This is a genomic window from Mesorhizobium sp. WSM4820, assembly GCF_055811075.1.
The window spans coordinates 1-109781 of sequence record NZ_JBVVQN010000018.1 but is presented as its reverse complement, the minus strand read 5'-3'; the positions used below and the strand labels follow the sequence as shown (position 1 = coordinate 109781).

At 62.8% G+C, this 109781-nt stretch carries 114 protein-coding genes, 1 tRNA gene, 1 pseudogene and 1 riboswitch (1 of these 117 running past the window's edge); of the genes and pseudogenes, 59 read left to right on the top strand and 57 right to left on the bottom strand.

Translation table 11 applies throughout. The features are described from left to right. A protein-coding gene (locus AC0L2R_RS25795; protein ID WP_473512259.1) for a DMT family transporter crosses the window boundary here: on the bottom strand, nucleotides 1-384 show its start. 507 nt of this gene lie to the left of the window's left edge; 384 of the gene's 891 nt are visible here — the first part of the coding sequence; its start codon is at nucleotides 382-384; the stop codon falls past the left edge of the window. A gap of 314 nt (nucleotides 385-698) precedes the next feature. On the opposite strand from AC0L2R_RS25795, the gene AC0L2R_RS25790 reads away from it, so the two are divergent. Both AC0L2R_RS25790 and AC0L2R_RS25785 read left to right on the top strand, forming a co-directional pair. Then, nucleotides 699-1997: an adenylosuccinate synthase gene (locus AC0L2R_RS25790; protein WP_473512258.1), complete on the top strand. Its 1299-nt coding sequence runs from the start codon at nucleotides 699-701 to the stop codon at nucleotides 1995-1997. A 74-nt stretch (nucleotides 1998-2071) separates the two neighbouring features. Next, entirely contained in the window at nucleotides 2072-3706 is a 1635-nt protein-coding gene (locus AC0L2R_RS25785) for a hypothetical protein (protein WP_473512257.1), read from the top strand. Nucleotides 3707-3732: 26 nt separating this feature from the next. Here AC0L2R_RS25785 and AC0L2R_RS25780 read toward each other — a convergent pair whose 3' ends face one another. The 4 genes from AC0L2R_RS25780 to AC0L2R_RS25765 form a co-directional block, all read right to left on the bottom strand. Further along, entirely contained in the window at nucleotides 3733-4032 is a 300-nt protein-coding gene (locus AC0L2R_RS25780; protein ID WP_023803907.1) for a CcdB family protein, read from the bottom strand. Continuing rightward, nucleotides 4032-4274, bottom strand: a complete 243-nt coding sequence (locus AC0L2R_RS25775) for a type II toxin-antitoxin system CcdA family antitoxin (RefSeq protein WP_091593381.1) — start codon at nucleotides 4272-4274, stop codon at nucleotides 4032-4034. Before AC0L2R_RS25775 ends, AC0L2R_RS25780 begins: the two co-directional genes overlap by 1 nt. A gap of 63 nt (nucleotides 4275-4337) precedes the next feature. After that, the gene (locus tag AC0L2R_RS25770; protein WP_473512255.1) at nucleotides 4338-6158 is read right to left on the bottom strand and encodes an ABC-F family ATP-binding cassette domain-containing protein; all 1821 of its coding nucleotides are present in this window, start codon (nucleotides 6156-6158) and stop codon (nucleotides 4338-4340) included. 1 nt (nucleotide 6159) lies between these two features. After that, nucleotides 6160-6804 carry a thiamine diphosphokinase gene (locus AC0L2R_RS25765; protein WP_473512254.1) on the bottom strand — a complete coding sequence of 215 codons (645 nt, stop codon included), beginning with the start codon at nucleotides 6802-6804 and terminating at the stop codon, nucleotides 6160-6162. A gap of 102 nt (nucleotides 6805-6906) precedes the next feature. Then, nucleotides 6907-7020: riboswitch (TPP riboswitch) on the top strand. 43 nt (nucleotides 7021-7063) lie between these two features. On the opposite strand from AC0L2R_RS25765, the gene thiB reads away from it, so the two are divergent. The 4 genes from thiB (at nucleotide 7064) to AC0L2R_RS25745 (ending at nucleotide 12275) form a co-directional block, all read left to right on the top strand. Beyond that, nucleotides 7064-8077 carry a thiamine ABC transporter substrate binding subunit gene (gene thiB / locus AC0L2R_RS25760; RefSeq protein ID WP_473512253.1) on the top strand — a complete coding sequence of 338 codons (1014 nt, stop codon included), beginning with the start codon at nucleotides 7064-7066 and terminating at the stop codon, nucleotides 8075-8077. Nucleotides 8078-8169: 92 nt separating this feature from the next. After that, a complete protein-coding gene (thiP, locus tag AC0L2R_RS25755) occupies nucleotides 8170-9789 on the top strand; it encodes a thiamine/thiamine pyrophosphate ABC transporter permease (RefSeq protein WP_473512249.1) in 1620 nt (539 codons plus the stop codon). Beyond that, on the top strand, nucleotides 9786-10556 hold the full coding sequence (gene thiQ / locus AC0L2R_RS25750) for a thiamine ABC transporter ATP-binding protein (RefSeq protein WP_473512247.1): 771 nt from the start codon (nucleotides 9786-9788) through the stop codon (nucleotides 10554-10556). The genes thiP and thiQ overlap by 4 nt, the downstream gene beginning before the upstream one ends. A 291-nt stretch (nucleotides 10557-10847) precedes the next feature. Next, nucleotides 10848-12275: a M48 family metalloprotease gene (locus AC0L2R_RS25745; protein WP_236369087.1), complete on the top strand. Its 1428-nt coding sequence runs from the start codon at nucleotides 10848-10850 to the stop codon at nucleotides 12273-12275. A 171-nt stretch (nucleotides 12276-12446) separates the two neighbouring features. On the opposite strand, the gene AC0L2R_RS25740 is transcribed toward AC0L2R_RS25745, so the two are convergent. Beyond that, complete coding sequence (locus AC0L2R_RS25740; RefSeq protein WP_128181614.1) at nucleotides 12447-13310, bottom strand: RNA polymerase factor sigma-32; 864 nt, start codon at nucleotides 13308-13310, stop codon at nucleotides 12447-12449. Nucleotides 13311-13655: 345 nt separating this feature from the next. On the opposite strand from AC0L2R_RS25740, the gene AC0L2R_RS25735 reads away from it, so the two are divergent. From AC0L2R_RS25735 to AC0L2R_RS25725, 3 genes are all read left to right on the top strand, one after another. Then, nucleotides 13656-14429, top strand: coding sequence for an amino acid ABC transporter substrate-binding protein (locus AC0L2R_RS25735; RefSeq protein WP_023803897.1), 774 nt, complete (start codon nucleotides 13656-13658; stop codon nucleotides 14427-14429). Nucleotides 14430-14588: 159 nt separating this feature from the next. Further along, nucleotides 14589-15269: an amino acid ABC transporter permease gene (locus AC0L2R_RS25730; protein WP_128170983.1), complete on the top strand. Its 681-nt coding sequence runs from the start codon at nucleotides 14589-14591 to the stop codon at nucleotides 15267-15269. Then, nucleotides 15266-16039: an amino acid ABC transporter ATP-binding protein gene (locus AC0L2R_RS25725; RefSeq protein WP_473512246.1), complete on the top strand. Its 774-nt coding sequence runs from the start codon at nucleotides 15266-15268 to the stop codon at nucleotides 16037-16039. The genes AC0L2R_RS25730 and AC0L2R_RS25725 overlap by 4 nt, the downstream gene beginning before the upstream one ends. Nucleotides 16040-16240: 201 nt before the next feature. On the opposite strand, the gene AC0L2R_RS25720 is transcribed toward AC0L2R_RS25725, so the two are convergent. The 6 genes from AC0L2R_RS25720 to AC0L2R_RS25695 all read right to left on the bottom strand — a co-directional run bounded on the left by AC0L2R_RS25720 (nucleotide 16241) and on the right by AC0L2R_RS25695 (nucleotide 24456). Continuing rightward, nucleotides 16241-16822, bottom strand: coding sequence for a CarD family transcriptional regulator (locus AC0L2R_RS25720; protein WP_027152934.1), 582 nt, complete (start codon nucleotides 16820-16822; stop codon nucleotides 16241-16243). Between the two features lie 466 nt (nucleotides 16823-17288). Then, the gene (gene fdxA, locus AC0L2R_RS25715; protein WP_023803892.1) at nucleotides 17289-17627 is read right to left on the bottom strand and encodes a ferredoxin FdxA; all 339 of its coding nucleotides are present in this window, start codon (nucleotides 17625-17627) and stop codon (nucleotides 17289-17291) included. A gap of 251 nt (nucleotides 17628-17878) precedes the next feature. Beyond that, nucleotides 17879-18268: an RNA-binding S4 domain-containing protein gene (locus AC0L2R_RS25710; RefSeq protein ID WP_473512245.1), complete on the bottom strand. Its 390-nt coding sequence runs from the start codon at nucleotides 18266-18268 to the stop codon at nucleotides 17879-17881. 14 nt (nucleotides 18269-18282) lie between these two features. Then, nucleotides 18283-21669 carry a helicase-related protein gene (locus tag AC0L2R_RS25705; RefSeq protein WP_473512244.1) on the bottom strand — a complete coding sequence of 1129 codons (3387 nt, stop codon included), beginning with the start codon at nucleotides 21667-21669 and terminating at the stop codon, nucleotides 18283-18285. Nucleotides 21670-22429: 760 nt separating this feature from the next. Then, nucleotides 22430-23155 carry an acetoacetyl-CoA reductase gene (gene phbB, locus AC0L2R_RS25700; RefSeq protein ID WP_128170628.1) on the bottom strand — a complete coding sequence of 242 codons (726 nt, stop codon included), beginning with the start codon at nucleotides 23153-23155 and terminating at the stop codon, nucleotides 22430-22432. 122 nt (nucleotides 23156-23277) lie between these two features. Next, nucleotides 23278-24456, bottom strand: a complete 1179-nt coding sequence (locus AC0L2R_RS25695; RefSeq protein ID WP_091593553.1) for an acetyl-CoA C-acetyltransferase — start codon at nucleotides 24454-24456, stop codon at nucleotides 23278-23280. A gap of 313 nt (nucleotides 24457-24769) precedes the next feature. Between AC0L2R_RS25695 and phaR the strand changes: the two genes are divergently transcribed. The 3 genes from phaR to AC0L2R_RS25680 all read left to right on the top strand — a co-directional run bounded on the left by phaR (nucleotide 24770) and on the right by AC0L2R_RS25680 (nucleotide 27635). Further along, on the top strand, nucleotides 24770-25381 hold the full coding sequence (phaR, locus tag AC0L2R_RS25690; RefSeq protein WP_027152940.1) for a polyhydroxyalkanoate synthesis repressor PhaR: 612 nt from the start codon (nucleotides 24770-24772) through the stop codon (nucleotides 25379-25381). Nucleotides 25382-25686: 305 nt separating this feature from the next. Further along, nucleotides 25687-26469 carry a 3-hydroxybutyrate dehydrogenase gene (locus AC0L2R_RS25685; protein WP_128182015.1) on the top strand — a complete coding sequence of 261 codons (783 nt, stop codon included), beginning with the start codon at nucleotides 25687-25689 and terminating at the stop codon, nucleotides 26467-26469. A gap of 35 nt (nucleotides 26470-26504) precedes the next feature. Further along, a complete protein-coding gene (locus tag AC0L2R_RS25680) occupies nucleotides 26505-27635 on the top strand; it encodes a patatin-like phospholipase family protein (RefSeq protein WP_027152943.1) in 1131 nt (376 codons plus the stop codon). A 13-nt stretch (nucleotides 27636-27648) separates the two neighbouring features. Here AC0L2R_RS25680 and AC0L2R_RS25675 read toward each other — a convergent pair whose 3' ends face one another. Continuing rightward, nucleotides 27649-28245 carry a TetR/AcrR family transcriptional regulator gene (locus AC0L2R_RS25675; RefSeq protein ID WP_473512242.1) on the bottom strand — a complete coding sequence of 199 codons (597 nt, stop codon included), beginning with the start codon at nucleotides 28243-28245 and terminating at the stop codon, nucleotides 27649-27651. Nucleotides 28246-28363: 118 nt separating this feature from the next. Between AC0L2R_RS25675 and AC0L2R_RS25670 the strand changes: the two genes are divergently transcribed. The 5 genes from AC0L2R_RS25670 (at nucleotide 28364) to AC0L2R_RS25650 (ending at nucleotide 36114) form a co-directional block, all read left to right on the top strand. Next, a complete protein-coding gene (locus AC0L2R_RS25670; protein ID WP_473512241.1) occupies nucleotides 28364-28825 on the top strand; it encodes a (2Fe-2S)-binding protein in 462 nt (153 codons plus the stop codon). 2 nt (nucleotides 28826-28827) lie between these two features. After that, nucleotides 28828-31101, top strand: coding sequence for a xanthine dehydrogenase family protein molybdopterin-binding subunit (locus AC0L2R_RS25665; protein ID WP_473512239.1), 2274 nt, complete (start codon nucleotides 28828-28830; stop codon nucleotides 31099-31101). A 398-nt stretch (nucleotides 31102-31499) separates the two neighbouring features. Beyond that, nucleotides 31500-32678, top strand: coding sequence for an efflux RND transporter periplasmic adaptor subunit (locus tag AC0L2R_RS25660; protein ID WP_473512238.1), 1179 nt, complete (start codon nucleotides 31500-31502; stop codon nucleotides 32676-32678). Nucleotides 32679-32680: 2 nt separating this feature from the next. Further along, nucleotides 32681-35857: an efflux RND transporter permease subunit gene (locus AC0L2R_RS25655; RefSeq protein ID WP_473512237.1), complete on the top strand. Its 3177-nt coding sequence runs from the start codon at nucleotides 32681-32683 to the stop codon at nucleotides 35855-35857. Nucleotides 35858-35955: 98 nt separating this feature from the next. Next, nucleotides 35956-36114, top strand: a complete 159-nt coding sequence (locus tag AC0L2R_RS25650; protein WP_091593346.1) for a DUF3309 family protein — start codon at nucleotides 35956-35958, stop codon at nucleotides 36112-36114. A 117-nt stretch (nucleotides 36115-36231) separates the two neighbouring features. Here AC0L2R_RS25650 and AC0L2R_RS25645 read toward each other — a convergent pair whose 3' ends face one another. Continuing rightward, nucleotides 36232-37191, bottom strand: a complete 960-nt coding sequence (locus AC0L2R_RS25645; RefSeq protein ID WP_473512236.1) for an NAD-dependent epimerase/dehydratase family protein — start codon at nucleotides 37189-37191, stop codon at nucleotides 36232-36234. Between the two features lie 94 nt (nucleotides 37192-37285). Here AC0L2R_RS25645 and AC0L2R_RS25640 point away from each other — a divergent pair, with 94 nt between their 5' ends. Continuing rightward, nucleotides 37286-38197 (top strand): LysR family transcriptional regulator, encoded by a 912-nt coding sequence (locus AC0L2R_RS25640; protein WP_473512235.1) that lies wholly within the window; start codon nucleotides 37286-37288, stop codon nucleotides 38195-38197. On the opposite strand, the gene AC0L2R_RS25635 is transcribed toward AC0L2R_RS25640, so the two are convergent. From AC0L2R_RS25635 to AC0L2R_RS25625, 3 genes are all read right to left on the bottom strand, one after another. Then, complete coding sequence (locus tag AC0L2R_RS25635; RefSeq protein WP_473512233.1) at nucleotides 38155-39351, bottom strand: MFS transporter; 1197 nt, start codon at nucleotides 39349-39351, stop codon at nucleotides 38155-38157. The genes AC0L2R_RS25640 and AC0L2R_RS25635 overlap by 43 nt on opposite strands. Before the next feature lie 195 nt (nucleotides 39352-39546). Continuing rightward, nucleotides 39547-39855 carry a DUF1244 domain-containing protein gene (locus AC0L2R_RS25630; RefSeq protein WP_023797020.1) on the bottom strand — a complete coding sequence of 103 codons (309 nt, stop codon included), beginning with the start codon at nucleotides 39853-39855 and terminating at the stop codon, nucleotides 39547-39549. 25 nt (nucleotides 39856-39880) lie between these two features. Continuing rightward, nucleotides 39881-40678 carry an N-formylglutamate amidohydrolase gene (locus AC0L2R_RS25625; protein ID WP_287307372.1) on the bottom strand — a complete coding sequence of 266 codons (798 nt, stop codon included), beginning with the start codon at nucleotides 40676-40678 and terminating at the stop codon, nucleotides 39881-39883. A gap of 245 nt (nucleotides 40679-40923) precedes the next feature. On the opposite strand from AC0L2R_RS25625, the gene AC0L2R_RS25620 reads away from it, so the two are divergent. Next, nucleotides 40924-41412, top strand: a complete 489-nt coding sequence (locus AC0L2R_RS25620; RefSeq protein ID WP_023797022.1) for a DUF1036 domain-containing protein — start codon at nucleotides 40924-40926, stop codon at nucleotides 41410-41412. Then, nucleotides 41409-42845 carry a pyruvate kinase gene (gene pyk, locus AC0L2R_RS25615; RefSeq protein ID WP_023797023.1) on the top strand — a complete coding sequence of 479 codons (1437 nt, stop codon included), beginning with the start codon at nucleotides 41409-41411 and terminating at the stop codon, nucleotides 42843-42845. Before AC0L2R_RS25620 ends, pyk begins: the two co-directional genes overlap by 4 nt. A gap of 33 nt (nucleotides 42846-42878) precedes the next feature. Here the strand turns inward: pyk and AC0L2R_RS25610 are convergent, their stop codons facing one another. The 11 genes from AC0L2R_RS25610 to AC0L2R_RS25560 all read right to left on the bottom strand — a co-directional run bounded on the left by AC0L2R_RS25610 (nucleotide 42879) and on the right by AC0L2R_RS25560 (nucleotide 51701). Next, the gene (locus AC0L2R_RS25610) at nucleotides 42879-43946 is read right to left on the bottom strand and encodes an alpha/beta fold hydrolase (RefSeq protein WP_473512232.1); all 1068 of its coding nucleotides are present in this window, start codon (nucleotides 43944-43946) and stop codon (nucleotides 42879-42881) included. 84 nt (nucleotides 43947-44030) lie between these two features. Further along, a complete protein-coding gene (locus AC0L2R_RS25605; RefSeq protein ID WP_473512231.1) occupies nucleotides 44031-44615 on the bottom strand; it encodes a tetratricopeptide repeat protein in 585 nt (194 codons plus the stop codon). A 219-nt stretch (nucleotides 44616-44834) separates the two neighbouring features. Beyond that, complete coding sequence (gene ykgO / locus AC0L2R_RS25600; protein WP_006327841.1) at nucleotides 44835-44960, bottom strand: type B 50S ribosomal protein L36; 126 nt, start codon at nucleotides 44958-44960, stop codon at nucleotides 44835-44837. A gap of 277 nt (nucleotides 44961-45237) precedes the next feature. Further along, complete coding sequence (locus AC0L2R_RS25595; RefSeq protein WP_473512230.1) at nucleotides 45238-46314, bottom strand: 5-(carboxyamino)imidazole ribonucleotide synthase; 1077 nt, start codon at nucleotides 46312-46314, stop codon at nucleotides 45238-45240. Continuing rightward, nucleotides 46311-46808, bottom strand: coding sequence for a 5-(carboxyamino)imidazole ribonucleotide mutase (purE, locus tag AC0L2R_RS25590; protein ID WP_091593328.1), 498 nt, complete (start codon nucleotides 46806-46808; stop codon nucleotides 46311-46313). The genes AC0L2R_RS25595 and purE overlap by 4 nt, the downstream gene beginning before the upstream one ends. A gap of 104 nt (nucleotides 46809-46912) precedes the next feature. Then, entirely contained in the window at nucleotides 46913-48118 is a 1206-nt protein-coding gene (locus tag AC0L2R_RS25585; RefSeq protein ID WP_473512229.1) for an aminotransferase class V-fold PLP-dependent enzyme, read from the bottom strand. A gap of 24 nt (nucleotides 48119-48142) precedes the next feature. Continuing rightward, nucleotides 48143-48604, bottom strand: a complete 462-nt coding sequence (locus AC0L2R_RS25580; protein ID WP_128245992.1) for a RidA family protein — start codon at nucleotides 48602-48604, stop codon at nucleotides 48143-48145. A 33-nt stretch (nucleotides 48605-48637) separates the two neighbouring features. Then, a complete protein-coding gene (locus AC0L2R_RS25575; RefSeq protein WP_473512228.1) occupies nucleotides 48638-49432 on the bottom strand; it encodes an amino acid ABC transporter ATP-binding protein in 795 nt (264 codons plus the stop codon). 4 nt (nucleotides 49433-49436) lie between these two features. After that, a complete protein-coding gene (locus tag AC0L2R_RS25570) occupies nucleotides 49437-50087 on the bottom strand; it encodes an amino acid ABC transporter permease (RefSeq protein ID WP_077380470.1) in 651 nt (216 codons plus the stop codon). 1 nt (nucleotide 50088) lies between these two features. Further along, the gene (locus AC0L2R_RS25565; protein WP_023797032.1) at nucleotides 50089-50754 is read right to left on the bottom strand and encodes an amino acid ABC transporter permease; all 666 of its coding nucleotides are present in this window, start codon (nucleotides 50752-50754) and stop codon (nucleotides 50089-50091) included. A 71-nt stretch (nucleotides 50755-50825) separates the two neighbouring features. Next, on the bottom strand, nucleotides 50826-51701 hold the full coding sequence (locus tag AC0L2R_RS25560) for a transporter substrate-binding domain-containing protein (protein ID WP_091593538.1): 876 nt from the start codon (nucleotides 51699-51701) through the stop codon (nucleotides 50826-50828). Between the two features lie 123 nt (nucleotides 51702-51824). Here AC0L2R_RS25560 and AC0L2R_RS25555 point away from each other — a divergent pair, with 123 nt between their 5' ends. After that, nucleotides 51825-52628 (top strand): IclR family transcriptional regulator, encoded by an 804-nt coding sequence (locus AC0L2R_RS25555; RefSeq protein ID WP_473512227.1) that lies wholly within the window; start codon nucleotides 51825-51827, stop codon nucleotides 52626-52628. Between the two features lie 33 nt (nucleotides 52629-52661). On the opposite strand, the gene AC0L2R_RS25550 is transcribed toward AC0L2R_RS25555, so the two are convergent. Then, a complete protein-coding gene (locus AC0L2R_RS25550) occupies nucleotides 52662-52865 on the bottom strand; it encodes a YdcH family protein (protein WP_023797035.1) in 204 nt (67 codons plus the stop codon). 240 nt (nucleotides 52866-53105) lie between these two features. Between AC0L2R_RS25550 and AC0L2R_RS25545 the strand changes: the two genes are divergently transcribed. The 5 genes from AC0L2R_RS25545 to AC0L2R_RS25525 all read left to right on the top strand — a co-directional run bounded on the left by AC0L2R_RS25545 (nucleotide 53106) and on the right by AC0L2R_RS25525 (nucleotide 57790). Continuing rightward, the gene (locus tag AC0L2R_RS25545; protein WP_023797036.1) at nucleotides 53106-53291 is read left to right on the top strand and encodes a YdcH family protein; all 186 of its coding nucleotides are present in this window, start codon (nucleotides 53106-53108) and stop codon (nucleotides 53289-53291) included. Between the two features lie 374 nt (nucleotides 53292-53665). Further along, nucleotides 53666-54919: a flavodoxin-dependent (E)-4-hydroxy-3-methylbut-2-enyl-diphosphate synthase gene (gene ispG / locus AC0L2R_RS25540; protein ID WP_473512226.1), complete on the top strand. Its 1254-nt coding sequence runs from the start codon at nucleotides 53666-53668 to the stop codon at nucleotides 54917-54919. Nucleotides 54920-54923: 4 nt separating this feature from the next. After that, nucleotides 54924-55778 (top strand): lytic transglycosylase domain-containing protein, encoded by an 855-nt coding sequence (locus AC0L2R_RS25535; RefSeq protein WP_473512224.1) that lies wholly within the window; start codon nucleotides 54924-54926, stop codon nucleotides 55776-55778. A 90-nt stretch (nucleotides 55779-55868) separates the two neighbouring features. Further along, nucleotides 55869-56606 (top strand): class I SAM-dependent methyltransferase, encoded by a 738-nt coding sequence (locus AC0L2R_RS25530; protein WP_473512222.1) that lies wholly within the window; start codon nucleotides 55869-55871, stop codon nucleotides 56604-56606. A 293-nt stretch (nucleotides 56607-56899) separates the two neighbouring features. Then, nucleotides 56900-57790, top strand: a complete 891-nt coding sequence (locus AC0L2R_RS25525) for a LysR family transcriptional regulator (RefSeq protein WP_473512221.1) — start codon at nucleotides 56900-56902, stop codon at nucleotides 57788-57790. A 25-nt stretch (nucleotides 57791-57815) separates the two neighbouring features. Here the strand turns inward: AC0L2R_RS25525 and AC0L2R_RS25520 are convergent, their stop codons facing one another. After that, the gene (locus AC0L2R_RS25520) at nucleotides 57816-58733 is read right to left on the bottom strand and encodes a polyprenyl synthetase family protein (RefSeq protein ID WP_128170591.1); all 918 of its coding nucleotides are present in this window, start codon (nucleotides 58731-58733) and stop codon (nucleotides 57816-57818) included. Nucleotides 58734-58812: 79 nt separating this feature from the next. Here AC0L2R_RS25520 and AC0L2R_RS25515 point away from each other — a divergent pair, with 79 nt between their 5' ends. The 3 genes from AC0L2R_RS25515 to AC0L2R_RS25505 all read left to right on the top strand — a co-directional run bounded on the left by AC0L2R_RS25515 (nucleotide 58813) and on the right by AC0L2R_RS25505 (nucleotide 60548). Then, a complete protein-coding gene (locus tag AC0L2R_RS25515; RefSeq protein ID WP_031254079.1) occupies nucleotides 58813-59583 on the top strand; it encodes a biosynthetic peptidoglycan transglycosylase in 771 nt (256 codons plus the stop codon). A gap of 137 nt (nucleotides 59584-59720) precedes the next feature. Continuing rightward, a complete protein-coding gene (gene rpmF / locus AC0L2R_RS25510) occupies nucleotides 59721-59903 on the top strand; it encodes a 50S ribosomal protein L32 (protein WP_006203806.1) in 183 nt (60 codons plus the stop codon). Between the two features lie 243 nt (nucleotides 59904-60146). Continuing rightward, nucleotides 60147-60548, top strand: coding sequence for a hypothetical protein (locus tag AC0L2R_RS25505; RefSeq protein WP_473494675.1), 402 nt, complete (start codon nucleotides 60147-60149; stop codon nucleotides 60546-60548). 120 nt (nucleotides 60549-60668) lie between these two features. Here the strand turns inward: AC0L2R_RS25505 and AC0L2R_RS25500 are convergent, their stop codons facing one another. Together AC0L2R_RS25500 and AC0L2R_RS25495 are read right to left on the bottom strand one after the other, a co-directional pair. After that, entirely contained in the window at nucleotides 60669-60902 is a 234-nt protein-coding gene (locus AC0L2R_RS25500) for a hypothetical protein (RefSeq protein WP_023797044.1), read from the bottom strand. Nucleotides 60903-60981: 79 nt separating this feature from the next. Next, complete coding sequence (locus tag AC0L2R_RS25495) at nucleotides 60982-61509, bottom strand: winged helix-turn-helix transcriptional regulator (protein ID WP_236368879.1); 528 nt, start codon at nucleotides 61507-61509, stop codon at nucleotides 60982-60984. Nucleotides 61510-61609: 100 nt separating this feature from the next. On the opposite strand from AC0L2R_RS25495, the gene AC0L2R_RS25490 reads away from it, so the two are divergent. Then, nucleotides 61610-62476 carry an alpha/beta fold hydrolase gene (locus tag AC0L2R_RS25490; protein WP_473512220.1) on the top strand — a complete coding sequence of 289 codons (867 nt, stop codon included), beginning with the start codon at nucleotides 61610-61612 and terminating at the stop codon, nucleotides 62474-62476. Nucleotides 62477-62573: 97 nt separating this feature from the next. Then, nucleotides 62574-63182: a glutathione S-transferase family protein gene (locus AC0L2R_RS25485; RefSeq protein ID WP_027152974.1), complete on the top strand. Its 609-nt coding sequence runs from the start codon at nucleotides 62574-62576 to the stop codon at nucleotides 63180-63182. 106 nt (nucleotides 63183-63288) lie between these two features. Here AC0L2R_RS25485 and AC0L2R_RS25480 read toward each other — a convergent pair whose 3' ends face one another. From AC0L2R_RS25480 to AC0L2R_RS25470, 3 genes are all read right to left on the bottom strand, one after another. Beyond that, on the bottom strand, nucleotides 63289-63576 hold the full coding sequence (locus tag AC0L2R_RS25480) for an ArsR/SmtB family transcription factor (RefSeq protein ID WP_077380481.1): 288 nt from the start codon (nucleotides 63574-63576) through the stop codon (nucleotides 63289-63291). 31 nt (nucleotides 63577-63607) lie between these two features. Then, complete coding sequence (locus tag AC0L2R_RS25475) at nucleotides 63608-64855, bottom strand: MFS transporter (protein ID WP_473512284.1); 1248 nt, start codon at nucleotides 64853-64855, stop codon at nucleotides 63608-63610. Between the two features lie 87 nt (nucleotides 64856-64942). Beyond that, nucleotides 64943-65137 carry a DUF1192 domain-containing protein gene (locus AC0L2R_RS25470; RefSeq protein ID WP_473512218.1) on the bottom strand — a complete coding sequence of 65 codons (195 nt, stop codon included), beginning with the start codon at nucleotides 65135-65137 and terminating at the stop codon, nucleotides 64943-64945. Nucleotides 65138-65324: 187 nt separating this feature from the next. On the opposite strand from AC0L2R_RS25470, the gene AC0L2R_RS25465 reads away from it, so the two are divergent. The 3 genes from AC0L2R_RS25465 to AC0L2R_RS25455 all read left to right on the top strand — a co-directional run bounded on the left by AC0L2R_RS25465 (nucleotide 65325) and on the right by AC0L2R_RS25455 (nucleotide 67976). Further along, nucleotides 65325-66338, top strand: coding sequence for an NAD(P)H-quinone oxidoreductase (locus AC0L2R_RS25465; RefSeq protein WP_473512217.1), 1014 nt, complete (start codon nucleotides 65325-65327; stop codon nucleotides 66336-66338). 132 nt (nucleotides 66339-66470) lie between these two features. Next, nucleotides 66471-66611, top strand: coding sequence for a DUF1127 domain-containing protein (locus AC0L2R_RS25460; protein WP_023797054.1), 141 nt, complete (start codon nucleotides 66471-66473; stop codon nucleotides 66609-66611). Between the two features lie 267 nt (nucleotides 66612-66878). Then, complete coding sequence (locus AC0L2R_RS25455; protein WP_473512216.1) at nucleotides 66879-67976, top strand: helix-turn-helix transcriptional regulator; 1098 nt, start codon at nucleotides 66879-66881, stop codon at nucleotides 67974-67976. A 145-nt stretch (nucleotides 67977-68121) separates the two neighbouring features. On the opposite strand, the gene AC0L2R_RS25450 is transcribed toward AC0L2R_RS25455, so the two are convergent. Together AC0L2R_RS25450 and AC0L2R_RS25445 are read right to left on the bottom strand one after the other, a co-directional pair. Beyond that, nucleotides 68122-68286, bottom strand: coding sequence for a hypothetical protein (locus AC0L2R_RS25450; protein ID WP_473512215.1), 165 nt, complete (start codon nucleotides 68284-68286; stop codon nucleotides 68122-68124). 32 nt (nucleotides 68287-68318) lie between these two features. Continuing rightward, nucleotides 68319-68732 (bottom strand): LysE family transporter, encoded by a 414-nt coding sequence (locus AC0L2R_RS25445; protein WP_473512214.1) that lies wholly within the window; start codon nucleotides 68730-68732, stop codon nucleotides 68319-68321. Between the two features lie 346 nt (nucleotides 68733-69078). Here AC0L2R_RS25445 and AC0L2R_RS25440 point away from each other — a divergent pair, with 346 nt between their 5' ends. Beyond that, on the top strand, nucleotides 69079-69777 hold the full coding sequence (locus AC0L2R_RS25440) for a DUF1013 domain-containing protein (protein ID WP_023797057.1): 699 nt from the start codon (nucleotides 69079-69081) through the stop codon (nucleotides 69775-69777). A 203-nt stretch (nucleotides 69778-69980) separates the two neighbouring features. Here AC0L2R_RS25440 and AC0L2R_RS25435 read toward each other — a convergent pair whose 3' ends face one another. From AC0L2R_RS25435 to AC0L2R_RS25420, 4 genes are all read right to left on the bottom strand, one after another. After that, complete coding sequence (locus tag AC0L2R_RS25435) at nucleotides 69981-70700, bottom strand: helix-turn-helix transcriptional regulator (protein WP_023797058.1); 720 nt, start codon at nucleotides 70698-70700, stop codon at nucleotides 69981-69983. Between the two features lie 70 nt (nucleotides 70701-70770). Continuing rightward, the gene (locus AC0L2R_RS25430) at nucleotides 70771-71181 is read right to left on the bottom strand and encodes a hypothetical protein (RefSeq protein WP_473512212.1); all 411 of its coding nucleotides are present in this window, start codon (nucleotides 71179-71181) and stop codon (nucleotides 70771-70773) included. Nucleotides 71182-71282: 101 nt separating this feature from the next. After that, complete coding sequence (locus tag AC0L2R_RS25425) at nucleotides 71283-71885, bottom strand: DJ-1/PfpI family protein (RefSeq protein ID WP_473512211.1); 603 nt, start codon at nucleotides 71883-71885, stop codon at nucleotides 71283-71285. An 84-nt stretch (nucleotides 71886-71969) separates the two neighbouring features. Then, nucleotides 71970-72137 carry a hypothetical protein gene (locus AC0L2R_RS25420; protein ID WP_473512210.1) on the bottom strand — a complete coding sequence of 56 codons (168 nt, stop codon included), beginning with the start codon at nucleotides 72135-72137 and terminating at the stop codon, nucleotides 71970-71972. Between the two features lie 257 nt (nucleotides 72138-72394). Between AC0L2R_RS25420 and AC0L2R_RS25415 the strand changes: the two are divergent. Then, nucleotides 72395-73365, top strand: a pseudogene (locus tag AC0L2R_RS25415) (ring-cleaving dioxygenase). A gap of 164 nt (nucleotides 73366-73529) precedes the next feature. Next, complete coding sequence (locus AC0L2R_RS25410) at nucleotides 73530-73691, top strand: hypothetical protein (protein WP_077380491.1); 162 nt, start codon at nucleotides 73530-73532, stop codon at nucleotides 73689-73691. Nucleotides 73692-73718: 27 nt separating this feature from the next. Here AC0L2R_RS25410 and AC0L2R_RS25405 read toward each other — a convergent pair whose 3' ends face one another. The 6 genes from AC0L2R_RS25405 to tkt form a co-directional block, all read right to left on the bottom strand. Continuing rightward, nucleotides 73719-74450 (bottom strand): SGNH/GDSL hydrolase family protein, encoded by a 732-nt coding sequence (locus tag AC0L2R_RS25405; protein ID WP_473512208.1) that lies wholly within the window; start codon nucleotides 74448-74450, stop codon nucleotides 73719-73721. Between the two features lie 132 nt (nucleotides 74451-74582). Then, complete coding sequence (locus AC0L2R_RS25400; RefSeq protein WP_473512207.1) at nucleotides 74583-75608, bottom strand: class I fructose-bisphosphate aldolase; 1026 nt, start codon at nucleotides 75606-75608, stop codon at nucleotides 74583-74585. Between the two features lie 160 nt (nucleotides 75609-75768). Further along, nucleotides 75769-76965 carry a phosphoglycerate kinase gene (locus AC0L2R_RS25395; protein WP_473512206.1) on the bottom strand — a complete coding sequence of 399 codons (1197 nt, stop codon included), beginning with the start codon at nucleotides 76963-76965 and terminating at the stop codon, nucleotides 75769-75771. 110 nt (nucleotides 76966-77075) lie between these two features. Further along, nucleotides 77076-78965 (bottom strand): potassium/proton antiporter, encoded by a 1890-nt coding sequence (locus AC0L2R_RS25390; protein ID WP_473512205.1) that lies wholly within the window; start codon nucleotides 78963-78965, stop codon nucleotides 77076-77078. 251 nt (nucleotides 78966-79216) lie between these two features. Next, complete coding sequence (gene gap, locus AC0L2R_RS25385; RefSeq protein ID WP_473512204.1) at nucleotides 79217-80227, bottom strand: type I glyceraldehyde-3-phosphate dehydrogenase; 1011 nt, start codon at nucleotides 80225-80227, stop codon at nucleotides 79217-79219. Between the two features lie 157 nt (nucleotides 80228-80384). Then, the gene (gene tkt, locus AC0L2R_RS25380) at nucleotides 80385-82376 is read right to left on the bottom strand and encodes a transketolase (RefSeq protein WP_473512203.1); all 1992 of its coding nucleotides are present in this window, start codon (nucleotides 82374-82376) and stop codon (nucleotides 80385-80387) included. A gap of 304 nt (nucleotides 82377-82680) precedes the next feature. Here tkt and AC0L2R_RS25375 point away from each other — a divergent pair, with 304 nt between their 5' ends. From AC0L2R_RS25375 to AC0L2R_RS25360, 4 genes are all read left to right on the top strand, one after another. Then, complete coding sequence (locus AC0L2R_RS25375; protein WP_023797069.1) at nucleotides 82681-82953, top strand: DUF4164 domain-containing protein; 273 nt, start codon at nucleotides 82681-82683, stop codon at nucleotides 82951-82953. An 11-nt stretch (nucleotides 82954-82964) separates the two neighbouring features. After that, nucleotides 82965-83330 carry a cell division protein ZapA gene (locus tag AC0L2R_RS25370; RefSeq protein WP_023797070.1) on the top strand — a complete coding sequence of 122 codons (366 nt, stop codon included), beginning with the start codon at nucleotides 82965-82967 and terminating at the stop codon, nucleotides 83328-83330. A gap of 211 nt (nucleotides 83331-83541) precedes the next feature. Beyond that, nucleotides 83542-84201: a peroxiredoxin gene (locus tag AC0L2R_RS25365; RefSeq protein ID WP_077380501.1), complete on the top strand. Its 660-nt coding sequence runs from the start codon at nucleotides 83542-83544 to the stop codon at nucleotides 84199-84201. A gap of 145 nt (nucleotides 84202-84346) precedes the next feature. After that, nucleotides 84347-85219, top strand: a complete 873-nt coding sequence (locus AC0L2R_RS25360; protein ID WP_473512202.1) for an MBL fold metallo-hydrolase — start codon at nucleotides 84347-84349, stop codon at nucleotides 85217-85219. Nucleotides 85220-85307: 88 nt separating this feature from the next. On the opposite strand, the gene AC0L2R_RS25355 is transcribed toward AC0L2R_RS25360, so the two are convergent. Beyond that, nucleotides 85308-85715 carry a hypothetical protein gene (locus AC0L2R_RS25355; RefSeq protein ID WP_473512201.1) on the bottom strand — a complete coding sequence of 136 codons (408 nt, stop codon included), beginning with the start codon at nucleotides 85713-85715 and terminating at the stop codon, nucleotides 85308-85310. A gap of 326 nt (nucleotides 85716-86041) precedes the next feature. On the opposite strand from AC0L2R_RS25355, the gene AC0L2R_RS25350 reads away from it, so the two are divergent. Then, on the top strand, nucleotides 86042-86116 hold the full coding sequence (locus AC0L2R_RS25350) for a hypothetical protein (protein ID WP_473512282.1): 75 nt from the start codon (nucleotides 86042-86044) through the stop codon (nucleotides 86114-86116). Between the two features lie 93 nt (nucleotides 86117-86209). Here AC0L2R_RS25350 and rpoH read toward each other — a convergent pair whose 3' ends face one another. Both rpoH and AC0L2R_RS25340 read right to left on the bottom strand, forming a co-directional pair. Continuing rightward, nucleotides 86210-87121, bottom strand: coding sequence for an RNA polymerase sigma factor RpoH (rpoH, locus tag AC0L2R_RS25345; RefSeq protein WP_023797074.1), 912 nt, complete (start codon nucleotides 87119-87121; stop codon nucleotides 86210-86212). A 207-nt stretch (nucleotides 87122-87328) separates the two neighbouring features. Further along, a complete protein-coding gene (locus tag AC0L2R_RS25340) occupies nucleotides 87329-88351 on the bottom strand; it encodes an RluA family pseudouridine synthase (RefSeq protein WP_473512200.1) in 1023 nt (340 codons plus the stop codon). A 73-nt stretch (nucleotides 88352-88424) separates the two neighbouring features. Here AC0L2R_RS25340 and AC0L2R_RS25335 point away from each other — a divergent pair, with 73 nt between their 5' ends. The 7 genes from AC0L2R_RS25335 to AC0L2R_RS25305 all read left to right on the top strand — a co-directional run bounded on the left by AC0L2R_RS25335 (nucleotide 88425) and on the right by AC0L2R_RS25305 (nucleotide 91708). After that, the gene (locus AC0L2R_RS25335) at nucleotides 88425-88802 is read left to right on the top strand and encodes a fimbrial protein (RefSeq protein ID WP_473512198.1); all 378 of its coding nucleotides are present in this window, start codon (nucleotides 88425-88427) and stop codon (nucleotides 88800-88802) included. Further along, nucleotides 88799-89206 carry a VOC family protein gene (locus AC0L2R_RS25330; RefSeq protein WP_473512197.1) on the top strand — a complete coding sequence of 136 codons (408 nt, stop codon included), beginning with the start codon at nucleotides 88799-88801 and terminating at the stop codon, nucleotides 89204-89206. The genes AC0L2R_RS25335 and AC0L2R_RS25330 overlap by 4 nt, the downstream gene beginning before the upstream one ends. An 89-nt stretch (nucleotides 89207-89295) precedes the next feature. Further along, nucleotides 89296-89370 (top strand) — tRNA-Glu (locus tag AC0L2R_RS25325). Nucleotides 89371-89465: 95 nt separating this feature from the next. Next, nucleotides 89466-89600, top strand: a complete 135-nt coding sequence (locus tag AC0L2R_RS25320) for a type II toxin-antitoxin system HicA family toxin (protein WP_473512281.1) — start codon at nucleotides 89466-89468, stop codon at nucleotides 89598-89600. Nucleotides 89601-89605: 5 nt separating this feature from the next. Continuing rightward, on the top strand, nucleotides 89606-90025 hold the full coding sequence (locus AC0L2R_RS25315; RefSeq protein WP_473512196.1) for a type II toxin-antitoxin system HicB family antitoxin: 420 nt from the start codon (nucleotides 89606-89608) through the stop codon (nucleotides 90023-90025). A 183-nt stretch (nucleotides 90026-90208) separates the two neighbouring features. Beyond that, nucleotides 90209-90790, top strand: a complete 582-nt coding sequence (locus AC0L2R_RS25310) for a VOC family protein (RefSeq protein WP_473512194.1) — start codon at nucleotides 90209-90211, stop codon at nucleotides 90788-90790. Nucleotides 90791-90817: 27 nt separating this feature from the next. Further along, on the top strand, nucleotides 90818-91708 hold the full coding sequence (locus tag AC0L2R_RS25305; RefSeq protein WP_473512193.1) for a glutathione S-transferase family protein: 891 nt from the start codon (nucleotides 90818-90820) through the stop codon (nucleotides 91706-91708). 464 nt (nucleotides 91709-92172) lie between these two features. Here AC0L2R_RS25305 and AC0L2R_RS25300 read toward each other — a convergent pair whose 3' ends face one another. The 3 genes from AC0L2R_RS25300 to AC0L2R_RS25290 form a co-directional block, all read right to left on the bottom strand. Next, on the bottom strand, nucleotides 92173-93057 hold the full coding sequence (locus AC0L2R_RS25300; RefSeq protein WP_236368840.1) for a hypothetical protein: 885 nt from the start codon (nucleotides 93055-93057) through the stop codon (nucleotides 92173-92175). A gap of 533 nt (nucleotides 93058-93590) precedes the next feature. Then, nucleotides 93591-93806, bottom strand: a complete 216-nt coding sequence (locus tag AC0L2R_RS25295) for a hypothetical protein (protein WP_473512192.1) — start codon at nucleotides 93804-93806, stop codon at nucleotides 93591-93593. Between the two features lie 333 nt (nucleotides 93807-94139). After that, nucleotides 94140-94502: a hypothetical protein gene (locus tag AC0L2R_RS25290; RefSeq protein ID WP_473494704.1), complete on the bottom strand. Its 363-nt coding sequence runs from the start codon at nucleotides 94500-94502 to the stop codon at nucleotides 94140-94142. Between the two features lie 779 nt (nucleotides 94503-95281). Between AC0L2R_RS25290 and AC0L2R_RS25285 the strand changes: the two genes are divergently transcribed. From AC0L2R_RS25285 to phoB, 6 genes are all read left to right on the top strand, one after another. Beyond that, nucleotides 95282-96286 carry a PstS family phosphate ABC transporter substrate-binding protein gene (locus tag AC0L2R_RS25285; protein ID WP_091593258.1) on the top strand — a complete coding sequence of 335 codons (1005 nt, stop codon included), beginning with the start codon at nucleotides 95282-95284 and terminating at the stop codon, nucleotides 96284-96286. A 119-nt stretch (nucleotides 96287-96405) separates the two neighbouring features. After that, nucleotides 96406-97794 (top strand): phosphate ABC transporter permease subunit PstC, encoded by a 1389-nt coding sequence (pstC, locus tag AC0L2R_RS25280; RefSeq protein WP_473512191.1) that lies wholly within the window; start codon nucleotides 96406-96408, stop codon nucleotides 97792-97794. Beyond that, nucleotides 97787-99400, top strand: a complete 1614-nt coding sequence (gene pstA / locus AC0L2R_RS25275) for a phosphate ABC transporter permease PstA (RefSeq protein ID WP_287299332.1) — start codon at nucleotides 97787-97789, stop codon at nucleotides 99398-99400. The genes pstC and pstA overlap by 8 nt, the downstream gene beginning before the upstream one ends. 12 nt (nucleotides 99401-99412) lie before the next feature. Continuing rightward, nucleotides 99413-100228: a phosphate ABC transporter ATP-binding protein PstB gene (gene pstB / locus AC0L2R_RS25270; RefSeq protein ID WP_473512189.1), complete on the top strand. Its 816-nt coding sequence runs from the start codon at nucleotides 99413-99415 to the stop codon at nucleotides 100226-100228. Nucleotides 100229-100263: 35 nt separating this feature from the next. Further along, complete coding sequence (phoU, locus tag AC0L2R_RS25265; protein ID WP_023797095.1) at nucleotides 100264-100971, top strand: phosphate signaling complex protein PhoU; 708 nt, start codon at nucleotides 100264-100266, stop codon at nucleotides 100969-100971. Between the two features lie 16 nt (nucleotides 100972-100987). Next, nucleotides 100988-101677 carry a phosphate regulon transcriptional regulator PhoB gene (phoB, locus tag AC0L2R_RS25260; RefSeq protein ID WP_031254097.1) on the top strand — a complete coding sequence of 230 codons (690 nt, stop codon included), beginning with the start codon at nucleotides 100988-100990 and terminating at the stop codon, nucleotides 101675-101677. 131 nt (nucleotides 101678-101808) lie between these two features. On the opposite strand, the gene AC0L2R_RS25255 is transcribed toward phoB, so the two are convergent. Further along, nucleotides 101809-103056, bottom strand: coding sequence for an ROK family protein (locus AC0L2R_RS25255; protein WP_473512188.1), 1248 nt, complete (start codon nucleotides 103054-103056; stop codon nucleotides 101809-101811). A 266-nt stretch (nucleotides 103057-103322) separates the two neighbouring features. On the opposite strand from AC0L2R_RS25255, the gene xylF reads away from it, so the two are divergent. The 4 genes from xylF (at nucleotide 103323) to AC0L2R_RS25235 (ending at nucleotide 108468) form a co-directional block, all read left to right on the top strand. Next, complete coding sequence (gene xylF / locus AC0L2R_RS25250) at nucleotides 103323-104363, top strand: D-xylose ABC transporter substrate-binding protein (RefSeq protein WP_473512187.1); 1041 nt, start codon at nucleotides 103323-103325, stop codon at nucleotides 104361-104363. A 140-nt stretch (nucleotides 104364-104503) separates the two neighbouring features. Continuing rightward, the gene (locus AC0L2R_RS25245; RefSeq protein WP_473512186.1) at nucleotides 104504-105823 is read left to right on the top strand and encodes a sugar ABC transporter permease; all 1320 of its coding nucleotides are present in this window, start codon (nucleotides 104504-104506) and stop codon (nucleotides 105821-105823) included. Nucleotides 105824-105916: 93 nt separating this feature from the next. Beyond that, nucleotides 105917-106711, top strand: a complete 795-nt coding sequence (locus AC0L2R_RS25240) for an ATP-binding cassette domain-containing protein (RefSeq protein WP_473512185.1) — start codon at nucleotides 105917-105919, stop codon at nucleotides 106709-106711. A 113-nt stretch (nucleotides 106712-106824) separates the two neighbouring features. After that, entirely contained in the window at nucleotides 106825-108468 is a 1644-nt protein-coding gene (locus AC0L2R_RS25235) for a CHASE domain-containing protein (protein ID WP_473512279.1), read from the top strand. Between the two features lie 124 nt (nucleotides 108469-108592). On the opposite strand, the gene AC0L2R_RS25230 is transcribed toward AC0L2R_RS25235, so the two are convergent. The 3 genes from AC0L2R_RS25230 to AC0L2R_RS25220 form a co-directional block, all read right to left on the bottom strand. Next, the gene (locus AC0L2R_RS25230) at nucleotides 108593-108835 is read right to left on the bottom strand and encodes a YMGG-like glycine zipper-containing protein (protein ID WP_027153471.1); all 243 of its coding nucleotides are present in this window, start codon (nucleotides 108833-108835) and stop codon (nucleotides 108593-108595) included. Between the two features lie 81 nt (nucleotides 108836-108916). Then, complete coding sequence (locus AC0L2R_RS25225; protein ID WP_287050966.1) at nucleotides 108917-109243, bottom strand: hypothetical protein; 327 nt, start codon at nucleotides 109241-109243, stop codon at nucleotides 108917-108919. Nucleotides 109244-109446: 203 nt separating this feature from the next. After that, nucleotides 109447-109629, bottom strand: a complete 183-nt coding sequence (locus AC0L2R_RS25220) for a hypothetical protein (RefSeq protein ID WP_473512184.1) — start codon at nucleotides 109627-109629, stop codon at nucleotides 109447-109449. Between the last annotated feature and the right edge of the window lie 152 nt (nucleotides 109630-109781).

The following is a 109781-nucleotide window of genomic DNA, read 5'->3' as shown; positions in this document are numbered from 1 at the left end:
CGCGACGCCGGCGATCTGCACCCGGTTCACACGCAGGCGAAACAGCACGAAATTGGCGAGGATGATGACGACCGGGATTGCCGCCTGCTCGATCGAGACGTTGATCGCCGTCGTGTAGTTGAGCGCCGTGTAGAAGATCGCGTTGAAAAAGGTGAAGCCGCAAGCGCCGAGCCCGCCAAGCAGCAACCAATGCCTGCGCACCACCGGCCAGTCCTCGCGCAGCGTTCTCCAGCCGATCGGCAGCAAGATCAGAACGGCCAGAACCCAGCGCAGGAAGACCAGCGTCATCGGCGAAATATGGTCGACTGCCAGTTTGCCGGCCACGGAGTTGCCGCCCCACAGCAAGGTGGTGGACAGCAGGAACAGATAGGCGGTTCGATGCATCGCGAAATTCCAGCCGGGGTGGGCAGGGTCATTGCCGACCTATTGTGGTGGTTCGCCCAAGTAAATGATGTCAAAGGCGAAAATTGTTGTGCCTGAGGGCGCTTTCGGCGGCAAAGAATGGTCGCGCTCGCCGGGTGTTGACGTTATAGAACGACGTACGTCCACCTGGACGCGCAAAAGTACGAGTTTCAAGGCTTTGAACGTTCGCGTCGTGCTTTCCGAAAATCGATTCCGATTTTCTGGCCGATGCGATAGAAGCCTGTCGTTTCGAACCATTCAAGCCGCTCGGAGCGGCGCCTCAAGGGAAAAGAAACATGGCCAATGTGGTGGTCGTCGGCTCGCAATGGGGCGACGAGGGCAAAGGCAAGATCGTTGACTGGCTGTCGGAACGCGCCGACGTTGTCGTGCGCTTCCAGGGCGGCCACAATGCCGGCCATACGCTGGTCGTCGACGGCAAGGTCTACAAGCTGTCGCTGCTGCCGTCCGGCGTGGTGCGGCAAGGCAAGCTGTCCATCATCGGCAATGGCGTCGTCTTCGATCCGCATGCCTTCGTAGCCGAGGTGACGAAATTGAAGGCGCAAGGCGTCGAGGTGACGCCGGAGCGCCTGAAAATAGCCGAAAACACCGCGCTTATCCTGTCCTTGCACCGGGAGCTGGACGGATTCCGCGAAGACGCCGCCTCCAATTCGGGAACGAAAATCGGCACGACCCGTCGCGGCATCGGCCCTGCTTATGAGGATAAGGTGGGCCGGCGCGCGGTCAGGGTGATGGATTTGGCGGATTTGGAAACGCTGCCCTTGAAGGTCGACAGGCTGCTGACGCATCATAATGCGCTGCGCCGCGGGCTCGGCCACGCCGAAGTCACGCATGAGGCGATCATGAGTGAGCTGATTTCGGTCGCCGACGAGATCCTGCCCTATATGGACCGCGTCTGGAAGATCCTCGACGACAAGCGCCGCGCCGGCGAACGCATCCTGTTCGAGGGCGCGCAGGGCACGCTGCTCGACATCGACCACGGCACCTATCCGTTCGTCACCTCGTCCAACACGGTAGCCGGTCAAGCGGCCGCCGGATCCGGCGTCGGCCCGGGTGCCATCGGTTATGTGCTCGGTATCACCAAGGCCTATACGACGCGTGTCGGCGAAGGTCCGTTCCCGACCGAACAGAAGAACGAGATCGGCGAGTTCCTGGGCACGCGCGGCCACGAGTTCGGCGTCGTCACCGGCCGCAAGCGCCGCTGCGGCTGGTTCGATGCCGTGCTGGTTCGCCAAGCCGTCGCCGTAAACGGCATCAAGGGCATCGCCCTGACCAAGCTCGACGTGCTCGACGGGCTGGACGAGATCAAGGTCTGCACCGGCTACCGCCTTGATGGCGAGGCGATCGATTATCTGCCGGCCAGCCAGGGTGCGCAGGCGCGCGTCGAACCGGTCTACGAGACGCTGGAGGGCTGGAAAGGCACCAGCGCCGGCGCCAGAAGCTGGAACGATCTGCCGGCCCAGGCAGTCAAATATGTCCGTCACATCGAGGAACTGATCGGCGCACCGGTCGCACTCCTTTCCACCAGCCCTGAACGGGACGACACAATACTTGTGACCGATCCGTTTCAAGACTAGATTCCAAGCTGTTCCGGGCATCGCGGCCGATTTGCGGGGGCCGGCCCAGAAACGAAATGCAGGTCGACTGAAGCATGGCAGATTTTGTTGGTGCTCTGAAAAAGACGCTCGACGGCCTTGGAAATCCGACGCCGGAGATACGCGCCAGGGTCTATGACAAGGCCCGTTCGACAATCGCGGACAAGCTTGCGAAGAACATACCGCCGCTGGCGCCGTCGGTCGTTGCCCAGCATAAGCGCACTCTGGAAGATGCCATCGCCATCGTCGAGCGGGGCTACGCCAAGCCTGCGCCGGTATCCGATCCACTGTCGGAGCTGGAGGACATCTTCTCCTCCATCGACCGCAACAAGAACCAACCCAGCCATGTCCGACAGCCGGCAAAGGCCGAGCCGGCATGGCAGCCGGCCAAGACCGAGCCGGAATGGCAGCCGGCACCTGCCGCCAAAGCCGGGCTGAATTGGCAAAAACCGCCTCCAGAGGACACCGATGCGGAGCCTTCGGACGCGGACCTTCCAGCGGCGTACGAGAACAGCGATAGCTTTAGAGACGATGTCTTCCCCAACGACGAGGAGCCGGCGCCGGACACTTTTCAGCATCCTGCCGAGCGCAGGCGCAGCTATGGCGGGCTGATCGCCGCTGTCGTCGCCTTGCTCGTCATCGCGGGCGGCGGCTACGGCATCTGGCTGAACAAGGACGCGTTCAGCAACATGCTGGGTCTCAACAGCACGACGGTCGCAACCGTAGAACCGCTGGTGAAGCCGAGCCCGGCCGAGCGGCCGGCTGCCGATGCTGCGGCAAGGGCCCCGGCCGCAGCGGCTCCAGCCGATGCCGAGGGCACAAAGTTCACCCAGCGGCTGACACCTGAGGGCGGTGAGGTCGATCCCGGCCCCGCTTCAGGACAAAGTGGCATCGGAGAGGGCGAATCCGTCGCAGCACTGACCACGCCGCCGCCGGCCGCACCTGCGCCTGCAGCGCCTGCCGGCACGCCAGCCACGAATGTGCCCGCACCGGGCGCGGCCCCCGCAACACCGCCTGCCGATGCCGCCACGCTGGCGCCTGCGGCGCCGACCGATAGCGCAGCCGCGCCGGCAGCGCCGGCCCCGGGTGCCGCGCCGGGTGCTGCACCGACAGCCGCGCCTGCGGAAACCGCACTGGCAGTCGGCCAGAAGGCGATCTTCTACGAGGAGCGCACCAGCACCGCGCAAGGCTCGGCCGAGCCCGGCAGCATCGTCTGGTCGCTGGTGCAGGAATCGCCCGGCGGCAATCTGCCGCCCGAACCGGCAATCCGCGCCGAGGCGAGCATTCCGGGCAAGGACGTGCAGTTGCGCATGACCATCCGCCGCAACACCGACCAGACGCTGCCGGCCAGCCACATCATCGAGATGATTTTCCTGACGCCCGATGGTTTCGACGGCGGTGGTGTCGACAACATCCTGCGCGTCGCCATGAAGGGCTCTGAACAGGATGCCGGCAGTCCACTGATCGGCATCCCGGCCAAGATCGCCGACGGCTTCTTCCTGGTCGCTCTCAACGACACAAAGCCGGACGAAGACGCCAATCTGACCCTGCTGCGGGGCCAGAAATGGATCGACGTGCCGGTCGTCTACAAGACCGGACGGCGGGCGCTGCTCACCATGGAAAAGGGCATTCCCGGCGAGAAGGTGTTCGACGAGGCGCTGAAGGCCTGGCAAACAAAAGAGGCGGGCTGAGGCCGGCTCACCAGCCTCCCTTCGGCTCAGAAGCCCTGGAACAGCATGTCGAGCGCGGCCACGATGTCGTCGTGATGCCTGGAGATATTCAGTCGACTTTCGCCCAATTCCTTGGCCGGAACCGTGGCGATCAGATGGGTGGCCACAACCAATTTTCGCCCATTGATCTCGACGAGGGGATGGAGCTTTCGCATCGGCGGCGGCGTCATTGTTGTCGGAAGCAGCGGGATCACCACCCGTGTTTTAAAATCGTCGAGCAGGTCGGATTGGACGTCCAGCAAATAGCTGCCTTCGACCCGACCCGCGAAGACATCATAGCGTGCCATCAGAACTGCCGATGTTCTTCCAACGGAATACCGTGCTTTTCGACGTATTCGTTCCACGCTTCTATTGTGGCGCGATTCTCAAGTTTCCATAGTCGGGCTTTTTCTGCAGCCACCGCCTCTGCGATACCGGCTTCGGCGGCGCGCGAGACATTCACATCGAGTCCCTTGGCTTCCTTCATGAGCTTTGAGTCGATCGACAGATTTGCTGGCTGACGAACCGCATTCATAGCTATCTTTCGCATGATAACCTCCGCAGAATGCGCATAATGTATGCGCATTGTCGTGTTCGAGCAACGGCGAAGCGTCTACCCCTCCATCTCCTCGCGCAGCATTTCAAGTTCCAGCCATTCCTCCTCGAGCGCTGCCAGCGTGGCGCGCTCCTTGTCGAGCGCGGCGATGGTCTTCTGGAATGAGGCCGGGTCGCGCTCGTAATAGGCCGGGTCGGCGATATTATCCTCCAGCCGTGATATCGAGGCGGTCACCGCGTCGATCTTCTTGGGCAGCGATTCCAGCGCGAATTTCTGCTTGAACGACAGTTTTTTCGCCGGGCCCTTCGGCGCCGTTGCCTCGGTCCGGGCTGCCGCCGCCACTTCACTCGTCTCGGCCTTCGGCCGTGCCTTGCGGTCGTCCAGCCTGGTGCCGCCGCGCTGCGCCAGCATGTCGGAATAGCCGCCGGCATATTCGATCCAGCGGCCGCCGCCTTCCGGCGCGATCAGGCTGGTCACCGTGCGGTCGAGGAAATCGCGGTCGTGGCTGACCAGGATGACGGTGCCGGCAAAACCGGCGACCAGTTCCTGCAGCAGTTCCAGCGTCTCCATGTCGAGATCGTTGGTCGGCTCGTCCAGCACCAAAAGATTTGCCGGCCGCGCCAGCACACGGGCGAGCAGCAGCCGCGCCCGCTCGCCGCCCGAAAGCTCGCGCACCGGCGTGCGCGCCTGTTCCGGCTTGAACAGGAAGTCCTTCATGTAGGAGACGACGTGGCGCTGCTCGCCGTTGATGACAAGGTTCTCGCCGCGGCCGTCGGTGAGATACTGCGCCAGCGTCTCTTGCGGGTCGACCGCCTCGCGTTTCTGGTCGAGCGTGGCGATCTCCAGATTGGTGCCGAGTCGCACCGTGCCTGAGTCCGGCTTCAATTCGCCGGTCAGCATCTTCAGCAGCGTCGTCTTGCCGACGCCGTTCGGGCCGACCAGGCCAACGCGGTCACCGCGCTGGATGCGGGTCGAGAAACCCCTGACCACGGTGAGGTCGCCAAAGCTCTTCTCGATGTTCCTGGCCTCGATCACCAGCTTGCCCGATTCGGCGGCGTCGCTGGCCACCATCGTCGCCGCACCCTCGGCGCCACGATGGCCGCGAAAGCGCTGGCGCATGGTCTGCAATTCCCCGAGCCGGCGCATGTTGCGCTTGCGCCTTGCCGTCACGCCATAGCGCAGCCAGTGCTCCTCGCGCACGATCTGGCGGCCAAGCTTGTGCTGCTCGCGCTCTTCTTCTTCCAGAACGGTGTCGCGCCATTCCTCGAAATGGCCAAAACCCTTGTCCAGCCTGCGGGTCTGGCCACGATCGAGCCAGACGGTGGCGCGCGACACGCGCTCGAGGAAGCGGCGGTCGTGCGAGATGACGATCAGCGCCGAAGAGGTGCGGGCAAGCTCCTCCTCCAGCCATTCGATGACCGACAGGTCGAGATGGTTGGTCGGCTCATCGAGGAGGAGAATGTCGGGCTCCGGCCCCATGACGCGGGCCAGGGCAGCACGGCGGGCTTCGCCGCCGGAGAGATCGTTCGGCCGTTCCTCGCCGGACAGGCCGAGATGCTCCATCAGATAGGTGGCGCGGTAGGGATCGTCGGCGGGTCCGAGCCCCGCCTCGACATAGGCGCGGACGCTGGCGAAACCATCCATGTCGGGCATTTGCGGCAGGTAGCGCACTGTTGCCGAAGGCTGGCGGAACACCTCGCCATCCTGCGGCTCGATCAATCCCGCAGCGATCTTCAGCAACGTCGACTTGCCCGAGCCGTTGCGGCCGACCAGAGCGATCTTCTCGCCCGCCGACGCCGTCAGTTCCGTCCCGTCGAGCAGCGGCGTGCCACCGAAGGTCAGTTTTATCCCGTCGAGATTGAGAAGCGGCGGCGCCATGTCAGCTTTCAGGTAGGGGGAATGGATGGGCGAGCAACAGCGCGCGGCCGCTGCCCAGCGCGACTTCGAGCCGGCCCTTGACCTCGTTGGAAATGGTCAGCGACGAGCCGAACGCCACCTCGACATGGTTCAGCGGCCATTTGGCGCCGGTCACGGTCAGACCGGCAAGGTCGGAGAAGCCGAGAATCGAAAACAGCGTGCCGTCGGCGTAGTCGAAGCCGGCCTTTCCGGGAAGCAAGGGCACGCCTTCCTGTGCGCCACTGGTCAAAAGCACCTCTGTCCCTGCCTCGGCCAGCCGGACGCCGAGCGCCAGGTGCAGGAAGGCCTGGTCGGTGCGCTTGCCGCCGAACGCGCCGGCGAGCACGAGGCTGGTCGCGCCGCGTTCGAGCGCGGCGGCGATAGCCAGTTCGCCGTCGGTCTTGTCCTTTTCTGCCGGAAACACCTGGCGCGGCACGGCGGCGAGCTCGTCCGGCAAATCCGCCGGCACCGAATCGAAGTCGCCGACCCAGAGTTCCGGCGTCAGGCGCAGAGTCCGGGCATGGCTGATGCCGGCGTCGGCGGCGATGACACGCGTGCCTTCGGCCTGGCGGTCGAGCAGCGGCGTGCGGATAAGGTCGCCGCCAAGCAGGATGGTGAATTTGCTCATATGCGTGGCCCTTACCAGCCCTGCTTGCGAAACGGAAGGCCGCGGTCTGGATGCCCGGCAAACTTCCGCTTGCGCCGCAGATGGGCCGGGCCTATGTGTCGAAGCGCTCTAACGGGGTGCTGGACGCGATCTTCGCGGACCGGCTGAGAGGCAACCTGCCAACCCGCTGAACCTGATCCGGTTTGTACCGGCGGAGGGATTAGACGTTTCGGACAACCCGACGCCTCAATTCCCTTCAACGCCAACGAAGGAGGCGCCGATGCGCACGTTTTTGTACACACTTGTTTCGGCAGTGCTGCTCGCGGCGACCGTTCTCGCCGGCACCGGGCCGGCATCCGCGCAGGAAAAACTCACCGTCTATACCTATGAGAGCTTCACCGCCGAATGGGGTCCAGGCCCAGCGGTCAGGAAGGCGTTCGAGGCCGAATGCGGCTGTATTCTCGAATTCGTCGCGGTCGCCGACGGCGTCGCCCTGCTCAACCGCGTCAGGCTGGAAGGGGCCGCGACCAAGGCCGACATCGTGCTCGGCCTCGACACCAATCTGACGGCGGAAGCCAAGGCCACCGGCCTGTTTTCGCCGCATAGTGCCGTCATCGACGTCAAGGTGCCGGGCGGCTGGAGCGACGATATTTTCGTGCCGTTCGACTATGGTTATTTCGCCGTCGTCTACGACACCGAAAAGCTGAAGACGCCGCCGAAGAGCCTGAAGGAATTGGTCGAGGGCAATGCCGATGAAAAGATCGTCATTCAGGATCCGCGCACCTCGACGCCCGGTCTCGGCCTGCTGTTGTGGGTGAAGTCGGTTTATGGCGACAAGGCGCCCGAAGCCTGGGCCAAGCTTAAGGCAAAGGTGCTCACCGTGACGCCGGGCTGGAGCGAGGCCTACGGCCTGTTCACCAAGGGCGAGGCGCCGATGGTGCTGTCCTATACCACGTCGCCGGCCTATCACATGGTCGCCGAAAACACCCAACGCTATCAGGCAGCGTCCTTCGACGAGGGCGCGTATCTGCAGATCGAGGTTGCCGGCATCACCAAATCAGGTGCGAAGAACCCGTTGGCGAAACAGTTCCTGACTTTCATGACCGAGCCGAAATTCCAGGATGTCATTCCCGAGACCAACTGGATGTTCCCTGCCGGCAAGACCGAGAAGCCGCTCAATCCGGCTTTCGACAAGCTCGTCAAGCCGAACAAGACGTTGCTGTTAAGCCCCGAAGAGGTCGCCGCCAACCGCAAGGCCTGGGTCGACGAATGGCTGTCGGTGATGAGCAAGTAGCTTGTGATTGAGAGATGATCACTCTACGGCGCCGGGAACTCGGCCTCAGCCATATTTTCTGCTTCGACGATCGTTGAACTAGGCAGGGCGGCATGCGTACCGGATATCCTGCCGACCCCCGCGTCACCGCCGGCACAATTGCGCTTGCCGCTGTTGCGCTGCTGATCGGCGGCGCGTTCGCAGGGCTCATCGTCGAAGGCGCCCGCGATCCGTCCGGCGCCGCGTCGGCCTTCGATTCCTACCTCTTCCGCGTCGCCCGATTCACGTTGTGGCAGGCATTGCTGTCGACGCTGCTCTCCGTCGTGCCAGCGCTGTTCGTGGCGCGGGCGCTGTCGCGGCATCCGCGCTTCTTTGGTCGCGGCCTGATCCTGCAGCTCTTCGCCGTGCCGCTCGCGCTGCCGGCCATCGTCGCAGCACTCGGGATTCTGGCACTGTATGGCCGTGCAGGCTATTTTGCCGGCGTGCTCAGCGCGATCGGCGGTCAGGGCTGGCCGGGCATATACGGCCTGTCCGGCATCCTCGTCGCCCATGTCTTCTTCAATCTGCCGCTGGCCACGCGGCTGTTCCTCGAAGCGCTTGCGACAGTGCCGGCCGACCAGTGGCGGCTGGCGAGCCAGCTCGGCATGGGCGCCAGGCCCGCCTTCCGGCTGATCGAATGGCCGACGCTGCGCGCGGCGCTGCCGGGCGTCGCCGGGCTTGTCTTCATGCTCTGCATCACATCCTTTACTATCGTGCTCACGCTGGGCGGCGGGCCGCGTGCGACAACGCTGGAGGTCGCCATCTACCAGGCGCTGCGTTTCGATTTCGATCCTGCCCGCGCGGTGACGCTGACAGTGCTGCAGATCGCGCTGACCTTCGTCGTCGTGCTGGCATTGATGCGGCTCGGCGCCAATACCGTCGGCGACGCCAACCTGCCGGTGGCTTCGCGCCGCTATCTTTCGGCCGGCGCCGCCGAGACCGTGCTGAACGCAGCATTGATCATTCTCGCTTTGCTGTTCGTCGCCGGGCCGATGGCGGCCACGGTGACGTCAGGCCTTGGCGCCGATCTCGGCCGGCTGGCCGGCGAGAGCGCGGTGTGGCAAGCGGCGCTGACCAGCGCCGTGCTCGCCTTGCTGGCGGCGCTGCTTTCAGTGGCGCTGTCGCTGTCGCTGGTCATGGCACGACGGGCGCTGGCCTTGAGGCGTCGCGTCGGCGCCAGGACGCTGCTCGAATACGCCACCGATACCGGCGCCGGCTTCGTCCTCGTCGTGCCGCCCGTCGTCATCGGCGCCGGCTGGTTCCTGCTGCTGCGTTCCGTCAGCGACGTCTTTGCCATTGCCCCTGTCATGGTCGTCGCCGTCAATGCGGTGATGGCGATGCCGTTTGCCATCCGCGCCATTCGCCCCGGCTATGATGCGGCGAGCGAACGCCACGAACGGCTCTGTCTGCTGCTTGGCATTTCGGGCTGGAACCGTTTCCGGCTGGTCGACTGGCCGTCGCTGCGGCGGCCGCTCGCCACCGGTTTCGCGTTCGCGATGGCTTTGTCGCTCGGCGATCTCGGCGTCATCGCCCTGTTTGGCAGCGACTCCCTGCAGACGCTGCCTTATCTCCTGCTGGCCCGCATGGGCAGCTACCGCACGATGGACGCGGCCGGCCTGGCATTGCTGCTCGGCCTGGTCTGTCTCGCGCTTGTCCTGGCCGCGGACTGGCTGGGACGGGGAGAAAGATCATGATGTTCAACAGCGAAAACGGTACGGCTGTGCGGCTGGAAAAGGCCTCGTTCAGCTATGGCGAAGCGCCGTTTTTATTCGATGTCGAGTTCGCCGCCTCGAAGATCACCGCCATCATGGGGCCGAGCGGCTCGGGAAAATCGACACTGCTCAGCCTGGTGGCCGGCTTCGAGACGCCGCGATCGGGCCGCGTGCTGATCGGTGGCGCCGATGTCGGCGGCAAACCGCCTTCGGCGCGGCCAGTGTCGATGGTGTTCCAGGAAAACAATCTCTTCGCCCATCTTTCGGTCGAACGAAATGTCGGCCTTGGCCGCTCGCCATCGCTCAGGCTGACCGAGGCCGACCACGCCGCAATCGCCGGGGCGCTCAAGCGCGTCGGCCTTGCCGGCAAGCAACAGCGCCTGCCGCGCGAACTCTCCGGCGGCGAGCGGCAGCGCGTCGCGCTCGCCCGCGTCCTGGTGCGCGACCGGCCGGTTCTCTTGCTCGACGAACCGTTCGCCTCGCTCGGACCGGCCTTGCGCGACGACATGCTCGATCTGGTAGCCGACGTCCATGTGGAGCGACGCATGACGGTGCTGTTCGTCACCCATCAGCCGGAGGACGCCCACCGTATCGGCCAGGACATGGTGTTCCTGGACAATGGCACGGTTGCCGCAACCGGGACTGTCGCCGATTTTTTTACCAAGGCTGGACCGGAAGCCTTCCGGCGCTATATCGGTGCTGGTCCGTTTGGCGCAGGATCACGAGATGTTGCCCGGAAGCGGACATAATTTACGGCCAAACCGGCTTCAGGCGATGTGGCGTTTCCTTGCCATGGTCAAAGTAGTGTGGCTAAGTCCTCCGATACTGGTCCGGCATAGGTTGTGATTTGCCACTACGGTGCCATCCGCGCTCGTGGGCTCGAAGGACGCTGTGGCAGTTGATTTTGCGCATGATCTGAAAATCGATGCCCGATTTTCGGGCCATGGGCTGAGAGCCGAAAGGAAGCTGTTCTGCCGACCGGCACAGACAGAGTGAGAAGGAAACCGCTGGCGCGCTTCCTGGCGCTGGCCGGCTTTGCCATGGCGTTGGCAAGCTGCCAGATGTTCACGCCTCCGGACGTTCAGGAATCCGGCTTCCAGCCTTCCAGCAAACCGGTCACCGTCGACAATGTTGCCGCCAACAGCAAGGTCGCCGAAATGGCCAAGGCGCAGCATCCGCGCATCCTCGCGACCTATGGCGGCGAATATTCCGATCCCAAGCTCGAGCGCATGGTCGCCAAAGTCGTCGGCAGCCTGACGGTGGTTTCGGCCAACCCGAGCCAGACCTACCGCATCACGATCCTCAATTCGCCCAACGTCAACGCTTTCGCATTGCCTGGCGGCTATCTCTACATCACGCGCGGCCTGTTGGCGCTGGCCAACGATTCGGCCGAGCTCGCCGCGGTCATCGCGCATGAGATGGGCCATGTCACTGCAAACCACGGCTTGCAGCGCCAGCAGCTCGAGGCCGAGGAAGGCTTTGCGACAAAAGTCGTCTCGGATGTGCTCGGCGACAGCCCGACCGCCAAGGCGGCACTGATCCGCGGCAAGCTGCGGCTTGCCCAGTTCTCGCGCAATCAGGAGCTGGAGGCCGACGGCATCGGCATCAAGTCGATCGGCGAGGCGGGCTTCGATCCGTTTGCCGCCGGCCGCTTCCTGCAGTCCATGTCGGCCTACACCGATTTCCGCTCGATCAGCGGCGCCACCGACGCCAGCCTCGACTTCCTGGCAACGCACCCGAACACGCCGCAACGCATCGATCTGGCGCAGCGCCATGCCCGCCAGTTCGGCGCGCCCGGCGTCGGCACGCGCGACCGCGACGCCTTCCTCGCCGGCATAGACGGGCTGCTCTACGGCGACACGCCGGAGGAAGGCTATGTGCGTGGCGAAACCTTCCTGCATCCGGGGCTCGGCGTGTCGTTCTCGGTGCCCGACGGCTTCATCATCGACAACTCGGCCGCGGCGGTGACGGCAACCGGGCCGGGCGACATAGCGATCCGCTTCGACGGCGTCTCGATCGACAGGAACCGATCGCTGACCGACTACCTCCGCAGCGGCTGGGTGGCCGGTCTCGACGAAAGCAGCGTGCGCCAGGAAACAATCAACGGCAACGAGGCGGCGACGGCGCATGCCAGCGCCGAGGGCTGGCAGTTCGGCATCGCGGTGATCCGCGCCGGCGGCCAGGTCTACCGGCTGCTGACGGCAGCCCCCTCCGCCAGCACCTCGCTGGACGCGGTGGCGCGCTCGGTCAGCGGCTCGTTCCGGATCTTGAGCGCGGCCGAAAAAGCAGCGCTGAAGCCGCTGCATATCCGCGTCGTCACGGTCCGGCCCGGACAGACCATGGGTTCGCTCGCGGCGCAGATGGTCGGCGTCGACCGCAAGCTCGACCTGTTCAGGGTGCTCAATGCAATGTCGCCCGGCGCAGCCGTTTCGGCCGGCGACAAGGTCAAGATCATCACCGACAGATAGGGTGTGTCGATATTCAGGTGATGCCGGCGGTCGCGGCAGTAAGGCTACGGCCGGCGTAGGCCGGTGCTCACGTACTTTGTACGCTCCGCTCCGGTTCTCGGAAACCACCTGGTTGGTCGCTTCGCGCCCGTCTTCGACTCCGACTCGTCCTAACCTGAATCGCAACACACCCTAGGCGGCGGTCGCCAGAAACTCGGGGTTTTGCTTCACCAGCGCTATCTTGAGCTTTTCCATGGCGCGTGCCTCGATCTGGCGGACGCGTTCCTTGGAGATCCCAAGCGCCTCTCCGAGAGCTTCGAGCGTCGCGCCCTCGTCGCTCAGCCGGCGTTCCTCGATGATCCTGAGCTCGCGGGCATTGAGCGCCCCGAGCGCGGTTTTCAGCCAGATAGAGCGGCGTTCGACATCGATCGTGTCACCCACGACTTCGTCCGGCAAAGGATCGTCCGAAACCAGGAAATCCATTCGCTCGGTGGCGCCCGCATCGTCGGCGAGCGGCTGGTTGAGCGAACTATCCGGGGCCGAAAGGCGCGAGTCCATCATCGCCACGTCGGCCTCGGAGACGCCAAGCGCCACCGACACCTCGCGGTAGAGTGAGGTGTTCGAGATCGGCTCGGCACCGTTCGCCAAGCGGGCGCGCAGGCGCCGCAAATTGAAGAAGAGCGCCTTCTGCGCCGAACTGGTGCCGCCGCGCACGATCGACCAGTTGCGCAGGATATAGTCCTGCATCGAGGCACGGATCCACCACGTCGCATAGGTCGAAAACCGCACCTCGCGCTCCGGTTCGAAACGGGCCGCTGCCTCCAGCAGGCCGACATGGCCTTCCTGCACCAGGTCGCCGAGGGGCAGGCCATAATGGCGGAACTTCGAGGCCATGGAAATAACCAGCCGCATATGCGCCATGGCGATTTGGTGCAGTGCCTGCTGGTCGTTGTCTTCCTTCCAGCGCAGCGCGAGAACATGCTCCTCGTCGCGCTCGAGATAGGGGGCTTTCATCGCCGCGCGGACCATGGTTCGCCCTGCCGTATCTTCCATCATGCCACGCTCCCTGTTCCGGGCGTTGCGGTGCGATCGCTCGCCCCTAAGCTGGCATCGTGGTTGAATTGGCGACGCCGCGCCCTACAACAGCCAACAAACGTGCCACCCGCGCGAATGGTTCCGCCGCTGATGTCGCGTGGATTGCACTGTTCGAAAGCTCGATGCGGCGGTCGCTCCTCGGCCGGTTGGCGTGAGTCGATGTGGTTTTGAGAATTGGATTTCGAAAGTGTCTCATTTTTGAAATCTGGTTCCTTATTTCGCCAGGCTGCATCTGTCAGTTTCCGGCGCTCACAAATGCGCCGGACGCCGGCCCCGGACGCCGGCCAATGACGGGATCACAGAAAAATGAAATGGCTCAAATCGCTTATCGTCGCCGCAACACTGCAGGTACTGGCAGGCACATCAGGCCATGCCGGCGCCAATCTCGATCAGATCAAGCAGGCCGGTGTCTTCAAGGTCGGCACGGAAGGTACCTATGCCCCCTTCACCTATCATGATGCCTCGGGCGCACTGGTCGGCTTCGACGTCGAGATTGCCAAGGCGATCGCCGAGCGACTCGGCGTCAAGGCCGAATTCCTCGAAGGCAAATGGGATGGGCTGATCGCCGGCCTCGACGCCGAGCGCTATGACGCTGTTATCAACCAGGTCGGCATCACCGAGGAGCGCAAGGCCAAGTATGATTTCTCCGATCCCTATATTGCTTCCAAGGCGGTGCTGATCGTGCGCGGCGACAATACCGACATCAAGAGCTTTGCCGACCTGAAGGGCAAGAAGGCGGCGCAGTCGCTGACCTCGAATTTCGGCAAGCTCGCCGAAGCGAACGGCGCCGAACTCGTCGGTACCGATGGTTTCGACCAATCGATCCAGCTGCTTCTTACCGGCCGTGCCGATGCCACCATCAACGACAGCCTGTCCTTCCTCGATTTCAAGAAGCACAAGCCCGACGCCAATGTGAAGATCGCCGCGCAGGAAGAAAACGCAGACTATTCCGGCGTGCTCGTGCGCAAGGGCGATCCGGAACTGGTCGCCGCCATCAATCGGGCGCTGGCCGACATCAAGGCCGACGGCACCTACCAGAAGATCGCAGACACTTACTTCGGCCAGGACGTTTCGAAGTAAGCGCATTTCCCGGAGCCGGCTGGTTGCCGTTCCGTACGGCCAAGTATCGCGGCGAGCCGTCTTTGACGGCCGCCGCTTTTGGCGTGATATGACGACCGTATGGTCGCGCCTCGATGCTGCCGGGCCGATTTTTGGGCGGCAATCTCGCAAGGAGTTTTCGTGCCGCACTGGCTGCAATTGATGCTGGATTCGTTGCCCACGCTGCTATGGGCCGCGCTGATCTTCACCGTGCCGCTAACGCTGCTGTCGTTCGCATTCGGTCTCTTCGTAGGACTGGTCGCAGCGCTCGTCCGGCTGTTCGGCCCGAAGCCGCTGGTCGCCGTGGTCCGCTTCTATGTCTGGATCTTCCGTGGCACGCCGCTTCTGGTGCAGCTCTTCCTGATCTTCTACGGCCTGCCGTCGGTCGGCATCCTGCTCGACGCCTTTTCAGCCGCGTTGATCGGCTTCACACTCAATATCGGCGCCTATACGTCGGAGATCATCCGCGCCGTTATAGGCTCGGTGCCGAAGGGGCAGTGGGAGGCGGCCTATTCGATCGGCATGACCTGGGGCCAGGCGATGCGACGCACTATCCTTCCACAAGCGGGCCGCGTCGCGGTGCCGCCGCTGTCCAACACCTTCATCTCGCTGGTCAAGGATACATCACTTGCCGCCGCCATCACGGTGCCGGAGATGTTCCAGGCGGCGCAGCGCATCGTCGCCACCACCTATGAGCCGCTGATCCTCTATGTCGAGGCGGCGGCTCTCTATCTGGCGCTGAGCTCGGTGCTGTCGGCGTTGCAGACGCGCCTGGAAAAGCGGCTCAACCGCTATGGCGGCTTCCTGGAGGCGCGCGCATGATCGGCCTCACCGACATCGAGAAGCGTTTTGGTGACAATCTCGTGCTGAAGGGCGTGACCGTCACCATCGAGGAAGGGAGCGTCACCGCCCTTGTCGGCCCCTCGGGCGGTGGGAAAAGCACGCTTCTGCGCTGCATCAACCTGCTCGAGATCCCGACCTCGGGCACGGTGCGCATCGGCGACGACGCGCTTGAATTCCACCCCGGCGGCAAGGTGCCCGGCAGGGCCATCCAGCGCCTGCGGCTGCAGACCGGCATGGTGTTCCAGAATTTCCAGCTGTTCCCGCACCGCACGGCGATCGAAAACGTCATGGAGGGGCTGGTGACGGTGTTGAAATGGCCGGCCGGGCGAGCGCGCGAGCGGGCGCTCGCCCTGCTCGAAAAGGTTGGAATGGCGCACAAGGCCGACGCCTGGCCGGCGACGTTGTCAGGCGGCCAGCAGCAACGCGTGGCGATCGCCCGGGCGCTGGCGCCATCGCCGAAAGTGCTGCTGTGCGACGAGCCGACTTCGGCGCTCGATCCGGAACTGGCGCAGGAGGTGGTCGACGTGCTCGGCCAGCTCGCCAGCGAGGGCACCACCATGGTGATGGCGACGCATGATTTGCGCCTCGCCTCCAAAATCGCGCAGGAGGTGGTGTTCCTCGACGCCGGCAGCGTCGTCGAGAAAGGCCCCGCCGCGGTTTTGTTCAGCAATCCGGAGCGCCAGCGAACCAAGCGGTTTATCGCGACGCTGAAGCAGGAGGCAGAGAAGGAAACCGGTGGCGAAATTTAAGGCATGTCGCCCAAAAAGTGCGTAGCGGTTTGGGGTGACGATCACTAATGCAGGGCGCGCGGTGGTCTTGCGATCACGACATGCATAACAACAACAACAACAACCTAAAGCGCGTCGCATGAATCCAGTCAAACGCGACGAGCTTAGGAATAAAAAAACCCGGCGCGAGGCCGTGTTTTTCCAAATTAAGGCGAGAAGCGCTCAGGCTGCTTCTTCCTGCTCGGCTTCTTCGTTGTCGGCCTTGGCGCCGCGCTTCGGTCCCTTGTTGAGGTTCACCTCGATGAGGCGCACCGCTTCGGTCTCCGACATGCGGTTGACGGCCGCGATCTCGCGCGCCATGCGGTCGAGCGCCGCCTCATAAAGCTGGCGTTCGGAATAGGACTGCTCCGGCTGGTTGTCGGCGCGGTAGAGGTCGCGCACAACTTCCGAGATCGAGATCAGGTCGCCGGAATTGATCTTCGCATCATATTCCTGGGCGCGGCGCGACCACATGGTGCGCTTGACGCGGGCGCGGCCCTGCACGACCTTCAGCGCGCGATCGACGTAATCCTCTTCCGACAGCTTGCGCATGCCGATAGAGGTCGCCTTGGCGACCGGAACCTTCAGACGCATCTTGTCCTTCTGGAAGTCGATGACGAACAGTTCCAGCTTGTGGCCCGCAACTTCCTGCTCGTCGATCGAGACGATCTGGCCGACGCCATGCGCCGGATAGACGATGTACTCGCCCGTCTTAAAACCGTGACGCGCTGCGCTGGACTTCTTCTGCGGGGTGATTGTTGCCATTACGCCATGAACTCCTTGGTGTGGAACCGGCATTCTGCCGGTCGAACTCGCGCGATCGGGTACCGATCGTTAGCCGCACAACTACGAACCCACCGGAAAAGCCGAGGGCGGCAAATCGCATAGTCGCGACTGCCTGCCCCAGATCACTCTGGTCGGATTGAAAAATTCACCTTTCAGTGATTTGGGGCGTTTGCGCCATAAATCGACGTTGTGTCACCGGCATGTTTGGTTCGTGTAGCACAAAAAGTCGGAAGAATCAAGGTTTTGCTGCACGCGCGAAGGTCAAGCGCGATCTCCGCCTGTCAAGGCAGTTAACGTGCGGTGCCTGTCAGCACGCGTGATGCCGATCAAACCGGCGTCGCCGTTACGGTGCCACGCGCCCGTTTTGGACGCGCAAGGACGATGTGACACCTTGATCTGGCGCATGGTCCTTCCGAAAATCGATTTCGATTTTCGCGGTCGAGCGCTAGTCGCCCTGGCCGGGCTCGGGGGAAAAATATTTTTCGAACTTGCCGGCCTCGCCATCGAAGGACTTGGCATCGGCCGGAGGCTCCTTCTTGGCGGTGATATTGGGCCATTTATCGGCGTACTCGGTGTTGATCTGCAGCCATTTGTCGAGCCCTGGCTCGGTGTCCGGCTTGATCGCGTCGGCCGGGCATTCCGGTTCGCAGACGCCACAGTCGATGCACTCGTCGGGATGAATGACGAGCATGTTCTCGCCCTCATAAAAACAGTCGACCGGACAGACCTCGATGCAGTCCATGTATTTGCATTTTATGCAATTATCGGTCACGACATAGGTCATCGGTCGGCTCCGGGACGTCCCCTTTTATCAGGGCGACGTGGCGTCCAATCGGACGCACAAGGTACGCTGTAACACTTTGAAACCACGCATCGTGCGCTTGGAAAATCGATATCGATTTTCGGGCCGATGCGGTAGGCTTTCTTGGTGAGGTAACGTCTTTGCCCGCCGCTTGCAAGGGCGGCCATTGCTTGTGATGCCGGTGTTTCTGGAATGGATTTCCAGCCGGCGATGCGACGAAAGCCGGTTATGCGTCAGTCGTCGTCGCCGAACAACCGGTCGGTCTCCCGGCGTTCCTTCTTGGTCGGGCGGCCGCTGCCGGCATCTCGCAGTGCGGGGATCGCATCGCGAACGGCCTCGCCCTTTGGTGCCGGCGGCGGCGAGATATCCTCGTAAAGCAAGCGCGCTTCCTCGGCGGGACCGCGCCGGCTGCCGGTGCCGAGCACCTTCCAGACGAAGATGCGCCGCTCGAGAGTGATGGTCAGGACGTCGCCGAGGCGGACCAGATCGGAGGCCTGCGCTGCTTTGTCGCGATTGATGCGAACGCGTCCGGCCACCACCAGCTTCGCCGCCAGCGAGCGCGATTTCACCGCACGCGAAAAGAACAGCCATTTGTCGATGCGCTGGCGGGCATCAGTGACCATCGGAGCGAACGAACTTACTTCTTCAGCTGGTCGCGCAACGCGGCGAGCTTGGCGAAGGGGGAATCCGGGTCGAAGCGCACCGGACGCTCCTCGCGAGGCTTCGGCTGGAACGCGGGCTTTCCACCAGGCGCGCCGCTCTTGCCGTCCGGCCTGCCGCCTTTCCAGTCGGGCCGGCTTTCGCGACGATCGGGGCGCTCGCCCTGCGGCTTGCCTTCGCGCCGTTCGCCTGGCTCGCCCTGGGGCTTGGGCTTGAACTTGCTGCGGTCGAAGCGCGGCTTGCCGGCGCCGTCGCCGTCGCGGCGTCCTTCACGGGCGGGCCGGCCGCCCGGTGCGCCGGTCTGCTGCCCGGCCTCTGCCGGCGCGTTGCTGCGGCCATCGCGCGCGGCTTGTGGGCTGCGCGGGCGATTGTCCCTGTCACGGGGCCGGTTGTCGTGGTGGCGGTGGCGTGGGCGCTGGTCGAAGCGGCCCTGCCGCCACAACAGGATGGGTTTTGGTTCTTCGGCCTCTTTCTCGGCCACTGGAGCAGCCTCGCCGGTGGCGGCTTCCACTGCCGCGGCAGGTTCGGCCGAGACTGCTGCCGTTGCGGGCGAGGCTTCGGAAGCCGGCTCCGCCTGTGCGACCTCAACCTCGGCGGTTTCGGGTGCTGCCTCTCGAATTGCGGCTTCAGCTGCAGGCAGACCCTCTACCGTGACCTCAGGCGGAGTTTGCAGCTGAGCTTCTGCGACAGGTTCCGCTTCGGTAGCGGGTTCCGCGAGAGCCTCCGCCGTGGCTTCTGCCACTGCATCCGGCTCAGAACTGTCGGCCGGCGTCTCGACGGCTGCGTCGGCAATCGCGGCTTCCGCTGCCTTGGCCTGCTCGGCTTGTGCCTCCGCCGCCTGCTTGGCCGCGGCGGCTTCACGCGCGACATTGTCCTGTGCCTCGAGCCGTGCCTTCACCTCGACAGCCGGCTTCGGCTCGGCCCGGTAGCCGAGGCCTTTCAAGATCTCTTCCATATCGTCGGCCGTGGCGCCGAGGATCGACATCATCGGCGGCGTTACCATGAAGGACTGACCGTCATAGGCGCCGTCGGGGCGCTGGCCGAGGCCCGGCTTCCAGTTGGTTGCGGGCCGGATCAGGTCGGCCAGCCGTTCGAGGATGTCGACGCGCACCGCACGACGGCCGAGATTGCGGTAGCCGGCCAGCTTGTAGAAGGTCTTGTCGAAGGTGGGATCGATGACCACCGAGGTGCGGCCGGAGGCCAGCGCGTGAACCACGTCGCCAAAGCCAGGCTTGTCCTTGCCGTCGTTCTGCAGCGCCCACAACAGCGTCACCAGTCCGGCCGGGGCCGGCTTGATCAGCGCCGGCACGAAGACGTGGTAGGCGCCGAAGCGCACGCCGAGCCGGCGCAGGGCGGCGCGGCCCTCCTGGTCGAGCGACTTCATCTCCTCGGCGATGTCGCGGCGGTTGATGAGGCCGAAATTCTCGACGAGCTGGAAGGCGACGCCGCGGCCGATGCCGGTGATCTGCTCGGCGTTCTTGAGGTCGACCAGCGGCTTCAGCAGCGACTCGATCTGGAAATTGACGAAGCGCTCGGCGCGCGCCGCGACCTTGTCGCGGGCGGGACCGGTGAGCTGCTCGTCGGCCAACAGCACCAGGCGCGGCTTCAACGGCTCGTCGCCTGCGACCAGCGTGCCGATCGGCGCGCCGATCCAGCGCAGCGTGCCATCGGAGCCGAGCGCGATGTCGCCATTGGCCGAGGCGCCGAAGCGTTCGGCCCGCGCCTCGAATTCGGCTGCAAGCGCCTTCTGGGCTGCTGTGCGCACCGCCTTGGCGTCCTCGCCGCCGGCGCTTTGGTCCGCGGTGAAGCGGAACCCCTGCAACTCGCCGACATGATGGCCTTCGACGAGGACGGTTCCGGTTGGACTGATTTCGGCTTCAGGCATGGTATTTTCTCTAAGGCGCCGCATGAGGACGGAAGTCCTGCGGTCTACGAAGCGTTTCGTCAACCGCTCATGCAGCGCATCCGACAATCTGTCTTCGATTTCGCGCGTCTTTTCCTGCCAGTGTGCCTGATCGGCCAGCCAGCCGGGCCGGTTGGAAACGAAAGTCCAGGTGCGGATCTGGGCGATCCGGTGCGACAGCGTGTCGATGTCGCCCTCGGTGGTGTCGGCGCGGCGTACCTGCTCGGCCATGTAATTCTCATCGACATGGCCATGCCTGGCAAGGTCCATGTAGATCGAGGCGATCAGGTCGGCATGCTGAGCCGGGGCGATCTTCCTGTAATCGGGAAGGGCGCAGGCCTCCCACAACAGCGCCACGCGCCTGGCGTCGGTGGCAAGCGCCCGGATGTCCTCGTCGCGGGACAGATGTTCGAGCGCCTGCGCATCGACCGCCGGCAGCGCGCGCGTCAGGCCTTCAACCGGCGCGTTGGTCTCGATTGAGCGCTTCAGCGCGTCGAGGTTGGCGAAATCGAAACGCGCGGTGCGCCATTGCAGCACCTTCACCGGGTCGAAATCATGCGCTTCGATCTTCTTGACCAGTTCCTCGTCCAGTGGATCGACCTGGCCGGTGACGCCAAAAGTTCCGTCGCGCAAGTGCCGGCCGGCGCGGCCGGCGATCTGGCCGAGCTCGGCCGCTGTCAGGTTGCGATACTGGTAGCCGTCGAACTTGCGGTTCTGGGCGAAGGCGACATGATCGAGATCGAGGTTGAGGCCCATGCCGATCGCATCGGTGGCAATCAGATAATCGACATCACCCGACTGGAACAGCTCCACCTGCGCGTTGCGGGTGCGCGGCGATAGCGCGCCGAGCACGACTGCCGCACCGCCCTGCTGGCGGCGGATCAGTTCGGCGATGGCATAGACCTCGTCGGCGGAGAAGGCGACGATCGCCGTACGTCGCGGCAGGCGGGTCAGCTTCTTCGAGCCGGCATAGGCGAGATGCGACAGCCGTGGCCGCGTCACCACCGACACCCCCTTCAGCAGACGCTGGAGGATTCCGTGCATGGTCGCTGCGCCGAGCAGCAGCGTCTCCTGGCGGCCGCGCAGATGCAGGATGCGGTCGGTGAAGATGTGGCCGCGCTCGAGGTCGCCGGCCAGTTGGACCTCGTCGACGGCAACGAAGGCGGCGTCGGTCTCGCGCGGCATGGCTTCCACGGTGCAGACCGAATATCTGGCGCCGTCGGGCTGGATCTTCTCCTCACCGGTGATGAGGGCCACCTTGTGAGCGCCGACTTTTTCGCAGACGCGCGAGTAGACCTCGCGGGCGAGCAGCCTGAGCGGCAGGCCGATAATGCCGCTTTCATGCGCCACCATGCGCTCGATGGCGAGATGGGTCTTGCCGGTGTTGGTTGGCCCGAGCACAGCGGTCACGTCGCGGCCTGACAGGATCAGTGGCTCAGTGTGTTTCGGCTGGATGTTCATTGACCTGGAAATTAAGGCTCTCTGCCTCGCGTTGTCGGGAGCGCGCCCCGTGGTGGCGCGGGTGACTGCCGACACATAGGGATTTTGGGCGTGAAGCGAAAGCAGAATATTCCGATGGCAGCTCGAAGCCTTCCGTCGGCATCGATAATCCGTTTCGCCGTTTCGATTTAACAGATGGAACGAGTCTGGAACGAATCGGCTACGAATCGCTGACTCGCGCAGATTCAGGTTTTGTTCACGGCTACATCTGGATTTTTCGCCGGCGAGTCTCACCACATGCTGAATCGCCGAACTGGCCCGTTTCATGCTGGGCTGACGTCGCCGTTAACCTTTGCCGCTGAACGATCGATGCAGGTCGGCCGGCGTCATCCAACACTCTGAAATAATTAAACTTTCCTAACGCGCCTTAACCATTTGGGGATGTTTTTCAGCCTTTGTCGTTTAACACTGCGCTCAAAGCCGGAACGAAACGGCGACGAATCGGCGCCGAAGCATGTTTCCCGGTTTGTTCACCCCCATATGTAGTATCGTGAACAGGTTTTCCACCTGTTATCCACCGGCGGGGAACAGGGTTTTGCACAGGCCGCACGCCCGCCGTTAACCTTTGCGCGCCGCTTTGGCACAATCGGCGTCACGACCATCGTTCGACGCAGTCGCTGCACCAGGATGCCAGCAATGCAAAACGGCCTGGTTCAAGCCTCTCCCATGGCATAGCGCTGCCGCAGCGGGCTGCAACAGTCACCGGCAACAGGCCGACGCCTCAGGTGATATATTGGCCGCCATTGGCTGATATGGTCGAGCCGGTGATGAAACCGGCATCGTCGGAAGCGAGGAAGACGACGCAGCGTGCGATCTCTTCCGGCTCGCCGAGGCGGCCGACCGGGATCTGCGGGATGACGCGCTCATTGAGCACCTTCTCGTCCATCGCCCTGACCATCTCGGTGGCGATGTAGCCGGGGCAGATGACATTGACGGTGATACCGACCCGCGCCCCTTCCTGGGCGAGCGCCTTGGTGAAGCCGATATCGCCGGCCTTCGACGCCGAATAATTGACCTGGCCGGTCTGGCCTTTCTGGCCATTGATCGAGGAGATGGTGATGACGCGGCCGAACTTGCGGTCGCGCATGCCGACCCACAGTGGGTGCGTCATGTTGAAGACGCCGGAAAGATTGGTGTCGACGACCTCTTTCCACTGCTCGCGCGTCATCTTGTGGAACATGGCGTCGCGGGTGATGCCGGCATTGTTGACCAGAACGGAAACCGGGCCGAGATCGGCCTCGATCTGCTTGATGCCGGCGGCGCAGGCATCGTAGTCGGCGACCGACCATTTGTAGACGGGGATGCCGGTCTCTGCCTTGAATTTCTGCGCCGCTTCGTCATTGCCGGCGTAGTTCGCGGCGACCTGATAGCCGGCGGTTTTCAGGCCGATCGAGATCGCGGCGCCAATGCCGCGCGACCCACCGGTGACGAGTGCTACCTTTGTCATAATATCCTCCCTTTTTCTCGATCGGCGGGCGGCGAACGGAAACGCTCTAACGGCGGAGCCTGTTCGCCACCGACTGTTTCACGGCTTGCTCGCTCCGTCCTCACGGCGCTTTGCAGATGACTTCACAGCGCTTCCACGCACATGGCGACCCCCATGCCGCCGCCGATGCACAGCGTGGCAAGGCCTTTCCTGGCGCTTCTGCGGCGCATCTCGTAAACCAGCGTGTTGAAGATGCGGGCCCCGGAGGCGCCGATCGGATGGCCGATGGCGATGGCACCGCCATTGACATTGACGATCGACGGATCCCAGCCCATGTCCTTGTTGACGGCGCAGGCCTGGGCGGCGAAGGCTTCGTTGGCCTCGATCAGGTCGAGATCGCCGACCGACCAGCCGGCCTTGGCCAGCGCCTTGCGCGAGGCGGGAATAGGCCCGGTGCCCATAATCTGCGGATCGACACCCGCGGTCGCCCAGGACACGATGCGCGCCAGCGGCGTGATGCCACGCTTTGCGGCTTCCGCTTCGGTCATCAGCAGCACCGCGGCGGCGCCATCATTGATGCCGGAGGCATTGGCGGCGGTCACCGTGCCGTCCTTGTCGAAGGCCGGTCTCAGCTTGGTCATGGCCTCGATCGTGGCGCCGTGGCGGATATATTCGTCCTGGTCGACAATGGTGTCGCCCTTCTTGCCCTTGACGGTGAAGGCCACGATCTCGTCCTTGAATTTGCCGGCTTTCTGCGCGGCCTCTGCCTTGTTCTGGGAGGCCAATGCGAGCTGGTCCTGGTCCTCGCGGGTAATCTGGAACTGGCGAGCGACGTTTTCGGCCGTGTTGCCCATGTGGTAGCCATTGAAGGCATCCCACAGCCCATCCTTGATCATGATGTCGATCATCTTGTAGTCGCCCATCTTGACGCCGGCACGCAGGTGTTGAGCGTGCGGGGCCAGCGACATCGATTCCTGCCCGCCGGCGACGATCACCTTGGCATCGCCTGTCGCGATCTGCTGCATACCGAGAGCAACAGCGCGCAGACCTGAGCCGCAAACCTGGTTGAGGCCCCAGGCGGTGGTTTCCTTCGGCAGGCCGGCTTCGATAGATGCCTGGCGGGCGGGGTTCTGGCCCTGAGCCGCGGTCAGCACCTGGCCGAGGATGACCTCGTCGACTTCCGCCGGCTCGACACCGGCACGAGACAGCAACTCCTTGATGACGACGGCACCAAGCTCATGCGCCGGCGTGGCGGCGAAGGCGCCGTTGAAGGAACCGACGGGCGTGCGCGCCGCACTGGCGACAACGATGGCAGCGGACATGTTCTTCTCCACACTTCGAGGTATCGAGGTTTTGGTATCGCAGTTTGTATCGTCAGGGCTTTTCTTGCCCTTTCAATGATCCAAGTCAAACCGGAAATGGGCATACCGGCCATGCGCCGCAAGCAGGTTGCGCATCCGTGGTGGATACAGCCGGCCCATTGCTGCGCAGCATTTTTAGTCCGCCGTGCAGCATTAATTGATGCCGCACTGCACAAACCGCTTGGAATTGTAACGCTTTTGCGCATATCCTTGAAAAGGCGCAATCGTTACCGGCAGCTTACCTCAAGTGCGCCGGTGTCCTGGGAGGATGCTGATGGCCGCGAAAGACGAACCGATTATCATCAAGAAATATGCCAATCGCCGCCTCTACAACACCGGCACCAGCACCTATGTGACGCTCGAGGACCTTGCCGAAATGGTCAAGAAGGGCGTGGAGTTCACCGTCCAGGACGCCAAGACCGGCGACGACATCACCCATCCGGTGCTGACCCAGATCATCTTCGAACTGGAGAACAAGGAAGGGCAGAACATGCTGCCGATTCCGTTCCTGCGCCAGTTGATCGCTTTTTACGGCGACCAGATGCAGATGATCGTGCCGAGCTTCCTCGAACAGTCGATGATCGCCTTCTCGAAGGAACAGGAACGCTTCCGCGAGCAGATGAAGGGTGCGTTGGGCAAGTCGCCGCTGGACATGATGAAGATCGCCACGCCGATCAAGGCGCTGGAAGAGCAGACGCGCCGCAACATGGAGATGTTCCAGAACGCCATGCGCCTGTTCACGCCCTTCCCACCGGCAGGCTCGAATGGCACTTCCGCAGCGCCGGCGGAGCCGGCCAGGAAAGAGACGTCGGAAAAGCCCGACGACCTTCAGGAACTGAAGGAACAGATCGCCGCCATGCAGCGCAAACTCGACACGATGTCGTGATCGCCGGCCGGCCGGCCGAAATCTCTCATCAGCAGGCCGTGTCAGAAATCTCCGCCTCGGAATGAGTGCCGCGCGACCGCTATTGCGTTCTAAAACGCAATCTCACGAACACCCGAAGTGGCTCCAGGGCACGCTGACCAACTGTTCGCACGGCCTGTTCAGGCGCACAGCTTCGAGTGAGGGTGACCTCTTTCAGGACAAAAATTTCATGTCATCGCCACTGAGTGCCGCTGTTTTTGCGCCACACGAGACATATATGCTGCACTGCAATATGGTCCGTTGGCGCCGTAATGAAGGATTTCGCCTTGCCCAGCAGAAAAACCGCCATCGTCACCGGTTCCACCTCGGGCATCGGCCTGGCAATCGCCCATGCCCTCGCGGCCGATGGCTGCAACATCGTCGTCAATTCCTTTTCAGACACGGCCGACGACCAGGCCGTCACCGATGCGATCGCCAAGCATCACGGCGTGAAGACTGTCTACATCAAGGCAGATATGTCGAAGCCGGCCGAATGCCGGGCGCTGGTCGCAAAGGCAGCCGAGAGCTTCGGCTCGGTCGACATCCTGGTCAACAATGCCGGCATCCAGCATGTCGCGCCGGTGGAAGAATTTCCCGTCGAGAAGTGGGACGCCATCATCGCCATCAATTTGTCGTCGGCCTTTCACACCATCGCCGCCGCCATCCCGCTGATGAGAGAAGCCGGCGGCGGCAGGATCGTCAACATCGCCTCGGCCCATGGGCTGGTCGCCTCGCCGTTCAAATCGGCCTATGTCGCGGCCAAGCACGGCATCATGGGACTGACCAAGACGGTCGCTTTGGAACTGGCGCGCGACAAGATCACCTGCAACGCCATCTGTCCCGGCTATGTGCTGACGCCGCTGGTCGAGGCGCAGATCCCCGACCAGATGAAGGCGAACAAGATGGACCGCGACACGGTGGTCCGCGAGGTCATGCTCGACAGGCAGCCGACCAAGGAATTCGTCACGGTCGAGCAAGTTGCCGCTGCCGCGGTGTTCCTGTGCTCGGATGCGGCAGCGCAGATCAACGGCACGCAAATCTCGGTCGACGGCGGCTGGACCGCGCAGTGATCCATCCAATGGCTCTCTAGATCAAGGACAACGCCATGACGACAAACGGCAAGGCGGAGGAGCCCAAGAAGATCAACGTCGCGCTGCAGGGCGGCGGCTCGCACGGCGCCTTTTCCTGGGGCGTGCTCGACCAGTTGCTGGAGGACGGACGGCTCGACATCGCGGCGGTTTCGGGCACCAGCGCCGGCGCCATGAACGCGGTGGCGCTGGCCGACGGCTTCGTCCGCGGCGGCGTCGAGGGCGCGCGGCAGAAGCTCGACGATTTCTGGCGCGCGGTGGCGCGGAAGGGCCGGTTCAGCCCGGTGCAGCGCATGCCGTGGGACGTCGCCTGGGGCAACTGGTCGATCGAGAACACGCCGGGCTATCTGTTTTTCGACACGATGTCGCGGGTGTTTTCGCCCTATGTCGCCAACCCGCTCGGCCTCAACCCGCTGCGCGACGTGATCGAACAGGAGATCGATTTCGGCAATGTGCGCGCCTGCAAATCGATGGAGCTGTTCATCTCCGCGACCAATGTCGAGACCGGGCAGTTACGCGTCTTTTCCGATGGCGAGATCGATCTCGACACGGTGATGGCGTCGGCTTGCCTGCCGCAGCTGTTCCGCGCCGTCGAGATCAAGGGCGTGCCCTACTGGGATGGCGGCTATGGCGGCAATCCGGCGCTGTTCCCGTTCTTCAAGACGACTGCCACCGAGGACGTGCTTTTGGTGCAGATCAATCCGGTGGTCCGCGAGGGGACGCCGAAGAGCGCCAACGAAATCCAGAATCGCATCGACGAGATCACCTTCAACGCCGGACTCTTGCGCGAATTCCGCTCGATCGCCTTCATCAAGGAGCTGATTGCCGCCGGCCGGCTGCCGCATGGCGAATACCGCGACATCCGCATGCACCGCATCGATGCCGACGAGGCATTCAAGGACCTGTCGGCATCGTCCAAGGTCAATGCCGAATGGGCGTTTCTGACCTATCTGCGCGACCTTGGCCGCACCGCCGCCAGCGACTGGCTGGAGGAGAATTACGACGCCGTCGGCAAGCGGCCGACGCTTGACCTCTCAGGCGAGCTCGACGACGGCTTCAAGCCGATGCGTGGTCCGGCACCGGGCCGGCGGGTCAAGGAGTTCCTTGCAGCACGCAAGAAGCCCGAGGCAGCGCGTCGCCGAGCCTGAGGCGTTTTGTTTGTCAGTTTTTTTGCAAGGCTAGATCGATCACCTTGATCAGCACGGCCGCAGCCCGCCGCTGCTCGTCCGGATCGCTGATGCGCATCTTCATGCCTTCCAGCCCGTCGAGCAGCATGTCGGCCAGCAATTTTGCCGACAAGCCCTTGGCGGTGAGATCGACGCCATTGCGTCCGGCCTCGCTCTGGATCGCTGCCGCGACATGCTCGGAAAACCGGCTGCGCCAGCAGCCGATCAGGTCGGCGAGACTCGATTTCATGTCAAGGAGTTCGGCGCCATGCGGCGAGGCGTGGACGGTGCGCGTCATCGAGATCAGCGCTTCGTCGATGGCCCGCATCGTGCGCTCGGCAAATGGTTCTTCGCCGGCGAGTGCCGTTTTCGCCTGCTCGAGCGAGCGGGAGAGCAGCATCACCGCAATGGCGCGATAAATATCGGTCTTGTTCTTGAACTGGAGATAAAGCGCCGGCCGCGACATGTCGGCGGCACGCGCAATGTCGTCCATGGTGGTGCGGGCGAAACCATAGGCCAGAAACACCTTCATCGCGCTGTCCAGAATGCGGGCGCGCTTGGGGTCGGTGGCGATGTCCTCGATCTCGATCATGGCGCGACTTTATCCTGCAAAAGCTCTATTGACAAAATGACGTAATTTGTCAAGATGTATAAGGGCGAATGGCCGACCGGGCCTGCCCGGGCTGTGGACGACAACAAAGGGTATCCCCATGCACCTCACCGTCGACGGGCGGGCATTCGACGTCAATGCCGATCCCGAAATGCCGCTGCTGTGGGCGCTGCGCGATCTCATGGGCAAGACCGGGCCGAAGTTCGGCTGCGGCATCGCCGCCTGCGGCGCCTGCACGGTGCATGTCGACGGCCAGCCGGTGCGCTCCTGTTCATTGCCGGTCGGTGAGGTCACCGGCGCGGTCACCACGATCGAAGGCATCGGCACCGAAGGCAGATTGCATCCGGTACAGCAGGCATGGCTGGAAGAGCAGGTCGCCCAGTGCGGCTACTGCCAAGCCGGCCAGATCATGAGCGCGGTGGCGCTGCTCGACCAGGTTGCCGACCCGACCGATGCCGACATCGACGATGCCATGGGCGGCAATCTCTGCCGCTGCGGCACCTACCCGAAGATCCGTGCGGCGATCAGACGAGCGGTCGTCCTCAAGACGGCGGGAATCTGACCATGGCCAGTGTCGGAAAGATCGCCCGCCGCACGTTTCTCATCGGCACCGCTGCCATCGCGGGCGGCGTCGCCGTCGGCTATTACTATTATCGCAAGCCTTTTCCGAATCCGCTGGAAGGCGACCTCGCGGCCGATGAAGCGACCTTCAACCCCTATGTCAAAATCGGCGCCGACAACACCATCACCATCGTCGCGCCGCGCGCCGAGATGGGCCAAGGCATCTCGACGACGCTTGCTGCCATGGTTGCCGAAGAGCTCGATGTCGGGCTCGACCAGATCAAGGTCGAGCACGGCCCGGCCTCCTACGCCTATTTCAATGCGGCGATGCTGGAAGAGGGCGGGCCGTTCGCCTTCTTCGATGAAAGCATGACCGCTGAAATAGTGCGCGCCGGCATGGGCGTGGTCGGAAAATTCCTCGCCCTGCAAGGCACCGGCGGTTCGACATCGACGCTCGACGGTTTCGGCAAGATGCGGCAGGCAGGCGCCGTCGCGCGGCAGATGCTGATTGCGGCGGCCGCGCAAAAACTCGGCATAGCTGCCGCCGAGCTGGAAACCGCCAATGGCAGGGTCCTGCACAAGGCGTCGGGCAAGTCGCTGACCTATGGCGCGGTCGCCGCGACCGCTGCGACGATGGCGCCGCCCGCGGAAATCAGGCTCAAGGACAAAGCCGACTGGAAACTGCTCGGCAAACCGCAAAAACGCATCGACATGCTGGCCAAGGTCACCGGGGCACCGATCTTCGGCATCGACGTGACGCTGCCGCAGATGCTGTACGGCACGGTCAAGATGAGCCCGCGCTTCTGGGCCAAACCGGTCAAGGCGGATGTCTCCAACGCCGAGAAAATGCCTGGCGTGATCAAGATCGTGCCGATCGACACGAATTACGGCCACGGCTTCGGCATCATCGCCGAAAACACCTGGGCGGCGTTCAAGGCGGCGGAGGCGATCGACGCCGAATGGGCCGATCCGGAATATCCGCCGGACAGCGCCGGCATTTCCGAGGTGATGAAGCAGGCGCTCGGCACAAAAGGATCGGTGATGCGCGACGATGGCGATGTCGATACCGCCTTCGCGGACGCGCCCCGCGAAAGGATCGTCGAGGCCGACTATGAGGTGCCTTATCTGGCACATGCGACGATGGAGCCGATGAACGCGACGGCGCGGCTGAAGGACGGCGCTCTCGACATCTGGTGCGGCAACCAGGCGCCGACTTTGGTGCGGCAGCTTTGCGCCAATGCTGTCGGCATCGAACAGGACAAGGTCAGCGTCCACACCACCTTCATGGGCGGCGGCTTCGGCCGACGTATCGAGGTGGACTTTGCGCTCTGTGCCGCGTTGATGGCGAAGGAAACCGCAGGCCGGCCGATCAAGGTGATCTGGACGCGCGAGGAGGACATGCGCCACGACGCTTACCGGCCGGCTTCGGTCGGCAAATTCCAGGCGCGGCTTGGCGACGACGGCATGCCGGTCGCCGTCGGCATGGCAATCGCCTCGCCATCGCCGATAGCCAGCACCTTGCGCCGGCTGTTTCCCTCGATATCGCCGCTTGGCCCCGACAAGTCCATTGTCGATGGAGCCTACGACCAGCCCTACACCATCCCGAATTACCGGGTCAGCGGCATTGCTGCGCCCGCCTCCATCCCGGTCGGCTTCTGGCGATCGGTCGGCTGCTCGATCAACGGCTTCTTTCATGAGGGTTTTATGGACGAGATCGCCGTCGCCGGGAAAACCGATCCGGTCGAACTGCGCAAGATGCTGATGGCTGCCTATCCGGCAGCGGTGAAGGTGGTCGAGAAGGTCGCCGAAATGGCGAAGTGGGGCGAGGCGCTGCCCGCCGGCAAGGCCAAGGGCATGGCGTTCACGCTGTCCTTCGGCAGTTGGGTTGGCGAGATCGTCCAGGTCGCCGACACGCCGTCCGGGATCCGCATCGAGAAGATGTGGATCGCCGCCGATGTCGGCACCGCGCTCGATCCTGGTATCATCGAGGCGCAACTCATCTCCGCCGCCATCTACGGCCTGTCGGCAGCGATGGGTCAGGAGATTACTTTCGCCGACGGCATGGTCGAGCAGTCGAATTTTCATGACTACGACGCCATGCGCATCTCCCAGTGTCCGGCGTTCGAAGTCGCCATCCTGGAGAATTTTCACAAGATGGGCGGCGTTGGCGAAGTCGGCACGCCACCGGCGGCACCGGCACTCGCCAACGCCATCTTCGCACTGACAGGCAAGCGCATCCGGACACTGCCCTTGTCGAAGGAGGTGACCTTTGCATGAAATATTCCCATCATGCTGACAGCTGCTGCCATGCTGTTTTGCTGGCGCCTTTACCAACGGCACTGGCAAGCCGCGCACGGCACCGATGATGGTCGATGCAGCCAAGACTTGCCCGAGGGACGCGGTCTGCCGGTTGCTTTCGCATCCGCGCTGCGCCGAGTGTTATGTCGCAGAATAAAAGGCCGCGCTGGTCCGGCGCGCCTCATGGCGGCGGCCGCATCCTGCCCAGCGAAGTATTACCCATCAACATTTCTGACTATATTGCGGTGCAACTTTGATGTAGAAGCTCGTTCGCCGATCACGGCAAGTTGAACACGGCCTTGCGCGCACCCATATCGGCGACGCGCCCGAGTTAGAAGACGCGGCCTGGCCGAATCCCGCGCACTGGAAAAATGACGATGCCGAAGTACAGGTTTCACAAGCTTGCTGCCATTGTTGTGCTTGTCGGTTTCGCTGCCTGGATGGTGACGGGCGAGTTCTCGTCCGTCGGCAGCGCGGCCGCCGACAAATCCAAAGCGGGGGAGGTCGAGCAGCCAAAGGCAGCTGACGCCGGCAACGCCAAGCCCAGTGAGGCAGAACAGCCCAAGGCGACCTTGCGCACCGTCGCGACCATAACCCCGCCCAGGCGTACCTATGCGCGCGCCATCCGGATTTCCGGACTGACCGAAGCCGACAAGCGCGCGGTCCTGGCGACGCGCGTCGCCGGCGTCATCGACAAGCTGCCGGTCAAGCAGGGACAGCGCGTCAAGACCGGCGACCTCGTGCTGATGCTGGCAGCCGAGGAAAAGCTTTCGGCTGTCAGCAACGCCAAGCAGCTTCTGGTCCAGCGTCAGGCCGAACTCGAGGCAGCATTGCGGCTGATGAAAACCGGCAATCTGCCCAAGCTGCAGCTCGATACCGCGCGCTCCAACCTGACGCTAGCCCAGTCGCACCTGGAAGCCGCGCAGGCCGAACTCGACCGCAACGAGGTGAAGGCGCCGTTCGACGGCGTCATCGACCGGGTACCGGTGGAGCTTGGCAGTTCCGTGATGCAGGGCGGCGAAGTGGCGACCATTCTGAGCCTCGATCCGGTGATCGCCCGCGGCGAGGTCAGCGAACGTGATCTCGGCTATCTGAAGATCGGCGACAAGGCGAAGGTACGGTTGGTCAGCGGCCAGAATGTCGAGGGCACCGTGCGCTATATCAGCCGCGACGCCTCGTCCGCCACCCGCACCTTCCGCGTCGAGATCGCAATCCCCAACCCCGAGGGCACCATTCCGGCCGGGATGACCGCCGAGATCGCGCTGAGCGCGCTGCCGACCGACGCAGTCATGCTGCCGCGCTCCGTGGTGACGCTCGGCGACAAGGGCGATCTCGGCATCCGCGCCGTCGACAAGGACAACAAGGTCGTGTTCTTCCCGATCGATCTGGTCGACGATACGCCAACCGGCCTGGTGCTCGGCGGCATCCCTGCCGATGCGCGCATCATCGTCGCCGGCCAGGAACTGGTGAAGGAAGGCGAAGTGGTCAAGCCGGTCGAGGCCGACCAGGCGACCATTCAGAAGCTGCTGGGCGAAGCGACGGCCGGGACGCAGTAATCATGGATATCGTCAAACTCGCAATCAGCAATGCCAGGCTGACCATTTCGGTGCTGGTGTTCCTCATCCTTGCCGGTGCGGTCGCCTATGAGTCGACACCGAAGGAAGCGGAACCTGACGTTCCGATTCCGATGATGTATGTCAGCCTGATCTATCAGGGCATCTCGCCCGAGGATTCGGAACGCCTTCTGCTGCGGCCGATGGAAGCCAAGCTGAAGAGCCTCAAGGGGCTCAAGGAGATGCGTTCGGCCGCCTTCCAGGGCGGCGGTTATGTGCTGGTCGAATTCCACCCGCAGACGGATCTGGCGACGGCGCTGCAGGACACGCGCAGCAAGGTCCAGGACGGCAAGGCCGACCTGCCGCAGGCAGCCGAGGAGCCTGTAGTCTCCGAAGTCAACGTCTCCGAATTCCCCGTCCTTGTCGTGACGCTGTCGGGCGAAGTGCCCGAGCGCGTTCTGACGATGGCGGCGCGCGAGTTGCGCGACCGCATCGAGGAAGTGCCGGGCGTGCTGGAGGGCTCGCTGCAGGGTGCCCGCGACGATCTCGTCGAAGTCGTCATCGATCCGATGAAACTGTCTTCCTACGGGCTGCAGCTCGAGCAGCTGATCGGTGCGGTCGGCGATTCCAACAGTCTCGTCGCCGCCGGCAACATCGAAGGGTCCGAGGGCAAATACGCGGTCAAGGTGCCGTCGCTGATCGAAACGCCACAGGACGTGGCGGCGCTTCCGATCGTCGCCGGCCCCAATGCCGTGGTGCAGGCCCAGGATATCGCCACCGTCCGCTCCACCTTCAAGGACGCCGAGACGGTGACCCGTCTCGACGGCAAGCCGGCGATCGCCATCGAGGTGAAGAAGCGCATCGGCTCCAACCTGATCGACACGATCGCCCAGGTGAGGGCCGTGTCCGATGCCTTCATAAAGACCATGCCGGAAGGCATGCACGTCACCTACACGCAGGACAAATCGGTCTTCGTCAACCAGTTGCTCGGCGATCTGCAGAACCACGTCATGATCGCCGTGATCCTGGTGTTCATCGTCATTCTCTACGCGCTGTCGGGCCGCGCCTCGCTGCTGATCGGCCTCGCCATTCCATCGTCCTTCCTGATCGGCATCCTGCTGTTGGCCATGATGGGCTACACGATCAACATGATCGTGCTGTTCAGCCTCATCCTGGCGGTCGGCATGCTGGTCGACGACGCCATTATCGTCACCGAATTCGCCGAGCGGCGGATGAGCGAAGGCATGCCTAAGGCAGAGGCGTTCGCGCTTGCCGCCAAGCGCATGGCCGGTCCGGTCATCGCCGCGACGATGACGCGCATCGCCGCCTTTTCGCCGCTGCTGTTCTGGCCGGGCATCATCGGCGACTTCATGAAATACATGCCGATCACGCTGATCGTCACGCTCTCGGCCTCAATGCTCTATGCACTGGTCTTTGCACCGGCGCTTGGCGCCCTGTTCGCCAAGGCGCCGCCGCATCACGAGAGCGACAACCGCGACGGCTGGTACATGGCCGTGGTCAAGCAGGCGGTGCGCTTTCCCATCACCGTGCTTCTGCTCACCGTCGGCCTCTTGTTCGGTGTCGGCTTTGCCTATTCGAAATACGGCGCCGGCGTCGAGTTCTTCCCGAATGTCGAGCCTGACTACGGTCTGCTCTACGTGCACGCCCGCGGCAACCTTTCGCTCGCCGAAATGGATGCCGCCACAACGACCGCGGAAAACCGGCTTCTCGGCTGGCCGGGCGTGAAATCGGTCTATACCCGTGTCGGCAAGACGCAAGGCGGCGGCCAGGACATTCCCGAAGACGTGGTCGGCGTGATCCAGTACGAGTTCGTCGACTGGCGCGAGCGCAAATCGGCGAACGCCATCCTGGACGAACTGCGCGGCGTCATGGCGGGCATTCCCGGCGTCGACGTCGAGGTTCGCGTGCCCGAGGCCGGCCCGCCCACCGGCAAGCCGATCCAGATCAGGCTGTCAGCCGTCGACCCGAAAGGCCTCGACGACAAGGCGCGCGCGGTCGCCGCGCGCATTGCCAAGGTGCCCGGTGTCATCGATATTTCCGACGGCCTGCCGCCACCCGGCGTCGACTGGGCGCTCGACGTCGATCGCGCCAAGGCGGCGCAATACGGCATCAGCCCGACTTCGGTCGGCACGGTGGTGCAACTGGTGACGAACGGGCTGAAGCTCAGCGAATACCGGCCGGCCGGTGCGGACGACGCCGTCGACATCAGGCTGCGCCTGCCCGAGGACCGGCGCACGCTGTCGACCCTCGACGACCTCAGGGTGCAGACGTCGCAAGGGTCGGTGCCGATCTCGAATTTCGTCGTGCGCAAGCCCGAGCCGACCGTCGGCATCCTCAACCGCATCGACGGCGCGCGCACCGTGGTCGTCCAGGCCAATGTCGCCGCCGGCGAGCAGGTCGCTTCTGTCCAGCAGCAGGTCAGCCAGGCTGTCGCCGAAGTGGATCTCGGCAGCGGCATACGCTGGAAGCTTGCCGGCTCGAACGAGGACAGCGCCGAGGCCAGCGCTTTCCTCAGCAAGGCCTTTGGCGCGGCGATCTTCCTGATCTTCCTGGTGCTTCTGATGCAGTTCAACAAGTTCACCAGCGTCTGGCTGGTGCTGTCCTGCGTGGTCATGGCGACCGTCGGCGTGTTCCTGGGATTGCTGTTGACTGGAGAGGCGTTCGGCATCGTCATGTCGGGCATCGGCGTCATCGCGCTGGCCGGCGTGGTGGTGAACAACAACATCGTGCTGATCGACACCTACGACCGGCTGCGCGAAGAGGGCTGGGACAAGATGGACGCCGTGCTGCAGACTTGCCGCGAACGTGCCCGCCCGGTGGTGCTGACGGCGGTGTCGGCGATCCTCGGCGTGCTGCCGATCGCTTTCGGCCTCGGTCTCGAAATCTTCCATCACGAGACGACGATCAACGCGCCGTCGACGCAATGGTGGATTTCACTGTCCTCGGCGATCGTCTTCGGCCTGTCCTTCGCCACCTTGCTGACTCTGGTGGTGACACCGTCGATGCTGATGGTGTTCACGCGTAGCAAGAACAGCCGCTTCTATGCATTCTTCCGTCGGGTGTTCCGGCGCGGGACGCCAGCCGATGTGACTATGGAGACCTCCGCAGGGCCGGGCTTGCACGACGAGCCGGCGATTGACTTCCCGAAGGCCGCCGAATAGGTCGCTCCCTTCAGCCCAGGTAGAAAAGGCCGCCGGGAACAACCCAGCGGCCTTTTGCATTGTCCTGTCATGGAATGCCTCAAAGCGGGGAGTTTCTCATGACGCTCAGCACCATTCTCATCATCATTCTGATCCTCATTCTGATCGGCGCGGTGCCGGCATGGCCTCATTCGCGTTCCTGGGGTTATGGTCCCTCCGGCATCGTCGGCGTCATCCTGATCGTGCTGCTGGTGTTGCTGCTGATGGGCAGGATTTGACCCGGAGTTTGGTGTGCACGAATGCTACAGCGCTGCGCGTCCTTTTGGACTCACAGCGCTGTAGCATTTGATTTTGCGCATGGTCCTTTCCGAGCCTTCGGTTCGAAACGCACGTTTTCAGGCAGCTTTCGAAACGCCATCAATCGTGGCCACACCGATATCATCGAGGGCTTCTGCCACCGCCCTATCCAGCGGCGTATGCGGGATCGTACCGAGGATGCCTTCCAGTCTTGCCGAGACCAACTGGTGTGGCTCGAAGCGGAGATAGGACATCGAGACGTGCTCGCGCCACATCGCCACGAACGGACTGCCGGCGCGCAACATCCACCACGGCATCGACGTCAGTTTCAACGTGTGCCCGAGCGCCTGCTCCGCGGCGGCCTTGATCTCCAGATCGGTAACGGCGTGGCCGGGAAAGTTCAGCGCCTCGTAGGTGCCGAGCTTGTCGAGATTCTCAGTCAGTCCGACGAAAGCCTTGGCCATATCAGGCAGATAGGCCCATTCATGCAGGAGATCGGCCGGCCCGGGGGCGGTATAGACGCCCTTGTCCATCTTGGCGGCCACCATCAGATCGAACCACGATCCGGTGCCGGTGCCGCCGAAGAAATCGCCGGCTCGCAGCAGAATGGTGCGCACTCGGCCGGCTTCGGCCTCGCGGCGAAAGAGGTCTTCCATGGCGACGCGGATGCGGCCCTTTTCCGTCGTCGGGTGGAATGGCGTGTCTTCGGTGATGACCGCCGGCATCGGCGAGCCGTAATTGTAAACGCTGCCGGGAGCGAGGTGCAATGCATGGTTCGCCCGGCACGCGGCCATGACGTTCTCGGCCATCGGCAGGCACTTGCCCCAGTCGGTGTAGATCGGGTTGAGACCGTTGAAGATGATGTCGACGCCATCGGTGGCGCGGATAAGCGCTTCGCGATCGAGCCCGTCGCCGGCGACGGCTGTGGCGCCGGTGAGTTCTGCCGGTATCTTGCCGTTGCGGGTGATGGCGCGGACATCATAGCCGGCGTCGATGAAGGCCTTGGAAACCACGCGGCCGAGCCGGCCATTGGCACCCAGAATTGCGATCTTGGTCATGTTTCGTTTCCGTGTTTGCGTTACGGTCACAATATGATCCGCCCGCAAACGAATGGAAATTGACTGAATCTGACGACATGATATTCAGTTTTGAATGGAAATCGACTGGAATCTGATCAAGAGTTTCGTCACCGTGGCGGAAACCGGCAGCCTGTCCGCTGCCGCGCGCAAGCTGGCTGCAAGCCAGCCGACGCTCGGCCGCCATATAGCCGAGCTGGAGCAGGCGCTCGACGTCACCCTGTTCCGGCGCGGGCGGCGCGGCTACGCCCTGACAGAAGCCGGCAGTACGCTCTATGAACGCGGCCGGGCGGTGAGCGAGCAGGCGAGCGCCTTTTCGCTGTTGGCGCTGGGATCGGTCGAGGCGATCGAGGGCACGGTGCGCATTGCCGCCAGCGAGGTGGTGGCGGCCTATGTCCTGCCAGAGATGACGGCGCGGCTGGGCGCCGAGGAGCCCGGCATCGAGGTCGAGATCGTCGCGTCGAACCAGGTCGAGAATCTTTTGCGCCGCGATGCCGACATCGCTATCCGCATGGTCAAGCCGGCCCAGAACGAACTGGTGGCGCGCAAGGTGGCAGACATTCCGCTCCGCGCCTGCGCGGCAAAATCCTATCTCGACCGGCGTGGCCGTCCGCGCGAACCCAGCGATCTTGCCGGCCACGACCTGATCGGCTTCGACCGCAGCGATGAGATCATTCGCGGCTTTGCCCAATTCGGTGTCCCGCTCACCCGCAATGCCTTCCGCTTCAGAACCGACAACCAAATTGTGCTGTGGGAGGCGGTGCGGTCGGGAAACGGCATCGGCTTTGGCCAGGAGCCGCTGGCCGACCGCGATCCGCTGGTGGAGACAGTGCTGCCGGGCCTCGGGCTGCCGACGCTGCCGGTATGGCTGGCCATGCACCGCGACGTGCGCACCAGCGTACGCATCCGCCGTGCCGCGGATTTCCTCTACGAGGAGTTGAAGCGCTATTCGGCCGGGGCCGCGTCAGGCGCGAATTCGGCGCGGTGAGCGAGCCCGGCCATCAAGAATACGACGACCAGCAGTCCCGACAAAGCGACGAAGATCGGACCGAAGCTTGAACGCTCGGCGATGAAGCCGATTGCCGACGGCGCCACCAGAATGCCGGAATAGCCCATTGTGGTGACGACGCTCATGCCGGTGCCGGACGACATGCCTTCCTGGTTGCCGCCGGCCGAAAACAGGATCGGCACCATATTGGCGATGCCGAAGCCGCAAAAGGCAAAAGCTGAGATGGCGAGCCAGGGCGAGGGCGCCAGACCCGCCACCAGCATGCCGGCAGCGGCGACAAGCGCCGAGACGCGCAGTGTCGTCACGGCACCGAAACGGTTACGGACGCCGTCGCCAACGAAGCGCATGACGGCCATGACGCCGGAAAAAGCGGCGTAGGCCAAACCAGCTACGGCGAGGTCGGTGCCGAGTTCCTGTTGCAGGTAAAGCGCTGCCCAGTCGAGCACCGCACCCTCGGAGATCATCGTCATCAGCGCCATCAGCCCGACCAGATAGACCAGCGGATTTCCAGGCAGCGCAAATTTGCGATGCCCGATTACCCCCGAGGACGCTTGGGGCGGCTTGTCCTCGGCAATCAGGTAGCGGACTGCCACTGCAATCACGGCGAAAGCGAGCGCCGTCACCACCGTCGCATGGGCGAGATGACCGTAATTCTGGATGGCGAGGCCACCGAGAGCGCCGCCGGCGAAACCGCCAAGGCTCCAGAAGCCGTGCGAGGACGACATGATGGCCCGGGACAAGCGCCGTTCCACCGTGATCGCATTGGCGTTCATGGCGACATCCATGCCGCCGATCGAACCGCCAAAGATGAACATGGCGATAGCCGCCAGCGGCACGTTGGGAGCCAGCGCCACAACCAGCAGGCCGAAGCTGCCGATGAGACCGAACCAGCGCAGCACGGTGCGCGACCCATGCCTGGAGATCAGGTGGCCGCACCAGGTCATCGCTGTGACCGCGCCGGCGCCGAACAGCAGGATCAGCAGGCCAAGCGTGAACTTGCTGATATCCAGCCGGGTCAGCACCACCGGGATCTGCGGCGCCCAGGCGCCGGTCAGAAAGCCATTGGCCAGGAAGATGGCCGCCACGGCCCATCGCCCACGAATGGCGGTCTGCATGCGGTTTAGCGTGTCCATCGTGTAGAATCCGATGCGAAAAATAGCTTCGCGCGGCAAATTAGATCGATTCAATCCTCAGTCAAGCGCTCGTTCTTGAAAAGTGCTTGGGCCAAACGGCTCGCTTGAACCCAGGTTGATGATGCCGATCTGGTCGGGCTTTGTTCGACCAGGATCTTATCCGAAAACCGGTTTCCACTTTTCGGGATCGTGGTCTCAGTGATCCCTGGGGCGTCTTGCCTCGAACTCGGCCTTCTTGGCATTGGAGGCGTCGGTCTGGTTGAGCGCCTGCCATTCGGCATAGGGCATGCCGTAGATGATCTCGCGCGACTGGTCCTTGCTGAGATCGACACCCTCGGCCTCAGCGGCGTCGCGATACCAGTTGGACAGGCAGTTGCGGCAGAAGCCGGCGAGATTCATCAGGTCGATGTTCTGCACGTCCGTGCGTTCACGCAGATGCGCGACCAGCCGGCGGAAGGCGGCGGCTTCGAAATCGCGTTTCTGCTCGTCGCTGAGTTCGGTCATGTGTTCTTGGCCTCCTTGGGCTTCCTTAGAGCGGCCCGGTGCGCGAGCCGAATCGTCTGACCCGATGTATATCGGGACGGCGGTTGATCGCGTCAACGATCGGCGCCAGCCGTTCGGCCCAGGCGACCGCATCCTGCCGATCGGCGATCAGGTCCTGACGGATTTCGATCAGCGCATGGGCGAAGCCGTTGATGATGGCATGCCTGAACATGGTGTCGCCGCGCAGCGCGCCGTCATAGGGCTCGTTGTCGCCGACGATATGGCTTTTGTCCTTCGCAAGCATGTCGATCAGCGGTCGCGCCACCCGGTCGTCGCGATCCCACAAGATGCCAACATGCCAAGGGCGCACGAACCCCTGCATGAACGGGGTGAAGGAATGCACCGAAAGGATAAAGGGGGCGTTTGCGCAAGCCTGCGCCACCGAGGCGATCATGGCGCCGACCGCATCGTGATAGGGTCGATAGAAGCGGTCGAGCCGCCTTTCACGTTCTTTCAAGGTAAGTGGATAATTCCCCGAAATGACGGTGCCGTCATAGAGTTGGCGGATCAGTGTCGGATCGTCTTCGCCGCGATTGGGATCGATCAGAAGCCGCGAAAAATTGGCGAGTACCGCCGGCACGCCGAGCAAAGCGGCCAGTTCGCGCGTCACCGTTTCGACACCGATGTCGTAGGCGATATGGCGGTCGAATTCCGCCGCCGGCAGGCCGAGGCTGCCATACTCTTCCGGCAGGTCGCGACGGGCGTGATCGGCCAGGAGCACGATGCCTCGCTTGCGGTCGCCTTCGACGACGTCGAAAGGCGCGAAAACTGTGGATCGGGTCATCGGCGGGAAATGGTCTGTTCGCTGGCTTCGGGGGAGGATGGTATCGTCATTCCACGAAGGGGACGATTACGCAATGCCGTCGTTTGGCCACGGTTTCTGCGGAAATCTGGCAGAAGGCGACAGACCATGCGCCGGAGCCTTTCTAAATCGATTGGAATTGAGCGGAAGGGCGCGTTGACATGCGCCCGGACTTTTCCGAAAAGGGGCGTTGAGAGATGCAAATGTGGTTCTTGAGAGGTTTCAGGATGGGTTCCGCCGGCAGGCCGCGTGTGCGCTATGCCTTCGCCATGCCGTTCCTGACCTTCGCTGTGGGCCTCGCCGCGATGGTTGCTGCCTCGCCGGCGCGCGCCGATTTCCGTGTCTGCAACGCCACGCAGAACCTGGTCGGCGTCGGCATCGGCTATCGCGCCAAGGCCGGCTGGATCACCGAAGGCTGGTGGCACATCGAGGGATCGAGCTGCAAGACGCTGATCGAAGGGCCGCTGTCATCAAGATTTTACTATCTTTATGCAGAAGACGCCGAGCGCGGCGGGCGCTGGGATGGTCCGATCAACATGTGCGTGGCCGAAAAAGAGTTCAAGATCGCCGGCGTTAGCGATTGCGTCGCCCGGGGCTTCCAGCGCGCCGGATTCCAGGAATATGACACGGGCGAGCAGGCAAGCTGGATGGTCCAGCTGACCGATGACCCCGCAACGGGGGGCGTTCCAGCCGCCCCGGGAACAAACAGTCAATGAGACGCAGCCGCAAGGTCAAGATACTCGCCACCATCGGTCCGGCCTCCTCCTCCGAGGACATGCTGAAGAAGCTTTTCGAAGCCGGCGCCGACGTGTTTCGCATCAATATGAGCCACACCGATCATGAATTGATGCGCACACTTGTCGGTCGCATCCGCACCGTCGAGAAAGCGGTCGGCCGGCCGATCGGCATTCTCGCCGACCTGCAGGGACCCAAGCTTCGGGTCGGCAAGTTTGCCAACGGCAAGGAGACGCTGACACTCGGCCAGACCTTCACGCTCGACGACAATCCCGAGCCCGGCAACTCGACCAGGGTCTATCTGCCCCATCCGGAAATCCTGAGATCGGTCGAGGCCGGTCACCGTCTTTTGATCGACGACGGCAAGCTCGAGCTGAAGGCGGTGGAGAGCGACGGACAGGCGATCGTCTGCACCGTCGTCGCCGGCACCAGCATCTCCGACAAGAAGGGCGTCAGCCTGCCCGACACCGACCTGCCGGTCGGCGCGCTGACCGAAAAGGACCGCAGCGATCTCGATGCTGTGCTGGCCACCGGCGTCGACTGGGTGGCGCTGTCGTTCGTGCAGCGGCCGGAGGATCTGGCGGAAGCGCGCAAGATCGCGCGCGGCCGGGCGCTGATCATGGCCAAGATCGAAAAGCCGCAAGCCGTCGCCAGGCTGGCCGAGATCATCGAACTTTCGGACGCACTGATGGTAGCCCGCGGCGATCTCGGCGTCGAAATGCCGCTCGAAGCCGTGCCCGGCATCCAGAAGCAGATCACCCGCGCCGCGCGCCGCGCCGGCAAGCCGGTGGTGATCGCCACGCAGATGCTGGAATCGATGATCACCGCGCCGGTGCCGACCCGCGCCGAGGTGTCGGACGTCTCGATCGCCGTGTTCGAAGGCGCCGACGCCATCATGCTCTCGGCCGAATCCGCGGCCGGCGCCTACCCGGTCGAGGCGGTGGCGATGATGAACCGCATCGCCAGCAAGGTCGAAACCGACCCGACCTATGCCGGCATCATCAATGCGCAGCGCTCGGAGCCGGAAGCGACCGGCGCCGACGCCATTTCGCTTGCCGCCCGCGAAATCGCCGAGACGCTGAAACTGTCGGCGATCATCAGCTATACGGCGTCCGGCACGACCGGCCTGCGCGCCGCGCGGGAGCGGCCGCAGGTGCCGATCGTCGCCCTGTCGCCGATCGTCAACACGGCGCGGCGGCTATCGCTTTTGTGGGGCACGCATTGCGTCGTCTCGCCCGACGCCATCGACCTCGACGATATGGTCGACCGCGCCTGCCGCATCGCTTTGGACGAAGGGTTCGGCAAGCCCGGCGACCGGGTCATCATCACCGCCGGCGTGCCGTTGAGGACGCCCGGCTCCACCAACATGCTGCGCATCGCCTATGTCGGATCGGACGTGCAGGCCCGCCGCTAGGCTTGGCCGTCGCTTCGAATGATTTCGGTTGCTCTAAATTGGCGCGAGTTCGGCTTCCGGCGCTTTGATGTCGGCGCATTTGCCGGCACCGTAGGTGTCGCCGGCAATCCTGATTTCCACGGCCTTCGCCATTGCCTGGAGGTCCACGTCCCTGCCGGCGACCTTTTCGATCGCGCCGACAACGAGATCGGGTGCTATCCAGTCTGGCTTGTGGCCGAGATTGCGGACCCAGACCAGTTCGGCCCCGGCGATATCGCGGACGAGGCCGACCGAATGGATCGTTGCATAGACCACCTTGTCGCGGTCGCCCGAGATGACCACAGTCGGCGCCTTGATATCGCGGTAGTGCGGTGCGGCATCGAGCGTGTAGCGATAAAGCCCGGCGACATCGGTGGCGTTGGCACGAAAGGCGTTCGGCCGAAGCACCAGCGGGATCGCGACCTCGGCGACATAGAAGTCCGGCACCTTGTTGGGGGCAAAGACGCAGGCGGTGGCGGCATTCATCTGCAGCGTTCCCGACGGATAGGTCAGCGTTTCGGAAAAAAGCCGGCCGACGATCGGAATGGTCGTCAAATTGTAGTACCAGGCGGTCGCGCCGCCCGGCCAGGGATGGGTGGCAGGCGCCATGAACACTAGGCCGAGCGTCTTGTCGGGATGCTCGCGGCCGAAGGCGGTGGTCACCGAGCCGCCGAAGGAATGGCCGGCGATGATGGCTTTCCTGATGCCGAGATGGTCCATCAGCGCTGCGATGGTGCTGGCCTGTGCCGATGGGGTCTCGTTGTTGCCGGGGCCGCGCGCCGACCAGCCTGCACCCGGGCGGTCGAAGAACAGCATCTCGGCGCGACCTTCCAGCAACGGCCTCAACGGCAGCATCTGATCCCTGAGATTGGCGCTGGCGCCGTGGATAAAGACGATCGGCGGCAGTTCGGCGTTTTCCCGCGCCGGAATGTGAACGTAGTGGATGCGGGCACCGTTTATATCCGCGAAGTCGCCGATCGGCGGATTGCGACGCTCGATCAGCCATGAACCGGCGCGGGTGACACCTGCAAGGGTGAACACAAGCGCCAGGAGGAAGGCGAGCGCGGCGTAGATCGGGTTCATGGAGAGAGGTACGGACCGGAGTGAAATTAGTTAACAGTCTAGCTAAAAAGACTTTCACTCAAGTGGAATTGTCGTCGGCCAACCTCATATCCCTTCGCCGGCAAGTTCTTCGGAAAGCGTGCCGACCTGATCCTGGGCGCTGCGCATCATCGGATAGATGCTGAGCACGCGCTGCCAGGCTTCCAGCGCCGACTGCTTGTGGCCGGTTACCGCCATGATCTGCGCCAGGCCGGACAGCGCGCCAAAATGGCGCGGCTCGAGCTGCAGCGTGCGGTCGATGTCCGCCATCGATTTCCCAAAGTTATTCATCATGAAATGTACGGTGGCGCGCCGGTTCCAGCCTTCGGCATAGGCCGGTTGCAACGTCACCACCTGGTCGAGGAAGTCGAGCGCCACGTCGAACTTCTTGTCTTCGGCCGCCTTTTGCGACCATTGCATCATCAGGTCGATCGAGGCGCTGCCGGATTGCGACCACTCATGCGAGATGCGCGCCGCGATGCGCTCGGCGGCTTTTTCATTGCGCTCGCGCTTCAGGTCGACAAACAGCTGGTCGAGCCTTTCCTCCCTGGTCGTGGCAACCGGAGGGGTGACCGGGTCTTCCGCTCGAGCCGGAAGCGGGGCGAACCCGAAAAGAAAAAACGCCGCGAAGAATGCAAAATGAATCCGCATGACCGGAATCTAACCCCGGACAGCGGATCGTCAAACTGAATTTAGCGTGAGATGGCCGGCAGGCCGGTATTAGAGCGCCACGCGTCCTTTTGGACGCGTAAAGGACGCTCCAGCATTTTGAATTCCTCGCATCGTGTTTTCCGAAAATCGATTCCGATTTTTGGGTCGATGCGGTACATCATGCAGGCGCGGAGGCAGGCCGCCCCAACGCGAAAAGGCTCAGCCCTGGCGCGCCTTGTAGCGCGGAGCGGTCTTGTTGATGATGTACACGCGGCCCTTGCGGCGAACCAGCTGGTTGTCGCGGTGACGCGCCTTGAGCGCCTTGAGCGAATTCTTGATCTTCATGGTCTTGCCCGTCGGTCTGGGCCCGCTTGGGCCGAATTATTAAGGCGCGCTCGGAAAGCGCGCCTCTCAACTTGTGCGTGGCTCATAAACGAGGAGCCTTGCCCGTGTCAACCAACCATGTGGCGGAGTTTGAGTTCTGCCCTATCGACGGCAATGCATGTCGCGCAAAAGTGTGCAGCGGTTTTGCGATAACGACATGCATAAAGCAACAACCTAAAGCGCGTCGCGTGAGGCCGGTCAAATGCGACGCGCTTTAGAGCGGCGCCGTCGAATAGCCTCAACGGTAGCGGCTCATTCGCGTAAAATGGCCCATCTTGCGGCCGGGGCGTGCCTCGGCCTTGCCATAGAGATGCAGCATCAGATCGGGCTCGGCGAGCAGGGCCGGGACACGCAGGATATCGTCGCCGACCAGGTTTTCCATGACGCAGTCAAAATGGCGGCCGGGATTTCCCAGCGGCAGGCCGGCGACGGCGCGAATGTGCTGCTCGAACTGCGAGACGATGCAGGCGGCTTCCGTCCAGTGGCCGGAATTGTGAACGCGCGGCGCGATCTCATTGGCCAGCAGCGCGCCGTCGGCAAGGACAAAGAACTCGATGCCGATGACGCCGACATAGTCGAGCGCGGCAAGTATTTCTGCTGCCGCCGCCTGCGCTGCAGCGGCGGTTTCGGACCCTATCCTGGCCGGCAGGGTCGAGCTGTGCAGGATGCCGCTGCGGTGGACGTTTTCTGCCGGATCGTAGGCGGCGAGCGAACCGTCCATGCCGCGCGCCGCGATCACCGAGATCTCGCGTTCGAAGGCGACGAAGGATTCGAGGATCAGCGGCACGTTGCCCATCGCCTCGCAGGTGCCGGCAAAGCCCCCCGTTTCCATATTGCGGAAGACGCGCTGGCCCTTGCCGTCATAGCCCATGCGTCGCGTCTTCAATATGCCGCTGCCGTTGAACTTTTTCAGCGCCGCCGTCAATTCGTCGTCATTGTCGACGGGGCAGAAATCCGCGGTGGGAATGCCGATGCCGTTGAGGAATTTCTTCTCCGCCACCCGGTCCTGCGCTACTTCCAGCGCGCGCGCCGGCGGGTAGACCGGGACCGTGATGGCAAGCGCGCTGGCGGCCATGACCGGAACGTTCTCGAACTCGTAGGTGACGACGGCGCTGACTGCAGCCAGTTCGGCGAGCGCGGCCGTGTCGTCATAGGCGGCAGTGATCTGCCGGTTGGCGACCTGTGCCGCCGGACAATCCGGCTGCGGCTCCAGCACGACCGTGCGGTAGCCGAGGCGCGCCGCGGCCATCGCCAGCATGCGGCCGAGCTGGCCGCCGCCGATGATGCCGATGGTCGATCCGGCGGCCAGGCTCATGGCGTGTCCGTGGGCTCGGCGGCGACCTTGGCGGTCTGGGCGGCGCGCCAGGCATCGAGCCGGGCGGCGAGCTTTTCGTCGGTCAGCGCCAGCACGGCCGCAGCCAGAAGGGCGGCATTGGTGGCGCCCGCCTTGCCGATGGCCAGCGTGCCGACCGGAATGCCGGCCGGCATCTGCACGATGGAGAGCAGCGAGTCCTGTCCGGAAAGCGCCTTCGATTCCACCGGCACGCCAAAAACCGGGAGCGGCGTCATCGCCGCCGTCATGCCGGGCAGGTGTGCCGCACCGCCGGCGCCGGCGATGATCACCCGAAAGCCGGCCGCCTTGGCGCCCTTGGCGAAGTCATAGAGCCGGTCGGGGGTGCGATGAGCCGAGACGATCAGCCGCTTGTGCGGGATGCCCAGCGCCTCCAGCGTTTCGGCGGCGTGGCGCATCGTCGCCCAGTCGGACTGGCTGCCCATGATGATGGCGACGTCGGCACGTTGATCGTCCAAGCTTCTGCTCCCGGCGGCAAAGGCGCGCCTTAGCGGAATTCGGGTCCGACGGCAAGGATGCGCTGCCTCTGCGCAAGCGTTCTGGCGCGAGGCGCCATCATTACCTAATCCGGCCAGCGCAAGGCGCCGGCGCTATCCTTGCGGGCCGACTTCATCGCATCCGCCGGACGCTCGGCCACGCTCAACACGGCCCGCAGGCGTTCGGCGACGATTTCCGCCTCGCCGGGATGGAGATTGCACGGGTCGAGGAAGAAATGCCCGCGCTCGACCTCGTGGTTGCGCACGATAATGGGAGGCACGCCTGCCGCCAGCGCCGACGCAAGGCCGGCGGCGGTGAACCTGCTCTCAGCCGTAACGAACACCTGCAGGCGGTCGAGCGGATTGCCGGTCGGATCGGGAATGACATGCGCGGCGATGCCCGGCAGGCCCTGCAATGCGCCCTTCCACAGATCGAGCGCCGCTTCTTCCCGCTTGCGGATGCCGGCGTGATCGCGCCGCTCCCAGGCCTCCAGTGCGGCCATGGTGCCGGCGATGCTTTCCTTGCCGACCTTCATCGCCCGCGCAACGCCACGGTTCTGCAGATAGGAGGCGCGCACCAGATCCTTGCGCCCGGTGACGATGCCGCTTGTCGGTCCCGAGAGGAATTTGTGTCCGCTATAGACGACGATGTCGGCGCCGCGCGCGAGAAAGCCGCGCAAATCGTATTCGGAGGCGGCGTCGACGATCACCGGGACGCCTTTGGCGTGGCAAATCTCGCAGAACTCCTCGAGCGAGAGCATGCCGTATTGCACCGTGTGATGGGCAACGACATAGAGGCCTGCTGCGGTGCGGTCGCGGATCGCCTCGCGCACATGATAATCCTGCGTCACGCTGACCGTACCGGCCGGTACGGGCCTTGCCCCGGCGAGCCGGATCGACTGGTCGATCGGCGCGCCGTAATTGACGATGTGGCCGAGTTGGACGATGACCTCGGACTTGAGGCCCTCGGTGTCGTCCGGCAGCCGCTCGATCGCCAGAAGGTTGGTGCCGGTCATCGTGCCGGCAATGGCCATGGTGATGCCGCTGGCGCAGCACGCCGTGATGAAGCCGGCCTCGCCGCCGGTGAGGCGCGCGACAACCGTGCTTGCGGCGCGCTGCAGATCGTCCATCTCCACCCATTGCGAGGCGATTTCCGACATAGCGGCGATCGCTTCCGGGACGATGATCGAGGCGCCGAGCGCCGTCATCGTGCCAGAGACATTGATGATCGGGCGAAGGCCGAGCCGTTCGCGGATTGTCGTGTTGGAGCCGTTTGCGGAATAGGTTTTCATCTCTGGAGGTCCCATTGGCAGACTTCAGGCGGCGATCTCGACGACCGCCTCGATTTCCACGGTGATGTTGCCCGGCAGGGAGCCGACACCGATCGCCGAACGGGCGTGCCCGCCGATACTATCAAAGACAGCGGCGAAAAGATCGGAACAGCCATTCACCACCTGCGGATGGTCGCTGAAGGTCGGGATCGCGTTGACGAAGCCAAGCAGCTTGACGACGCGCACGATACGGCCGAGGTCGCCTGCCGCAGCGTGCATGACGGCGAGCAGGTTCAGGCCGGTGAGACGGGCATGCTTATAGGCCTCTTCAACCGTGACGTCCTCGCCGACCTTGCCGGTGCAAAGCGTGCCGTCGGCGCGCAACGGGCCTTGGCCGGAGAGGAAGATCAGCCGTCCGCTTTCGGCATGGGTGACGAAGTTGGCGATCGGCGTCGGCGGCTCGGGCAGTGTCAGGCCCAATTCTGCGAGCCGGATGTAAGGCGTCATGAAAAGGCTCCTTGCGACAGCTTTCGCCGTCCTTCAGAAATGCGAGGCACGAAACCGCGCCAGGAAACTGCGGAGACGCTCATTGTCGATGTCCGCGCCCAGAATCTCGGCGGGCGGGCCTGCGGCGCTGACGCCGCCATCTGCCATGAAGATGATGCGGCTCGAGGCATCGCGGGCAAAGGCCATCTCGTGCGTGACCATCACCATCGTCATGCCGTCCTCGGCCAGGCTGCGCACGACCTCGAGCACCTCGCCGACGAGTTCCGGGTCGAGCGCGGAGGTTATCTCGTCAAGAAGCAGGATTTTTGGCTCCATCGCCACCGCGCGGGCGATGCCGACACGCTGCTGCTGGCCGCCGGAAAGTTCGGCCGGCAGGCTGTCGGCCTTGTGGGCAAGGCCGACCCGGCCGAGCCAGTGCTCGGCAATGGCGCGGGCCTCGGTACTGCTCTTGCCGCGCACCTTGCGCAGGCCAAGCATGATGTTGCCGGCCGCCGTCAGATGCGGAAACAGATTGAAACTCTGGAACACCATCCCGGTTTCGGCCCGCATCTTCGCCAGGTCATGCTCGCTGCGGCGCTGGCGTGTTCCCGTGTCGCGGAAGCCGACCTCCTTGCCGTCGATGCGGATGAAGCCGCTGTCGTAGCTCTCCAGGAAGTTGACGCAGCGCAGCAGCGTGGTCTTGCCGCTGCCGGAAGGCCCGATGACAGTCACCACCTCGCCGCGCGTCACCTGCAGGCTGACGGAGCGCAGGACCGCGACGGATCCAAAGGACTTGGAAACCTCGGAGACATCGAGAAGCGCCGGATTGGCGGGCGTGGCGATGGGCATCTTGCTATTCCCGGATGAAGGAGAAACGCCGCTCCAACCGTCGGCTGGCCAGGGAGAGCGCGTAATTGACGGCGAAGTAGATGACCGCGCCGAGGATGTAGAGCGGCATCGCTTCGTAGGTGCGGCCGATGACCTGGTTGATGGCATGCATCAGGTCGGTGATGCCGAGCAGCGAGACCAGCGCGCTGCCCTTCACCGCATCGGTGACGCCATTGATCCATGGCGGCAGGAAACGCCTGAACGCCTGCGGGAAGATGACGTAGGCCAGTCGCTGGCGAAAGGTCAGCCCGATCGCCATCGCCGCTTCGGACTGCCCCTTCGGTATGGAACCGACCGCACCGCGCAGATACTCGATGACCTGCGCCGTCTTGAACAGGGTGAGCGCCAGCACGGCTGCCCAGAAGGATTCCAGATGGAGGCCGACGGCAGGCAGGCCGTAATAGACGAAGAAGATGAGCACCAGGATCGGAATGCCGCGAATGGTATCGCTGAAAATGCGCACCGCCCAGCGCAGCGGAGCCGGGCCATAGACAAGGCCGACGCCCATCATCACGCCTGCGACGAGCGACAACACCACGACCAGCAGCGACACCCATAGCGTCACGGCAAAACCCTGGGCCAGGAAGGGCAAGGCATAGGCGATCTGGCCAAGCATCCTAGTGCGCCGCCCTGAACCGGCGCTCGACAAGCCGAAGTGCAAAAAGAAGCGCGTAGCCGGTCAAGAGATACATCGCCGTCACCACAAGGTAGACCTCGACGATGCGGAAGGTGTTGAAGTTGATCCACTGGGCGCCGTAGGTGAGCTCGGGCACCGAAATGACCGACGCAACGGACGTGTCCTTGAACAGCGACAGGAACGTGTTGGAAAGCGCGGGCAGCGTTATGCGCAGCATCGTCGGCAGGCGCACATGAACCAGCCTTTGCCATGGCGTCAGGCCGATCGCCTTGCCGGCGTCGAGCTGTCCGCGCGGAACCGCTTCGAGCCCCGAGCGGAACACCTCGACCAGATAAGCGCCGCTATAGAGCGACAGCGTGGCGATGAACGAGGTCTGCGCGCTGTAGGCGATGTCGACCACCGTCGGCAGGCCGTAGAAGACGAGATAGACGAGCAGGATCAGCGGCACGTTGCGGATGAACTCGACATAGGCGGCGATGACGGTCCGCACCGCACGCCCGGCCGACACGTACCAGACCGCCAGAAGCAGTCCGATGAGGATGCCGATCGCGATGGAGATCACGGCCAGCTCGAGGCTGAGCAGCAGCCCGCCCCAAAGCTTGTCGAAATGCCGCCAGATCAGGTTGAAGTTCAGGGTATAGCCCATGTGTCCCTGTCATTATCGAGGGCTGTCGACGATAAGCCGCGGAAGGGCGCGAGCCCTTCCGCCTGCTTGCATCAGATGACCGGGAAGCCGGGATGGCGCGCCGGCGGCTCCTGTCCAAAATAGTCCTTGAATGCAGCGTCGTAGAGCGCCGTCTCATGGCCGAACATGGCGGTGGTGAAGGTCGTGTTGACGAAGGTCAGCCAGTCGAGGTCGCCTTGCCGAAGTGCGGCGCCGTAAAGCATCGAAAACCAGCTCTTGCCGGCATCGAAGTATTTGTCCGGATTACGCGAGGCGAGCCAGCGAACCGTCGACAGATCGACGGCGGCGGCGTCGACGCGTTTCGATTCCAGTGCCTGCAGCACGTTGGCCTGCGTGTCTATCTGCATCACCTGCGACTCCGGCAGGACGATGTGCACATTTGCCTCGGCATCGACATTCTGCAGGATGGAAACCCGCGTCGCCGAACCGCCGGCAAGCAGCTTGTCGAAGGTCTTGTTTTCGGCGTTCGGAAGGGTCAGCAAGGCGATGCCTTCGACGTAATAGGGCCGGGAGAAGTGGATCAGCTGCGAGCGCTGGGCGGTCATGGTCATGAACTGGATCGAAATGTCGACCTTGTTGGTGGTCACGTTCGGAATGCGCTGGGCCGGATCCTGCATGACGAACTCGACCTTGGTCGTATCGTCGAAAAGTCCCTTGGCAAGAATGCGCCCCATGGTGATGTCCATGCCGACCAGTTCGCCGGCATCGTTTTCAAAGTGCCAGGGCGCGTTGGTGCTGCCGGTGCCGACGATCACCTTGCCGCGATCGAGAACGGTGCGCAGCAGGCTGTCCGGTGCCGCCTGCGCCGCCGCCTTCTGAACATCGACTGTTGTCGCTGCGCCCACCACTCCGGCCGTTGCAAGCCCGGCCAGTTTCAGAAAATCACGTCTTTTGGATGTGTCGTTCACGGCGACCTCCTTTTCGTGTTGTGTTCCCCTTTGCCGATACATGCATTGGTAATCTGCTGGATTGTCTCTTACAAAAGACACATGTATCCTGTACGAGACAGATACTAACACCAGGAATCAGCAATGCAAGATGGCAATGGCTTGGCAGTTCGGCCGGACGCTGGTCCGGACGAAGACAGGATTGCGGGCTCCCGCGAGAAGGGTCTCAACCGCGTGCTCCATATCCTGGAGTTTCTCCATGCGAACCAGCGAGCGATCGGGATTGGCGATCTCGCCAAGGGAGTGAATGCGCCGCGCTCGACGATCTACACGCTTGTGCGCTCGCTCGTGGATGCGGGCCTGCTGGAAATGGCCGGCGACGGCAATCGCGTCTATTTCGGGAAGAAGCTTTATCTCTACGGAATGGACTATGTGCGCGGCAACGACCTGCTCAGGAGAGGGCGTCAGGAAGTCGACAATCTTTCGCGCGAGACAGGCGAGACCTCCGAATTGTGCATGCTGCAAAACGGCCGCTACACGATTGTCCATTCAAGCCCAGGCACCAGGCCGTTCCGGATCAGTTCGGCCACGGGTCTGCAGATACCGCTTCCCTGGACCGCTTCCGGGCGGTTGCTTCTCGCCGGTTTCGAACGGGCGGTGATCGAAGACATGGTGTCCGAAGACGATCTCGTCCTGCCGGATGGCCGCAGATTGCTGCTGGACGACTTCATAGAAGATATCGCTACGGCCGGGGCTACCGGTTACTGTGTGACCTCCGGTCTTGTCGACGCCTATACAAAGTGCCTTGCCGCGCCGGTTTTTTCAGCTGCCGGCAAGGTCGAGGCGACGATATGCCTGGTGGTTCCCATCGACACTTCCGAGGAAAAGACCGGCGATCTCATCGCCCTGCTACGCGAACGCGCCGCGAGGCTTTCGATCACGGGATGAGCAGGATTTGTCGCGACCGCAAGTGGGATTCGCTCACGCGATGATGTCGGGGATGATCCGGTCTTCCAGCGCCATCAGCCGGTCTTTCAGGAAGAGCTTTTTCTTCTTCATGCGCTGGATCTGCAGAGGGTCGCAGCCCATGGCGATCATCGCGTTGATCGCCGCGTCGAAATCGGCGTGTTCTTGCTTCAGCCGAGAATATTCGAGGCGGATATCGGCCTGTTCCTGTTCGGACATTATTTACCGTCTGCACGTCTGCGGCGCCCAAAAATGGGCCTGATTGGGCGAGGCCGGAGGTATCTTGCACCGGCGCGCAGCCAATACCACATTTCGTATTGTCGTGGAATGCTACCACGCAGCATTCGACATCGGTGCCCGATAGTGGCACACTGTCATTATGCCGTCACAGAAGCGAAATTGCGGTGGGACGCGCCGTGACGGCTGCAATCGAGGAAACCATGAAAGGGAGAACCAATCATGTCTCTTGCATCCCATCTTGATGAGCTGCAGCGGAAACACGGCGACATCGAACGCGAAATCGATGATGCGATGAACCATCCATCGGTCGACGACCTCGAAATCGTGAATCTCAAGCGGCGCAAGCTGGCGCTCAAGGACGAGATTGAGAAATTGAAGGCGAAACCGAAACCCACCACGCACTGACGCTCATCTACGGCGCTGCGCGTCCTTTGGATGCGCAAAGGGCGCGTCGTGCTTCTGATTTTGGCGCATGATCCTTTCCGAAAATCCTTTCGGCTTCGGGGCCATGCGGGGACAGTGCGCGTTTTGCCCGACCATCTTCTCCGGTGGCAACCAATGCCGCCGGAGCGTTTTTCTGTTTGTCCGGCGGTTCGATTTGACAGGTTTGCCTGCCTGTCGCCATTGACAAGCCATCTTTGCTCCTCCACCTCATGCCGGGACCTTCTATAGCGCCGCGCCTCCTTTCGGACGCGCAATGGACGCTGTATTTTGATTTTTGCGCGGATTGTTTCCGGAAACCAATTCCGGAATTCGGCGCTAACAAAGGGCAGCCGGCCATGACCGGACATTTTTCTTCACCCTTCCCGCGCCGCACGTCTGTCGGTGTCGACGTCGGCGGCGTGATGGTCGGCGGCGGCGCCCCTGTCGTCGTTCAGTCGATGACCAACACCGACACCGCGGATGTCGACCAGACCGTCGCTCAAGTTGCGGCGCTGCATCGCGCCGGCTCCGAGATCGTGCGCATCACCGTCGACCGCGACGAGAGTGCCGCCGCCGTGCCCGCCATCCGCGAGCGGCTCGAACGGCTCGGCATCAATGTGCCGCTGGTCGGCGATTTCCACTATATCGGCCACAAGCTGCTCGCCGACCACCCGGCTTGCGCCGAGGCGCTGGCCAAATACCGCATCAATCCCGGCAATGTCGGATTCAAGGACAAGAAGGACCGGCAGTTCGCAGCGATCGTCGAGATGGCGATCCGGCACGACAAGCCGGTGCGCATCGGCGTCAATTGGGGGTCGCTCGACCAGGAGCTTTTGACCAGGCTGATGGACGACAACCAGCGCCAGGGCTTTCCGCTGACCGCGCAGGAGGTAACGCGCGAGGCGATCGTGCAGTCGGCGATCCTGTCGGCCGACATGGCCGAGGAGATCGGCCTTGGCCGCGAGAAGATCATCCTGTCGGCCAAGGTCAGCGGCGTGCAGGATCTGATCGCGGTCTACACCGAGCTTGCCACCCGCTCCAACCACGCGCTGCATCTCGGCCTCACCGAGGCCGGCATGGGTTCGAAAGGCATCGTCGCTTCGTCCGCGGCGATGGGCATTCTTCTCCAGCAAGGCATCGGCGACACGATCCGCATCTCGCTGACGCCGGAGCCGAACGGCGACCGCACCCGCGAGGTGCAAGTGTCGCAGGAACTCCTGCAGACCATGGGGTTCCGGCAGTTCGTACCGATCGTCGCCGCCTGCCCCGGCTGCGGCCGCACCACCTCTACGGTGTTCCAGGAACTCGCGCAGAACATCCAGGCGGATCTGCGCAAGAACATGCCGGTGTGGCGTGAAAAATACCCCGGCGTCGAAAACCTCAAAGTCGCGGTGATGGGCTGCATCGTCAACGGTCCGGGTGAATCCAAACATGCCGATATCGGCATTTCGCTGCCCGGCACCGGCGAGACGCCGACGGCGCCGGTGTTCGTCGACGGCAGGAAGGCGGCGACGCTGCGCGGGCCTTCGATCGCCGCCGACTTCGAGAAAATGGTCGCCGACTATATCGAGCAGCGGTTTGGGCAACCTGGCAAGGCTGCGGCGGAGTAGGTCGATGCGGCGCTTCCCCTGGGTGACGCCGATTTTACTTGGTGGGCTGGGCTGGGCGACAGCCGTCCACGCCGATCCGCCGCGCCCTGCCAAGCAGCGGCTGCTCGACCGGGTTTGCAACCTGATCGAGGCGCATGCCGATCAAAACGGCCTGCCCAAGGATTTCTTTGCCCGGCTGATCTGGAAGGAAAGCCGCTTCGATCCCAATGCGGTCAGTCCGGTCGGTGCCGAAGGCATAGCCCAGTTCATGCCGGGCACCGCCAAGATACGCGGCCTCGCCAATTCCTTCGATATCGAGCAGGCCATCCCGGCCTCGGCAAAATATCTCGCCGAGATGAAAACCGGCTTCGGCAATCTGGGCCTGGCCGCCGCCGCCTACAATGCCGGCGAAAGCCGGGTGTCGCGCTGGCTGAGTTCCGGCGGTTTCCTGCCGATGGAGACCGAAAACTACGTTTTGGACATCATGGGCGAGCCGGCCGACAGGTTCACCGACACCGCCTATACCGGCAGCATCCAGCCGCTCGACAAGAAAGCGAGCTTCGCGGTCGCCTGCCGCAGGCTGCCGGTCATCAAGTCCCAAACCGTGGCCATGGCGTCGATCAACGTCAAGCCGTGGGGCGTGCAGGTGGCCGGCAATTTCCGCCGCGCCGCGGCGCTCAATCAATGGACTGGCGTGAAGCGCCGGTTTCCGGCCTTGCTCAAGGGCCATGATCCGGTGGTCAGCCGGGTGCGCTCGCCGATCGGCAGGCGCGGCATCTATGCTGTCCGGATCGGCGCCGACTCCAAAGCCAAGGCCGACAACATCTGCCGGAAACTGCAAAGCGTCGGCGGTGCATGCATTGTGGTGCGGAATCGGTGATGGGTGCCGACTGATTTTCCCGACAAACCACCGAAGCTGCGCTTTTATTCCACGAATTCTGCTGGTCCACCGCTTCAGCTATAGGCTTACATGACCGACCGTCTCTACAGCGATCCAGATCTCGTCCAGTTCTACGATATCGAGAACGAACGCGGTGTGGATTTCGATTATTGCGTCGGCTTCGCCAAAGATGCCGGCTCGGTTCTCGATCTCGGCTGCGGCACAGGGCAACTGGCTGCCGCGCTCGCCGATCGGCGCAGCGTGACCGGCGTCGATCCAGCGCCGGCGATGCTCGATATCGCGCGCCGCAGAGCCGGCGGGCAGAGGGTCGACTGGGTCGAGGCCGATGCGCGCAATGTCCGGCTCGGACGACGGTTCGATCTGGTGCTGTTGACCGGGCATGCCTTCCAGGTGTTCCTCACGCCAGAAGATCGACAGGCGGTGCTTGCCACGATCGCCGCTCATCTGGCGCCCGATGGACGCTTCATCTTCGACACGCGAAATCCAGTCGCGCAGGAATGGCTCGAGTGGACGCCGGATCGGTCGCAACGGGAGCTCAGTCATCCCGAATTGGGCACGGTAAGAGCGTGGAACGATTTCCGCCACGATTCCGCTACCGGTGTCGTCACTTACTCGACCCATTACGAAATACCCGGCAGCGGACGCGTGCTCAGCGCCGAATCGAAAATCGCCTTCCCGACAAAGGAAAGCCTTGCGCAGATGCTGGATCGGGCCGGGCTGGTCGTCGAAGAATGGCTCGGCAACTGGCGTGGCGAGCCATACGCTCCAACATCGCCAGAAATCATTCCGATCGGCCGGCTGCGCTAGCCCGGACGTTGCTTCGCCTTGAGCGTTTTCCCGTTCCTTGACGTGACCGATTGAGCGTACGGATAAGCCAAAGACACCACCGCCCAATTGCGGCGCTGCGCTGACGACGTGCCCACCGATGCACGTCGTGAGCATCTCGCAGGTTTATGTGTTCTGAACTCATGGCACCTCCTCGCCAGCATTTTGCATGCTGAAGAGGAAAACATATTATGGTTCGCATCTGCTGATAATCGGTGATAGTTTCCGTTCATCTGTGACGAATTGGAATAGATATCATCGACCGGCAAGAGACGATGGGTGTGTACCTGGCAGTTGTCGAGGAAGGCGACTTCTCGGCAGCGGCACGCCGGCTGCGGATGACACCTTCGGCCGTCAGCAAAATCATCGGTCGGCTTGAGTCCCGCCTTGGCGTGCGCTTGCTGCAGCGCTCGACGCGGCGCATCAGCTTGACGGCGGAAGGCAGCACCTATGCCGAAAGCGCTCGCCGCATCCTGAACGACATCAAAGAGGCTGAAATCGCGGTTCAACCCGGAGCAGAACCGCGCGGCCGGCTGCGCGTCAGTCTTCCGAGCGCCTTCGGCCATCGCTTGATCGTGCCGATGTTGCCGGCCTTCATCGATCGCTACCCGGCCGTCGAGCTCGAGCTGATGTTCACAGATGCGATTGTCGACCTGTTGGCTGAGGAAACCGACGTCGCCGTGCGCGTTGCCGCACACAGCGATTCGAGGCTGGTGGTGCGGCGGCTGGCGCCGAATCGCCGTGTCATTTGCGCATCACCTCGATATCTCGAAAGACATGGCATGCCGACAACGCCAGACGACCTTCAAGGTCATGTCTGTCTTGGCGTCACAGCACGCGGTGGTCTCAATATCTGGGAGTTCGATGGCCCGGACGGTCTGCAAAGCATGCGTATCCGCAGCCCGATAGAGGCCAACAGCACCGAAGCGCTACGCCGGCTTGCGCTCGCCGGTATAGGCATAATCCGCATGTCGGAGATATTGGTCGGGCCGGATATCAAGGCAGGCAGACTGACCGCGCTGCTCACCGGATACAATCATCCTGACGGAGCGCCAATCTGCGCGGTCTATCCGCCTGGCCGAATTCTGTCGCGGCGCGTGCGCGTGTTCGTGGATTTCCTGGCCGAACAGTTCGCCAACCCTCCTTGGCTACACGGCGCGCCATAGGACGGGAGTACAGCTTGGAACAGCGTCAGCTGTTGCGGGCCGCCACGAATTCCGCTGCCTGCTTCAGAAGCACGGCGTCTTCGCCATAGGGACAAAGCAAGGCGTGGGCCTGGTCGACGAGGCCTTGAAGCTGGTCCCGCGCCCAGTTGGCGCCGTGCAGCGCCACCAGCGTCGCCTTGCCGGCGGCTGCGTCCTTGCCGGTCGCCTTGCCCATCTGGCGCGCATCCGCCGTCAGATCGAGCAGGTCGTCGGCAAGTTGAAAGGCAAGCCCGATCGCCGAGCCGAATTCCGCCAGTCTTTCACGGTCGGCCGCCGGCGCGCCGGCAACAATTGCGCCCGCCTCGCAGGCGAAGCGGATCAACGCGCCGGTCTTCATCGCCTGAAGCCGGATGATGCCGGCTTCCTCCGGCCGGTTACGCTCGGCTTCGAGATCGAGCATCTGGCCGCCGACCATGCCGCCGGCTCCGGCGGCGCGGGCCAGCGCTAGCACCAGCGCCGCCCGCCGTTCGGCCGGCAGCATTGTCGCTTCGTCGGCAATGATGTCGAAGGCGAGCGCCAGCAAGGCGTCGCCGGCGAGGATGGCGGTCGCCTCGTCGAAGGCCTTGTGAACGGTCGGCTGGCCTCGGCGCAGATCGTCGTCGTCCATGGCCGGCAGATCGTCATGGATCAGCGAATAGCAATGCACGCATTCGAGCGCCGCCGCCACGCGCAGCGCCGCCTCGCCGTCGGCGGAAAACAGCGCGGCGCTTTCCATGACCAGGAAAGGGCGCAGGCGCTTGCCGCCATTCAGCACGCCGTGGCGCATCGCCTCCATCAGACGCTGCGGCCGCGCGATCTCGCCTGAAAGCGGGCGGTCGTCGAGCAGCCGCCTGAGCAGCGCCTCGATCGGCCCTGTGCGTGCGAGAAGCGCTGCCTCGAACGGTATTTGATCGTCTTTCGCCATGCCGGGGACGGGTAGCCGACACTCAGACGTTGCGCAAGAAGCCAAGCGCCATTATGCCGGGGGCAGGGAGCAGCATGGATTGAGCGGCTTGGCGGAACCGATCGTCGATCACGAAACCGAAGGGCTGGACATGGTGAGGCCGAAACGCGGCAATCGCATCGGTCTCAAACGCTGGCCTCGGCACTGGGTCCGGCGCGGTATCACCATCGCCGTGGTGCTGGCGCTGATGCCGCTGGTGTTGACCTTTCTGTACCTGCCGCCGTTCGTGCATCCGGTATCGACACTGATGCTGAAGGATCTGGCGACGTTTTCCGGCTATGACCGGCGCTGGGTCTCGATCGACGATGTGGCGCCGGCGTTGGCGCATTCGGTCATCATGTCGGAGGACGGGCAGTTCTGTTTCCATCGCGGCATCGACCTTGGCGAGTTGAGGGGCGTCGTCGACGACGCGCTGGCCGGCGAGATGACGCGCGGCGCCTCGACCATCACCATGCAGAGCGTCAAGAACCTCTATCTGTGGTCGCGGCCGCTGGGCTCGGTGCGGAAAGTCGTCGAGCTGCCGCTGGCTGTCTATGTCGACATGGTGATGTCGAAACGGCGCATCATGGAGATCTATCTCAATATCGCCGAATGGGGGCCGGGCATCTATGGCATCGAGGCCGCCGCCCAGCATCATTTCGGGGTTTCGGCAAAACGATTGTCGCGTCGCCAGGCGGCGCTGCTTGCCGTCACCCTGCCGAACCCGATCGCCCGCAACCCGGCGAAGCCCGGGCCGGGGCTGAGACGGCTGGCCTCGCTGATCGAGCGGCGCGCCGGTCGGTCCGGCGCCTATGTCGGCTGTCTGCGATAGCTTAAAAAAATTCGCGACGGCGCTGGCCAAAACGGCGCAGGGCGTGTATAGGCACCCGACTTTCTCAGATTCCGGCCCTGACGCGGCCCTTTCACGAGGGCAGCCGGGGCATTTTGACCATGTAGTGGAGCATATCCATGGCCGTACCGAAACGAAAAACCTCCCCGTCGAAGCGCGGCATGCGCCGCTCGGCCGATGCGCTGAAGGCCCCGACCTATGTCGAGGACAAGAATTCTGGCGAGATGCGCCGCCCGCACCATATCGACCTGAAGACCGGCATGTATCGCGGTCGCCAGGTTCTGGAGCCGAAGGAAAGCTGAGAACGCTTTCGACGGTTTGGGACTATCGAAGGACCGGCCATCGCGCCGGTCTTTCTGCGTTTTGCGCAGATGATCGCCCCTCGAATTGTTGTCAAATATGCCAGCAGCCATGCCTATGGCAGCCGTACCGGCTGGTACTGTTATTTCGCACGGTCTTTGTCCGTGTACACGGTCGCATGCGAAAATTCTTGACGGCGAACGCCGAGCGCATACTAGAGAAGGCTGTCCAACCGGAGCCTTCTGATGTTCGGTGCCATCCCGCTGCTGATCGTACCCTTCGTCCTCTATAATCTTGGGCTTCTGGGAATATTCGGCGGCGGCGACGATCCCTGGGCAATCCAAATTTTCTCGATCCGCATGATGTCGGGCGGAGTGTTCTCGATGACGCTCGGCGATCTGATCGTGCTGATCGGGCTGCTTCTCTTCTTCGTCGAAATCTTGAAATCGACGCGCACGACGAGCGCCTCGATCATGGACCACCTGTTGTCGACCTTCGTCTTCGTGGCGTTCCTGGTCGAGTTCCTGCTGGTGAAGGGCGCGGCGCACTCGGTTTTCTTCATTTTGATGGTCATCGCACTGGTCGATGTCCTGGCCGGCTTCTCAGTATCGATGCGAGCAGCCAGCCGCGACATAACCATGAGCTGATGCATGTCGCGCAAAGCATGCCTCGGGCTTGAACGAGGGTGCGCAGCGGTTTTGCTGTAACGACATGCATAAAGGCGGTGAAGCAGCCGCCTCGTGCCGACGGCAGGACACGCCGGACCGCTATTTTTTCTTGGCGCGTGTCGGCTTCTTCACCGGAGCAGCCGGCGCATTGGCGAGGTCTTCCGCTTCCTTGGCAAGGCGGAGCGCCCTCAGCTTGTTGGTCTTTATCTGGCGGGCATCGCTCTCGGCGACATATTCCGCCATCGCCTTCTGACGAACCGTGGCTGCCTCTTCCTGCTTCTTGAAACGCAAATCGGCCCGCGCGCGGGCAGTATCCTTAGAGTTCTCAACCAAGGGCTTTTCCAATCCCGTAAATTATAGTTTTCAATGGCTTTAATAGCAGAGCCGCCCTGCGATGGGGGAAATAAGTTGGTCAGGCGCCGGCATCGCACCCGGCGCCCGGCGCCTTTCGGGCGACAACCGCCTCGTATCCGGCCTGCAACGTCGCACGCACGGTGGCATCCGGCGGCGTGTCGGAAGGCGTGCCCAGATGTTCGTGGCGCAGTTCGTCCATGAACTTTTCCCACATCGGCGGGCCGCCCTTTTCCAGAAGCTCGGCGCGGATCGAGAGCTCCTCGCTGACCGGCAGCCAGACGCGACCCCAGGCGCCGAGATGCGCCAGGATCGGCACCAGCGTTATCGCCATTTCGGTCAGGCTGTAGATCGCCTTCTGCTTGTGGGTGGGATCGTCAGCCCTGGTCAGCATGCCGAGTTCCATCAGTCGCTTCAGCCGATCGGCGAGGATGTTGGAAGCGATGCGTTCCAATGACCCGTTGAGCAGGTCGCGAAAGTGGCGTTTGCCGCCGAAAATCATGTCGCGGAGGATGATCAGGCTCCACCGGTCGCCGAACACTTCAAGCGACAGGTTGATCGGGCACCCAGAACGATGATCGATGCTCATGCGAATCTCCGACAGAAACTGGTTGCATTATCATATCAGTTTTATTATCGTGCAACTGATTGCGAAATGCAATCGGTTTTGCAGAGAGGAGACGGCGACTATGACCAAGGCAGCGGAACCCGAAATCGTGTCGCAGACGTTTGGCGATCCCGCGCATCCGCCGATGCTGCTGATTATGGGCGCGATGGCATCGATGCTCTGGTGGCCTGAGGCGTTCTGCCGGAAACTGGCCGGCAACGGCCTGTTCGTGATCCGCTATGACAATCGCGATACCGGCCGTTCGACCAAATATGCGCCGGGCGAACCGCCTTACACTTTCGACGACATGGTGGACGACGCCATTCGCGTCCTCGACAGTCATGGTATCGCGAAAGCGCATGTCGTCGGCATGTCGATGGGCGGCATGATCGCACAGCTCGTGGCGCTGAAATATCCGTCGCGGATCATCTCGCTAACGGCGATCAGCACTTCGCCAATCGGGATCGACACGTCGCATCTGCCAGGGACGAGCGAAGCCTATATGAAGCATTCGGCCGAAGGCGCCAAGGTCGACTGGTCGGACCGAACCCAGGTGGTCGACTACATCGTCAAGGACGCGCACGCGATCGCCGGCACCGCGCATCCATTCGACGGGAAGCGGACGAGGGCCTTCGTCGAACAGGACTACGACCGGTCCGGCGGTTTTCTAAGCGCGACCAATCATTTCATGCTTGAGAGCGGTGAAGATCGGGGCGGCGAGGATCGGGGCAGCGAGGATTGCAAGGGTCGCCTGCGCGACTTGAAGGTTCCGCTCCTCGTCATCCACGGCACCGCGGATCCGATCTTTCCGGTCGAGCATGGCGCCGCTCTGGCCGAAGCAGTTGCCGGCGCCAGGCTTGTCCGCATTGAAGGCGGCGGCCACGAACTCCATCCCGACGATTGGGCCGCGATCGTTGATGCCATCGTCGCCCATAGCCAAGCCAGGTAAGCGCGGAGCCGGACCTTGACACACCATACAACCTGCGGGTGGAATGCGCGCGAGCGCCCCAGCCTGAGCCAAAGACCAGCAGAATCGGGAGGATATAATGAAACTCTACTGCGGCATCGGTCCGAATTCCTACCGCGTCCGCATCTTCATGGCTGAGAAAGGCATCGACGTTCCGCGGGTTGATGTCGATCTGACAAAAGGCGAGCACAAAACCCCGCAATTCCTTGAGCTCAACTCACTCGGCCAGATTCCCGTGCTCGTGCTCGATGACGGGACGGTGATCACCGAAAGCATCGCCATCTGCCGCTATCTGGAGGCGCTTCATCCAACGCCGGCACTGTTCGGCTCGGACGCGGTCAGCCAAGGCAAGGTCGAGATGTGGAACCGCCGCGCCGAGATCGAGATCTTCGGAACGATCGGCAGCATTGCGCTGCATTCCGATCCCATGTTTGCGGAGCGGCTTGTGCAGTTCCCGGCTTTCGCCGAAACCCAGCGCGAAGCCGTTCCGGCAAAGTGGGCGTGGCTTGACCGCGAGATCGCCGATGGCCGCCCGTTCATCGCGGGCGACCAGTACTCCGTCGCCGACATCACCGCCGCCGTCGCAGCGTGGCTTGGCGCCTTCTTCGGAGCCGACATCCCGGACTCGCTCGTCAATGTCCATCATTGGCTCGACCGCGTTCAGAAACGTCCAAGCTGGAACGCTTAGGCCGGTGTCTGACATTGTTTCAATGAGATGTGCGGCTCAGCGCCAGCACCTGGATCCAGAGGAGCTTCGCCATGCCTGTCTACTGGCAAAGATGCGACGGCGCAGCTCAGCTTCCGGGCGAGCCAAGCTGCTCGGCTTCCCAGAACTGGTCGAGCCAGATGTTGAGCTTCAGGAAGCCGGCACTGCTGACCGTATAGACGCGCCTTGTCCCTTCCGGCTTGGCGTTGACCAGCCCGGCGTCGAGCAGCACTTTCAGATGCTGCGAAACCGCCGGGCGCGAGACCGGCAACCCGGCGGCCAGTTCGTTGACGGTCTTCGGGCCGCGCCGAAGCTCTTCCAAGAGATGGCGCCGGTTGGGATCGGCAATCGCCATGAAGGCGTCGGAAAACATCATGCCTTATTTGTGAGGCAAAGTTTTCCAAATCTCAACCGTTGGTTTCAGGCTTTCTGCGCGGATCGAGCCGCAAGGCTTCCGGCGTGATCGAGCGCTCAGCCGGTTGCGTCTTGAAGGCGTCGCGGTCCTCGATTGGCACCGGTGCGCGCCGGCTGATGCGCAGCAGCGTATAGCCTGCCAGGCAAAGATGCGCGAGGGCCGTTGCAAGGAACAGGCTTTCCGGACGCATCCAGCCCATCAGGCCGGCGGCCAGCAGCGGCCCGATCATCGTGCCGAAACCATAGAGCAGCAGCAGGCCGCCGGACACTTTGACAAAATCCTCCGCCCGGGCGTGGTCGTTGGCATGGGCCACGGCGATCGAATAAAGCGTGTAGGCAAAGGCCCCGTAGGCGGCGGTGCAGACGATGACGAAGACGCCGGAGCGCGGCTCCAACAGGAACAGCGCGATGGCGAACAGCGCCGCGCCGAAGGCCAGGCCCGCCAACACAAAGCGGCGGTCAGTCTTGTCGGAGAGACGCCCGGCCGGAAGTTGCATGGCGGCGCCGGCGACGACCACCAGGCTCATCATCAGCGCGATCTCCGCCGTGGAAATGCCGATGCGGGCGCCATAGACGGCGCCAAGCGTGCCCCAGGCGCCGTTGGCGACGCCGATCAGAACGCAGGCGATCGCCGACACCGGCGAATTGACATAGAGCCCCTTGACGTCGAGCGAGACGTCCTGCAGCGGCTTGGGATGCGAAGCCGTCGACACTGCGGTCGGAATGAGCGACAGGCAGAACAGGATACCGGTGATCATGAACAGCGAGGCCGACTTCACATCACCGCCGGCAACGATCATCTGGCCGCCCATGATCGAGGCATAGGTGACCATCATGTAAAGCCCGAAGACGGCGCCGCGGTTCTCGTTGGTGGACTTCTCGTTCAGCCAGCTTTCGATGACCATGAAGGCGCCGGCCATGGTAAAACCGGTGAAGGCGCGCAGCAGGATCCAGACATATTCGTCGATGATCAGCCCGGTGAGCAGTGCGACGATGGCGCCGGATGCCGCAAAGGCGCCAAACGCGCGTACGTGACCGGCGCGGCGCACCAGGCGCGGCGCAAAGAAGCAGCCGGTGACGAAGCCGCCGGCCCAGGCGGTGCCCATCAGGCCGAGCGACGCGGTCGAGAAACCTTCCAACTGGCCGCGCAGCGGCAACAGCAGCCCGTGCAGCCCGGTCGCCGCCAGTAGGAAAGCGGTGCCGCGAAGCAGCGAGAGGATCGGTCGGTAGCTTGCAAACATCATTTAGCTGATCCGGCTGGAATCTAGGGAGGATCTGAAGACAGCCGCATTCGAGCTTTTCGGCGGCGGGCGATTCGGCTCTGGAAACTATTCGCGGCGAAACAGCGCCTCGGCCGCTGATTTGGTGGTGCCCTTGGTCTTGAGCTCGGCTTCGAGGCGGGCGATCTCGTCGCGCAAGATGCCGATCCGCTCGGACAGTTCATCGACGGAAAGCAGCGACAGATCCTGCCCGATCTCATGCGAGCGCGCTTTCTTTTTGGGTTCGTCGTCGAAGATCGCCATCGTCGCTCCTCGCTCATGCGCAAAAATTAAATTGCTGCCTTGCGCGTCCAATCGAACGCCCGGCGCTGCAGTGGCCATTTGCCTGATTTGGCAATGAGCATACATAGGGCAGGGGCATGGATGCAAACAGTCGGCAATAAAACCGGCAAGTCGGCAAGAAACTGGCGAAGCGAGACGGGAAAAATTCATGGCGAGCGGACAGGACAAGATTCCGGCGAAGATGACGGCCATCGCGATCTCGGAACCCGGCGGACCGCGGGTTCTGAAACCGGAAACGCGCGACGTGCCCGTGCCCGGACCTGGCGAAATCCTGATCCGGGTGCGCGCCGCCGGTATCAACCGGCCGGATGTGCAACAACGCAAGGGCGTCTACCCGCCGCCGCCTGGTGCGTCGGACCTGCCGGGCCTCGAAGCATCAGGCGAAGTTGCCGCTCTTGGCGACGAGATATCGCGCTGGCGCGTCGGCGACCGGGTCTGCGCGCTGACGCCCGGCGGCGGCTATGCCGAATACGTCAAGGTGCATGCCGGCAGCGTGCTGCCGCTGCCCGCCGGCTTTACCCACACCGAAGCGGCGGCGGTACCGGAAAACTACTTCACCGTCTGGCATAATGTCTTCGAACGCGGCGCCCTGAAGAGCGGCGAGACGCTGCTCGTGCATGGCGGCTCGTCCGGGATCGGCACCACGGCGATCCAGCTCGCCTCGGCCTTCGGCGCCCATGTCATTACCACTGCCGGCAGCCAGGAGAAGTGTGATGCCTGTCTGAAGCTCGGCGCCGACCGGGCGATCAACTACCGCGAGGAGGACTTCGTCGCGGCGGTCAAGGACGCGACCGGCGGCAAGGGCGCCAACGTCATCCTCGACATGGTCGCCGGCGACTATGTGGCGCGAAACTACGAGGCCGCGGCGGTGGAAGGTCGCATCATCCAGATCGCCACGCAGAGCGGGGCGGTGGCAAGCGCCGACTTCTCGAAGATGATGGCCAAGCGGCTTACCCACACCGGCTCGATGCTGCGGCCGCGCACCGTCGAATTCAAGGCGGCGATCGCCGCAACGCTGGAGGCGCAGGTGTGGCCGCTGCTCGGCACCCGCAAGGTAGCACCGGTCATGGACATGATCTTTCCGCTCAGGGAAGCGTGGCGGGCGCATGAGCGGATGGAGGACGGCGACCACATCGGCAAGATCGTGCTCGATGTCGGCTGACGGTCGGCGAGCAAGCTGAACAAAACCTTAATTGCGCAATGCAACAAACGCATTGCCGCCATGCAAAAGCGTCTGTTCAACTTTTCATCAGCGGTGCCTATTTGAGCGGCATCGAAACGATGGAGGACTACCATGAACCCGATCCGTGCTTTCCGTAACTGGCGCATGTACAATGAAACCGTGCGCGAACTGAACCGCCTGAACGCCCGCGAGCTCAACGACCTCGGCATCAACCGTGGTGACATCGAGAGGATCGCCCGCAAGACGCTTTGATCCGCCAAGCAAGAGCCGAGGCAGGCGGATTTCCCGCCGCCGGTTCCGAGCCCGCTGGACCAGTCCGGCGGGTTTTGTCGTTTTGAAGTCCGAGGCAACAGCAGCGGCTGCTATGATGGCCACTATCCAGATCCGAATACAACTCGACCGCAATCTGCGGTTGACTCCAGTTTCAGCGTGGGCATTTTGATCGCGCGGGACTAGGTCAGAGGGTGGGAGCGCTGATCCGGGCCAGTAGCGTGCTGACTCTGAAACAGGCTTGGGCCTATGTTCGACGATCTGACGGACAAGATCTACGAGGCGGCTTTCGTGCCGGAGCTTTGGGGGGAGACGCTCGAATCTGCCGGCAGTATTTCTGGTTCGGCCACTGGCGCCATCTTCCTGTTCAGCGCCGATTCTCCGGTCCGCGGCAGATTGAGTGACGTTTCTTCGGGCAACGCCGTCCGATCCTTGTTTGACGAATTTGTCGCTAGCGACGCCTGGAAATTCTCTGACGCCACCCAGCGTATGTGCAGCATGCAGCCGGCGAGCTTCGTTCAGGTCGAAGATTTCCTGACAGACGAAGAGGTCGAAAACGATCCTGTGCGGGTAAAACTGAGAGCGGCCGGTATCGGCGCGCACGTTTGTTCGGCAGTTGCGATGCCGAGCGGCGAACTCGTCACTTTCGTCTTTCAACGGTGGATGAAGGATGGCACCTACGATCGGGCGTCGGTCGATCGGCTGGACCAGCTTCGCCCGCATTTCGCGCGGGCCGGCATGGTCTCGGCGCGATTGGGGTTGGAACAGGCCAGGGCGACCGTCTCGGCACTCGAGACCATCGGGCTGCCGGCCGCGGTCATGGCTGCATCGGGACGCGTGCTGACGGCCAACAGCCTGCTGGAAGAAATGACCGAGATGTTTCTGCCAACCGCCTATGGCGGCATGGCGATCGCCAATGCCTCCGCCAATGCGCTTTTCCAGCAAGCCATTCGCGAGAACCGCAACGATTTCGCGGTCCGATCCATTCCTGTTGCCGCGAACGAAAGCCGGCCGGCTGTGGTCATCCATCTTTTGCCGCTGCGCCGCGCCGCTCATGACATTTTCACCGGCGCGGACATCCTGGTTGCTGCAACGGAAGTAAGGGCCAGTGCCGTCGTGCCTTCACCAACCCTCCTCGCGGGCTTGTTCGACCTGACGCCCTCCGAGGCACGTCTGGCCGCCGCGCTTTCGCAGGGACGACCCTTGAAAGATGCGGCATCCGACTTGAAGATCACCGTGAAGACCGGCCGGACCTATCTCGAACGGATTTTCGCCAAGACCGGGACAAGCCAGCAAAGCCAACTCGTCGCCTTGCTCAAGAGCACAGAACCGCTCAATTGCAGATGACGATCGGCCTAAAGCGCGTCGCGTTCGACCGGCCTCATGCGACGCGCTTAAGGTTGTTGTTTTTATGCATGTCGTTATCGCAAAACCGCTGCACACTTTTGCGCGACATGCATTAAATCGGTGGAAAGGCCGTCTATTTGTCGCTTCAATGGCTAAGCGCGGCAAAACCAATCGCTATCAAGGCGCCTCCCAGCACGATATCCATGTGCTTGCGGAAACGGTTGTAGAATTTGCGCATGGCTGGCTGGGAAATAGCCAGGCCGACAAGGCCAAACCAGGCGATTGCAATGGCAAAAACCAGCGCTGCCACGGATATCTGGATTGGCCCGCGCGTATTCAAGCTCAGCGCAGAGGATGCAAAAAACAATGCGGTGGCCGGATTTGCCGCCGCCGTGACAGCCGGAAGTACCGAACGATGGGAAGCGGCTTCGGCTCGTCGGCGCCGATCGTGATCGACAGCGCCCGCCGCATCGAATTCCAGCCGATGAAGACCAGCATTGCGCCGTAAAGGCTGGCGGCTATCTGGTGCGCAATGCCCCCCGGCGGCAGCGCGGCGGCGCCCGTCGCGACGACCATCGCCAGCGAACTCGCGCCCAAGGCAATGCCGGCGGCTGCCGAAAGCGCTGTAGTACGCGAAGCGGTTAGCCCGGCCTGCGCGACGACAGCAAAATTGGCGCCCGGCAGCATTGCCAGAAGCGCATAGGAAATGGCGAACGGAAACAACCCCGCCGCGACAGCGTGCCCGGTTTCCAACATCGATCAGCCCACATCGGCGGCGGCTTGCTCTCCCAAAGAAGGTCGCCGCTACCGAAGCGAAATGTGGATGAAACATGTTCCCACTAACAGTCGGCAAATGCCGACAGAAGGACGTTTTGTTGCCCGGGCTAGCGGCCGCGGCCGCTGAGCGGCTCACCGAAGGCGCGATAATGAAGCCGACAAGGCTGCCTTGACAGGTTCGATATCTCCCGCCATCTCGCGACCACCTTCCAAAAACGTTGCGGAACGGCAACGGAGCGGCTATATAAACCGCGATTTTCCCATTTTGGTGGCTCTAAAACCACCGCCCGCGCGGGAACGCGGGCGAACGAGAAGGATATTTGCAATGGCCAATACGCTGCTGATGCCCAAGGCGACCGCCGTCTGGCTGGTCGACAACACCGCGCTGTCCTTCGAGCAGATCGCGCAGTTCTGCGGACTGCATCCGCTCGAGGTCAAGGCGATCGCCGACGGCGAATCGGCGCAAGGCATCAAGGGCATGGACCCGATCATGACCGGCCAGCTGAGCCGCGACGAGATCGCACGCGCCGAGAAGGATCCGAACCATCGGCTGAAGCTGTCAGACCCCAAGGTGCGGGTGCCGGAATCCAAGCGCAAGGGTCCGCGCTACACGCCGCTGTCGAAGCGCCAGGACCGGCCCAACGCCATCCTCTGGCTGGTGCGCAACCATCCCGAGTTGAAGGACGCGCAGATCGCGCGCCTCGTCGGCACCACCAAGTCGACGATCGACCAGATCCGCGACAGAAAGCACTGGAACTCAGCCAACCTGCAGCCGATGGATCCGGTGACGCTGGGGCTCGCCTCGCAGATCGACCTCGACATGGAAGTCAACCGCGCCTCGCGTGGCCGCGAACAGGCACAGCCGGCCGGCGACACGCTGCTGCCGGCGGCATTGACCGAGCGCCTCGTGCCGGCGCCGGAGAAGCCAAGGGACGAGGATGCGGAACTCGACGCCAACGCCGTCTTCGCCAAGCTCTCGGCGCTGAAGTCGAAGGACGAGGACAAGGACGACGAGGAGGGCTGAGGCGCCTCTTCCTTCTCCCCTTGTGGGAGAAGGTGGATCGGCGCGCAGCGCTGAGACGGAAGAGGGGTGTTGGAAGAAATGAGGCGTCGGCGTTCCCTGGAACAGCCCTCATCCGGCCGCGGAGCCTGTCCTCGGGCTTGCCGGAGGCAAGACCCGTGGGCGGCCACCTTCTCCCACAAGGGGAGAAGGAAAGGGCGCCGCGCCTAGGTTCGCGCGGCCCGGTCCGGCGCCATGCCGTAGTCCTCGCTGCGTTCCACCGCACGGTAAAAATCGGCGAGCTGCTTGCCGCGCTCCGGCTTGAAGACGCGGCCGGCTATGACCACTGAAGCAATGCGGTCGATGCGGAAAGCGCGAAAATCGTCGCGCATCTCGCACCAGGCGACCAGAGTCCACACCTTGCCCCAGAACCACAGGCCCAATGGCCTGATGTCGCGCACGGTGCTGCGGCCTGCTTCGTCGGAGTAGTCGATCGTCAGCACCTGGCGTTTTTCCACCGCGCGCTCGATCAGGTCGATTGCTTCGCGGGCGGCGTCGCTCACCACCCACATCGGCGTGTGGATCTCGGTGCGGGCGATGCGGTCCTTTTCGGCATCGGGCAGCACGGCGCCGATCTTGACCAGCGCCTCGTCGGCGGCCCGCGCCATGGCAGCGCCGCCAAATGCTCGCACCATGCGGGCGCCGGCGACCAGAGCGACGATCTCGTCACGCGTGAACATCAGCGGCGGAAGGTCGAAACCCTCCCTCATCATGTAGCCGACGCCGGCCTCGCCGTCGATCGGCACGCCCGTCGACTGCAGGTCGGCGATGTCGCGGTAGATGGTTCGCTCGGAAACCTCGAGCCACGTGCCCAGCTTCTGGGCGGTGACCAGACGGCCACCGCGCAGATGCTGCACGATCTGAAAGAGCCTGTCGGCGCGGCGCATCGTACGGTCCCTCGATGTTGTTTTTAGCCTGTCGTTGTCCCGAAACCGGTTCCAACTTTCGGGCGATGCATTATGGCTCAAGCCCTTCGCGCTTGCGCTGCGCGGCGACGAATGCCGCGCCGAAGGACAACTTCCCTGTTGTCGGCGTCTTTGCATCCAGCACCCGCCAGAACGGTGTGATGTCGCTCAGCGTCATGCCACGTTCCAGATCCTCGTTCGCGGCCTCGGCGATAGTGCGCAGATGATAGCCGATGGTGACCGGACATGTCACTTCGGCGCCATGCTCAATGGCGAGCGCGGCGCGCAACGCGCGGATATCCATGGCCACGCCCTCTGGAATAGAGCGAATGAAATCATCGACCTGCTGAGCCGTCGGCACCAGCATCGGCTGGCCCTCGACGACGTCGCCAACAGTCCGCGGCGTCGGCTTGATACCGTTGATGCCCGGCGTGTTCAGCCTGTCGTTCCAGCTCTTTACCATGCGTCACCTAGACGAAGAGCCCGAAGCTGTTGCAGGGATGAAGGCCATGTCTGTCTCCTGGTACTTTCGAAGTATTGCACGCCGCTCCTGACACCATACTGTCAGGAGGCTTCAGGATATTCCCCTTCTGCATACTCCTTGGCGAACAGCGTGCGCATCTCAGCGAGATCGCTGCTTCTCTGGGGATAGAGCGTCTTCAAATAGGCAAGAGCGAAGGTGCCGGGAGCCGAACCCGGCGCGGACACGATGCGACCGTCGGCGACGGCATAGGGCACGTCCTGATAGTTCTGGGCGCCCGGATAGCCCGGTTCCTTTTCGTTGATCCAGTCACGACCATTGCTGGTGTGTTTGGCGTTGCCGAACAGGCCGGCACGCGCTAGTGCCAGCGTGCCGGCGCAGATGCCGCCGACCACACCGCCGCGCGCTGCGACGGCTGTCAGCAGTGCGGAGACGTCAGGCGGAGCATCGACCCACTGGTCGGAGCCGATGACCGCGACGGCGTCAAGATCGGTGTTTTCATCAACCGCGGTGGAGCGGTCGGGCGTCAGCATAAATCCGCTGGCCGAAGTCACCGGTTTGCCGTTCGGCGCCAGCGAAACCGCGCGTGCGCCGAACCATTCGACCGCCGAAGCCGCGAGCAGCCCGTATTCCCAGTCGGCGAAGCGATCGATGAAAAGAACGCCGATAGTTTTCTGTTCGGACATTTGCTGCTCCGTCTTTCGGTCCGCCGGACCTGTTTATCTGGGCGCGTGGCGTCCGCATGCAACCGCTGCTGCGAAAAAATCGCCTCAATGGCCGCGGCGGTGGCGGCCTTCATAATTATCCGGCCAACCGATGTCCTTGCGGATGCTCTGCGGCAACCCGTTCATGAAACGCCGGGTGCGGATCTCGTTGCGCATCGTCCGGATCTTGCCGACATAGTGCTGAACGCTACGCAGAATGGTAAAACCGTTCATGGCTGGTCTCCTCTCTTTCGATGGAGACACTATCGCACAGCCCTCCTGACAGCAGTCTGTCAGGAGGCTGAGCGGTCTTTGGTGAGCGTGCCAGGTTTTGCCGGTTCTGATCCGTTTGCCCGAGTGAAGCAGGCTTTCTGGTCGCCGGGATCAAGTCTTTCATCTGCCAACGACGGACCGTCGGAATCCGCAGCAGCGACAGGGCCGGGGTTCTGATATCTAAGGAGAAAAATTTTCCAGAGATCAGGGAGATGACAATGAGCCTGCAACTGACAGGAATTCACCATCTGACCGCAATCACGGCCAATGCACCCGGAAACCTCGTTTCTACACCAGGACCCTGGGCCTGCGACTGGTCAAGAAGACGGTCAATCAGGACGACACGTCGGCCTATCACCTTTTTTACGCCGACGCCGAGGCGACGCCTGGCACCGATCTTACCTTCTTCGATTGGCCGGTCGGACGCGAGCGGCGCGGCACCAACAGCATCGTGCGGACCAGCCTGAGGGTCGCCAGCCCTGAAAGCCTTGTCTGGTGGAAGCAGCACCTGCCCGGCGAGACCCTCGCGACGGAAGAGATCGGCGCGACGGGAGAGATCGGCGATATCGGCGGCTACCCATCGCTGGACTTCGAAGACCCGGAAGGCCAGCGCCTGCGTCTCGTCAGCGATGGCGGCAAGGGCGACAGTCATCCCTGGGCTCGAAGCCCGATCCCCATCGAGCACCAGATACGCGGGCTCGGGCCTGTCGTCGTGAGCGTTCCCGACATCACCAATACTGAAACCCTGCTGACCAGGGTGATGAACATGCGCAAGGCGAGAAACTATGCCTCGCCGGATGGCCAGGGCCAGGTTCACGTCTTCGAGATGGGAGAAGGCGGCCCGGCGGCGGAGATTCATGTCGCTGTGCAGCCGGGCCTTGCGCCGGCACGGCAGGGCGCCGGTGCGGTCCACCACGTCGCATTCAGGGCGCCGGACCAGGAGATTTTGCATCAATGGACGGCGCGGCTGGCCGAATTCCGCCTGCCGTCAAGCGGTGAGGTCGAGCGATACTACTTCCGTTCGCTCTACTTCCGTGAGCCGAACGGCATATTGTTCGAGATTGCCACCGACGGCCCGGGATTTACGGCCGACGAGCCGCTGGAAACGCTGGGCGAAAGGCTAGCCTTGCCACCGTTCCTCGAACCGAAACGGGCTGCGATCGAGGCCGGTCTCAAGCCGCTGGCATAGTGCTCCCGTGAGCGAACGAAAGGAGCACTTTAAGAGCCGACCGTGATGTTGGAGGGCGCGCGTCCTTTGGAGGCGCATAGGATGCTCCAGCAGCATGACTCTACGCATCGTGCTCTTCGAAAATCGATTTCGATTTGCGGGCCGATGCGCTAGTCAAAAGCGGCATGTCGAAACTCCTCGCGCTCGTTATCATTGCCATGATGGTCATCCAGCTGATCAAGCCGCTCGGCTGGCCGGGGCTGAAGCGGCGCAGCGATTTCTGGAAGCTGGCGGTATTGGCGATGGCGGCGATTTCGATAACAGCGGCGCTGGGGCATTGGACGTAGGGCTGGGGACGTAGCGCTGGCGGGCCGCTATGCGAGGCGTGATTCGTTGGCCAGCACCAAATCGACCAGATGCTCCGCCCAGGCCCGGTAGCCGGCTTCCGAGGCATGAAATCCGTCGGAGGCAAAACCGGCTTCGGCATTGGTGATCGGCAGGCGCGACGCCGGCACAGCCCCGCGTTCGAGGCAAAGGCGCTCGCCCATCCGGTTCATCTCGGCGGCGCGGATTTCCAGGATCTTTCCGAGCAGCGGCGGCATTGCCGGTGCGCGGGTGAATTCCAGCACCGGCGACCACACCACGCGCGCCTCCGGCCATTTGGCGCGCAGCGCGTAGAGCAGGCCGCCAAAATCGCGCTTGAAGCGTGGCACCGAGTGAAAGTTCTTGGTGTCGTTGGTGCCGACGGCGAGCACGATATGCGTCCACGGATCGGCCGACAGATTGGGCAGCACATGATCGCGGATCTGGCCTGAGGTCGCCGAGTTGAAGCCGGCTGCCCGCCAGCGCACCGCGCGGCCGGTGCGTTTCGAGATCAGCTCGGCCAGTTGCGCGGCCAGCCCGTATTCGGAATTGCCGATGCCGACCGAGGCGGCGGAAGAATCGCCAAGCATCAGCAGCGAGATCGCCGGCACCTGGCCCGAAATCTCGTGCATGACCGGACCTTGTGCCGGCAGCATGCGGCTGGTGCGACGGCGCACGCCGAGCCCCTGCCAGACATAGACCGGAAAGGCGAGCCAGGTGAGGAGGGCAAGAAAGCGCTGCATCAAAAGCCAGTTAATGGGGGCAAGCGACGTTCGGGCTCAACGCAAGCCGACACCGGCGTCGTTTTTCTGGAGCATTGGAGCAGATGGAACCCGGACACATGGCCCGGGTTCGGACGAAGTTAAAAAGACTGGTCAGGCGGCCTGTTCCAGCTCCGGCTGCCATTTGCCAAGCGCTGCCAGGTGGTTCATGTGGGCGCGGTGGGCGAAGGCTGCCTGGGCAGCGGCGACGTTGGCCGCCTTGCCGCTCCATGCTTTCTGTGGCGCCGCCTGCAAGGCGCGGCCATAGGAGAAGGTCAGCTTCCATGGATGCGGGCCGATGGCGTTGATGGCGTTGAGGTTGGCGGTCGCCTCCTCATCCGATTGCCCACCGGAGAGAAAGGCGATGCCGCCAATCGCTGCCGGCACCGTCTCGCGGAACAGTTTTATGGTCTTTTCGGCGACTTCCTCGGGGCTGCTGGTGCTGCCGGACTTTTTGCCGGCGAGAACCATGTTCGGCTTCAGAATGGTGCCTTCAAGGACGACGCGGGCGGCGTAGAGCTCGGTGTAGAGTTTCGCCAGCGTTGCCTTGCTGATCTCGTAGCAGGTGCCGATGTCGTGGGCGCCGTCCATCAGCACCTCCGGCTCGACGATCGGCACGATGCCGGCCTCCTGACAGAGCGCCGCATAGCGGGCGAGCGCATGGGCGTTCGAGCCGATCGACGTGGCGGAGGGCACGCCCCTGGCGACGTCGATGTCGATCACCGCACGCCATTTGGCGAAACGGGCGCCGAGCTTGTAATAGTCGGCGAGCCGCTCGCGCAGGCCGTCGAGGCCTTCGGTGATGGTGTCGCCGGGGTACCCGGCCAGCGGCTTGGCGCCGGCATCGACCTTGATGCCTGGAATGGCGCCGGTCGCCTTGATGATGTCGACCAGCGGCGTGCCATCGGCGGCTTTCTGGCGAATGGTCTCGTCATAGAGGATGACGCCGGAGATGTATCTGGTCATCGCCTCCCTGGCGCGGAACATCATCTCGCGATAGTCGCGGCGGCTGTCGGCGGTCGATTCGACGCCGATGACGTCGAAGCGCTTCTTGATGGTGCCGGAACTCTCGTCGGCGGCCAAAAGACCCTTGCCGTCGGCCACCATCGCAGCGGCAATGTCCTCGAGTCGTTCGCTCATTGTGCATCCTCCTGAACCGGTTGTTCCAAACAGTGTGAAAATCCGGGCTAGCAGACCACTAGAGCAAAGCAGGTTCAAGTCGAACCATTCCAAGCGGAAAGCTCGAATCGATTGAAACGCGCAAACGCCCCTGTTCGCCTGTTGCCCAGGGCCTAGGGCCTCAGCGCTTCAGCACGTCGACTCCGGGCAACGGCTTGCCCTCCATCCATTCCAGGAAGGCGCCGCCGGCGGTCGAGACATAGGTGAAGTCGTCGGCGACGCCGGCATGGTTGAGGGCGGCCACCGTGTCGCCGCCACCTGCCACCGAGATCAATTTGCCGGCCTTGGTGCGGGCCGCGGCGTGCCTGGCCGCCGCCACCGTCGCCCGGTCGAACGGCTCGATCTCGAAGGCGCCGAGCGGGCCGTTCCAGACCAGCGTCGCGGCGCGGTCGATCCAGTCGGCAACGGTCTTCACGGTCTTTTCGCCGACATCGAGGATCATGGCGTCGGCCGGCACCTCTGATATGGCGACGGTTTCGCTGGCAGCGCCCGCCTTGAATTCCCTGGCGACGACACCGTCGACCGGCAGGATGACGGCGCAGCCGGCTTCGGCCGCCTCGATCATGATCTGCTTGGCGGTGTTGGCGAGATCATGCTCGCACAGCGATTTTCCGACGGCGGTGCCGCGCGCGGCGAGGAAGGTGTTGGCCATGCCGCCGCCGATGACCAACGCGTCGACCTTCTTCACCAGATTCATCAGGAGGTCGATCTTGCTCGAGACCTTGGCGCCGCCGACGATGGCGACGACAGGGCGGACGGGATTGCCGAGGCCCTTTTCCAGCGCGTCGAGCTCGGCTTGCATGGTACGGCCGGCGAAGGCCGGCAGCAGCTGCGCAAGCCCTTCCGTCGACGAATGGGCGCGGTGGGCGGCGGAAAAGGCGTCGTTGACGAAGATGTCGCCATTGGTGGCGAGCTTTTCGGTGAAGGCCGGGTCGTTCTTCTCCTCGGCCTTGTAGAAGCGGGTGTTTTCGAGCAGCAGCACGTCGCCGTTGTTCATGGCGGCGACGGCGCTCGCGGCCTTGTCGCCGATGCAATCGGCCGCGAAGCCGACAGGGCGGCCAAGCACCTCCGCGGCCGCCCTGGCGATCGGCTCAAGCGAGAATTCGGGCGAAGGTCCATCCTTGGGCCGGCCGAAATGGGCAAGCAGGATGACCTTGGCGCCCTTGCCGGAAAGCTCGGCGATGGTCGGCGCGATGCGCTCGATGCGGGTGGCGTCGGTGACCTTGCCGTCGGCGACGGGAACGTTGAGGTCGACGCGCACCAGCACGCGCTTGCCGTCGATATTGCCGATGTCGTCCAGTGTCTTAAAGCCGGCCATGCTGTTCCCTTTCGCGAAAAATCGCGGGGACCTTACCCCGCATCAACGACGATGCAAGACCTGCATGGGCGTTCACGGAAAATATGATCCACGCCTCGGGTCGCAGGCAGTCAGCCCTCGCCGGTTGTTTTTTCCACCACTGGCTGTGGAGCCGGTTCCGCGTCGTCCGGCGCTTCGGCACCTGGCTTTTTGGTCCGCTTGCGCCAATTGCGCACAAAGCCAACGATGCGGTCGGCGATTTCGCCGGCACTCAGGAACACCGGCACCCGCGCCACCGGCGCGGTCGGCTCCAGGGAAAGACCGAGACCGGTGATCCTGCCCTTGTCGTCGACGTCGCGGACGATCAGCTCGATCGGACCAATCAGCACGCGGTCGGCATATTCGGCATGGCCGCCGAGCCGCGCCGTCACCAGGTCGCCGACGGTCAGCTTGCGCTCCTCCTCGGTCAGGCCCGGCGCGTAAGCGGCTTCCAGTTCTGCGGCGGAGCGTGCCGGATCGACGGCGAAGGCGCCGAAGAAGTCGGCATCCTCGGGATCGACCACGGCGCGGCTGGCGAACAGCTTGTCGAGCAGGGCCGGATAGCGATCCGGCACGAAGATGTAGACATGGTCGCCGGCGGCGAGCCTGCCCATGTCCTGGAAGCGCATCGAGCGCCCGTCGCGCAGCACGAGCGACGGCCGCGCCCAGCGCGGAATGCGCTCGCCGCGCGCCACCGGGCTGCCTGGTGCCACGCGGTAGGCGAGTAGCTCGTGATGGGCGGAGCCAGGCAGTTCGAGCTCGACCTTGTCCAACGGCCCCAGCCGGGCGGGCACGATCAGACCGAGCCGGCGCGCCAGCGGTCCGACGGTCCATCCCTGGATGACCAGCGATACCAACACCACGATGAAGGCGGTGTTGAAGATGAGGCGGCCATTCTCAAGACCGCCAAGCAGTGGCGTGATGGCGAGCAGGATCGACACGGCGCCACGCAGACCCACCCATGAGACGAAGGCGACTTCCGGGCGCGGCAGACGAAACGGCATCAGGCAAAGCCAGACGGCGATCGGCCGCGCCACGAATATCAGGAACAGGCCCAGCAGCACCGCCGGCAGCAGGATCGCCGGAAATTGCGAGGGCGTCGCGAACAGGCCGAGGATCAGGAACATGATGATCTGCGCCAGCCACGACATGCCGTCCTGGAAGCGCTTGAGGATGGTGACGGCGCGGATGTCGGAATTGCCGGCAATGAGGCCGGCGAGATAGACCGCCAGAAAGCCGGAGCCGCCAATGGCGCCGGCGGCGGCGAATACCATCAGCGACAGCGTCAGCACGAAGATCGGCAGCAGCCCGTGGTCGAGATTGAGCCGGTCGACGAGGCGAACGATGGCGAGGCCGCCGAAAATGCCGACGACGGCGCCAAGCCCCATGTTGAGAAGGAAGCCGAGGACAAGGTCGGTAACCAGGACCCTGGCCTCGGGGCTGGCGTTGGCGGCGATGATCTCGACCAGGCTTATGGTCAGGAAGATGGCGATCGGGTCATTGGTGCCGGACTCCACCTCGAGCGTCGAGCGTACGCGTTCGCGCAAATTGATCTCGCCGGCGCGCAACAGGAAGAACACCGCCGCCGCGTCGGTCGAGGCGACAGCGGCCCCGAGCAGGAAGGATTCCAGCCAGCTGAGATCGAGCAGATAATGGGCGACCGCGCCGAACAGGCCAGTGGTCAAAAGGACGCCGATGGTCGCCAGCGACAGCGCCGGTCCGGCCGCCTGGCGCAACGCGTTGAGCGGTGTGCCGAAACCGGAATCGAACAGGATCACCGCCAGCGCCAGTGAGCCGGCAAAATAAGCCAGCCGCGCATTGTCGAACTGGATGCCGAGGCCGTCGGTTCCAGTGGCCAGGCCAATGCAGAGAAACAGCAGCAAGAGAGGGGCGCCGAAGCGGAAGGCGATCAGGCTCGAAAACGCGGCGGCAACGACGAGAGCGGCGCCGACCAACGTCACGAGATAGATCGCATGCTCCATCCGCCAATTGCCCCTCGAATTCGTGTCCCTCTCGCTTTACGGGAGAGTGAGGCGAAGACATGACCGGTGCAAGGCGTGAGGGTGGTTTTTTGCGCTATGCCGCTGATTTTCGAGTGTTTTGGCGCTCAAGGCGCGGGTCTTGCCAAACAAACCCTTAGAGCGTCGTTGCGCATTCAAAAGGGCGCTGCGCGCTCTCATGAAAACGCCCGGACAGGCCGGGCGTTTCAAGTCGCAAGAAGATGGTTCTGCGGTCAGGCAATGGTCTTGCCGAAGGCGACTGATGTGTCGGCCATGCGGTTGGAAAAACCCCATTCATTGTCGTACCAGGACAGCACCGAAACGAAGTTGCCGTCCATGACCTTGGTCTGGTCGAGCGCCATGATCGAGGAATGCGGGTCGTGGTTGAAGTCGATCGACACGTTCGGATGACGGGTGACGGCGAGAACGCCCTTCAGCTTGCCGTTGGAGGCGGCGATCACCGCCTCGTTGATTTCCTGCACCGTGGTCGAACGCTTGGCGATGAACTTGAAATCGACGACCGAGACGTTCGGGGTCGGCACGCGGATGGAGATGCCGTCGAGCTTGCCCTTCAGATCGGGCAGCACCAGGCCGATCGCCTTGGCCGCGCCGGTCGAGGTCGGGATCTGCGACAGCGCTGCGGCGCGGGCGCGGTAGAGATCCTTGTGCATGGTGTCCAATGTCGGCTGGTCGCCGGTGTAGGAGTGGATCGTCGTCATCATGCCCTTCTCGATGCCGACGGCCTCATGCAGCACGGCTGCCAGCGGCGCCAGGCAGTTGGTGGTGCAGGAGGCGTTCGAGATGACGATGTGGTCCTTGGTCAGCTTGTCGTGGTTGATGCCATAGACGACGGTGAGGTCGGCGCCCTCGGCAGGCGCCGAGACGAGGACGCGCTTGGCGCCAGCGGTCAGATGCGCAGCGGCCTTGTCGCGTGCGGTGAAGATGCCGGTGCATTCGAGCGCGATGTCGATGCCGAGTTCCTTCCATGGCAGCTGCGTCGGGTCCTTGATCGCGGTGACCTTGAATTTTTCGTTGCCGACGGTGATCTGGTCACCGTCGACCGTCACTTCATGCGGGAAGCGGCCATGCACACTGTCGTATCGCAGCAGATGCGCATTGGTCTCGACCGGGCCGAGGTCGTTGACGGCGACGACATCGATGTCCTTGCGGCCGGATTCGTGGATGGCGCGCAGGATGTTGCGGCCGATGCGGCCGAATCCGTTGATGGCAACTCTGACGGTCATTTTTCTCTCCCTGGGAGTTGGAGGCCGAAGATCAAGTCCGCAGCTTCATAACGGCGGGCTGGCAAAGAATCCAGCCGTCGATGGGTTGGATTTAAGTCCATTAGGTCGCGGCTGCCGGCGAAACCGCCATGTGCGGCTTCGCCGGAGACCAGCACATTTACTCGCCGTGCAGGCGGGCTTCCGCCGCCTTCACTGTCGCTTCGGCGGTGATGCCGAAATGCGGATAGAGCTGTTCAATCGTGCCAGAGGCGCCGAAGCCGGTCATGCCGATGAAGATGCCGTCGGTGCCGATGAAATGATCCCAGCCCTGGCGGATGCCGGCTTCGATGGCGATCTTGATCGGCGCGTTGCCGATCGTCTTGTTGCGGTAATCGGCACTTTGCTTGTCGAACAATTCGAAGCAGGGCACAGAGACGACGCGGGTCGGATGGCCGTGCTTCTCCAATGCCTCGCGCGCCGCCAGCGCAATCTCGACCTCGGAGCCCGAAGCGAAGATCGTCACCGCCGCATCGCCACTGGCAGCGGCCAGCTCATAGGCGCCCTGGCGACAAAGGTTTTCCGCAACGAAGTCGTTGCGCACCGCCGCCAAATTCTGCCGGGTCAGCGCCAGCGTCGAAGGCGTCTTTTCCTGTTCGATCGCCAACTGCCAGCATTCGGCGGTCTCGACCGCGTCGGCCGGGCGGAAGACATTGTGGTTCGGAATGGCGCGAAGTGCGGCCAGATGCTCGACCGGCTGATGGGTCGGGCCGTCTTCGCCGAGACCGATGGAATCGTGGGTCATGACGAAGATCGAGCGGATGCCCATCAGCGAGGCGAGCCGCATCGATGGACGGGCATAGTCGGAAAAGCACATGAACGTGCCGCCATAGGCGATGAGGCCGCCATGCAGCGTCAGTCCGTTGAGCGCGGCGGCCATGCCGTGCTCGCGGATGCCGTAGTGAACGTAGCGCTGGCCGTAATCGTCCGAGGTGATGTTCTTGGTCTGGCTGGTCTTGGTGTTGTTGGAGCCGGTCAGGTCGGCCGAGCCGCCGATGGTTTCCGGCACGGCGCCGTTGATGACTTCGAGCGCCATTTCCGACGATTTTCGGGTGGCGACCTTCGGTTTGTCTGCGGCGAGCTTCTTCTTGTAGTCGGTGATGACGGCGTCGAAATTCGCCGGCAGCGTGCCACTGATGCGGCGCTCGAATTCGCTGCGCAACTGGGCGTCGGCCTTGGCAAGGCGGCCTTCCCAGTCGGCGCGTGCCTTGATGCCGGTCTTGCCGGCGTCGCGCCAGGCATCGAGGATATCGGCAGGAAGCTCGAAAGGCGGATAATCCCAACCGAAGAATTTTCTCGCACCGGCGATTTCCTCGGCGCCGAGCGGCGAACCGTGTGCCTTGTTGGTGCCAGCCTTGGTCGGCGCGCCGAAGCCGATCGTCGTCTTGCAGGCGATCATCGTCGGTTTGTCGGAATGGCGCGCCGCCTCGATGGCATAGGCAATCGCTTCCGGATCCTGGCCGTCGATGTGGCTGGCATTCCAGCCGGACGCCTGGAAGCGGGCGACCTGATCGGTGTTGTCGGCCAGCGAAACCGGGCCGTCGATCGAGATGTTGTTGTTGTCCCAAAAGACGATCAGCTTGTTCAGCTTGAGATGTCCGGCAAGCGCGATGGCTTCCTGGGAAACGCCCTCCATCAGGCAGCCGTCACCGGCCAGCACATAGGTGTAGTGGTCGACGAGGTCGTTGCCGAAGGCGGCATTCATGATGCGCTCGCCGAGCGCGAAACCGACCGAATTGGCAAGTCCCTGGCCGAGCGGGCCGGTCGTCGTCTCGATGCCGGCGGCATGGCCATATTCGGGATGGCCCGCCGTCCTCGATCCCACCTGGCGGAAATGCTTGATCTGGTCGAGGGTGATGTCCTCGTAGCCGGTCAGATAAAGCAGCGAATAAAGCAGCATCGAACCGTGGCCGGCCGACAGGATGAAGCGGTCGCGATCGGGCCAATGCGGGTTCTTCGCATCGTATTTCAGGAAACGCGTGAACAGCACGGTGGCGATGTCGGCGCAGCCCATCGGCAGGCCGGGGTGGCCTGACTGGGCCTTCTCGACGGCGTCCATGGAAAGAAAACGGATCGCATTGGCCATCCGGTCATGTTGTTCACGCGAGGTCATGCTTCCTCCAGTGTCGGGGTTCGGGGCCTTGGGAGAGCCCTGGAAAGGGGTGCGCGACACATAGCAGGCGCGGCTTTTTAGTCAACAAACCGGCGCGTTTTTGCCGATCTTGTTGGTCAGTAAACCGGCGCTTTTGCCGGACTTGCGATGGCGCCAGAAGGGTTTTGGTGGCCTAAATTAGCGTTAGCAGGGGACAGTCGCGAGAGCTTTATTGACGTTGGCTTCACACGGCGCGTAATGTTTCAGACATAACGCGTTCTGAACGTGGATGATTCGGTGATGGGCAGGGCGCAGGACGAAAGCCATGACCGGGGAAACGACACTCAAGGAAGTCATCGCCAGGCTGGGTAAGGCCATCGAGGGGCTGGAAAACGCCGTCGCGGCCAAGCTCGAGCACGAGCGCGACTATACGGAAGCCGAGGCGGAGGTGCAGCGCATGAACGCCGACCGCTCGCGGCTGGCGCAGGAACTCGACAATTCCGAAGCGCGCGCCGAACGGCTGGAAGACGCCAACAAGGAAGTGTCGCGTCGGCTGGTGACCGCCATGGAAACCATCCGCGCCGTGTTGGATAGATAGGGGCTGGCCCAATGGCACAAGTCACGGTTTCCATCGATGGCAAGCAGTATCGCATGGCTTGCGACGAAGGCCAGGAAGAGCATCTGATCGACCTTGCCGAGCGCTTCGACCGCTATGTCTCGCATCTGAAAGACTCATTCGGCGAAATCGGCGACCAGCGGCTGACGGTGATGGCCGGCATCATGGTCATGGACGAGCTTTCGGAACTGCAAAAACGCGTCAAGGGCATGGAAAGCGAAGTGCTGACGCTGCGCAAGACGCGTGACGACGCGCTGACCAAGGCCGACAAGAACGATTCCGTACTGACCCAGGCGCTTGGCGCGCTCGCCCAGCGCATGGAAGATCTGGCGACGACGCTGGCGGTGAACAAGGCCTAGATTTCCACTGCTGTCGCGCCCAACGCCCTATTGCGCCGGCATCAATGGGCGCGAAATGCTGCTGTTTACGACAAACGGCGAAAAAGTTTTCGTCGCCGGCCCCGGTACCGGTGCAACAGGCGTATGAAGGATGACGCCGCAGTGGTAAAAAGGCGGAAGCAGGGCCGGTGGGTGGTCCATGCCGGCTGCAATCACAGGGTAGGGACGCATCATGAGCCTTCGTATCAATGACACCGCGCCGGATTTCACGGCCGAAACCACGCAAGGGACGATCAACTTCCACGAATGGATCGGTGATGGCTGGGCAGTGCTTTTCAGCCATCCGAAGAATTTCACGCCGGTCTGCACGACCGAGCTCGGCACGATGGCCGGGCTGGAAGGCGAGTTCAAGAAGCGCAACGTCAAGATCATCGGCATTTCCGTCGATCCGGTCGAAAGCCATGGCAAATGGCAGGACGACATCAAGAAGGCGACCGGCCAATCGGTGAACTACCCGTTGATCGGCGACAAGGACCTCAAGGTCGCCAAGCTTTACGAGATGCTGCCGGCGGGCGCCGGCGAAACCTCGGAAGGCCGCACGCCCGCCGACAACGCTACGGTGCGTTCAGTTTATGTCATCGGCCCCGACAAGAAGATCAAGCTGGTTCTCACCTATCCGATGACGACCGGCCGTAACTTCGATGAGATCTTGCGTGCGATCGATTCCATACAGTTGACCGCCAAGCACCAGGTGGCGACGCCGGCGAACTGGAAGCAGGGCGAGGACGTCATCATCACCGCCGCTGTTTCCAACGAGGATGCGGTCAAGCGTTTCGGCGCCTTCGAGACGATCCTGCCGTATCTCCGGAAGACCAAGCAGCCCTCCGCCTGAGAAGGCGGCACGGAAGGATTTTCGGCTTTTTTGCCTCGGCGAAGCATGCGGTGCTTGACGGCATGGCGCTGGCGCATGACCATGCTCTTCTTTTACCCCGGCAGGGAAAACCATTCCTGCCGGGTGGGAATTGAGGGAGCCGGGATTGGACGCGACATCGGCCAGGCTGCAGGTGGCAGGCTTTTACGACAAGCCGAGCGGGTCCATCCAGTATGTCGTTGCCGACCCGCAGACGCGACGATGCGCAATCATTGATCCGGTCTTGGATTTCGATGAGAAGTCCGGCGCCACTGCCACGAAAAATGCCGACGCCCTGCTCGACTTCATTAGAGATCAACGGCTGGTTGTCGAATGGATCCTCGACACCCACCCGCATGCCGACCATTTCTCGGCGGCACACTATCTCAGCACGAAGACAGGAGCGCCGACGGCGATCGGCGAGAAGGTCGTCGACGTCCAGAAACTGTGGAAGGCAATCTACAACTGGCCGGGGTTTCCTGCCGACGGATCCCAGTGGAACAGGCTGTTTGCCGACGGCGAGACCTTTTCGGTCGGCGGCGTTCCGGCAAAGGTGCTTTTTTCGCCGGGCCACACGCTGGCCTCGATCACCTATGTGATCGGCGACGCCGCTTTCATCCACGATACGCTGTTCATGCCGGACAGCGGCACGGCGAGAGCGGACTTTCCCGGCGGCAGTGCCGCGCAACTCTGGCGCTCGATCCAAAATATCCTCGCGCTGCCGGACGAGACACGTCTGTTCGTCGGTCATGACTACCAGGCGGAGGGGCGCGAGCCCTTGTGGGAGAGCACGGTCGCGGAACAAAAATCCAAGAACACCCATGTTGCCGCCTGCAGGACGGAGGCCGATTTCGTAGCGTTGCGCGAGGCGCGCGACAGGACGCTGCCGATGCCGAGGCTGATCCTGCACGCGCTGCAGGTCAACATGAATGGCGGGCGCCTGCCGGAACCGGAATCCAACGGCCGCCGCTATTTGAAATTTCCGTTGGATTGCCTTTGAGGGGCGCGGGTCCAACTTTTGCAATCTCGCCGCCGCCCCTCATCGCCCTGCCGGATGAGGGGCAGCGCAGAGGCCAGCCAGTCTAGCTTCAGGGTTTTGTTCGGCGGACTAAATGTTCATACGTGATTTGCCAAGGGTTGCTCTCGGAAGATCTTTCCTCGCCGGTCCAATGGAAGCTGTCGGCAGTGATCTCGGTGAAACGCCATCGAGTTTTCAGACCGCGCGAATTAGTGCCGAGTTGGACAATGTCCTTACCCTCGGCCCGCCCGATCTGGCGCGAATAATCTCGGTTGAGCGGGTCGTTCCATATGATGTGCCAGCCATCGATCCCAGGATCGAAGATGCGCAAAGTCGTGCCATACATCGTGGACGGCGCAGGGCGCTTGGGCCTAATCCAGACGTCCTGAATCGCGCGGCCTTCGAGCACCCAGCCAAAATGGCATTCTCCGTTCCACTTCTGGATTGTGCCGTCGTCGCGGTAGTGGACCGTGTCCATTTTCCAGCTTCCAATTAGCCATCCATACAGGTCCATGTCTTTCGCTCGGTCGGCTGGGGGACCGTCGGATCCGAGAGCGGTGAGAAACGGAGAAATCCTCATCGTCATACTGCCTTTGGTTTCCAAACAGGCGAGCTCAACTGCCCAGCGCAGCCCCGACGGTCCGTTGTCGCCCGCTTGCCGCAAGCGCCGCCTCGTGAAATTTCGCGACGGAAGCCCGTGTCGGCGCCGGAAACATTGCCGCCACAATTTGCAGCGTTGCGGTTTCCAGGGCTTGGAGAAAATTGCTATAATGCCGCTGTGAGCCGACCAGGCTGATCACACCGATGAGTGAACGGTTTATGGCGACGGATCGGGCGTTCGCGAAGGCCGCGGAACCGGCAACCCTAGCTGGAATATGACACCAAGGGACAGTTCCCCGCAGTCGGAGGACCCACAAAAAAGGCGGCGCCAGGTTACCTGACGCCGCCGCTATTGTTTTTCCGCCGGAGATTTTACGCCGCCGGCTGCGCCTCGATGGTGCGCAGCGCCTGCATCTGGCGCTTGGCTGCGGCCTTGACCGCGTCCTGCACCTTCTCGAAGGCGCGCACCTCGATCTGGCGCACGCGCTCGCGGCTGATGTCGAACTCGGCCGACAGCTCTTCCAGCGTCAGCGGCTCCTCGGCCAGGCGGCGCGCCTCGAAGATACGCCGCTCGCGCTCGTTGAGCACGGCAAGAGCGCCGGACAGCATGCCGCGCCGGTTTTCCAGTTCGTCCTGCTCGATCAGCGCCTCTTCCTGGCTTTCGTGGTCGTCGACCAGCCAGTCCTGCCATTCACCTGATTCACCTTCGCTCGCCCGGATCGGCGCATTGAGCGAAGCGTCGCCCGACAGGCGGCGGTTCATCGACACCACTTCCGCTTCCGACACGTTGAGGCGGGTGGCGATCTCGGCGATCTGCTCGGGCTTCAAGTCGCCATCGTCGAGCGCCTGGATCTTGCCCTTCACCTTGCGCAGGTTGAAAAACAGGCGTTTCTGGTTGGCGGTGGTGCCCATTTTGACCAGGCTCCACGAGCGCAGGATGTATTCCTGGATCGACGCCTTGATCCACCACATTGCGTAGGTGGCGAGCCGGAAGCCGCGCTCCGGTTCGAATTTCTTGACGGCCTGCATCAGGCCGACATTGCCTTCCGAGATCACCTCGCCGATCGGCAGGCCGTAGCCGCGATAGCCCATGGCGATCTTGGCGACGAGCCGAAGGTGGCTGGTGACGAGCTTGTGCGCAGCCGTTGTGTCCTCGTGCTCAGCGTAACGCTTGGCGAGCATGTACTCTTCCTGCGGCTGAAGCATCGGAAAGCGACGGATTTCTTCCAGGTAGCGGCTGAGGCCGCCTTCGCCGGAAACGATACTGGGTAGTGACTGGGCCATGATAGCGCCCCTCTCTCTTGGAGTGGTGCCCCCTAACGCGGCGGGCATAAATCACGAACGCCAAAAGGCTCGTTCGCGACAGCGGATGTATACAGGAACAAAACCAGAAAGGACAGCATTTGGTTCAACACGAAACAGTGTGTCACGCCAAAGTGAACAACGCGGGTCAGGTTTTTGCCGATCTGGTTTTGAATGGATGAAGCCGGTTCAGAGTCTGCGGAAGCGGTCCACGAGTTCCTCCATATCGCTCGGTAGCGGCGCCTCGAACCTCATCGGTAAATGGGTAGTCGGATGCCGAAATTCAAGCAGGCGGGCATGTAATGCCTGTCGCGGAAAGGCCTTTACCCGGCCTTTCAGCGGCTCGGGCAGCCGGTTCGCCTTGGTGCGAAAGGCCTGGCCGTAATCGGGATCGCCGACGACCGGATGGCCGATATGAGCCATGTGGACGCGGATCTGATGGGTGCGGCCGGTCTCGAGCCGGCATTCGACCAGACTCGCCGTGGCAAACTCCTTTTGCTGCTCGCCAAAGCGCTCGACCACCGTGAAATGGGTGACGGCGTGGCGGGCATCGTCGCGGCCCTCTGGCACCACGGCACGGCGCACGCGGTCGGCGGCGCGACCGAGCGGCTCGTCGACCGTGCCTGTCGGTCTCATCGGAATGCCCCAGACCAGCGCCAGATAGGCGCGTTTGAGATCGCCGGTCAGGCCATGGTCGGCAAAGGCCTCCGACAATGATTTGTGGGCGCGGTCGGTTTTTGCCACGACCATGACGCCGCTGGTCTCCTTGTCCAGGCGGTGGACGATGCCCGGCCGCCGCACCCCGCCGATGCCGGAAAGACTGTCGCCGCAATGGTGGATCAGCGCGTTGACCAGCGTGCCGGTCCAGTTGCCGGCGCCGGGATGGACGACCAGCCCCGGCGGCTTGTCGATGACGATCAATTCATTGTCTTCATAGAGGACGTCGAGCGGGATGTTCTCGCCTTGCGGCTCCGCCGGCTCCGGCTCCGGCATGTCGACCGATACGCGGTCACCGGCCGCCATCTTGCGTTTGGTCTCGATGACCGGCTGGCCGCCGACCTTGACGGCGCCCTGCCGGATCAGCATCTGCACCCGGCTGCGCGACATGTCCGGGCCGAGCTTGCCCGCCAGCCATTGGTCGAGCCGCTGGCCGGCCGCATCGGAGCCTGCTTCCAGTACGACTGATCCCCCGTCTGGCGATCCGCCCTCCATTAATCCATCCTCTATCAATATCGGGGTCTCTTCGTTATGAGCGCTCATCGAAAATCGTTCCGGAATGTTTGCCATGGCTGCTGCCGATGAAGACGAGGAAAAGCCGCTCGACCCCGAAGTCGAAAAGGTGCGCAAGAAGCTCGTCCGCTTCGTCGGCATCAATCTCGGCCTGCTGTTCCTCGCCCTTATGGTGGTGATTGCAGCCCTTGTCTACAAAACGCGCACCGCGCCACCGGCAGCCCCATCCCTTGCCGGCGACATCCAGGTGCCATCAGGCGAGCCGTTGACCGGCGACATCGTGATGCCGGTCGGCGCCAGGGTCATCAGCCAGTCGCTTTCCGGCAACCGCGTCTCCATCGATGCGGAGCTTGCCGACGGCAGCCGCGCCATTTTTGTCTTCGACATCACTGAGCGCCGCATCATCGGCCGCTTTTCGATCCGCAATAAATGACTGGTTTCGCTGAAAATCGCCGCGTCGCCAGCGTTGCGCTTGTCGTCGCCAATTACGACGAGGCGATCGCCTGGTATGTCGACAAGCTGGGCTTTTTGCTCACAGAGGACGTCGATCTCGGCGACGGCAAGCGCTGGGTCACGGTGGCGCCGGCGAACGGACAAGGCGCGCAGCTGCTGCTGGCCGAAGCGTCGGATGATATGCAAGCAAGCCGGATCGGCAACCAGACCGGCGGCCGCGTCTTTCTGTTCCTCGAGACCGACGATTTTGTCCGCGACCACGCGGCAATGCTCGAAAAGGGCGTCGAATTCCGTCAGGCGCCTCGCTTTGAGCCCTATGGCACGGTAGCGGTTTTCGCCGATCTCCATGGAAATCTCTGGGACCTGATCGAGCCAAAACGATAGCCTGCAACGGATATTTTCCCGGCAACATTGACTGCCAGAAGCCCAGTTGCTTTTTCCCGGCCGTCAGCCTATATCGCCGGTTCTTGAACGCGCCCATCGTCTAGCGGTCAGGACACCGCCCTCTCACGGCGGGAACAGGGGTTCGATTCCCCTTGGGCGTACCAAGGATTTCATCGACATAGCGCTCTTGCGGTCTCTTGCATCGAATATTAGTCGATAACGACCCTGTACGGCCGCGAATGTTGGCGGACCTGAGGGTCTGGAGGCGCTGGACGCCAGCCATGCACAATTCAAACACAAGAAGAAAGCCGGTAGCGTCACGGTTCCCAAAAGGGATATTCCTTTGGGGACCCTGCGGAGCATTGAACGTCAATCCGGTCTAAAGCTGAGGTAGATACAATGAAGCAGTATATCGGATTGATCCGTAAGGATACCGACAGCGACTTCGGTGTGTCCTTTCCCGATTTTCCCGGCGTTGTCACCGCCGGCACCGATCTGGACGACGCTCGTGCCATGGCTGAGCAGGCCCTTGCCTTTCACATCGAAGGGCTTGTCGAAGATGGCGAAGCCATTCCAGAACCCTCCAGCTTGGAAGGCGTCATGGCCGACGCCGATAATCGAGACGGCGTCGCGATCCTGGTTGCGGTGAAGACCGAGGCCAAGAAAGCTGTCCGCGTGAACATCACGCTCGCTGAAGATGTTCTAAGCCAAATTGACGCCTTTGCTGAGGCGCACGGTTATACCCGGTCCGGCTTTATCGCGAAGGCGGCTCAAAGAATCATCGAGCTTGAGGGCGGCCGAAAGGCTCGCAGCGCTTAGCTTCCGTTTGCGCTACCGAGGCCTTCCAATGCAAGTGTCCCTATGGCCTGGCTTCTGGCGTATCGTCGCCGGTTGATTTAGCATCTCCTGATACTCCTCGTGCCAGGCACAAGGCAGCACAACCGCGAGCGGCACCGGGGCGAAGAGAACACGACGGCGTCCGGCTGCCAGGGAGGAAGGCCAATGCAGAAACTGCAATCGCAGGGCGTCCATCACATCACGCTGGTCGGCGCCGGGCGCCAGACTTCGATCGATTTCTGGGAGGGCGTGCTTGGCATGCCTTTCATCTTCGAGCAGCCCAATCTCGACAAGGCCAGCGAAAGCCACCTTTATTTCGATCCGGGTGACGGCCGGCTGATCACCATCTTCACCGACGAGAGCCGCACGCCGGAGAAACGGCGCACGCCGACCGATACGGGCTGCGTCCATCACATCGCGTTTGCGGTGTCGCGGGTCACCTTCCTGCAGGCGGTCGCCCGGCTCGACGAGCGCGCCATCAAGCACAGCGGCGTCAAGGATCGCGGTTTTATGGATTCGATCTACTTCGAGGATCCGCTCGGCCTGCTGATCGAGCTCGCTTCCTACCGTTTCGAGCCGCCGGCGGGATTTACCCATGCCGACGTGCTGATGCAGGCGCACAAGCTTCGCGTCGCGCGCGGCGACTACGCAATCGCCGAAGTGCATCTCGCCGACGCGATTCAGGCGCTGGTCGAGCGCTCCCGTGCGACCTTGTCAGAAGACCGCGCGCCGAAAAATCCATTCTGACAACAGGCCAAGCAAAGGGAGGACACAATGGCAAAGATGACAACGAAGAGTGCAAAGAAGCCGGCCGCCAAGGCCGCTACGAAACCAGCTGCCAAGGCCGCGACAAAGCCTGCAGCCAAGGCATCGAAAGCTTCCGCCGAGCCGGCAGCGAAAGCCGCCGCAAAAGCTGCAGACAAGGCGTCCGCGGGATCGGCGCGGAAGACCAAGGCGAAATCAGGAAAGAAGTCTGCACTGATGCTCAGCATGCTGAAGCCGAGCGTCAACAATATGAGCGTACGGGTGTTTGCGCGCGCGGCCGGGCTCGACCATTCCGAGACCGACGTATGGGGCCACACGCGCTCGCCCGAGTATATGGCGCGAAACCCGGCCCATCTGACGCCGATGATCGAGGACAAGGGCCTGCCCAGGGGCGTGTTGTGGGAAAGCTGCGCCATCATGCAGTATCTCGCCAACAAGCACGGGCTGGAGACATTATATCCCAAGGCGCCGGCCAAGCGGGCGATGATCGACAGCGCCATGTTCTATCTGATCGGCACGCTCTACCCCTATGTGGCGCGCGCCACCTATCCTGCGCTGAATTTCCCGCAATATGCCGGCGAGGTCGGCCACAGCGACGCTCATCCCGACAAGAAGGCGGAAGCCCAGAAGGCCGCTATAGCAGCGATAGCCGAGCCGCTGGAGGTCTTTCACAGCTTCTTCAGGAACGGCAAGCCGTTCATCGGCGGCAAGAACCCGTCGATCGCCGACATCCGCCTGGCGGCGACGCTCGAATTCCTGGCCGCCATCGACTACGCGCTGCCCCAATGGGCGAAGGAGTACATGACGGCGATCGAAAAGAAGCTCGGCAAGGCCTATGCCGAGCCGGCGGCCGACGTGCGCGGCTATATCGCCCATGTGAAGTCGCAGGCCGCGGCGTGAGGCTTTCACTCTCACGGTTTTGCTTGCCCAGGCCGATCTAAACCGAGCCCGAAGGCCCGCCGCCTTTTACGGGACGTAAGAATGTTTGAAGCGTCGACGACGAAGCGACGGTTGACCTGGAGGCAGCGGTCCTGATGATCAGGCCTGCGGGTGGCGTCCATGGAAGGGACTGTATATGACCCGCAAACTACCCTTATTCGCCGCGTTCGGCCTGGCGCTTGCTGCCCTGGCGGCGTGTGACCAAACTCAATCGGGAGGAACGCAGGCGACAACCGCTGGCCAATTGCCGCCGCCTCCAGCCGACACGATGACGCCGGCACCCGCAACCCCGCCAGCTCAGACAGCCCCTGTTCAGTAACAGATCGTCGTTTTCAAAAATAGAACCCTCGCCCCGGGAGGCGGGGGTTCGCTTTTGGCATTTCAGCTGCGAAGCGGTGCGGCATGACTGATGCCGCGCTTGTCGTTCAGGGACCGAACATCACAAGCTCGGTGAACGACAGATCTCCAAGCGAGGGTGGTCTGGGACCCCTAAAATATTTCAGCCCGCTGTTGGCGCGGTACCACCCGAACAGACCACCAATCGGCTCCCTGGCGTCGACGACGCAAAGCAGGATGCCGCTTCGCAAGAGAAAGCGCCCGATGGCACCGGCGCACCGGCTCAAATCCGCGAGAGAGCGGCAATAGACGATCTGATAGGATGGGATAAGACCGCGCAATATCCGGCGCGGCATCAATACGAAAGGAAACGCTGCTCCGTCGCAAATGCAAATCAATGACCGGCAGCCAAGTGCTGAGTGCTCCGAGAGTATGTATCTCTCGCTGTCGGACAGCATCGCCATTTCCGCAAGATCGGGACGAGCTTCAAGCACGCGACATGACCGCTGCGCCGAACTAAAAGCCGGCAAGAAGGCAAATTGTCCGGTGGTGAAGGGGCGAAAGCCGAGCGCCCAGTTGGCTTTCAACGTTGCTGGCGCCGGCGAAATATTGGTGTAGGTCACGTCCCTTCTCTTGAGAATCGTCGTGACCAATTTGGCGCCATAGGGACGGAATTCTGCGTCGACGGACCAGCTTGAAAGGTTGCAGCGGACTTCGTCGCCTTCCTGCCCGGGATAACGGGTATACAGGGTCAGCACAACGCCGACGATCCGATCGGCCTTCTCCAAGGCCAAGCCGTATTGTGGGAACTCGGCGACGGGAGGCCGCTGCGCCAAACGGGTTAGCGCCTGTATCCAGTAACTCCGGTCACGCTTCGGAAACCCCCGGCACAGGCAGTCGACCACTCCTTGCCAATCTGCTTCGCGAATTGGTCGACAGCGAACGCCAGGAGGGAGAGCGCCAAGCACGGCCATAAGTCGACTTCCAGAATAGGCTAAAGCGCGTTGCGGCTGAACGGATCCAATGCGACGCGCTTTAAGTTCTTGTTTTATGCATGTCGTTATCGCAAAAACGCTGCGCAGCCTCGGGTCAGACCCGAGGGCATGCTTTTGCGCGACATGCATCTTCGATATGCCTCATACGCTAACACGTTGGTGTACAACGATTAATAATATGTGCCGCATTTAAAGACGACTTTCTGCACTGATCACGAAGACGCAAATCAGATTGGCCACGACGCGTCGACGAGCGATTCCCCTCAGTTAAGGAATCGTTAACCAAATCCCTATCTACTGGTCGGCAATTCACCTCCAACCCGTGACCACGGATGTACTGGCGCGGTCGAGGTGGAAGGAAAGGTCGGCCATGTGCCGGCCTTTTTGTCTCGAGGGCTATTGTCGTCGGGCGCCCTCAGCTTCAAGCGCAACGACACGCTGATCGGGCCGCCGATTCAGCCAAGCGTCGTTCGGTGGCGTCACCTCGAGCGATCGGACCGGTTCACCAGATATCAGTGTTGCCCGCGTCTCGCATCGACATGGCGTGCCAATTCCGGCGTCTCGAAGACGTAGTCGCTCCAGGCCGATTCCGGAATCTGACCGGCCAGGTAGCATTCCAGCAAAAGACTTTGCTCAGGGCTGAGGGGTCTCGGCGCGCGCTCATGGTCCAGTCTCAGCGAGTGAACCAGATTTCTGGTCACGTCCGAGACAGTGAAGTGGATCGACATGTGTTCGGTCTCCTTTGACCATTTAGCGCATCACCCAAGGGATCGGGATCGATCTCCGCTCCGCTGCCCTTCGGTTCGGCAGGACCATGCGCCAAATCAAAACGCCACAGCGTGTGTTGTGCGTCCAAAGCGACGCGCGGCGTTGCAATGGCTGTTTAACGTCGAAGGCCGGATAAGGTTCAACGCGGCTGCCGGCAACGCCGATCAGGCAGCCCGAAACCCACCAGTCGGCTCATGCTCTCGGCCTGCGCAGACCGAACCGCTGCGGCAGCTGCGCAGCAACGTTTTTCGGGGCGCGCATCTTTTAGCTGCCAGCGCTTGAATGCCGGATGGCTATTCGCAGACCATGCGGACCCGTTTTCCGGGTTGGCTGACGTTCCTGCAGGTGAGCGGTTTCGCCGGCTCGGATGACGGCATCGGCGGCTGTTTGGCAATCCTGGCGATTTTCCTCCTCGGCGCCGCGGAGGTGCCGATTTTGCGGGCCGCCGCTGTTTCCGGCGTTTCGGGCGCCGCAGGAAAGACATCGGTCTGCAGCAACTGCGGCTGTTCGGCTTGCGCCTGCTGCTGCGGCCGGTCCCAGAACCGCCGGACATCGAGCGGCCTTGGAATGACGACGGTGCCGTCGTAGCTGCGCGAGCAGCCGCCCCCTAGCAGCAGCATCGGGCACACGAAAAAAGGCAGGATCCGTCGCAACATCGGCAACACCCTTGCGGGATCTATAACGCGGCTTCGGTTCTACCGACAACCGTCGGAATACACTGCGGGCAAGGCTAGCGCATGACCCGGAGAATCGGAATCGATTTCGCTGGGGATCATGCGCAAAAATCAAAGTGCCGCAGCGTCCCTGGCGCGACTTTGGCGCGATTGGGGGCGGGCATGGACGACTGCCTGCCCAAGCCCATCAGCCCTAAGGCCCATTAGCCCCAGGCGGCGTCTTGCTCGAAAAGGTCCGCGGACGGGGAAATCCACGCGCAGGATAGCCACGTCAGCCTGTCGGATCCAGCCGATTCGGCGACGCGTTGCGACAAGACTATGGTGCGATCGCACCATACCAAAGCATGCGTCCGGTTGGAACAATAAGCGCATTCGAGTTCCGCTCCTCCAGTTACGGGCGGGAGCAGCGACCGCCGGCAAGAAGCAGGGTCAGATTTACCCCAACGGACCTGCTTCGGCGATGGCACGGCCATGACCTCCTTGGCCGCATGCAACGCGCTCCCGCCCGGATTTTCTTTTTCGGCGCCAATTGTTCGCCCGTCCAGGCAAATGCCGGCCGCAATTCGCGCAAGCTGCTGATTCCAGCGGCAAACCACGGCTGTACCGGCGAGACCCGCGGCCCTTCCTTTTGACAGGGCTGTGCGGCGGTTACCGGGCTGACATCAAACTGTCATGTGACTGTAATAATCGGGGGCTATGGCCTCAGCGGGCGCCGAAGGAATGGCGCCGAGAGACCATTTTTCCGAACAGGAGCAGGCCACATGAAGAAATTCCTCCTTACGGCGTCGGCCGCGGCGCTTGCGCTCGCCGCGTCGGCTGGTTATGCCGCCGCGCGCGACCAGATTCAAATCGTTGGTTCGTCCACAGTGTTCCCCTTCACGACGGCTGTCGCTGAAAAGCTCGGCCAGAGCGGAAAGATCAAGACCCCGGTCGTCGAGTCGACTGGCACCGGCGGCGGCATGAAGCTGTTTTGCCAGGGCGTCGGCGAAAATACCGCCGACTTCACCAATGCCTCGCGCGCCATCAAGGATAGTGAGCTTAAAACCTGCAAGGCAAACGGCGTGACGCCGGTCGAAATCAAGGTCGGCTTCGACGGCATCGTACTGGCCAACTCGAAGGCAGGGACTGTCGTCGATCTGACCAAGGAACAGGTTTTCAAGGCGCTCGCCAAGAACGTCGCTGTTGACGGCAAGGTCGTCCCCAACCCCTACAAGAACTGGTCGGATGTCGATGCATCGCTTCCCGCGACAAAGATCGAGGTGCTTGGCCCGCCGCCGACATCCGGCACGCGCGATGCGTTCGTCGAACTCGTCATGGATGCGGCCTGCCAGGAAGAAGTGAAGGCGGCTAATGAAAAGGGCTGCGGCGAGATCCGCGAAGACGGCGCTTTTGTCGAGGCCGGCGAAAACGACAATCTGATCGTCCAGAAGCTGGAAGCCAACCCCAATGCCTTCGGCGTCTTTGGCTTCTCGTTCCTTGACCAGAACGCCGACAAGCTGCAGGGCCACAAGGTCGACGGCGTCGAGCCGACTTTCGAGAACATCGCATCCGGCGATTACGGCGTTTCCCGCTCGCTCTTTGTCTATGCCAAAAAAGAGCATGTCGGTGTCATCCCCGGCATGCAGGAGTTCATCGCCGAGTACACCTCGGATGCTGCATGGGGTCCTGATGGTTATCTGGCCGACAAGGGCCTGATCCCGCTGCCGGACGCCGAGCGCGCCAAGTCGGCCGAAAACGCCAAGGCCCTGAAGGGCATGGGCTCCTGATGTTTCGGGGTCCGAGCCTACCGCTCTGACCCCTCATATCCTAAAGCACAAAGCGCGGGACCTTAGGTCCCGTGCTTTGAGCCGGTGAATGACCGGCGGTCGAGGGGACGTCCCGAATCATGGTCGGTTATCTCGTTGTTCTTCTGGTGGTTCTGGCCGCTGCTGCCTATTGGCTCGGCCGGACCCGCGCTATTGCCAGCGTCAATGGCGACGTCGCGCGACTGCATTCGCTGCCTGGCCAGCATGGCATGTTTCTGGCGCTTTTTGCTGCCGGTCCCGCGCTGCTTGCGATCGTGTTGTGGTCGCTGGTGACGCCGGGAATTGAATCGTCGATCATTGCCGACCGCTTCGCCTCCGAGTTGTCGGGAATGGGCGTCCCGCAGGTCGAAGCTTTCATCCGCGACGCTCGCGCGATGGCCTTTGGCGGGCTCGTCGGCTTCGCCGACCCCACGAAAGAGGCGGCCGCCGCCCTCTACAAATCGGTCCATGCGACCAGCACCTGGATCATCTGGACCGTCGCACTCGTGCTTTCCGCGTCCGGATTTTACTGGGCCTATTCACGCATCGCACAGGCCTACCGGGCGCGCCACGTGGTCGAGCGCGTTCTTCGCGCATTCTTGATCGCCTGCTCGGTGGTCGCGATCCTGACGACGATCGGCATCGTCCTGTCGCTTATCTTCGAGTCGCTGCGGTTCTTCCAACAGGTGCCGTTCTACAAGTTCCTGTTCGGCACGCATTGGTCGCCGCAGAGCGCCTTCACCGGCGCGGGAGCCGAGGCCGGGGCGGTCAACGAGGACATTTTTGGCATGGTGCCGCTCTTTGCCGGCACGTTGCTCATCACCTTCATCGCCATGCTGGTGGCTGCGCCTATCGGGCTGATGGCTGCGATCTACCTTTCGGATTACGCCTCCAAAAGCGTCCGCGCGGTCGCAAAGCCGGTTCTGGAAATCCTCGCCGGCATTCCGACCGTCGTCTACGGCTTCTTCGCCGCGCTGACGGTTGCGCCCTACTTCCGCGGTATCGGCGAAAGCCTGGGCCTCAACGTAGCATCTGAATCCGCGCTCGCCGCAGGCGTGGTCATGGGTATCATGATCATTCCCTTCGTTTCCTCGCTTTCCGACGATGTGATCAACGCCGTTCCGCAATCCCTGAGAGACGGTTCTGCCGGCCTCGGCGCGACCAAGTCGGAAACCATCCGCAAGGTGGTCCTTCCCGCTGCCCTTCCGGGCATCGTTTCGGCGATGCTGCTTGCCGTCAGCCGCGCAATCGGCGAAACGATGATCGTGGTCATGGCCGCGGGGCTGGCGGCAAACCTCACGGCAAATCCGCTCGAAGCGGTCACCACCGTGACCGTGCAGATCGTGACGCTGCTGGTGGGCGACCAGGAGTTCGACAGCGCCAAGACGCTTGCAGCCTTCGCACTCGGCCTGGTGCTGTTCTGCATTACGCTTACCCTCAACATCGTCGCTTTGCGCGTCGTCCAGAAATACCGAGAGCAATATGACTGATGCGATCTCGTCATTCGGCGCCGTCGGACGGCCGGTCAGCATTCATACCGACGATGCCGCGAAGGCGCGGCTGAAGGGCCGCTACCGCACGGAAACGTGGTTCAAATGGCTCGGCGCCGCGGCTGTCGCGTTGGCCGGCTTGTTCCTTGTGCTGCTCCTGTCGACGATCGTCACTCAGGCGATTCCAGCGCTGCGGCAGAACTATGTGACGCTGCCGATCGATCTTTCAGCGGCCAAGGTCGACCCGGCGAAACTCGATGAAGTGAACTACGACGCCATCGCTCAGGAAGCGCTTACGGCAAAATTTCCGGATGTGACGAGCCGCCAGGACAAGCGCCTGCTGCGCGGGCTGATTTCCACCGGCACAGGCGTGTTCCTGCGCAAGGATATTGCGGCTGATCCGGGGATGCTCGGAGGAACGGTGGACTATGCGGTTCCACTTGACGATTTTGCCGACCTCTATCTCAAGGGTTTGCTTGCCGACGTCGGTTCGGACGAAGCGATTTCGACAAGCGTCACGCCTTCGGGAACCAGCGGCGACATCGATCTGACCTTCGGCGACGATGCCATGCTGGCGCTGGCGCGCGGCCATGGTGCGACCGAGGGCGAAAACGGCATGTTTACGCTGACGAGCGGGGCGTCGTCGCTGCTGGTCGCGTTCAATGGCGGCACGGTCAAGCTGACCTCGCTGTCGCCTGCGGCCAACGGCACGGTGATCGCAAAAGGCACGGTGATCGAGGCGCTGGACAGCACGGCGCCCGCCGCGAGCGGCCAGGCATTCCTGCGCGTCATCGAGACGCCGGAAGCATCGCGAAAGATTTCGGACAAGGTGATCGTCTGGCTCGACACGCTGAAGAGCGCCGGCCTGATCGAAAGCCGGTTCAACTCGATCTTCTTCTTCACCGGCGCAAGCCGCGAGCCGGAATTGGCCGGTGTCTGGGGCGCGGTCGTCGGATCGTTCCTGACCATGATCGTAACCCTCGCCATCGCCTTCCCGATCGGCGTTTCAGCGGCGATCTATCTTGAGGAATTTGCGCCCAAGAACCGGCTGACGACGATGATCGAAGTGAATATCAACAATCTGGCGGCGGTGCCTTCGATCGTCTTCGGCCTGCTTGGACTTGCCGTATTCCTGAATTTCTTCGGCATGCCGCGCTCAGCCCCGGTGGTCGGCGGCATGGTGCTGGCGCTGATGACCTTGCCGATCATCATTATCGCCTCGCGCGCTTCGCTGCGCGCCGTGCCGCCGTCGATCCGCGAGGCGGCGCTTGGCATCGGAGCGTCCAAGGTCCAGACCGTATTCCATCACGTCCTGCCGCTGGCGATGCCGGGCATCATGACCGGCACCATCCTCGGAATGGCGCATGCGCTGGGCGAAACCGCGCCGTTGCTGATGATCGGCATGGTCGCCTTCATCGTCGACATTCCCGGCGGCTTCACCGATCCCGCAACGATCCTGCCGGTGCAGATATTCATGTGGGCGGATTTCCCGGAAGCGGGGTTCCAGCAGAAGACTTCGGCGGCGATTTTGATTTTGCTGGTGTTTTTGGTCATCATGAATGCCATCGCGGTGATACTGCGCAGGCGCTTCGAGCGGCGCTGGTAAGGAGTAGAGGATATGAACATCATGACGGAAGCCGGCGTCGAGCAGAAACTGAGCAGCGCAAGCAACGCCCCTTCGATCAAGATGAAGGGCGAAAAGGTTTCCGTTCACTACGGCGAGAAGCGAGCACTGTTCGACGTCGATCTCGATGTCCGCGAGCATCAGGTGACGGCGTTGATCGGCCCATCGGGCTGCGGCAAGTCGACGTTCCTGCGTTGCCTGAACCGAATGAACGACACCATCGATATCGCGCGGGTGAGCGGCAAGATCACGCTCGACGGCGAGGATGTCTACGACCCGAAAATCGATGTCGTCGAGCTGCGAGCTCGCGTCGGCATGGTGTTCCAGAAGCCGAACCCGTTTCCGAAGTCGATCTACGAAAACGTCGCCTACGGTCCGCGCATTCACGGCCTGGCCAGGACCAAGGCCGAGTTGGACGGCATCGTCGAATCGAGCCTGAAGAAGGCCGGCCTGTTCAACGAGGTCAAGGATCGCCTGCTCGAGTCGGGTACCGGCCTGTCCGGCGGACAGCAGCAGCGCCTGTGCATTGCGCGCGCCATCGCCGTGTCGCCGGAAGTGATCCTGATGGACGAGCCCTGTTCGGCGCTCGATCCGATCGCCACCGCCCGCGTCGAGGAACTGATCGACGAACTGCGCCAGAACTATACGATCGTCATCGTCACCCATTCGATGCAGCAGGCGGCGCGCGTGTCGCAACGCACGGCGATGTTCCATCTCGGCTATCTGGTCGAGGAGGGCGCGACCGACAAGATGTTCACCAACCCCGACGACAAGCGCACCCAGGACTACATCACCGGCCGGTTCGGCTGAGCGGTCCGGCGAATTTCGAACACGAGGACAGCACCATGGGTGAACACACCGTCGCATCTTTCGACGAGGAACTGGAGCACATCGACCGGCTGATCCGCGACATGGACGAGCTCGCCGCCGCAATGGTAGCGGCCTCGATCCGCGCGCTGCTTGCGTCGGACAATGCGATGGCGCAGCGCGTTGTCTCGGACGACGCCATCATGGATGCGCGGCAGCGCGAACTCGATGACAGCGCCATCACGCTGATCGCCAAGCGGCAGCCGATGGCGCAGGATCTGCGCGCCGTGGTTGGCGCAATCCGCATGGCTGGCGATCTCGAGCGCATCGGCGATCTGGCCAAGAACATAGCCAAACGGGTCAGCGCAGTCGGGCAGAGCGCGACGCCGCGTAATCTGTCGCACGGTATTGACGCGATGGCGGATCTCGTTCTTGTGCAGCTGCGCGGCGTGGTCGAGCACTATGTGTCGCGCGATGCCGGCGCGTTGAAGGAACTGCGCGCCGACGACCAGAAGATCGACGTGAAATACACGGCGGTTTTTCGCGAGCTCCTGACCTACATGATGGAGGATCCGCGCAACATCACCGCCTGCACGCACCTTCTGTTCTGCGCCAAGAATCTCGAGCGTATCGGCGATCACGTCACCAACATCGCCGAAAACGCCTACTTTGTCGTGACCGGGCAGCAATTGCCGGCGGATCGCCCGAAGCTCGACGAAACGACGATGTCGGCGCCGGCGACATGACAGGAGTGACCGGCCGATGATCGCGCCGCGCATCATGGTGGTGGAGGATGAAGAGCCGCTGGGCGTCCTCCTCCGTTACAATCTGGAATCCGAAGGCTATCAGGTCGAGGTGGTGACGCGCGGCGACGAGGCCGAAATCCGGCTGCAGGAAAACGTGCCCGATCTTTTGGTGCTCGACTGGATGGTGCCGGCGGTTTCCGGCATCGAGCTTTGCCGGCGGCTTCGGGTGCGCCCCGAAACCGAGCGGCTGCCGATCATCATGCTGACCGCGCGCGGCGAGGAGAGCGACCGGGTGCGCGGCCTTTCGACCGGAGCCGACGACTATCTGGTCAAGCCGTTCTCGACACCGGAATTCATGGCCAGGGTCAAGGCGCTGCTGCGCCGCGCCAAGCCGGAAGTGCTGTCCAGCGTGCTCAAGGTCGGCGACATCATGCTCGATCGTGAATCGCACCGGGTCTATCGCAAGAAGAGCGAGATCCGGCTCGGGCCGACCGAATTCCGGCTGCTCGAATTCATGATGCGGCACCCGGGTCGGGTCTTCTCGCGCAGCCAGTTGCTCGACAATGTCTGGGGCGAGACGATCTACATCGACGAGCGCACTGTGGACGTCCATGTCGGCCGGTTGCGCAAGGCGGTCAACAATGGTCGCATGCCCGATGTCATCCGCACCATCCGCGGCGCCGGCTATGCGATCAGGGAAGACTAGCTGATACCTGCGCTTCCGGCGTACCCCAAAGTACGCTCCGCTCCGGATCTCGGAACCCACCATTCTCGACTCGGCCTGACCTGAATCTCAACACACCCCAAGTCGCGACCCGGGAATCCCTGCCTTCGGATTCAAGCCACGTTCTTTCCGACCGAGCCGGCTCGTGCCTGGATGCTCGGCGCGAAAATCTCCTGATCGACGAAGCTCAGCGCCCGCATGGCGCAGCCTTCGCGGATCAGCGGCAACTCATTCGGCTCGGTGTCGAAGGAAATCGAACCCGAATGCTGGCCGCCGGCGGTCTGGGCGATGGCCTCGCGCAGCGCCGGCTCGATCAGGTCGAAGGCGGCAGCGCTGGCGCCGACCATGGCCACCGGCGCCGGATCGATCAGCGCAAACAGGCTGCCGAGCCCGAAGCCGAGCGCCTCGCCGGCCTTGCGGTAGGCTTCGCGCTCCGGTCCGTCCGTCTCGCGCGCCCGGGCCGCCAGTGCCCGCATCTCGGCGTCGCTGACATCGGCGACCGGCTCTGCGTTCTCGCTCAACAGCCTTGCGTTGCGCCAGATGGCGTAGTTGCCGGCATAAGCCTCGACGCAGCCGCGCCGCCCGCAGCGGCAAAGCGCGCCGCCCGGCCGATGGATCATGTGGCCGAATTCGCCGCCCGAGGAGTGGGTGCCGGTGAACAGCTCGCCCTTCAGCACCAGCCCCATACCGATGCCGTGCGAGAGCAGGATGGCGATGAAATCATCGCGGTAGCGATCCGGGTGGCGCCAGCGCAGCGCCACGGCCATCATGTTGCAGTCGTTCTCCATGATGGCCGGGATGCCGAACTCGCGTTCCAGAATGTCGGCGAAGGCGATGTTCGTCTGCGGCGTGATCGGCGACCACAACATGGCGCGCGCATGGGAATCGGTGATGCCCTGGATTGCCAGCGCGATGCGGGCGACGCTTTGGACATCGAGGTCGGGATCTTCGAGCCGGCGTCGGACGATGGCGACACATTCGCCGATCAGCGCGTCGCGCGACATGGTCAGCGTGTCCAGCCGGCGCTGGTCCTCGGCGACCACTTGTCCGGCATAATCGATGACGGCGACCGACAGGAAATTCAGCGACAACACGACGGCCAACACCGCAGCGGCTTGCGGATTGAGGCTGAGGCCGACCTGCGGCCGGCCGCGTTTCAGCGAAACCGTCTCGCTCGCCTTGCTCTCGGCCAGGATGCCTTCCTGGATCAGGTCGGCAGAGATCGCCGATATGGTCGAATGGCTGAGGCCGGTGGTCGCGGCGATCTCGGTCCGCGACGGCTGGCCTGCCCGGCGCACGGCCGAAATCACCATCGCCCGGTTGCGCCGGCGCAGATCGTCATGACGGATTCCCACCGACATTTTTGTTTCCTCCTCACCGCCGCGGCCGCTCATGAATCGGAAGCCGTCGGTAATGTCCGACAAATACTGGCAGAAGCAGAAGGGGCTGTCATTATTTATTCCGAGCCTCGAAAAAAAGACCGACAGGACGTCAAAATCCATCAGAATTGGTGTTGACAGTGCTTCGGCGTTGGACCAGTATTTTTTCGAGGCTCGAAAAAATAGGAGCCTTTGTGCCGGCCTTCGGGCCAGTTGGTCGCGCCCTACGCGGCGCAGGGAGGAATATCATGAAGAGATTCGCAGCCGCCATTCTGGCGGGGGTCGCCATGTCGCTGACGCTCGCGTCGGCCGCGCAGGCCAAGGATAAGGTCATTGGCGTTTCGTGGTCGAACTTCCAGGAAGAGCGTTGGAAGACCGACGAAGCCGCCATGAAGGCGGCGATCGAGGCCGCCGGCGACAAATATATTTCCGCTGACGCACAGTCCAATCCCGGCAAGCAGCTGACCGACGTCGAGAGCCTGATCTCGCAGGGCGCCAACGCGCTGATCATCCTTGCGCAGGATGCCTCGGCCATCGGTCCGGCGGTGCAGAAGGCGCTGGACGAAGGCATTCCGGTCGTCGGCTATGACCGGCTGATCGAGAACAAGGACGTTTTTTATCTGACCTTTGACAACCAGGAAGTCGGCCGCATGCAGGCCCGCGAAGTGTTCAAGGTGGCGCCGGAAGGCAATTACGTCTTCATCAAGGGCTCGGGCGCCGACCCGAATGCCGATTTCCTATTCGCCGGCTCCATGGAAGTGCTCAAGGATGCCATCGACAGCGGCAAGATCAAGAATGTCGGCGAGGCTTATACGGACGGCTGGCTCCCCGCCAACGCCCAGAAGAACATGGAACAGTTCCTGACCGCCAACGACAACAAGGTCGATGCGGTGGTTGCCGCCAATGACGGCACCGCCGGTGGCGTCGTCGCGGCGCTGACGGCGCAAGGCCTGGCCGGATCCGTCCCGGTTTCGGGCCAGGACGGCGACCATGCCGCGCTGAACCGCATCGCGCTCGGCACGCAGACCGTCTCGGTGTGGAAAGACGCGCGCGAGCTCGGCAAGAACGCTGCCGAGATCGCCTCGCAGCTGGCCGACGGCAAGCCGATGACAGATATTGCCGGCGTCAAGGACTTCACCACGCCCGGCGGCAATGTCGTCAAGTCGCTGTTCCTGACGCCGATTGCCATCACCAGGGACAATCTCAACGTCGTCATCGACGCCGGCTGGATCAAGCAGGAAGAGGTCTGCGCCGGCGTGGCGGCGGGCACCGTCTCGGTCTGCAACTGATCCGCCTTCGCCAAAAAACCTGAGACGCCGCGGTTTCAGGCCGCGGCGTTTTTTTCAAAAGAGTTGTTTTCCCGCGTCTCGCGGGTAACGTTTATGCTGCTTCCGGCATCCGCGGCAGACGGCAACGGTGGGAGGACATCATGACCGACACGACTTCCAACACGCCGGCTGCCGATCGGGCGCGGGAATCCGAGCTCAGCCCTTTCGGCCGTTTCCTCAAGGCAACCGAGCTCGACATTCGCATGCTCGGCATGGTCGGCGCGCTGCTGATCATCTGGGTTGGGATCCACATCCTGTCGGGTGGGCTTTTCCTCACGCCGCGCAATCTCTGGAACCTGTCAGTGCAGACTTCCTCGGTCGCGATCATGGCGACCGGCATGGTGCTGGTCATCGTGATGCGCAACATCGATCTTTCGGTCGGCTCCGTCGAAGGCGTGATCGGCATGGTGATGGGCGTTGCGCAGGCAGAATTCCTCATCCGCGTCATGGGATTCCAGCTTGGAAATCCCTGGATATGGGTCATCGCACTGGCTGCCGGCGTGGCGCTCGGCCTCATCATCGGCGCGCTTCAGGGTTTTATCATCGCCTATCTCGAGGTTCCGGCCTTCATCGTGACGCTGGGCGGCCTGCTGATCTGGCGCGGCATGGCGTGGCTGATGACGAGCGGGCGCACCGTCGCGCCGCTCGATGCCACCTTCCAGCTGATGGGTGGCGGGCCGCGTGGCTCGATCGGGGCGACCGCAAGCTGGTTCGTCGGCATTCTCGCCTGTGTGGCTGTCGCCTTGATGCTGCTCAACGGCCGGTCGCAGCGCAAGCGCTTCAGGTTTCCGCTGCGCCCGGTCTGGGCGGAGAGCCTGCTTGGTGTTGTCGCCTGCGCCGCCATCCTCGGCGCCGTCTGGATCGCCAATTCCTATCCGTGGCCGATCGGCATCGTTCGCCAATACGCCCAGCGGACCGGCATCACCATCCCCGAAGGCGGGCTGTTCATTGCCCATGGCATCGCCATACCGGTGCTGATCGCGGTCGCAGTCGGCATCGTCATGACCTTCATCACCCGGCGCACCCGTTTCGGCCGCTACGTCTTTGCCATTGGCGGCAACCCGGAAGCGGCGGAACTCGCCGGCATCAACACGCGCTGGGTGACCATGAAAGTGTTCATGATCATGGGCGTTCTGGCCGCGATCAGCGCGGCAATTGCTTCGGCCCGCCTCAATGCGGCGACCAATGCGCTGGGCACGCTGGACGAGCTCTTGGTCATCGCAGCAGCCGTCATCGGCGGCACGTCGCTGGCCGGCGGCTCCGGCACGGTGCTCGGTGCCATGCTGGGCGCGCTTCTGATGCAGTCGCTGCAGTCCGGCATGGTGTTGCTCGGCATCGATTCACCGCTTCAGAGCGTCGTCGTCGGCGCCGTGCTGGTCGTCGCCGTCTGGCTCGACACCGTCTACCGCAAGCGGGTCTGAGCATGATCCCGAGCCAAAGGTCCGGATCAGCGAAAAGTGGACATCCGTTTCGGTCCAGCATCATGCTCGGCGAAACTATAAAGAGGAACGATCATGGCTGACACGACTGCTCCCACGCCACTGATCGATATGCGCAACATCTCGATTGCCTTCGGCGGTATTCGCGCCGTCGACGATGCATCGATCGACCTGTTCCCGGGCGAGGTCGTGGCGCTGCTCGGCCACAACGGTGCGGGAAAGTCGACGCTGATCAAGATCCTGTCCGGCGCCTACAAGCGCGATTCGGGCCAGATCTTCGTCAATGGCGAGGAGGCTTCGATCGCCAATCCGCGCGACGCCAAGAAATACGGCATCGAGACGATCTACCAGACGCTGGCGCTCGCCGACAATGTCGACGCCGCCGCCAACCTGTTCCTCGGCCGCGAGCTGATGACCGGCTGGGGCACGCTCGACGATGGCGCCATGGAGGCCGAGGCGCGCAAGGTGATGGGCAGGCTCAATCCCCGCTTCCAGCGCTTCAAGGAGCCGGTGGTCAAGCTTTCGGGCGGCCAGCGGCAGTCGGTGGCGATCGCGCGCGCCATCCTGTTCAACGCCCGCATCCTGATCATGGATGAGCCGACGGCGGCACTGGGACCGCAGGAAACCGCGCAGGTCGGCGAACTGGTCATGCAGCTCAAGGCCGACGGCATCGGCATCTTCCTGATCAGCCATGACATCCACGATGTGTTCGAGCTTGCCGACCGCGTCTGCGTCATGAAGAATGGCCGGGTCGTCGGCACGGCGCGCACCGGCGACGTGAGCCAGGACGAGGTGCTCGGCATGATCATTCTGGGCAAGTGTCCGCCAGGCGCCATTCCGGGACCGGGCGCGCTGAAGATCGCCGCCTGAAGCGTCAAATACCTGTCATGTGATATGCCAGCCGTCATGATGGTTTGGCCGCGCCATTGTGTTGCCACGGGGACTTGCCCATAAGATGGGGAACCATGGGTCGCAGCAGCAACTTGAAGAAATTCTTCCCGATCGTCGCTTTCATCGCCGTTGCGCTGATCAGCCTGACAATGGCGGGATTCGCCTATTTCGCCACGCAAGAAGCAGCGCGCATCAAATTCGAGGCGACGGCGGACGACGCCCTCAACCGGATCGATAGCCGCATCGACCTGCATCTGTCGATGCTGCGATCGACACACGCACTGTTCGAGGCTCGCAATGGTGACATTTCGCGGAGCGAGTTCAAGGCGTTCTTCGATGCGCTGGGTATCAACGACAATTTCGCCGGCCTGCGCGGCATCGGCTTTCTCCGGCTGGTGAGAGCCGGCGACGAGGCAGCGGTCGAGCGTGCCATCCAGCACGACTATGGCGTCAGCGATGCGATCTATCCGGCCACGACAACGCTGCCATGGCGTGCGCCCATCACGCTGTTCGAGCCACTGGATCCTTCCAATCAATCCGGCATCGGCTACGACATGTTCACCGAACCGGTGCGGCGCGAGGCGATCGAAAGGGCGATGGCCGACAATCAGCAGCACGCAAGCGGGCGCGTGCAGCTAGGCCAGGAAACAGGTGCTGCGCAGACCTTCACCGGCTTCCTGGTTTTCGTGCGGCTCAACATCGAAACCGCGGCGGACGGCATCGATGCGTCGAGATCGTCGACAACAGGCTTTCTCTATGCGGCGTTCCGCGCCCGCGACCTGTTCCAGACCGCGCTCAGCCGGACGCCGCTGCTGCCGGTCAACATCGAAATCTATGACGGCAAGGTGGATGCCGACCATCTTTTGTTCCAGTCGGAAACGCCGCCGGCGTCGAGCTTCGGCGACAGGTTGCTGGTTTCTCGCGAACTCACCATCGCCGGACGTCCATGGACGGTCCTGTTCAGGCCGACAAGCGCCTTCTCGCAACCTTCCTCGCGCGCCATTCCGGTGATGCTCGGCCTGTTCGGACTGCTGCTCGCCGGAACGATCGCGCTGGTGGCCCGATATCAGGAGCGGGCCTATGACGCGGTTTCGCTGCTTCATGAGACGACGGAAAAAAGCCTGCTCGAAAAAGACCTGATGCTGCAGGAGATGAAGCACCGCATCAAGAACTCGATCACGCGGGTGCTGGCGATCGCGCGCCAGACGGCGTCGCACGCCACCGACGTCCACGAGTTCTCGTCTTCTTTTTCGGCCCGGCTGCAAGCGATGGCGGCGTCCCAGGACATGCTGACGCGCTCGCGCTGGCAGAAGGCCGATCTTGGCGATCTCTTGCGCATCGAGCTTGGCCAGGTGTTCGGCAAGGAGCTTCCCGACGGGATATTGTCGGGGCCAGAGGTGTTGCTCGACGAGACGACAACGCAGGCGCTCGGCCTGACCTTTCACGAACTGGCGACGAACGCGCTAAAATATGGCGAAACCGGCAATTCGGCCATTACCAGGAACGGCGACTGGTCGCTCAAGGTCGACTGGTCGGTCGAAGGCAGCAGGAGCGACCGGACGCTGGTCCTCAACTGGCGCGAAGCCGGCCAGAAGAAACTCGAGCCACCTGTCAAAACCGGTTTCGGCACCAAGCTAATCGATCTGAACGTGACGCGCGAATTGCGCGGTACGATCAATCGCGATTTTCACGATAGCGGGCTGAGGGTGGAAATCAGGATCCCGCTGTCGGACTGAAAGGCTGCCGCAAACCGAACGTTTTCGAAGTCGCCCAAATGCAGCGCCCCAAATAAACCGGCCAAGTAAACAGAGACCGGCTCGTCCGGTCTCCGCGTCCAATGCCTCTTGCGTTTGAAACGGATCAGCAGCGCGCCGTAAACAGACGGCCACGGTTGTCGCGGTACTGGCAATAGCCATTGCGCAGGTTGCGCACCAGCAGGCCGGTACCGGCACCGATGGCTGCGCCCACCAGCGCACCCTTGCCGCCGTCAATCAGGCCGCCGGCCAGAGCGCCGACACCGGCGCCGACGCCGACATCCTGTTCGGTGGTGCTGCAACCGCTGACCGCGATTGCGGCAACCATGGCAATAATCATCTTCCGCATAGGGTCACTCCTCGCCTTTGTCCTCACTTGTAGCTCCGCCCGTCATTTATCACGCGAAAAAGCGTTTTGCCCTGCTCGATTTCATTGTTGGCTAAGAGAATCTTTTTCGGGGCGCGCGCCGCTCGAGGCGAGCTCGAGGTCGGAAATCTCCACGGAAGCGTCGAGCGTGCCGTCCGGGCGCACGTTCCAGACGATCTGGTCGTAATCATCCTCAAGTGCCGGATCGACGGAAAGGCATTTGGCAATGATGCGCGGAGCCTGACCCTGCACATCGCCCATGGCAAACGGACGCGCGGCGGTGCACTCCTGAGCGGTTTCGAAAACGCTCACCGATACGGGCAGTTCGCGGCACTCGGTCATCGTGTTCGAACAGCCGATGACCAACAGCACGGCAGCGATATGTTCCATGGCGACGGTCCTCCCGCCATAGAACGGGCCACATCCGCCAAAGTTCCGGTGATGCGGGCTGGCGCGACCATGGAGGACAAGCCGACATCAGGCAAGCCCAAGCCGTCGGCCACTTGCGACCGACGCTTTGCTTCAAATTGTTATCGCAAACCGCTGCACACCCCCGGTTCAAGCCCGAGGGCATGCTTTTCGCGTGACATGCATCAGACCAACTGGAACGCGGCGGCCAGGACGGCCACTGCAGCCAGCCCGATTGCGGCGAGGCCGGGGATCGGCAGGGAAGCACGGGGCGACCGCATTGCGGATGCTTCGGGATCCTGAAACCCGCTCATCGAAACACGTGCGGCCTGTTCCAGCCTGTTGATGTCGGCAACCGTCAAAGCCATTCTCCCGTACTGCGCAGCAAACTGCGATCGAAAACGTCATGCGGAGTGGTGCCTGAGAAAAACAGCATCGAACCTTATGGTGAACAGATGGTTAAAGCCGGCGCGGCCGGTATCAAACCCCACCCCTCTTGGCCCCCAACCGGGCGCGGATA

Bases quoted from the DNA above. Each gene is read 5' to 3' on its own strand.
- AC0L2R_RS25790 (WP_473512258.1), top strand. From the start codon at position 699: ATGGCCAATGTGGTGGTCGTCGGCTCGCAATGGGGCGACGAGGGCAAA.
- AC0L2R_RS25785 (WP_473512257.1), top strand. From the start codon at position 2,072: ATGGCAGATTTTGTTGGTGCTCTGAAAAAGACGCTCGACGGCCTTGGA.
- AC0L2R_RS25780 (WP_023803907.1), bottom strand. From the start codon at position 4,032: ATGGCACGCTATGATGTCTTCGCGGGTCGGGTCGAAGGCAGCTATTTG.
- AC0L2R_RS25775 (WP_091593381.1), bottom strand. From the start codon at position 4,274: ATGCGAAAGATAGCTATGAATGCGGTTCGTCAGCCAGCAAATCTGTCG.
- AC0L2R_RS25770 (WP_473512255.1), bottom strand. From the start codon at position 6,158: ATGGCGCCGCCGCTTCTCAATCTCGACGGGATAAAACTGACCTTCGGT.
- AC0L2R_RS25765 (WP_473512254.1), bottom strand. From the start codon at position 6,804: ATGAGCAAATTCACCATCCTGCTTGGCGGCGACCTTATCCGCACGCCG.
- thiB (WP_473512253.1), top strand. From the start codon at position 7,064: ATGCGCACGTTTTTGTACACACTTGTTTCGGCAGTGCTGCTCGCGGCG.
- thiP (WP_473512249.1), top strand. From the start codon at position 8,170: ATGCGTACCGGATATCCTGCCGACCCCCGCGTCACCGCCGGCACAATT.
- thiQ (WP_473512247.1), top strand. From the start codon at position 9,786: ATGATGTTCAACAGCGAAAACGGTACGGCTGTGCGGCTGGAAAAGGCC.
- AC0L2R_RS25745 (WP_236369087.1), top strand. From the start codon at position 10,848: ATGGCGTTGGCAAGCTGCCAGATGTTCACGCCTCCGGACGTTCAGGAA.
- AC0L2R_RS25740 (WP_128181614.1), bottom strand. From the start codon at position 13,310: ATGATGGAAGATACGGCAGGGCGAACCATGGTCCGCGCGGCGATGAAA.
- AC0L2R_RS25735 (WP_023803897.1), top strand. From the start codon at position 13,656: ATGAAATGGCTCAAATCGCTTATCGTCGCCGCAACACTGCAGGTACTG.
- AC0L2R_RS25725 (WP_473512246.1), top strand. From the start codon at position 15,266: ATGATCGGCCTCACCGACATCGAGAAGCGTTTTGGTGACAATCTCGTG.
- AC0L2R_RS25720 (WP_027152934.1), bottom strand. From the start codon at position 16,822: ATGGCAACAATCACCCCGCAGAAGAAGTCCAGCGCAGCGCGTCACGGT.
- fdxA (WP_023803892.1), bottom strand. From the start codon at position 17,627: ATGACCTATGTCGTGACCGATAATTGCATAAAATGCAAATACATGGAC.
- AC0L2R_RS25710 (WP_473512245.1), bottom strand. From the start codon at position 18,268: ATGGTCACTGATGCCCGCCAGCGCATCGACAAATGGCTGTTCTTTTCG.
- AC0L2R_RS25705 (WP_473512244.1), bottom strand. From the start codon at position 21,669: ATGAACATCCAGCCGAAACACACTGAGCCACTGATCCTGTCAGGCCGC.
- phbB (WP_128170628.1), bottom strand. From the start codon at position 23,155: ATGACAAAGGTAGCACTCGTCACCGGTGGGTCGCGCGGCATTGGCGCC.
- AC0L2R_RS25695 (WP_091593553.1), bottom strand. From the start codon at position 24,456: ATGTCCGCTGCCATCGTTGTCGCCAGTGCGGCGCGCACGCCCGTCGGT.
- phaR (WP_027152940.1), top strand. From the start codon at position 24,770: ATGGCCGCGAAAGACGAACCGATTATCATCAAGAAATATGCCAATCGC.
- AC0L2R_RS25680 (WP_027152943.1), top strand. From the start codon at position 26,505: ATGACGACAAACGGCAAGGCGGAGGAGCCCAAGAAGATCAACGTCGCG.
- AC0L2R_RS25675 (WP_473512242.1), bottom strand. From the start codon at position 28,245: ATGATCGAGATCGAGGACATCGCCACCGACCCCAAGCGCGCCCGCATT.
- AC0L2R_RS25670 (WP_473512241.1), top strand. From the start codon at position 28,364: ATGCACCTCACCGTCGACGGGCGGGCATTCGACGTCAATGCCGATCCC.
- AC0L2R_RS25665 (WP_473512239.1), top strand. From the start codon at position 28,828: ATGGCCAGTGTCGGAAAGATCGCCCGCCGCACGTTTCTCATCGGCACC.
- AC0L2R_RS25660 (WP_473512238.1), top strand. From the start codon at position 31,500: ATGCCGAAGTACAGGTTTCACAAGCTTGCTGCCATTGTTGTGCTTGTC.
- AC0L2R_RS25655 (WP_473512237.1), top strand. From the start codon at position 32,681: ATGGATATCGTCAAACTCGCAATCAGCAATGCCAGGCTGACCATTTCG.
- AC0L2R_RS25650 (WP_091593346.1), top strand. From the start codon at position 35,956: ATGACGCTCAGCACCATTCTCATCATCATTCTGATCCTCATTCTGATC.
- AC0L2R_RS25645 (WP_473512236.1), bottom strand. From the start codon at position 37,191: ATGACCAAGATCGCAATTCTGGGTGCCAATGGCCGGCTCGGCCGCGTG.
- AC0L2R_RS25640 (WP_473512235.1), top strand. From the start codon at position 37,286: ATGGAAATCGACTGGAATCTGATCAAGAGTTTCGTCACCGTGGCGGAA.
- AC0L2R_RS25635 (WP_473512233.1), bottom strand. From the start codon at position 39,351: ATGGACACGCTAAACCGCATGCAGACCGCCATTCGTGGGCGATGGGCC.
- AC0L2R_RS25630 (WP_023797020.1), bottom strand. From the start codon at position 39,855: ATGACCGAACTCAGCGACGAGCAGAAACGCGATTTCGAAGCCGCCGCC.
- AC0L2R_RS25625 (WP_287307372.1), bottom strand. From the start codon at position 40,678: ATGACCCGATCCACAGTTTTCGCGCCTTTCGACGTCGTCGAAGGCGAC.
- AC0L2R_RS25620 (WP_023797022.1), top strand. From the start codon at position 40,924: ATGGGTTCCGCCGGCAGGCCGCGTGTGCGCTATGCCTTCGCCATGCCG.
- pyk (WP_023797023.1), top strand. From the start codon at position 41,409: ATGAGACGCAGCCGCAAGGTCAAGATACTCGCCACCATCGGTCCGGCC.
- AC0L2R_RS25610 (WP_473512232.1), bottom strand. From the start codon at position 43,946: ATGAACCCGATCTACGCCGCGCTCGCCTTCCTCCTGGCGCTTGTGTTC.
- AC0L2R_RS25605 (WP_473512231.1), bottom strand. From the start codon at position 44,615: ATGCGGATTCATTTTGCATTCTTCGCGGCGTTTTTTCTTTTCGGGTTC.
- ykgO (WP_006327841.1), bottom strand. From the start codon at position 44,960: ATGAAGATCAAGAATTCGCTCAAGGCGCTCAAGGCGCGTCACCGCGAC.
- AC0L2R_RS25595 (WP_473512230.1), bottom strand. From the start codon at position 46,314: ATGAGCCTGGCCGCCGGATCGACCATCGGCATCATCGGCGGCGGCCAG.
- AC0L2R_RS25585 (WP_473512229.1), bottom strand. From the start codon at position 48,118: ATGAAAACCTATTCCGCAAACGGCTCCAACACGACAATCCGCGAACGG.
- AC0L2R_RS25580 (WP_128245992.1), bottom strand. From the start codon at position 48,604: ATGACGCCTTACATCCGGCTCGCAGAATTGGGCCTGACACTGCCCGAG.
- AC0L2R_RS25575 (WP_473512228.1), bottom strand. From the start codon at position 49,432: ATGCCCATCGCCACGCCCGCCAATCCGGCGCTTCTCGATGTCTCCGAG.
- AC0L2R_RS25570 (WP_077380470.1), bottom strand. From the start codon at position 50,087: ATGCTTGGCCAGATCGCCTATGCCTTGCCCTTCCTGGCCCAGGGTTTT.
- AC0L2R_RS25565 (WP_023797032.1), bottom strand. From the start codon at position 50,754: ATGGGCTATACCCTGAACTTCAACCTGATCTGGCGGCATTTCGACAAG.
- AC0L2R_RS25555 (WP_473512227.1), top strand. From the start codon at position 51,825: ATGCAAGATGGCAATGGCTTGGCAGTTCGGCCGGACGCTGGTCCGGAC.
- AC0L2R_RS25550 (WP_023797035.1), bottom strand. From the start codon at position 52,865: ATGTCCGAACAGGAACAGGCCGATATCCGCCTCGAATATTCTCGGCTG.
- AC0L2R_RS25545 (WP_023797036.1), top strand. From the start codon at position 53,106: ATGTCTCTTGCATCCCATCTTGATGAGCTGCAGCGGAAACACGGCGAC.
- ispG (WP_473512226.1), top strand. From the start codon at position 53,666: ATGACCGGACATTTTTCTTCACCCTTCCCGCGCCGCACGTCTGTCGGT.
- AC0L2R_RS25535 (WP_473512224.1), top strand. From the start codon at position 54,924: ATGCGGCGCTTCCCCTGGGTGACGCCGATTTTACTTGGTGGGCTGGGC.
- AC0L2R_RS25530 (WP_473512222.1), top strand. From the start codon at position 55,869: ATGACCGACCGTCTCTACAGCGATCCAGATCTCGTCCAGTTCTACGAT.
- AC0L2R_RS25525 (WP_473512221.1), top strand. From the start codon at position 56,900: ATGGGTGTGTACCTGGCAGTTGTCGAGGAAGGCGACTTCTCGGCAGCG.
- AC0L2R_RS25520 (WP_128170591.1), bottom strand. From the start codon at position 58,733: ATGGCGAAAGACGATCAAATACCGTTCGAGGCAGCGCTTCTCGCACGC.
- rpmF (WP_006203806.1), top strand. From the start codon at position 59,721: ATGGCCGTACCGAAACGAAAAACCTCCCCGTCGAAGCGCGGCATGCGC.
- AC0L2R_RS25505 (WP_473494675.1), top strand. From the start codon at position 60,147: ATGTTCGGTGCCATCCCGCTGCTGATCGTACCCTTCGTCCTCTATAAT.
- AC0L2R_RS25495 (WP_236368879.1), bottom strand. From the start codon at position 61,509: ATGAGCATCGATCATCGTTCTGGGTGCCCGATCAACCTGTCGCTTGAA.
- AC0L2R_RS25490 (WP_473512220.1), top strand. From the start codon at position 61,610: ATGACCAAGGCAGCGGAACCCGAAATCGTGTCGCAGACGTTTGGCGAT.
- AC0L2R_RS25485 (WP_027152974.1), top strand. From the start codon at position 62,574: ATGAAACTCTACTGCGGCATCGGTCCGAATTCCTACCGCGTCCGCATC.
- AC0L2R_RS25480 (WP_077380481.1), bottom strand. From the start codon at position 63,576: ATGATGTTTTCCGACGCCTTCATGGCGATTGCCGATCCCAACCGGCGC.
- AC0L2R_RS25475 (WP_473512284.1), bottom strand. From the start codon at position 64,855: ATGTTTGCAAGCTACCGACCGATCCTCTCGCTGCTTCGCGGCACCGCT.
- AC0L2R_RS25470 (WP_473512218.1), bottom strand. From the start codon at position 65,137: ATGGCGATCTTCGACGACGAACCCAAAAAGAAAGCGCGCTCGCATGAG.
- AC0L2R_RS25465 (WP_473512217.1), top strand. From the start codon at position 65,325: ATGGCGAGCGGACAGGACAAGATTCCGGCGAAGATGACGGCCATCGCG.
- AC0L2R_RS25460 (WP_023797054.1), top strand. From the start codon at position 66,471: ATGAACCCGATCCGTGCTTTCCGTAACTGGCGCATGTACAATGAAACC.
- AC0L2R_RS25455 (WP_473512216.1), top strand. From the start codon at position 66,879: ATGTTCGACGATCTGACGGACAAGATCTACGAGGCGGCTTTCGTGCCG.
- AC0L2R_RS25445 (WP_473512214.1), bottom strand. From the start codon at position 68,732: ATGTTGGAAACCGGGCACGCTGTCGCGGCGGGGTTGTTTCCGTTCGCC.
- AC0L2R_RS25440 (WP_023797057.1), top strand. From the start codon at position 69,079: ATGGCCAATACGCTGCTGATGCCCAAGGCGACCGCCGTCTGGCTGGTC.
- AC0L2R_RS25435 (WP_023797058.1), bottom strand. From the start codon at position 70,700: ATGCGCCGCGCCGACAGGCTCTTTCAGATCGTGCAGCATCTGCGCGGT.
- AC0L2R_RS25430 (WP_473512212.1), bottom strand. From the start codon at position 71,181: ATGGTAAAGAGCTGGAACGACAGGCTGAACACGCCGGGCATCAACGGT.
- AC0L2R_RS25425 (WP_473512211.1), bottom strand. From the start codon at position 71,885: ATGTCCGAACAGAAAACTATCGGCGTTCTTTTCATCGATCGCTTCGCC.
- AC0L2R_RS25420 (WP_473512210.1), bottom strand. From the start codon at position 72,137: ATGAACGGTTTTACCATTCTGCGTAGCGTTCAGCACTATGTCGGCAAG.
- AC0L2R_RS25410 (WP_077380491.1), top strand. From the start codon at position 73,530: ATGTCGAAACTCCTCGCGCTCGTTATCATTGCCATGATGGTCATCCAG.
- AC0L2R_RS25405 (WP_473512208.1), bottom strand. From the start codon at position 74,450: ATGCAGCGCTTTCTTGCCCTCCTCACCTGGCTCGCCTTTCCGGTCTAT.
- AC0L2R_RS25400 (WP_473512207.1), bottom strand. From the start codon at position 75,608: ATGAGCGAACGACTCGAGGACATTGCCGCTGCGATGGTGGCCGACGGC.
- AC0L2R_RS25395 (WP_473512206.1), bottom strand. From the start codon at position 76,965: ATGGCCGGCTTTAAGACACTGGACGACATCGGCAATATCGACGGCAAG.
- AC0L2R_RS25390 (WP_473512205.1), bottom strand. From the start codon at position 78,965: ATGGAGCATGCGATCTATCTCGTGACGTTGGTCGGCGCCGCTCTCGTC.
- gap (WP_473512204.1), bottom strand. From the start codon at position 80,227: ATGACCGTCAGAGTTGCCATCAACGGATTCGGCCGCATCGGCCGCAAC.
- tkt (WP_473512203.1), bottom strand. From the start codon at position 82,376: ATGACCTCGCGTGAACAACATGACCGGATGGCCAATGCGATCCGTTTT.
- AC0L2R_RS25375 (WP_023797069.1), top strand. From the start codon at position 82,681: ATGACCGGGGAAACGACACTCAAGGAAGTCATCGCCAGGCTGGGTAAG.
- AC0L2R_RS25370 (WP_023797070.1), top strand. From the start codon at position 82,965: ATGGCACAAGTCACGGTTTCCATCGATGGCAAGCAGTATCGCATGGCT.
- AC0L2R_RS25365 (WP_077380501.1), top strand. From the start codon at position 83,542: ATGAGCCTTCGTATCAATGACACCGCGCCGGATTTCACGGCCGAAACC.
- AC0L2R_RS25355 (WP_473512201.1), bottom strand. From the start codon at position 85,715: ATGGACACGGTCCACTACCGCGACGACGGCACAATCCAGAAGTGGAAC.
- rpoH (WP_023797074.1), bottom strand. From the start codon at position 87,121: ATGGCCCAGTCACTACCCAGTATCGTTTCCGGCGAAGGCGGCCTCAGC.
- AC0L2R_RS25340 (WP_473512200.1), bottom strand. From the start codon at position 88,351: ATGGAGGGCGGATCGCCAGACGGGGGATCAGTCGTACTGGAAGCAGGC.
- AC0L2R_RS25335 (WP_473512198.1), top strand. From the start codon at position 88,425: ATGGCTGCTGCCGATGAAGACGAGGAAAAGCCGCTCGACCCCGAAGTC.
- AC0L2R_RS25330 (WP_473512197.1), top strand. From the start codon at position 88,799: ATGACTGGTTTCGCTGAAAATCGCCGCGTCGCCAGCGTTGCGCTTGTC.
- AC0L2R_RS25315 (WP_473512196.1), top strand. From the start codon at position 89,606: ATGAAGCAGTATATCGGATTGATCCGTAAGGATACCGACAGCGACTTC.
- AC0L2R_RS25310 (WP_473512194.1), top strand. From the start codon at position 90,209: ATGCAGAAACTGCAATCGCAGGGCGTCCATCACATCACGCTGGTCGGC.
- AC0L2R_RS25305 (WP_473512193.1), top strand. From the start codon at position 90,818: ATGGCAAAGATGACAACGAAGAGTGCAAAGAAGCCGGCCGCCAAGGCC.
- AC0L2R_RS25300 (WP_236368840.1), bottom strand. From the start codon at position 93,057: ATGGCCGTGCTTGGCGCTCTCCCTCCTGGCGTTCGCTGTCGACCAATT.
- AC0L2R_RS25295 (WP_473512192.1), bottom strand. From the start codon at position 93,806: ATGTCGATCCACTTCACTGTCTCGGACGTGACCAGAAATCTGGTTCAC.
- AC0L2R_RS25290 (WP_473494704.1), bottom strand. From the start codon at position 94,502: ATGTTGCGACGGATCCTGCCTTTTTTCGTGTGCCCGATGCTGCTGCTA.
- AC0L2R_RS25285 (WP_091593258.1), top strand. From the start codon at position 95,282: ATGAAGAAATTCCTCCTTACGGCGTCGGCCGCGGCGCTTGCGCTCGCC.
- pstC (WP_473512191.1), top strand. From the start codon at position 96,406: ATGGTCGGTTATCTCGTTGTTCTTCTGGTGGTTCTGGCCGCTGCTGCC.
- pstA (WP_287299332.1), top strand. From the start codon at position 97,787: ATGACTGATGCGATCTCGTCATTCGGCGCCGTCGGACGGCCGGTCAGC.
- pstB (WP_473512189.1), top strand. From the start codon at position 99,413: ATGAACATCATGACGGAAGCCGGCGTCGAGCAGAAACTGAGCAGCGCA.
- phoU (WP_023797095.1), top strand. From the start codon at position 100,264: ATGGGTGAACACACCGTCGCATCTTTCGACGAGGAACTGGAGCACATC.
- phoB (WP_031254097.1), top strand. From the start codon at position 100,988: ATGATCGCGCCGCGCATCATGGTGGTGGAGGATGAAGAGCCGCTGGGC.
- AC0L2R_RS25255 (WP_473512188.1), bottom strand. From the start codon at position 103,056: ATGTCGGTGGGAATCCGTCATGACGATCTGCGCCGGCGCAACCGGGCG.
- xylF (WP_473512187.1), top strand. From the start codon at position 103,323: ATGAAGAGATTCGCAGCCGCCATTCTGGCGGGGGTCGCCATGTCGCTG.
- AC0L2R_RS25245 (WP_473512186.1), top strand. From the start codon at position 104,504: ATGACCGACACGACTTCCAACACGCCGGCTGCCGATCGGGCGCGGGAA.
- AC0L2R_RS25240 (WP_473512185.1), top strand. From the start codon at position 105,917: ATGGCTGACACGACTGCTCCCACGCCACTGATCGATATGCGCAACATC.
- AC0L2R_RS25230 (WP_027153471.1), bottom strand. From the start codon at position 108,835: ATGCGGAAGATGATTATTGCCATGGTTGCCGCAATCGCGGTCAGCGGT.
- AC0L2R_RS25225 (WP_287050966.1), bottom strand. From the start codon at position 109,243: ATGGAACATATCGCTGCCGTGCTGTTGGTCATCGGCTGTTCGAACACG.
- AC0L2R_RS25220 (WP_473512184.1), bottom strand. From the start codon at position 109,629: ATGGCTTTGACGGTTGCCGACATCAACAGGCTGGAACAGGCCGCACGT.